This is a genomic window from Exiguobacterium sp. ZOR0005 (assembly GCF_000798975.1).
Lineage (GTDB): Bacteria > Bacillota > Bacilli > Exiguobacteriales > Exiguobacteriaceae > Exiguobacterium > Exiguobacterium aurantiacum.
The window spans coordinates 115,343-201,170 of sequence record NZ_JTLB01000004.1 but is presented as its reverse complement, the minus strand read 5'-3'; the positions used below and the strand labels follow the sequence as shown (position 1 = coordinate 201,170).

81 protein-coding genes (1 of these 81 only partly in view) are annotated in these 85,828 nt (G+C 51.2%); 47 read left to right on the top strand and 34 right to left on the bottom strand.

Translation table 11 applies throughout. The annotated features are described in order from the left end of the window. Positions 1-138: 138 nt before the first annotated feature. The 7 genes from L971_RS01510 to dnaA all read right to left on the bottom strand — a co-directional run bounded on the left by L971_RS01510 (position 139) and on the right by dnaA (position 9,952). Positions 139-1,128 carry an HD-GYP domain-containing protein gene (locus L971_RS01510; RefSeq protein ID WP_024371099.1) on the bottom strand — a complete coding sequence of 330 codons (990 nt, stop codon included), beginning with the start codon at positions 1,126-1,128 and terminating at the stop codon, positions 139-141. A gap of 59 nt (positions 1,129-1,187) precedes the next feature. Continuing rightward, positions 1,188-3,758: a DNA gyrase subunit A gene (gyrA, locus tag L971_RS01505; RefSeq protein ID WP_024371098.1), complete on the bottom strand. Its 2,571-nt coding sequence runs from the start codon at positions 3,756-3,758 to the stop codon at positions 1,188-1,190. Positions 3,759-3,780: 22 nt separating this feature from the next. Further along, on the bottom strand, positions 3,781-5,709 hold the full coding sequence (gene gyrB, locus L971_RS01500; protein WP_024371097.1) for a DNA topoisomerase (ATP-hydrolyzing) subunit B: 1,929 nt from the start codon (positions 5,707-5,709) through the stop codon (positions 3,781-3,783). A gap of 55 nt (positions 5,710-5,764) precedes the next feature. After that, complete coding sequence (gene recF, locus L971_RS01495; RefSeq protein WP_029334004.1) at positions 5,765-6,883, bottom strand: DNA replication/repair protein RecF; 1,119 nt, start codon at positions 6,881-6,883, stop codon at positions 5,765-5,767. A 1-nt stretch (position 6,884) separates the two neighbouring features. Continuing rightward, positions 6,885-7,100, bottom strand: coding sequence for a S4 domain-containing protein YaaA (gene yaaA, locus L971_RS01490; protein WP_024371095.1), 216 nt, complete (start codon positions 7,098-7,100; stop codon positions 6,885-6,887). 134 nt (positions 7,101-7,234) lie between these two features. Further along, positions 7,235-8,374, bottom strand: coding sequence for a DNA polymerase III subunit beta (gene dnaN, locus L971_RS01485; RefSeq protein WP_024371094.1), 1,140 nt, complete (start codon positions 8,372-8,374; stop codon positions 7,235-7,237). 198 nt (positions 8,375-8,572) lie between these two features. After that, a complete protein-coding gene (gene dnaA, locus L971_RS01480) occupies positions 8,573-9,952 on the bottom strand; it encodes a chromosomal replication initiator protein DnaA (protein WP_024371093.1) in 1,380 nt (459 codons plus the stop codon). Between the two features lie 781 nt (positions 9,953-10,733). Between dnaA and rpmH the strand changes: the two genes are divergently transcribed. The 4 genes from rpmH (at position 10,734) to L971_RS01455 (ending at position 13,002) form a co-directional block, all read left to right on the top strand. After that, on the top strand, positions 10,734-10,868 hold the full coding sequence (gene rpmH / locus L971_RS01470) for a 50S ribosomal protein L34 (RefSeq protein WP_015880216.1): 135 nt from the start codon (positions 10,734-10,736) through the stop codon (positions 10,866-10,868). A 154-nt stretch (positions 10,869-11,022) separates the two neighbouring features. Continuing rightward, positions 11,023-11,361 (top strand): ribonuclease P protein component, encoded by a 339-nt coding sequence (gene rnpA / locus L971_RS01465; protein WP_024371091.1) that lies wholly within the window; start codon positions 11,023-11,025, stop codon positions 11,359-11,361. Between the two features lie 119 nt (positions 11,362-11,480). Beyond that, positions 11,481-12,341: a membrane protein insertase YidC gene (yidC, locus tag L971_RS01460; protein WP_024371090.1), complete on the top strand. Its 861-nt coding sequence runs from the start codon at positions 11,481-11,483 to the stop codon at positions 12,339-12,341. A gap of 118 nt (positions 12,342-12,459) precedes the next feature. Continuing rightward, positions 12,460-13,002: an HdeD family acid-resistance protein gene (locus L971_RS01455; RefSeq protein ID WP_024371089.1), complete on the top strand. Its 543-nt coding sequence runs from the start codon at positions 12,460-12,462 to the stop codon at positions 13,000-13,002. Positions 13,003-13,013: 11 nt separating this feature from the next. Here L971_RS01455 and L971_RS01450 read toward each other — a convergent pair whose 3' ends face one another. Next, a complete protein-coding gene (locus L971_RS01450; RefSeq protein ID WP_024371088.1) occupies positions 13,014-13,769 on the bottom strand; it encodes a nucleotidyltransferase domain-containing protein in 756 nt (251 codons plus the stop codon). A 170-nt stretch (positions 13,770-13,939) separates the two neighbouring features. Here L971_RS01450 and mnmE point away from each other — a divergent pair, with 170 nt between their 5' ends. The 5 genes from mnmE (at position 13,940) to L971_RS01425 (ending at position 19,725) form a co-directional block, all read left to right on the top strand. After that, positions 13,940-15,319, top strand: a complete 1,380-nt coding sequence (gene mnmE, locus L971_RS01445; RefSeq protein WP_047373980.1) for a tRNA uridine-5-carboxymethylaminomethyl(34) synthesis GTPase MnmE — start codon at positions 13,940-13,942, stop codon at positions 15,317-15,319. 15 nt (positions 15,320-15,334) lie between these two features. Then, positions 15,335-17,221: a tRNA uridine-5-carboxymethylaminomethyl(34) synthesis enzyme MnmG gene (gene mnmG, locus L971_RS01440; protein ID WP_047373961.1), complete on the top strand. Its 1,887-nt coding sequence runs from the start codon at positions 15,335-15,337 to the stop codon at positions 17,219-17,221. A gap of 4 nt (positions 17,222-17,225) precedes the next feature. Further along, positions 17,226-17,942, top strand: a complete 717-nt coding sequence (gene rsmG / locus L971_RS01435; protein ID WP_024371085.1) for a 16S rRNA (guanine(527)-N(7))-methyltransferase RsmG — start codon at positions 17,226-17,228, stop codon at positions 17,940-17,942. Positions 17,943-18,019: 77 nt separating this feature from the next. After that, positions 18,020-18,898, top strand: a complete 879-nt coding sequence (gene noc / locus L971_RS01430) for a nucleoid occlusion protein (protein ID WP_024371084.1) — start codon at positions 18,020-18,022, stop codon at positions 18,896-18,898. Positions 18,899-18,942: 44 nt separating this feature from the next. After that, positions 18,943-19,725 carry a ParB/RepB/Spo0J family partition protein gene (locus tag L971_RS01425; protein ID WP_024371083.1) on the top strand — a complete coding sequence of 261 codons (783 nt, stop codon included), beginning with the start codon at positions 18,943-18,945 and terminating at the stop codon, positions 19,723-19,725. Here L971_RS01425 and yyaC read toward each other — a convergent pair. Beyond that, on the bottom strand, positions 19,698-20,324 hold the full coding sequence (gene yyaC / locus L971_RS01420; RefSeq protein ID WP_029334000.1) for a spore protease YyaC: 627 nt from the start codon (positions 20,322-20,324) through the stop codon (positions 19,698-19,700). The two genes, L971_RS01425 and yyaC, sit on opposite strands and share 28 nt — an antisense overlap. Positions 20,325-20,495: 171 nt before the next feature. Here yyaC and L971_RS01415 point away from each other — a divergent pair, with 171 nt between their 5' ends. The 19 genes from L971_RS01415 (at position 20,496) to L971_RS01330 (ending at position 38,294) form a co-directional block, all read left to right on the top strand. Beyond that, positions 20,496-21,437, top strand: a complete 942-nt coding sequence (locus tag L971_RS01415; protein WP_052200219.1) for a mechanosensitive ion channel family protein — start codon at positions 20,496-20,498, stop codon at positions 21,435-21,437. Next, complete coding sequence (locus L971_RS01410; RefSeq protein WP_024371080.1) at positions 21,427-21,630, top strand: DUF951 domain-containing protein; 204 nt, start codon at positions 21,427-21,429, stop codon at positions 21,628-21,630. The genes L971_RS01415 and L971_RS01410 overlap by 11 nt, the downstream gene beginning before the upstream one ends. A 152-nt stretch (positions 21,631-21,782) precedes the next feature. Then, positions 21,783-22,883 (top strand): redox-regulated ATPase YchF, encoded by a 1,101-nt coding sequence (gene ychF, locus L971_RS01405; RefSeq protein ID WP_024371079.1) that lies wholly within the window; start codon positions 21,783-21,785, stop codon positions 22,881-22,883. Between the two features lie 130 nt (positions 22,884-23,013). Next, entirely contained in the window at positions 23,014-23,301 is a 288-nt protein-coding gene (rpsF, locus tag L971_RS01400) for a 30S ribosomal protein S6 (RefSeq protein ID WP_024371078.1), read from the top strand. 37 nt (positions 23,302-23,338) lie between these two features. After that, entirely contained in the window at positions 23,339-23,848 is a 510-nt protein-coding gene (ssb, locus tag L971_RS01395; protein WP_024371077.1) for a single-stranded DNA-binding protein, read from the top strand. A gap of 40 nt (positions 23,849-23,888) precedes the next feature. Next, entirely contained in the window at positions 23,889-24,119 is a 231-nt protein-coding gene (gene rpsR / locus L971_RS01390; protein WP_015880232.1) for a 30S ribosomal protein S18, read from the top strand. A gap of 142 nt (positions 24,120-24,261) precedes the next feature. Next, positions 24,262-26,253: a DHH family phosphoesterase gene (locus L971_RS01385; RefSeq protein ID WP_029333998.1), complete on the top strand. Its 1,992-nt coding sequence runs from the start codon at positions 24,262-24,264 to the stop codon at positions 26,251-26,253. Next, positions 26,250-26,693: a 50S ribosomal protein L9 gene (gene rplI, locus L971_RS01380; RefSeq protein ID WP_024371075.1), complete on the top strand. Its 444-nt coding sequence runs from the start codon at positions 26,250-26,252 to the stop codon at positions 26,691-26,693. Before L971_RS01385 ends, rplI begins: the two co-directional genes overlap by 4 nt. A gap of 17 nt (positions 26,694-26,710) precedes the next feature. Next, positions 26,711-28,063 (top strand): replicative DNA helicase, encoded by a 1,353-nt coding sequence (gene dnaB, locus L971_RS01375; protein ID WP_029333996.1) that lies wholly within the window; start codon positions 26,711-26,713, stop codon positions 28,061-28,063. Between the two features lie 228 nt (positions 28,064-28,291). After that, positions 28,292-29,581 carry an adenylosuccinate synthase gene (locus tag L971_RS01370; RefSeq protein ID WP_024371073.1) on the top strand — a complete coding sequence of 430 codons (1,290 nt, stop codon included), beginning with the start codon at positions 28,292-28,294 and terminating at the stop codon, positions 29,579-29,581. A gap of 118 nt (positions 29,582-29,699) precedes the next feature. After that, on the top strand, positions 29,700-30,410 hold the full coding sequence (gene yycF, locus L971_RS01365; RefSeq protein WP_024371072.1) for a response regulator YycF: 711 nt from the start codon (positions 29,700-29,702) through the stop codon (positions 30,408-30,410). A 3-nt stretch (positions 30,411-30,413) separates the two neighbouring features. Continuing rightward, on the top strand, positions 30,414-32,255 hold the full coding sequence (walK, locus tag L971_RS01360) for a cell wall metabolism sensor histidine kinase WalK (RefSeq protein WP_024371071.1): 1,842 nt from the start codon (positions 30,414-30,416) through the stop codon (positions 32,253-32,255). Then, positions 32,255-33,640, top strand: a complete 1,386-nt coding sequence (gene yycH / locus L971_RS01355) for a two-component system activity regulator YycH (RefSeq protein WP_047373956.1) — start codon at positions 32,255-32,257, stop codon at positions 33,638-33,640. Before walK ends, yycH begins: the two co-directional genes overlap by 1 nt. Next, a complete protein-coding gene (locus L971_RS01350; protein ID WP_029333994.1) occupies positions 33,627-34,451 on the top strand; it encodes a two-component system regulatory protein YycI in 825 nt (274 codons plus the stop codon). The genes yycH and L971_RS01350 overlap by 14 nt, the downstream gene beginning before the upstream one ends. A 13-nt stretch (positions 34,452-34,464) precedes the next feature. Further along, positions 34,465-35,256: an MBL fold metallo-hydrolase gene (locus L971_RS01345; RefSeq protein ID WP_024371068.1), complete on the top strand. Its 792-nt coding sequence runs from the start codon at positions 34,465-34,467 to the stop codon at positions 35,254-35,256. Between the two features lie 51 nt (positions 35,257-35,307). After that, positions 35,308-36,573 (top strand): S1C family serine protease, encoded by a 1,266-nt coding sequence (locus L971_RS01340; protein WP_024371067.1) that lies wholly within the window; start codon positions 35,308-35,310, stop codon positions 36,571-36,573. A gap of 38 nt (positions 36,574-36,611) precedes the next feature. Continuing rightward, positions 36,612-36,773, top strand: a complete 162-nt coding sequence (locus L971_RS14765; protein ID WP_070329353.1) for a CxxH/CxxC protein — start codon at positions 36,612-36,614, stop codon at positions 36,771-36,773. 83 nt (positions 36,774-36,856) lie between these two features. Further along, positions 36,857-37,336, top strand: a complete 480-nt coding sequence (gene rlmH, locus L971_RS01335; protein ID WP_024371066.1) for a 23S rRNA (pseudouridine(1915)-N(3))-methyltransferase RlmH — start codon at positions 36,857-36,859, stop codon at positions 37,334-37,336. Between the two features lie 100 nt (positions 37,337-37,436). After that, positions 37,437-38,294 (top strand): DMT family transporter, encoded by an 858-nt coding sequence (locus L971_RS01330; RefSeq protein WP_047373954.1) that lies wholly within the window; start codon positions 37,437-37,439, stop codon positions 38,292-38,294. A gap of 56 nt (positions 38,295-38,350) precedes the next feature. Here L971_RS01330 and L971_RS01325 read toward each other — a convergent pair whose 3' ends face one another. Both L971_RS01325 and L971_RS01320 read right to left on the bottom strand, forming a co-directional pair. Next, positions 38,351-38,626, bottom strand: coding sequence for a hypothetical protein (locus L971_RS01325; RefSeq protein WP_052200218.1), 276 nt, complete (start codon positions 38,624-38,626; stop codon positions 38,351-38,353). A 14-nt stretch (positions 38,627-38,640) separates the two neighbouring features. Continuing rightward, the gene (locus L971_RS01320) at positions 38,641-39,147 is read right to left on the bottom strand and encodes a hypothetical protein (protein WP_231557541.1); all 507 of its coding nucleotides are present in this window, start codon (positions 39,145-39,147) and stop codon (positions 38,641-38,643) included. A gap of 98 nt (positions 39,148-39,245) precedes the next feature. On the opposite strand from L971_RS01320, the gene L971_RS01315 reads away from it, so the two are divergent. Together L971_RS01315 and L971_RS15250 are read left to right on the top strand one after the other, a co-directional pair. Then, the gene (locus tag L971_RS01315; protein WP_024371063.1) at positions 39,246-39,719 is read left to right on the top strand and encodes a peptide-methionine (S)-S-oxide reductase; all 474 of its coding nucleotides are present in this window, start codon (positions 39,246-39,248) and stop codon (positions 39,717-39,719) included. 64 nt (positions 39,720-39,783) lie between these two features. Continuing rightward, positions 39,784-39,915 (top strand): hypothetical protein, encoded by a 132-nt coding sequence (locus L971_RS15250; protein ID WP_255313316.1) that lies wholly within the window; start codon positions 39,784-39,786, stop codon positions 39,913-39,915. 56 nt (positions 39,916-39,971) lie between these two features. Here L971_RS15250 and L971_RS01310 read toward each other — a convergent pair whose 3' ends face one another. Then, positions 39,972-40,214 carry a hypothetical protein gene (locus L971_RS01310; RefSeq protein ID WP_024371062.1) on the bottom strand — a complete coding sequence of 81 codons (243 nt, stop codon included), beginning with the start codon at positions 40,212-40,214 and terminating at the stop codon, positions 39,972-39,974. 18 nt (positions 40,215-40,232) lie between these two features. Continuing rightward, complete coding sequence (locus L971_RS01305) at positions 40,233-40,865, bottom strand: HNH endonuclease family protein (protein ID WP_047373952.1); 633 nt, start codon at positions 40,863-40,865, stop codon at positions 40,233-40,235. A 251-nt stretch (positions 40,866-41,116) separates the two neighbouring features. Between L971_RS01305 and L971_RS01300 the strand changes: the two genes are divergently transcribed. Next, positions 41,117-42,310: a DUF4317 domain-containing protein gene (locus L971_RS01300; protein WP_024371060.1), complete on the top strand. Its 1,194-nt coding sequence runs from the start codon at positions 41,117-41,119 to the stop codon at positions 42,308-42,310. A 234-nt stretch (positions 42,311-42,544) separates the two neighbouring features. Here L971_RS01300 and L971_RS01295 read toward each other — a convergent pair whose 3' ends face one another. The 3 genes from L971_RS01295 to L971_RS01285 all read right to left on the bottom strand — a co-directional run bounded on the left by L971_RS01295 (position 42,545) and on the right by L971_RS01285 (position 46,080). Continuing rightward, positions 42,545-43,990 (bottom strand): DEAD/DEAH box helicase, encoded by a 1,446-nt coding sequence (locus L971_RS01295; protein WP_047373950.1) that lies wholly within the window; start codon positions 43,988-43,990, stop codon positions 42,545-42,547. 99 nt (positions 43,991-44,089) lie between these two features. Next, the gene (solA, locus tag L971_RS01290; RefSeq protein ID WP_047373948.1) at positions 44,090-45,229 is read right to left on the bottom strand and encodes an N-methyl-L-tryptophan oxidase; all 1,140 of its coding nucleotides are present in this window, start codon (positions 45,227-45,229) and stop codon (positions 44,090-44,092) included. A gap of 77 nt (positions 45,230-45,306) precedes the next feature. Then, positions 45,307-46,080, bottom strand: a complete 774-nt coding sequence (locus tag L971_RS01285) for an aminoglycoside 6-adenylyltransferase (protein WP_047373946.1) — start codon at positions 46,078-46,080, stop codon at positions 45,307-45,309. An 84-nt stretch (positions 46,081-46,164) separates the two neighbouring features. Between L971_RS01285 and L971_RS01280 the strand changes: the two genes are divergently transcribed. Both L971_RS01280 and L971_RS01275 read left to right on the top strand, forming a co-directional pair. Continuing rightward, positions 46,165-47,235: an alpha/beta hydrolase gene (locus tag L971_RS01280; protein WP_047373944.1), complete on the top strand. Its 1,071-nt coding sequence runs from the start codon at positions 46,165-46,167 to the stop codon at positions 47,233-47,235. Next, on the top strand, positions 47,232-50,006 hold the full coding sequence (locus L971_RS01275) for a glycoside hydrolase family 3 C-terminal domain-containing protein (protein ID WP_047373943.1): 2,775 nt from the start codon (positions 47,232-47,234) through the stop codon (positions 50,004-50,006). Before L971_RS01280 ends, L971_RS01275 begins: the two co-directional genes overlap by 4 nt. A gap of 153 nt (positions 50,007-50,159) precedes the next feature. Here L971_RS01275 and L971_RS01270 read toward each other — a convergent pair whose 3' ends face one another. Then, positions 50,160-50,357, bottom strand: coding sequence for a DUF86 domain-containing protein (locus L971_RS01270; RefSeq protein ID WP_047373941.1), 198 nt, complete (start codon positions 50,355-50,357; stop codon positions 50,160-50,162). Beyond that, entirely contained in the window at positions 50,350-50,757 is a 408-nt protein-coding gene (locus L971_RS01265; protein WP_047373940.1) for a nucleotidyltransferase domain-containing protein, read from the bottom strand. The genes L971_RS01270 and L971_RS01265 overlap by 8 nt, the downstream gene beginning before the upstream one ends. A gap of 135 nt (positions 50,758-50,892) precedes the next feature. Here L971_RS01265 and L971_RS01260 point away from each other — a divergent pair, with 135 nt between their 5' ends. The 6 genes from L971_RS01260 (at position 50,893) to L971_RS01235 (ending at position 57,142) form a co-directional block, all read left to right on the top strand. Next, positions 50,893-51,387: an LURP-one-related/scramblase family protein gene (locus L971_RS01260; RefSeq protein WP_024371052.1), complete on the top strand. Its 495-nt coding sequence runs from the start codon at positions 50,893-50,895 to the stop codon at positions 51,385-51,387. Between the two features lie 13 nt (positions 51,388-51,400). Further along, positions 51,401-51,931 carry an NUDIX domain-containing protein gene (locus L971_RS01255; RefSeq protein WP_047373937.1) on the top strand — a complete coding sequence of 177 codons (531 nt, stop codon included), beginning with the start codon at positions 51,401-51,403 and terminating at the stop codon, positions 51,929-51,931. Next, the gene (locus tag L971_RS01250; protein ID WP_052200216.1) at positions 51,915-52,481 is read left to right on the top strand and encodes a DUF1349 domain-containing protein; all 567 of its coding nucleotides are present in this window, start codon (positions 51,915-51,917) and stop codon (positions 52,479-52,481) included. Before L971_RS01255 ends, L971_RS01250 begins: the two co-directional genes overlap by 17 nt. A gap of 196 nt (positions 52,482-52,677) precedes the next feature. After that, entirely contained in the window at positions 52,678-55,068 is a 2,391-nt protein-coding gene (locus tag L971_RS01245) for a carbohydrate binding domain-containing protein (RefSeq protein WP_052200214.1), read from the top strand. 142 nt (positions 55,069-55,210) lie between these two features. Further along, entirely contained in the window at positions 55,211-56,110 is a 900-nt protein-coding gene (locus tag L971_RS01240; RefSeq protein ID WP_047373934.1) for a DNA-3-methyladenine glycosylase, read from the top strand. Positions 56,111-56,278: 168 nt separating this feature from the next. Continuing rightward, a complete protein-coding gene (locus L971_RS01235; protein WP_024371048.1) occupies positions 56,279-57,142 on the top strand; it encodes a DegV family protein in 864 nt (287 codons plus the stop codon). A 46-nt stretch (positions 57,143-57,188) separates the two neighbouring features. On the opposite strand, the gene L971_RS01230 is transcribed toward L971_RS01235, so the two are convergent. Further along, positions 57,189-57,731: a histidine phosphatase family protein gene (locus tag L971_RS01230; protein WP_047373932.1), complete on the bottom strand. Its 543-nt coding sequence runs from the start codon at positions 57,729-57,731 to the stop codon at positions 57,189-57,191. Positions 57,732-57,763: 32 nt separating this feature from the next. After that, positions 57,764-58,222: a DUF2691 family protein gene (locus tag L971_RS01225; RefSeq protein WP_024371046.1), complete on the bottom strand. Its 459-nt coding sequence runs from the start codon at positions 58,220-58,222 to the stop codon at positions 57,764-57,766. A 169-nt stretch (positions 58,223-58,391) separates the two neighbouring features. Here L971_RS01225 and mqo point away from each other — a divergent pair, with 169 nt between their 5' ends. Further along, on the top strand, positions 58,392-59,891 hold the full coding sequence (gene mqo, locus L971_RS01220) for a malate dehydrogenase (quinone) (protein WP_047373971.1): 1,500 nt from the start codon (positions 58,392-58,394) through the stop codon (positions 59,889-59,891). 89 nt (positions 59,892-59,980) lie between these two features. Here the strand turns inward: mqo and L971_RS01215 are convergent, their stop codons facing one another. Together L971_RS01215 and L971_RS01210 are read right to left on the bottom strand one after the other, a co-directional pair. Beyond that, positions 59,981-60,505, bottom strand: a complete 525-nt coding sequence (locus L971_RS01215) for a CarD family transcriptional regulator (RefSeq protein WP_052200212.1) — start codon at positions 60,503-60,505, stop codon at positions 59,981-59,983. A 107-nt stretch (positions 60,506-60,612) separates the two neighbouring features. Continuing rightward, a complete protein-coding gene (locus tag L971_RS01210; protein ID WP_024371044.1) occupies positions 60,613-61,044 on the bottom strand; it encodes a MarR family winged helix-turn-helix transcriptional regulator in 432 nt (143 codons plus the stop codon). Between the two features lie 126 nt (positions 61,045-61,170). Between L971_RS01210 and L971_RS01205 the strand changes: the two genes are divergently transcribed. After that, positions 61,171-62,256 carry a DUF4236 domain-containing protein gene (locus tag L971_RS01205; protein ID WP_047373928.1) on the top strand — a complete coding sequence of 362 codons (1,086 nt, stop codon included), beginning with the start codon at positions 61,171-61,173 and terminating at the stop codon, positions 62,254-62,256. Between the two features lie 29 nt (positions 62,257-62,285). Here L971_RS01205 and adhP read toward each other — a convergent pair whose 3' ends face one another. Continuing rightward, positions 62,286-63,317 carry an alcohol dehydrogenase AdhP gene (adhP, locus tag L971_RS01200; protein WP_024371042.1) on the bottom strand — a complete coding sequence of 344 codons (1,032 nt, stop codon included), beginning with the start codon at positions 63,315-63,317 and terminating at the stop codon, positions 62,286-62,288. A gap of 179 nt (positions 63,318-63,496) precedes the next feature. On the opposite strand from adhP, the gene L971_RS01195 reads away from it, so the two are divergent. Further along, positions 63,497-64,240: a hypothetical protein gene (locus L971_RS01195; RefSeq protein WP_047373926.1), complete on the top strand. Its 744-nt coding sequence runs from the start codon at positions 63,497-63,499 to the stop codon at positions 64,238-64,240. Positions 64,241-64,283: 43 nt separating this feature from the next. Here the strand turns inward: L971_RS01195 and L971_RS01190 are convergent, their stop codons facing one another. Then, positions 64,284-66,068 carry an SLC13 family permease gene (locus tag L971_RS01190; protein ID WP_047373924.1) on the bottom strand — a complete coding sequence of 595 codons (1,785 nt, stop codon included), beginning with the start codon at positions 66,066-66,068 and terminating at the stop codon, positions 64,284-64,286. A gap of 187 nt (positions 66,069-66,255) precedes the next feature. Here L971_RS01190 and L971_RS01185 point away from each other — a divergent pair, with 187 nt between their 5' ends. The 3 genes from L971_RS01185 to L971_RS01175 are packed head-to-tail and all read left to right on the top strand — an operon-like array spanning position 66,256 to position 68,502. Next, positions 66,256-67,002: a methionine ABC transporter ATP-binding protein gene (locus L971_RS01185; RefSeq protein WP_052200211.1), complete on the top strand. Its 747-nt coding sequence runs from the start codon at positions 66,256-66,258 to the stop codon at positions 67,000-67,002. Then, a complete protein-coding gene (locus L971_RS01180) occupies positions 66,995-67,657 on the top strand; it encodes a methionine ABC transporter permease (protein WP_024371038.1) in 663 nt (220 codons plus the stop codon). The genes L971_RS01185 and L971_RS01180 overlap by 8 nt, the downstream gene beginning before the upstream one ends. A 26-nt stretch (positions 67,658-67,683) precedes the next feature. Continuing rightward, positions 67,684-68,502, top strand: a complete 819-nt coding sequence (locus L971_RS01175; RefSeq protein WP_047373922.1) for a MetQ/NlpA family ABC transporter substrate-binding protein — start codon at positions 67,684-67,686, stop codon at positions 68,500-68,502. A gap of 37 nt (positions 68,503-68,539) precedes the next feature. Here L971_RS01175 and L971_RS01170 read toward each other — a convergent pair whose 3' ends face one another. The 3 genes from L971_RS01170 to ahpC all read right to left on the bottom strand — a co-directional run bounded on the left by L971_RS01170 (position 68,540) and on the right by ahpC (position 71,600). Continuing rightward, entirely contained in the window at positions 68,540-69,376 is an 837-nt protein-coding gene (locus L971_RS01170; RefSeq protein ID WP_047373919.1) for an aldo/keto reductase, read from the bottom strand. A 124-nt stretch (positions 69,377-69,500) separates the two neighbouring features. Beyond that, positions 69,501-71,024, bottom strand: a complete 1,524-nt coding sequence (gene ahpF / locus L971_RS01165; protein WP_047373917.1) for an alkyl hydroperoxide reductase subunit F — start codon at positions 71,022-71,024, stop codon at positions 69,501-69,503. Positions 71,025-71,036: 12 nt separating this feature from the next. Beyond that, on the bottom strand, positions 71,037-71,600 hold the full coding sequence (ahpC, locus tag L971_RS01160; protein ID WP_034803599.1) for an alkyl hydroperoxide reductase subunit C: 564 nt from the start codon (positions 71,598-71,600) through the stop codon (positions 71,037-71,039). 324 nt (positions 71,601-71,924) lie between these two features. Between ahpC and L971_RS01155 the strand changes: the two genes are divergently transcribed. Next, positions 71,925-72,611, top strand: coding sequence for a BglII/BstYI family type II restriction endonuclease (locus tag L971_RS01155; RefSeq protein WP_051638847.1), 687 nt, complete (start codon positions 71,925-71,927; stop codon positions 72,609-72,611). Between the two features lie 13 nt (positions 72,612-72,624). On the opposite strand, the gene L971_RS01150 is transcribed toward L971_RS01155, so the two are convergent. Further along, positions 72,625-73,071 carry a very short patch repair endonuclease gene (locus L971_RS01150; RefSeq protein ID WP_029333954.1) on the bottom strand — a complete coding sequence of 149 codons (447 nt, stop codon included), beginning with the start codon at positions 73,069-73,071 and terminating at the stop codon, positions 72,625-72,627. Between the two features lie 54 nt (positions 73,072-73,125). Continuing rightward, the gene (locus L971_RS01145) at positions 73,126-74,496 is read right to left on the bottom strand and encodes a Sau3AI family type II restriction endonuclease (RefSeq protein WP_047373914.1); all 1,371 of its coding nucleotides are present in this window, start codon (positions 74,494-74,496) and stop codon (positions 73,126-73,128) included. A 155-nt stretch (positions 74,497-74,651) separates the two neighbouring features. On the opposite strand from L971_RS01145, the gene dcm reads away from it, so the two are divergent. Further along, positions 74,652-75,986, top strand: coding sequence for a DNA (cytosine-5-)-methyltransferase (gene dcm / locus L971_RS01140; RefSeq protein WP_047373912.1), 1,335 nt, complete (start codon positions 74,652-74,654; stop codon positions 75,984-75,986). A 360-nt stretch (positions 75,987-76,346) separates the two neighbouring features. Here the strand turns inward: dcm and L971_RS01135 are convergent, their stop codons facing one another. The 5 genes from L971_RS01135 to htpG form a co-directional block, all read right to left on the bottom strand. Then, the gene (locus L971_RS01135; RefSeq protein WP_047373910.1) at positions 76,347-77,762 is read right to left on the bottom strand and encodes a 3'-5' exonuclease; all 1,416 of its coding nucleotides are present in this window, start codon (positions 77,760-77,762) and stop codon (positions 76,347-76,349) included. A 27-nt stretch (positions 77,763-77,789) separates the two neighbouring features. Beyond that, positions 77,790-77,960 (bottom strand): hypothetical protein, encoded by a 171-nt coding sequence (locus tag L971_RS15015; RefSeq protein WP_156111479.1) that lies wholly within the window; start codon positions 77,958-77,960, stop codon positions 77,790-77,792. Then, entirely contained in the window at positions 77,957-80,584 is a 2,628-nt protein-coding gene (locus L971_RS01130; protein ID WP_052200209.1) for a hypothetical protein, read from the bottom strand. Before L971_RS01130 ends, L971_RS15015 begins: the two co-directional genes overlap by 4 nt. Continuing rightward, on the bottom strand, positions 80,574-83,645 hold the full coding sequence (locus L971_RS01125; RefSeq protein ID WP_047373908.1) for an exodeoxyribonuclease V subunit beta: 3,072 nt from the start codon (positions 83,643-83,645) through the stop codon (positions 80,574-80,576). Before L971_RS01125 ends, L971_RS01130 begins: the two co-directional genes overlap by 11 nt. A 487-nt stretch (positions 83,646-84,132) precedes the next feature. Then, on the bottom strand, positions 84,133-85,828 hold the 3' portion of the coding sequence (gene htpG / locus L971_RS01120) for a molecular chaperone HtpG (RefSeq protein ID WP_047373906.1). 173 nt of this gene lie beyond the right edge of the window; the window shows 1,696 of its 1,869 coding nt (coding positions 174-1,869); its start codon lies off the right edge, out of view — the gene reads right to left on this strand; it ends in the stop codon at positions 84,133-84,135.

Below are 85,828 nucleotides of genomic sequence, written 5' to 3'. Positions count from 1 at the left end.
TTCGTCTGCCGCTCTTAGCGACTCATTTATAATAGCATCTGTTATTTCATTCGTCAACTATAAAAATAAAATATTTAAAAATAATAAATAAAGACGTGTTCCCTTCCATCGCATATATAGAAGGAACACGTCTCACGTCTATTGAAAAGCTACGATCCGTACTTCGTTCAACCGAGTTAAATCATACGTTTCTTGAGTCGGTTCCGAGATTACAATCGGTTTTTCCACACGTGGTGTGTAATGTTGAATTGTTCCGCGCACACCGCTACTAAGCAATACGTTGCGCCCGACTTCAAAAAAACCGAGCAAAGTAGCCAACAATGTCAACGCCTCTTCATCGTACGCTTCATTTTGCCACATATAAAAATAGGCTTCTTCAGGAGTCAACGCTTTGCGGAACGTACGAGGCAACGTCAATTGACAAAAGCGGTCAGCGACAATAAAGAGAGGAGACGCCGGATGAAGTTCGCGCTCCTCGAGCCGATTGGGGAATCCTGAACCGTCTAAACGTTCATGGTGTTCCGTGATCAATTTGACAACTCGGGGACGCAACGTTTCATCTTTAGGGAGCATCGAAGCAGATACGAGAGGATGTTGATATAATAATTCCCGCTCCATTTTAGTAAAGTATCGCATGTGCGACCATTTGCGAATCTTTGCGTAGCTTGCATCCGCAAAGTAAGAAGCAATGCCATAATCAAACTGTAGACGATGCTCATCCCCTCGATACTTCGAAAGCGACTTCGCGATCAATGCGCGATAGATCGCATGATGGATCACGTGATTTTTGCGGAGGGGTTGGTCTGTAAAAAATGCGACGACTGCTGACAATGGATAATCATGTTGAAAGAGTTGGTGGACGAACTCTAAAGCTTCGTATGGGTTTAAAGCAATTCGCTCTTCCCACTGATTATAATGGCGTTCGTATTGAAGAATTTTGGAGCAGACCTCTTGTTCCTCGTTTCGTGTGAATCGACGACGTTCGACAGGGTCCACTTCAATCGCTTCAACTTTCAAAAACCGGAGCAAGCGTAAATGTTCGTTCGTCAGTTTGAGTCCTGCTTCTAATGAGGACACCGACCTCTTTAACGTCATCCCGACATGTACGTTCGAAATGGCTAACCGCATGCTCATTCCTCCTCCTATATAAAAAAGATCGAACGGAAGCTCCGTTCGATCTTTTCGTCTCACTCAGTCTCTTCAGACGATGGATCGATTTCCGGTGCTTCACCAACAAATCCATTCTCCATATCGACTGCCGATTCCTCTTCTAGCTCATCTTTTTTCAATTTCGCAATGGTCGCCAAACGATCACCGTCTTCGATGTTCATCACTTTCACACCGCGCGTGCTGCGTCCCATTTGGGAAATGGTTTGCGAGTCAATGCGAATCGCGACGCCGAGCTCGGTCATGAGCATGATATCGTCATCCTCATCCACGACGCGCATACCGACGACCGTTCCTCGATCGGTCTTAATACCGATGATTCCAGAACCGCCTCGTCCTTGTGTACGGAATTGCTCCATGGCAGTACGTTTGCCATATCCTTTTTCCGTAATAATGAGAACGTCTTGCGTCGACCGGACGATTTCCATCGATACGACTTGATCATCGTCTTTTTTCAATCGAATCGCGCGTACGCCTCGAGCGGTACGGCCCATCGAACGCACTTCACCTTCAAGTGGGAAGCGAATCGACATCCCTTCACGAGTCACGATCAACATCTCATCGTCGCTCTTCGCGAGACGAACCGTCACCAGTTCATCTGTTTCATTCAAGCTGATGGCGCGTAAGCCGTTTTTATTGATCCGAGCATAGGCAGATAGCGGCGAACGCTTCACGAGACCTTGCTTCGTAATGAAGACGAGCGACAATTGTTCATCGGCTACTTCTGCTTCCGAATCTTCACTGACCTCTTCCGTGATCGCTTGATCCGCCAAATAGCTGTTAAAGTCGACCGGAATCATCGTTTCGACTTTCTCGCCCTTATCGACTTGAAGCAAGTTGATAATCGGCATTCCTTTCGCGGTTCGACTCATCTCCGGAATCTCGTATCCTTTCAAACGGAAAACACGTCCGAAGTTCGTGAAGAACAAGATCGTATCATGCGTCGAGGCCGATAACAGACGAAGCACGAAGTCTTCATCGTTCGTCCCCATCCCTTGTTTCCCACGACCACCACGTCGTTGCGTCCGATACGAGTCGGTCGGGATTGATTTGATATAGCCTTCGCTCGTGAGCGTGATCATCATGTCACGAACCGGAATCAAGTCCTCATCCTCGAGCTCGACGATATCTGTGCGAATCACGGTACGACGAGCATCACCGTAACGTTCTTTGATTTCAGTCAGTTCGTTGCGGATGATATCGAGAAGAAGCTCTTCATCGCCGAGAATGGCACGGAGTTCTTCGATCAGCGCTTGAACTTCACGATACTCACCTTCGATTTTCTCCCGTTCCAACCCTGTCAATCGTTGAAGTCGCATATCAAGAATCGCTTGCGTTTGATCCGTCGAAAGTCCAAAACGGGCAATCAACTTCTCACGTGCCTCATCTCCAGTGCGTGTGCTCCGGATGAGAGCGATGACTTCATCGAGGTGATCGAGAGCAACGCGTAATCCTTCGAGAATATGCGCACGCGCCTCTGCTTTATCAAGGTCGAACTGTGTCCGTCGACGTACGACTTCTTTTTGGTGTTCGATGTAGTAGTAAATCGCTTGTTTGATGTTAAGTGTCTTCGGGCGTCCACCGACGAGGGCGAGCATGTTGACACCGAACGTCGTCTGCATTGGCGTCTGCTTGTACAAGTTGTTCAAAATGACACTCGCATTCGCATCGCGTCGAACTTCGATGACGACACGCATGCCGTTCCGGTCGGATTCATCGCGTAAGTCAGTGATGCCTTCAATTTTCTTATCCCGAACTAAGTCTGCAATCTTCTCAACAAGACGCGCTTTGTTCACTTGGTAAGGAATTTCATGGACGAGAATACGTTCGCGGCCATTTTTCAACACTTCAATCTCTGCTTTGGCACGCATCGTGATCGAACCACGGCCTGTTTCATAGGCGCGACGGATGCCGCTCCGACCTAAGATTTCTCCTGATGTCGGGAAATCCGGACCAGGAATGTGTTGCATCAACTCAGCGATGGTGATGTCAGGATTGTGCGTAAGTGCGAGCACACCGTCGATTACTTCGTTCAAGTTATGTGGTGGTACGTTCGTCGCCATCCCGACGGCGATCCCGCTCGTCCCGTTGACGAGGAAGTTTGGAAAACGTGCCGGTAAAACGACAGGCTCTTTCTCTTCCCCATCAAAGTTCGCTTGGTAATCAATCGTATTTTTACCGATGTCGCGCACGAGTTCCATCGCAATTTTAGACATCCGGGCTTCCGTATAACGCATCGCGGCCGCAGAGTCCCCATCGACAGATCCGAAGTTGCCGTGTCCGTCGACGAGTTCATAACGATAGCTGAAGTCTTGAGCCATGCGCACCATCGTCTCGTACACGGCTGAATCACCGTGCGGGTGATACTTACCGATAACGTCACCGACGACACGTGCCGATTTCTTATGCGGCTTATCAGCCCGAATACCGAGTTCGTTCATTGCATAGAGAATACGGCGGTGGACCGGCTTTAAACCGTCTCGTACGTCCGGAAGGGCACGTGACACGATAACGCTCATCGCATAGTCCATGAACGACGTCCGCATCTCTTGGCTAATATTTATATCCTTGATATTTTCTTGTTCTGCCATTCGTTATTGCCTACCCTTCTGTTTAAATATCGAGGTTTTTCACGTAGTGCGCATGTGACTGGATAAAGTCGCGACGCGGCTCGACATTGTCTCCCATGAGCGTCTCAAAGATTTCATCCGCCTCGATGGCATCTTGAAGGTCAACCCGCAGCATCGAGCGCGATTCTGGGTTCATCGTCGTACTCCACAATTGCTCCGGGTCCATCTCACCAAGACCTTTGTAACGCTGGACGCTATATCGTGCATTTTCAGGAAGGCGCTTAATCGCTTCCTGCAATTCGCGATCGTTTTGAACGTATACGATTTCTTTTCCGTGCTTCACACCGTAAAGCGGCGGTTGGGCGATATATACGTAGCCGCTCTCGATGAGCGGACGCATGTACCGATAGAAGAACGTCAAGAGGAGTGTCCGGATGTGGGCACCATCGACGTCGGCATCGGTCATGATGATCAGTTTATGGTAACGTGCTTTCGATAAGTCGAATTCTTCTGCAATCCCGGTACCGAGTGCCGTGATAATCGTCCGAACTTCCTGGTTCCCCAAGATTTTATCGAGACGTGCCTTTTCGACGTTGATAATCTTACCGCGGATCGGCAGGATTGCTTGGAAGTGACGGTCACGACCAGACTTCGCCGAACCACCGGCCGAGTCACCCTCAACGATATACAGTTCAGACTTCGATGCATCTTTCGACGAACAGTCCGCCAATTTCCCTGGCAATGAACTGACTTCGAGGATGCCTTTGCGTCGCGTCATCTCACGGGCGCGTTTCGCCGCGAGACGGGCGCGAGCTGCCATCAATCCTTTGTCGACGATCAATCGACCGACCGACGGGTTTTCAAGCAAGAACTGCTCGAACGTATCCGTGAAAAGTGAGTCTGTGGCTGTACGCGCGTCGGCGTTACCGAGCTTCGTCTTCGTCTGTCCTTCGAACTGCGGCGATGGGTGTTTGACCGATACGATTGCCGTCAATCCTTCACGGACGTCATCACCTGACAAGCTGCCGTCGGCTTCTTTCATCAATCCGAAGCGCTTCGCGTAGTCATTGATTGACCGTGTAAGAGCCGTCTTAAAGCCGGTCTCGTGCGTCCCACCTTCATGGGTCGGGATGTTGTTCGTGAACGAGTAAATGTTGCTCGCGAACCCTTCGTTGTACTGAAGGGCGATCTCGACTTCAATTCCGTCTTTCGTCCCGTGAACGTAAACCGGTTCTTCATGAATCGATGACTTCGAGCGGTTCAAGTGCTCGACGTACGACTTGATTCCACCCTCGTAATGATAGTTTCGCTCGATCGTCTCGTCGCCACGTTCATCTTTGGCGATGATGCGCAACCCTTTGTTTAAGAACGCAAGTTCACGAAGACGTGTCGCTAGCAAATCGAAATCATACTCGAGCGTCTCTTCGAAGATGTCGCCATCCGGGAAGAAACGGACCGTCGTCCCTGTCTTGTCGGTCGTTCCGACAATTTCTAATTCGCCTTGCGGAACACCGCGTTTGAACGATTGGTAATAGACGTTTCCGTTTCGACGGACGAACACTTCTAACTTTGTCGACAAGGCGTTGACGACGGATGCACCAACACCGTGTAAACCGCCGGACACTTTGTATCCGCCGCCGCCGAACTTACCGCCCGCGTGGAGGACGGTAAAAATGACCTCAACGGCTGGACGTCCCGTCTTCTTCTGGATGTCGACCGGGATCCCTCGACCGTCGTCCTCGACAACAATCGAATTCCCTGGCTCTACCGTCACGGTGATCGTTTCACAATGACCAGCGAGCGCTTCATCGATCGAGTTGTCGACGATTTCCCACACCAAGTGGTGGAGACCTCGCGAACTCGTTGAACCGATATACATCCCAGGGCGCTTACGGACTGCTTCTAAACCTTCAAGTACTTGAATCTGATCGGCACCGTAGTCTTGCATTTGTTTTTCGTTTTCGTTACTCATCGGTTTTGTTCACCTACTATACATGAATTGGTGTTCGTCTTGATTAGTTCTACGTTTATACAGATTCGGATTCAACTTCTCCTTGTTTCACGTGAAACACTTTGGCTTGCTGAATCGTTTCATGGGCAATTCCATCGATATTCGTCGTCGTAAGGATGGTTTGAACTTTTTTCCCCATCGTGTCGAGCAGATGGGTTTGGCGATGGTCATCGAGTTCTGACAAAACGTCGTCTAACAATAAGAGCGGGTACTCCCCGACTTCTTCATGAATCAGTTCAATCTCGGCTAGTTTTAAAGACAAGGCCGCCGTGCGTTGCTGACCTTGTGAACCGAACGTTTGGACGTTTCGATCGTTCACGTACAATTCGAAGTCGTCGCGATGAGGACCGAATAAAGTCACCCCTCGTCTTCGTTCGTTCTCTCTTATTTTATCAAACTTTTGTCGATACGTTTCAAACATCTGTTCTTTCGTGTGACGTTCTTTTTGGAACGTGTCCGATACGTACTGAATCGTCAGCGTCTCTAGGTTTCGCGTGATGCCCGCATGAATCGGTCCCGCCCATTTTTCGAGTTGATCGATAAAGTGGTGCCGTCTTGAAACGATTTTCACAGCGACTTCAATCAACTGATCGGTTAGGACTTCGAGTAATGTCTCATCCCCGCCTTTAATCGATAACTGCTTTAACAGGGCGTTCCGCTGCTTCAACGTTTTTAAGTATTGATTCAAGTCATGCAGATACACCGGGCTGACTTGACCGATTTCCATATCTAAAAATCGTCTTCGGCCTTGCGGGCTACCTTTAACGATGGCAAGGTCTTCCGGAGCAAACAAGACGACATTAAATGCACCGACGTAATCGCTAAGTCGTCGTTGCTCTAGATGATTCAGCTTCGCTTTTTTGCCTTTTGAGGAGAACGTGAGCGACTGTACCGTCTCACCTGTCCGTTTATGGATCCGACCCTCGATGAATGCGGAATCGGACTCCCATCCGATCAACTCACGATCTTGTGTCGTCCGATGCGATTTGGCCAGTGCAAGTACGTAAATCGATTCGAGCAGATTCGTTTTCCCTTGGGCGTTCTCACCGATGAGAACGTTCGTCTGATCTGAAAAATCCAGCTCGAGGGTTTCGTAGTTGCGGTAGTTTTGCAATCGGATCGACATTAAACGCACGTTAGTTGCCCTCGATTTGGAAATCTCCGAAGCCTTCGACTTCGATCTTATCTCCGTCACGGAGCTTACGCCCGCGACGTTGATCCACTTCGCCGTTCACTTTAATTTGCACGTCTTCCAAGAAAAACTTTGCTTGGCCTCCGCTCGAGATGATATCCGCTAACTTCAAAAATTGTCCGAGTGTTACATACTCGGTTGTAATCGACACTTTGTTCATGTCGTCACTCCCTTTCTTTCATACTAATTACAAAAAATCGCCATACTTATTAGTTTATCGAAAAACGTCGAATAAGGCAAAAACGGGGATGATAAGGCAAAGTACCTTATCATCCCCAATCCGGTTCGTCACGGTCACGATGTGCGAACTGGCAAAATCAACTGGAGGACACTATCTTGTTCGACCGGGCGTAAAATAAACGGACGCATTGAACCGGTGAATTGAATCTCGATTTCAGAAGCATCAAGGGCGCGGAGTGCGTCCATGACGAATTTCGAGTTGAACGAGATTTTAAGTTCTTCCCCTTCAAGCGATAAAATGCTGACACGCTCGGACACTTTCCCGACTTCCGGGGAATGCGAGCTCACTTCAACCGTCGTCGCTTCTTCGGCAACAAACTTGATAACGTTATTGCGATCAGCCCGTGCGAGCAGTGACGCGCGATCAATCGCCTGTAAGAAGTCTTTCGCGTTCAGACGGACTGCAGTTCGATATTCTTCCGGGATCAAGCGTGACGTGTCTGGATATGCACCGTCCAACAGACGCGAGAAGAATGAGATGTTTTTCATGCGGAATAAGATTTGTTGATCCGTCAAGACGATCTCGATCGGCAACTCTTCACGATCGAGCAACTTGGCTAGTTCGTTAAGCGAGCGTCCTGGGACGACAACGTTTTGGAACGTCAAATCATTATCCGTCTCGAAACGGGCACGACGAAGTGCCAAGCGGTGACTATCCGTCGCGACACATGTGAGGAACCCTTTTTCAGCGGAGAAATTCACACCCGTCAAAACTGGTCGTGTTTCTTGTGATGAAACGGCGAAGCTCGTTTGGCGAATGATCGTCTTCAACAAATCAGCCGGCAAATAGAAGCGGCGGTCACTTGCGAGCTCCGGGAGGCGCGGGTATTCGTCAGGATCAAGGCCGTTCAAGTGAAACTCGGCTTGTCCTGATTCGATACGCGTCATAAAGTTCGGTGACACTTCGAGCGTCACTTCATTCGTTGGAAGCTTCTTGACGATTTCCCCAAGGAAACGAGCGTTTAAGACGACACTGCCGGCCCGTTGGATTTGGATGAGCTCGATGCCACCTTCTTCAATTGGAATCAAGCGCTCAATCGAAATCTCAGTATCGCTACCTGTGAGGGTTAACCCATCCGCATGTGCTTCAAGCTTCAATCCTGTAAGAATCGGAATCGTTGTCCGTGAAGCGACAGCTTTTGATACGTCTTGTACGGCTTGCATGAATACATCTCGCTGAATCGTTAAGTGCATGTGGATAATTCCTCCTAAGTGAAATGAGTCGTAGTAGTTAATAATAATAGTATTATTTAAGTCATAATAGTAATAAGGGCTGTGGATAGTGGGGATAAGTGGCTTTAACCACTCGTGTTGAGCCATTTCGCCTGTGAATAACCTGTGGATAACTGAGGGTGTTTATCCACAGGTTATCCACATCGTTTTAAGTCGATTTTAAGACAACGCCTTTTTCAACGTTTGAATCGTCTCTTGCATCTCCGGATCATGTTTTAACAACGTGCTAATCTTCTCGTGGGCGTGAATCACGGTCGTATGATCCCTTCCTCCGAACTCTTCCCCAATTTTCGGTAATGAACTCTCTGTCATCTCACGTGATAAGTACATTGCAATTTGACGAGGGAAAGCGAGCGTTTTCGTTCGTTTTTTCGCTTTTAGTTCATCGACTTCTATATTAAAGTGGCGTCCGACAATCTCTTGGATGTCCCGAATGACGATTTTTCTCGCTTCTTGGACCGGCATGATGTTATGCAGCGCTTCTGCGGCAACATCAGGGTCGATCGGACGGCCGACGAGTTTCGCGTAGGCGACGACGCGGGTCAACGCTCCTTCTAGCTCACGAATGTTCGTATCGATTTGATTGGCGATATACAGCATGACCTCGTTGGAAATGTCGAGTCCTTCGGCTGTCGCTTTTTTCCGTAAAATCGCGATTCGTGTCTCTAGGTCAGGCGGCGTGATATCTGTGATCAGACCCCATTCGAAGCGTGAACGGAGACGGTCTTCTAATGTCGGTATTTCTTTCGGTGGTCGATCGCTCGAGATGACGATTTGTTTCTGGTCATTGTGGAGCGCATTGAACGTGTGGAAGAACTCTTCTTGCGTCTGTTCTTTCCCAGCTAAGAACTGAATGTCATCGATTAATAAGACATCAATATTTCGATAGCGGTTACGGAACTCTTCTGTCTTGTTATCCCGAATTGAATTGATGAACTCATTCGTAAACTTCTCAGATGAAACGTAAGCGATTCGGGCTCCTGGCTTCTGCCCTTTCACATAGTGACCGATGGCATGCATGAGATGGGTTTTTCCTAATCCAACGCCTCCATAAATAAAGAGCGGGTTGTAGGCTCTTGCCGGTGCTTCAGCGACAGCGAGCGAAGCTGCATGGGCAAACCGGTTGCCGGAACCGATCACAAACGTCTCAAAGATGTACTTATCGTTCAATTGTCCGAGACTTGCTTCCTCTTTTGATAGAACTGGTACGGGCTGTTCTTTCGTTTCCGTGACAGCAATCGTCTCTTTCAATGGCAATCCGTCAGCAGGTGCATACTTATGTGCTTGTGACTCCTCAATAAAATGAATTTCAAGCTTATTGTTCGTCACTTCTTCGACCGTGTCTTGCAACAAGGATAAGTATTGACGTTCGAGCCAAGTCACGATAAAACTGGCTGGCGCAGATACGACGAGTGTCGTCCCCATCAATGAAATCCCTTCTGTCGACTTCAACCACATGTCAAAACTTGCTTTTGGTGTGCGTTCTTCTTCTTCGATCAAAGACAGAACGTTTCTCCAAATCTCTTGAGCATTTTTCAATGAAAGACCTCCTTTACCGTTTATATTGGCGAAACTTATTCACACGATATACACAATCACTATTCTATAGTACATACTAGGATTATCCACAGAGAACAAAAACTGTGGATAAAGTTATCCACACGGTGTTGATGGTGGGGATAACAGTTATCCACAGCCTGTGTATATCTTGTTATGACTGAAAGTTCATCCACAAGTTTGTGCACATTCAGTTTATCAAAATAAAATAGACGTGGCAACGCTTTTTGATATTTATCCACAGACCAAGAAAATAATCCACAGGCACTTATCCACATGCTGTGTATATTGTGGATAAACTGTGGATATGTTGTGGATAAACGACTTAACAGGAATTCGCGATGTAAAAAGTTATACACAAAAGAGGGAGAAGGAAATGTGAATAACATTTTTGTAAGAGAGGAAAATGATAAATTAAAAAAATGGAGGATAAGTTTGTTGAAAAAAGAGGAGTTATTCACATATAAGTGTGGATAACTAGCAAATCATGTGGATAAAATGGCTTAGCCATGCTATTTGTAAAGAAAGCGCGAGCGTTACTGTAAACATTGTGTCAATTTTCGGCTACCAACTAAAGCAAATGGTGGTAATCGTTCCCCTCGCCTACTCAAATGGATCGATCGAGCTGGTGCTTGTGGTGGATCATGAAAACCTGCCGAAAATGGATTGACATTCTAAGTCACAGTTTATATAATCTTAAAGACTGCCTTAAATGAAACCATAACTTGCTAATAGAGCGTTAACCTTGAGGAGGTGCTTAACCATGAAACCAACGTTTAACCCAAACAACCGTAAGCGTAAAAAAGTTCACGGATTCCGTGCGCGTATGGCGACTAAAAACGGCCGCAACATTCTTGCAGCTCGCCGTCGTAAAGGCCGCAAAGCCTTGACTGTCTAATAACGATCACAAGATTGCCTAGGGATTTATCCTTGGGCAATCTTTTTTTTGTCACACAATCAAGTTGAAAAAGCTGATTCGCCCTCGTTGAAACGAATGGGATATGATATGATGTTAGTTGACGATTTTTGAACCGAAGGATGGAGTGAGAATTTTGAAAAAAGAATACCGTTTGCAAAAGAATGAAGAGTTCCAAGCGGTGTTTCGCGAAGGACGCTCCGTGGCCAATCGTCAGTTTGTCGTCTACACGCTCAAAGCGGATCAAGCGCATTTTCGGGTCGGGCTTTCTGTCAGTAAGAAGTTAGGAAACGCCGTAGAACGAAACCGGATGAAACGGTTGATGCGTGAGTCGCTTCGCCTACTTGAACCGAACGTGGCGCCGCACAATTACGTCATCATTGCGCGTAAACCGGCAACGGCTTTGTCGCAAGATGAAGTGACGGAAAGCTTGAAGCATGCCTTTAAGCGGGCTAAAGTTTGGAAGTCAAGATAAGTCGAACGTCCACTGCAATCCGGACTCGTTCTTTCATATATAACGTAAACTAACCAAGATTGACCGATAGACGTGAGATGAAACAAAAAAGAATCGATACAGAAAGTGTAGGAGGAACTATGAGCAAACAGCTGAAATTAGGATTGTTAGCCGTTATGACTGGTGCCATTTTGTTAATGGCCGGTTGTGTCGACCCTTCGACGATCCAAGGAGAGCCGATCACGGCTGAGACAGAAGGCTTTTGGGCGAAATACTTTGTTTGGCCCCTTGCATGGTTATTGAAAGAAGCTGCGTACTTGATTGGTGGTACATGGCAGTATGGGTATTCGATTATCGTCGCGACGATCATTGTACGTCTATTAATTTTGCCGCTCATGATCAAGCAGACGAAGAGTATGGGTGCGATGCAAGTATTGCAACCGGAAATGCTGAAGCTTCGTGAGAAGTACAGCTCGAAAGACCAAGAGACACAGCGTAAGCTACAAGAAGAAATGATGAAAATGTATCAAGAGTATCAAATCAACCCGCTTGCAGGTTGTTTGCCAATCTTGATTCAAATGCCGATCCTTTTCGCGTTCTACGATGCGATCCGTCGGACGCCGGAAATCTTTGAAGCTCGTTTCCTCTGGTTCGACCTCGGGGCACCAGATCCGACGTTCATCTTGCCTATTTTAGCGGCCGTATTGACGTATGCGCAGCAGAAGATCTCGATGGCAGGTCAAGAACAAAACCCGCAATTGAAAATGATGCTCTACATCTTCCCGGTCATGATCTTCGTCATGTCGATCACGCTTCCGGCTGCCCTCTCGATGTACTGGGTCGTCGGTTACATCATCTCGATCATCGTGACGATGGCGATCATGCTCCCGATGCGCGAGAAGATGAAAGTGCAAGCTGAAGCGAAAATCGCGGCGAAAGAAGCAGAACGTGCCGCCCTCGTGGAAGAAGAAAAGAAGAACAAAAAGAAAAAACGTAAGTAATGCCAAAAGGCTGTGAATCCGAGATTCACAGCCTTTTTTTCTGTGTAGATATAAGATGCCCAAAGGCGGGAATAGGAGAAGGACGGGCTAAACGCATACGTGGAAAGGAGTCTTTACGATGGAGACGCTCATCAAACGGTTGGAACGCTCGACACTTCTGCAAGCAGGCATCTATCTTTTAATCGGGCTGTTTATTTTATTGAATCCTCGTTTTTTCTTTGACGTCATCGTCTACGTCGCCGCCGGTTATTTGGCGGTCCTAGGGTTGTGGGCCGTCTTTCAAGGGTTGCGTCATAAACGTGCCGGCCTCCCCCCGTCTTTCTTTATGGGCATCGTCTACTTGTTACTGGCGCTCATCGTCTATTTCTTTGCTGAGACGCTCGCAAGCTTGTTGCCGATATTCATCGGGTTGTTATTCGTATTCGGGGGCATCATTCGCCTCATCCAAGCTGTTGGTTACCGGCGGACGATGGCAGACCACTGGATCTACTTCTTCGTGACGAGTCTGCTTTGGATTGGCATCGGACTCCTCATGTTGACGAATCCGTTCAGCAGTTTGCTCGTCTTGTTCCAATTGTTCGGTGGATTTTTGATCGCCGTCGGAATTATCGAGTTAGTCCTCTACTTCACGCTACGTCGCACGAGACGCGAAGCCATGTGAAACGAGCCGCCTCAATGAGGGCGGCTTTTTTCACGCAGGATCAATTGACTACAGAATAAACGGATATGACTGAATCCGGGAATCGTCTCGAAGAACTCCTGCTCTTCCTCGAGCCGAGCGATATAGTGCTTGGCAACGATCGGGTGGCGTGAAGGTGTCAACGCTTCATACCATTCGCGGAGCGGGATCACTTCCCGGGCGGCCACGTCTTTTAGTCCGAGCGAGGCACGGGAAGGGTCATGATGCGCGGCCAGTACGTACGCGAAGTGAGTCATACCTTGACGAAGCATCTCGACCGCCCAGACGTCGTTTCCTCGGTCGCGTGCTTTCGTATATTGAAAGAAGAACCAAATCGAATCGAACGTGTGGTTGAATAGTGCATCGTCCGCCAACGTCAAAGTCGAGCGATGTTCTTTCAGTCGTTGTTTTGGGTCATAGAGGATGGTCACGTCGTCTTGGTCGTTCAACGTCTCCATCGTCACGGTGAACAAGTCGACGTGTAAAAAGTCGTCATACACGACGATCAGTTGCGGGGCGACGATGTGAATCTCATCCGTTAATAAAATCGGGCGATACGCGGCGAGATGTTCGCGCCGTCGCGTTAAAAACGAATCGAGGTGACGGTCGGCGACAAGGACGTACAAGTCAACGTCGGAATGTTCATCCCCTTCACCACGTCCGAACGATCCCTTCAAAAAAATCGCTTCGACCGCGTCATCTTCACGCAACGTCGCCGTCAACAGTTGGATCGCTAGCTGTTGTCGCATCAAACTTCACTCCTTCGTTGGAAATATATTACTTTATTGTACGAAAATGAGTCGATGGAAAGCAACGGAATCGTGAGAAGTCCGACCCTTTCGTTTAAGTCAAATATCGTGTATAGTAGGTTCGTTATGCATATGATAGAAGAAGCTTGGAAGTTTGGAGGGAAAGAATGATGCTAGAGTTTGACACGATTACAGCCATCTCGACACCGATGGGAGAAGGGGCAATCGGAATCGTCCGCTTGTCCGGTGACCAGTCCGTTGAGACGGTGGCGCGCGTATTTTCTGGGAAAAACTTGACGGAAGTCGAGTCACATACGATTCATTACGGCAAATTGAAACGCCCTGACACAGATGAAGTCGTGGATGAAGTGATGGTCAGTATCATGCGGGCGCCGAAGACGTTTACGCGAGAAGACGTCGTCGAAATCAACTGCCACGGTGGGATTGTCGCCGTCAATCGTGTCCTCGAGTTGATCCTTGAACAACCGAACATTCGATTAGCAGAACCGGGCGAGTTCACGAAACGCGCCTTTTTAAACGGACGCATCGATTTATCACAGGCCGAGGCGGTCATGGATTTGATTCGGGCAAAGACCGATCGGGCCATGAACGTGGCCATGTCGCAAATGGAAGGCCGTTTATCTCGCCTCGTGCGCGATTTGCGTCAACAGTTGCTTGAAACGATCGCAGCCGTCGAAGTAAATATCGACTATCCAGAGTATGATGCCGAAGAGATGACGCAGGCGATCGTCGAAGAGAAGGCGGGCGACGTGAAGCGAGTGCTCGAGCAACTGCTCGAGACGGCACGCCAAGGTAAAATCTTACGGGAAGGTCTCGCGACAGCGATTATCGGACGCCCGAACGTTGGGAAATCGTCACTCATGAACACGCTCGTCCAAGAGACGAAAGCGATTGTCACCGAAATTGCTGGAACGACGCGTGACACGATTGAAGAGTATGTGAACGTGAAAGGTGTGCCACTTAAGCTGATTGATACGGCCGGTATTCGTGAGACGGAAGATATCGTGGAACGGATTGGCGTGGAGAAATCACGGAAAGCACTCGCGGGAGCCGATGTGATTCTGCTCGTCTTGAACGGCCACGAAGGATTGACGGTCGAGGACGAGGCACTGTTTGAGGCGATTGCCGGAATGAATGCGATCATCATCATCAACAAGACGGACTTGCCACAAAACATGGATTCTTCTAAGCTAGAGAAACTAGCGGCCGGACGTCCGATTGTTGCGACTTCACTCTTGCTCGAAGAAGGAATTGACGCGCTAGAGAAGGCAATTTCGAACTTGTTCTTCGCTAAAGGTGTCGAATCGCAAGATATGACATACATTTCGAATGCGCGACACATTCAACTCATTAAACGAACGATCGAACAAATTGATGAGGCGCTCGGAAGCGCCTTGATGAATATGCCGATTGATATGGTCCAAATCGATTTACGCCGGGCGTGGGATACACTCGGTGAAATCAATGGGGATACGGTTCAAGAGAGTTTGATCGATCAACTCTTTTCACAGTTTTGTCTTGGTAAATAAGAAGGAGGAAATAATATGGCTTATACGGCAGGCGAGTTTGACGTTATCGTCATCGGAGCCGGTCACGCCGGAATCGAGGCGGCACTCGCATCGGCGCGCATGGGCGCGAAAACGGCGATGTTGACGATGAACCCGGATATGGTCGGATTCATGTACTGCAATCCATCGATTGGCGGCCCGGCGAAAGGGATCGTCGTGCGCGAAATCGATGCCCTCGGCGGCGAGATGGCAAAAGCGATTGACGCGACGTACATTCAAATGAAGATGCTCAACACATCAAAAGGGCCGGCGGTACGGGCGTTACGGGCCCAGGCGGACAAGTTCCAATATCAGAATCATATGAAGAAAGTGCTCGAGGACGAACCGAACTTGCTCCTTCGTCAAGCGCTCGTCGAACGCTTTATTATCGAAGACGGGAAAGTAGCCGGCGTCGTGACGAACACAGGATCGGAATATCGTTCAAAGGCGGTCATCGTCACGACAGGTACGTTCATGCGCGGTCAAATCATCATCGGCGAACTGTCATATGAGAGTGGACCGAACAATCAGATGCCATCGGTCGAACTATCGAAACATTTGGAAGAACTCGGCATCGAGCTCGTCCGTTTCAAAACAGGTACACCGCCCCGCATCGATGGCAAGACGATCGACTACACGAAGACAGAGATTCAACCGGGCGATGATAACCCGTCCCTGTTCTCGTACACGTCGAAAGATCTCGATCCGATTGAACAGATTCCGTGCTGGCTCACGTACACGAGCGAGCGGACGCATCAATTGATCGACGAGAACTTGCATCGTTCTCCGATGTATTCGGGCGCCATCAAAGGAACGGGACCGCGCTACTGTCCGTCGATTGAAGATAAAGTTGTCCGCTTCAACGACAAACCGCGCCACCAAATCTTCTTGGAGCCGGAAGGACGCGACACGGAAGAAATTTACGTCCAAGGCTTCTCGACGAGTATGCCGGAAGACGTTCAACATCAGATGCTACGGACGATTCCTGGACTTGAGAACTCAGAGATGATGCGTCCGGGTTATGCGATCGAGTACGATGCGGTCGTCCCGACACAACTGTGGCCGACGCTCGAGACGAAAGCGATCGAAGGCCTGTTCACAGCGGGCCAAATCAACGGCACGAGCGGATATGAAGAGGCGGCCGGACAAGGCGTCATGGCCGGCATCAACGCCGCGTGCAAAGTGCTCGGAAAAGATTCGGTCATCTTGGACCGGTCTCAAGCGTATATCGGTGTCTTGATCGACGATCTCGTGACGAAAGGGACGAACGAACCGTATCGTCTGCTCACGTCACGTGCCGAGTACCGGTTGCTGTTACGTCACGACAACGCTGACCTCCGACTCAGCGACATCGGTCATGACATCGGTCTTCTGTCGGAAGAACGTCATGCGCAACTGAGCGAAAAGCGGGAAGCAATCGCCAAAGAAGTGAAACGGTTAGAGACGCTCGTCGTCAAACCGACGCCGGAAGTGAACGCGATGCTCGAGGCGCTCGGGGCGAACCCGTTGAAAGAGGCGACGCATGCCAACATCTTGTTGAAGCGTCCTGAAGTCACGTATGAGGCGCTCATGACGGTCGTTCCGGCCCCGGTCGAGTTGCCGCTAGACGTGGCCGAACAAGTCGAGATTCAAGTGAAGTATGAGGGCTATATCTCAAAACAACTTGAACAAGTTGAGAAAATGCGTCGGATGGAAGAAAAACGCATTCCAGAAAACCTTGATTACGATGCGATCGGCGGGTTGGCAACAGAAGCGAAACAGAAATTGAAACAAGTTCGTCCGCTCTCGATTGGACAAGCGTCACGTATTTCTGGGGTAAACCCGGCCGACGTGTCGATCCTTCTTGTCTACATCGAGCAAGGACAATACGCGACGGTGGAGTGAGACGATGAACGAATCCCAATTTATTGAGGCGTTACAGGCAGAAGGGTTCGAATTGAGCGAGAAGCAACTTGCTCAGTTCGAACGTTATTTCGAGATGCTCGTCGAATGGAACGAGAAGATGAATTTGACAGCGATCACAGACAAAGAAGAAGTTTACTTGAAGCATTTTTATGACTCGCTCAGCGCGGCGTTTCATTTTGACTTCAACGACGTCGAGACGGTGTGCGACGTCGGCGCTGGGGCGGGGTTCCCGAGCTTACCGCTCAAGATTTTGTTCCCCCACCTCCATGTGACGATTATCGACTCGCTCAACAAACGCATCACGTTTTTGAACGAGCTCGCGCTCGCCCTTGAGCTCGAAGGGGTCGCTTTCCATCATGGACGCGCCGAAGAGTTCGGAAAAAATAAAAAGTTTCGTGAGCAATTTGATGTCGTGACGGCTCGTGCCGTCGCCCGGATGACGGTGCTCGCCGAGTACTGTTTACCGCTCGCGAAAGTCGGTGGAACGTTCGTAGCGCTCAAAGCGGCGAAAGTTTCAGACGAGCTCGTAGACGCGAAAAACGCCTTGGGCGTGCTTGGTGGAGAAGTAAAAGCGACACACCAGTTCCTATTGCCAGGAGAGATGAGTGAGCGTAATATCGTAATTGTAGATAAATTACGAAAAACGCCCGGGAAATATCCGCGTAAGGCGGGGACACCGGCGAAAGAGCCACTAATCTGAGTAATAGTGTTTCACGTGAAACTAAAAGCAGATTCCGGTGGGAGTCTGCTTATTTTTTTACATAAGGGGTGCCGACGTTGAAGAAAACATTTGCCAAGTGGTTTGGGAATCGAGAAGAAGTGGCCGTTACGGAAATGGCACAAGTCAAACCGCACGACCAAGTCGAAGAGATCCAATTGTCACTTTTGCTTCCGAACCGCTATCAACCGCGTAAAGTGTTCGAGCCGGCCAAGATTGAAGAACTGGCCGTGACGATTCAAGAGCACGGTCTGCTCCAACCGATCGTCGTCAGACGGGTCGAACTCGACCGTTATGAAATCATCGCCGGGGAGCGGCGTTTTCGTGCGGCCAAATCGCTCGGATGGTCGTCGATTCCCGCCATCGTGCGTGATATGGATGACGATACGACCGCCGCGCTCGCGTTGATCGAGAACTTGCAACGAGAACAGCTCAGTCCGATTGAAGAAGCGGAAGCGTACGAACGTCTCTTGGCAATGAACGGCTTGACACAAGCCGCACTCGCCAAAAGTCTAGGCAAAAGTCAATCAACGATCGCAAACAAGCTGCGTCTGTTGAAACTTCCTGAAGATGTGAAGCAATGTCTGCGCGATCGTCAAATCAACGAACGCCATGCGCGCGCTTTGTTGCCGTTGAAAGATCCGCATCTGCAGCTTGACGTGCTCGTCGAGATCATCGAACAGGAATACAACGTTAAAGAGACAGAAGCGCGTGTCGAACTTTTGTTGTCACCGATCGAAGAAGAAAAGCGGAAGCCAAAGAAACGGCATCGCCGGACGAAAAGTTTCGCCCGAGACACGCGTATCGCCATTAACACGATTCGCGACTCGGTCGAACTGATCGGTAAGACAGGTATCGAAGTCGAAACTGAAGAAGTCGAAGAAGACGGGTTCGTCGAGATTCGAATTCGAATCCCTAAAGCACGGCCACAAAAGTGAGCCCGTGCTTTTTTCAATCGTTGTACGAATAAGGAGGAACGCATATGGAACGGCTACCGATCAAGTTCATTCGTCCGAACCCGAATCAGCCCCGAAAACAATTCGAACCAGAGAAACTCGATGAACTGCGTCAGTCAATTGAACGATACGGAGTGCTGCAACCGATCGTCGTTCGAAAGGCGAGCGGTTTTTATGAGATCATTGCCGGTGAACGTCGCTATCAAGCGGCGCAATTGGCCGGAAAGTCAGACATCCCGGCACTGATCGTGACGGCGGATTCAGACCGGGTCATGGAGCTTGCCCTCATCGAGAACATTCAGCGCGCGGACTTGAACGCGATTGAAGAGGCACTCGCCTATGAACAGCTCATGCAGACACTCGGTTTGACGCAACAACAGTTGGCGGAACGTGTCGGGAAAAGCCGAAGCCACGTGACGAACAGCTTGCGCCTCCTTCGGTTGCCGAGTGCCGTTCAGCACGCCGTCATGGTCGGGGAGTTGACGATGGGACATGCCCGCGCCATTACGGGGATGAAGTCTGTTCAAGCGATGGAGCAAATTGCCAGGCGGGTCATCGCCGAGCAGTGGACGGTTCGACGTCTCGAGCGTTTCTTACAAAAAGAGCGCACAGCAAAAAAGACGCTCAAACGCTCGAACGCCGACGTCGAAGCCGTCGAGGCGGTACTAGCAGAACGTCTTCAGATGGATGTCTCGATCCGGCCGCGACGTAAAGGCGGCGTCCTCGAGTTGAAATATTTCTCGCAAGATGACCTTGAGCATCTGCTGACACTTTTGTCACCTCAAGATTTTGACTCATCCCGTGACTGACGGAGCCTCGTAATGGCGGCTTCCTCATGGTGCAGACGATTGACGCGGGCGTCAAATTCGGCGAACCCTTCCGTGATAAAACGGGCGAGCTCATAGACGAGGTGGAGGCGGGTGTTCTGCAGAATCATCATCTCCATAAAGCCGCTCACGTTGACGACGGCCTTAATGTTGTACTCGCCGACCGAAGGCAACTCTTTTTGCACACCGGCACCGGGTGCGAGCGGGCCTTCTGAGAAAAAGACGTAACCGACGCTCGACAAGCGGCCGAGACAAGCATCGATGGCGATAATCAAAGGACGGTGGAACCGTGTTTGAACTTCATGAAGCGTTTCGACCAAGTTCAACGCGTGAACCGGTTTGGTCAACGTCCCGTACACGTATAAGTTGCGGACTGCCCGCTCTTCAAGAAACGTACCGACGAGCGGACCGAGCGAGTCTCCGGTCGAGCGGTCGGATCCGATACAGACGAGGACGATAGGGCGGTGCGCTTCGCTCGCCAACTGGTCGTGGAGTTGATCGGCAAACAGGCTGGATCCATTCCGTTCAGTATGTTCGATGAAGAAGGAATATGGTTTATGAGGTTTTAGGCGAAACGGCATGAATCTCATCCTCTCTTCTGAGCTGCAGGGCGTCTAGTTGTCTTGGCTGAAAGATACCGTATTAATCCATTCCCAAAACAATGAAACTTATAACGTCTAGATGTAGTGTTTGAGAAAAGTCGTGAACTATGGTTTGATGGGTTAGAATCTACGACTTTACGAGGTGAAAACATGGCTTCACAAAATACAGAACCAACTGATTTGACGACGGTGGCGGATCAGACGATTGAGAACGTCAACCGGTTCGTCGCTTATTTCCAAGACACAGAGATGTGGATCGGGTTCGGCTTTAAATTGGCCGGAGTCGCCCTCATTATCTTGGCGCTCTACGTCGCGTCGCGCATCTTAACATCGATGGTGCAGCGCGTCTTCACGTTGCGCAAAATCCATGAAGATAATATCGTCGCCCAACGGCAAAACGAGACGCTGTTGAAACTGGCACAAAACACGATCCGTTACGTGCTCGGTCTCGTCATGATTTTGACGGTACTCGGCCAGTTCGGCGTCAACATCGCTGGTTTGATCGCATCGGCCGGGGTCGCCGGTCTCGCCATCTCGTTTGGGGCACAAAACTTGGTGAAAGACGTCATCACGGGCGCGTTCATCATTTTTGAAAACCAATATAAGAATGGTGATTACGTCAAGTTGAACCAACAAGTCGATGGGACCGTCATCGAAGTCGGGATCCGGACGACGAAGTTGAAAGGGTTGAACGGGCAAGTGACGATTATCCCGAACGGACAGATCATGCAAGTGACGAACTACTCACTTGAAAACAGCGTCGCGGTCGTCGATATCGGTGTCGCCTACGAAGAAGACATGGTGAACGTCGAAAAAGCGTTGAAAGAGATCGCGAAGACGGTCGAAGAAAAATATCATGATTTGTTCATCGAACCGATCACGCTCGCGGGCGTACAGTCGCTCGGACCGTCAGAAGTCGTCTATCGCCTCATGGCCGAAGTGCCGCCGACGCAACACTTCGCGGCCGGCCGCATCTTACACAAAGAATTGAAAGCGGGATTAGACGAGCGTGGAATCGAAATTCCGTATCCACGTACGGTCATGATGTCGCCGACCACATCGACTAAAGGAGCGCCTGGAGATGCAAGCTAAATCGTATGAATTGAACGATTACGTGGAAATGAAGAAACCGCATGCCTGCAAGACGAACCGCTGGCAAGTGACGCGGGTCGGTATGGACATCCGCATCAAATGCCAAGGTTGCGGTGCGAGCGTACTCATGCCGCGGCGTGATTTTGACAAACGGTTAAAGAAAGTGCTTAAAGAAGAAAACGCCGCTGAATAAGTGGCGTTTTTCTATACGTTCATGTGTTGAGTTGCGGTTTAACCGCGGACTAACTATAATTGTGAAGGATGTGACGGTGTGGTGTACTAAAAGTGCCCACTCCACAGACGGATTAATATTTCCCGGGAAAGCCGGATGAGGAGGACATACAAGTGGGATTAACAGCAGGGATCGTCGGTTTACCGAACGTCGGAAAATCGACACTATTTAACGCGATTACGCAAGCAGGTGTGGAAGCGGCCAACTATCCGTTCGCCACGATCGACCCGAACGTTGGGGTTGTCGAAGTGCCGGATGCACGGCTCGATCGATTGACAGAACTCGTCAAACCGAAGAAAACGGTACCGACAGCGTTCGAGTTTACCGATATCGCCGGAATCGTCAAAGGCGCGTCTAAAGGAGAAGGGCTCGGGAACAAATTCTTGGCCAACATCCGTGAAGTCGATGCGATTTGCCAAGTCGTTCGTTGTTTCGAGGATGACAACATCACGCACGTCGCTGGTAAAGTGTCACCGATCGACGACATCACGACGATCAATCTCGAATTGATTTTAGCGGACCTTGAGTTGGTCGAGAAACGAATCACGCGCGTGCAAAAGATGGTGAAATCGAAAGATAAAGGGGCTCCTCAAGAACTTGAGGCGCTCGAGATCGTCCAAGCGGTACTCGAGTCGGAACGTCCGGCCCGTGTCGCTGAATTGACGGATGAGCAACTTGCCATCGTGAAACACTTCCAATTGTTGACGATGAAACCGATGCTTTACGTCGCGAACGTGAGCGAAGACGAAGTTGCGGATTCAGACAACAACCCATACGTCCAAGCAGTGCGTGAGCACGCGGCGACGGAAGATGCGCAAGTGATCGTCATCTGTGCTCGTATCGAGGAAGAGATCTCAGAACTTGAGCCGGAAGAGCGCCTTGAATTCTTGCAAGACCTCGGTATCGAAGAGTCTGGTCTTGACCAGTTGATTCGCGCCGCATACTCGACGCTTGGCCTTGCGACATACTTCACGGCCGGTGAGAAGGAAGTACGCGCCTGGACGTTCAAGCAAGGGATGAAGGCACCACAATGTGCGGGTGTCATCCACTCTGACTTCGAGCGCGGTTTCATCCGAGCAGAAGTCGTGGCGTATGAAGATTTGTCGGCAGCAGGCAACATGACGGCAGTGAAAGAACAAGGCAAGCTTCGCTCGGAAGGGAAAGAGTACGTCTTCCAAGATGGCGACGTCGTCACGTTCCGCTTCAACGTTTAAGTCAATTTGCTGAAACGTGTTGTAAAACGGAGAGAAGTTTGATAGTATATTATGACGTGAGTAAAACAATTGTTTGCTCCTTGCTCCTACAACCGGTAGGAGCCGTTAGTCCAAGAGGAGGTGAAAGATAATGCGTAAATACGAACTTCTTTACATTATCCGTCCATCAGTTGATGAGGAAGCGAAGAAAGCTTTGATCGAACGCTTCAACAACGTCATCACTGAAAACGGTGGTACTGTTGAAAAAACAACAGACATGGGTAAACGTCGTCTCGCTTACGAAATCAACAAGATGCGCGAAGGACACTACGTTCTTCTCAACATCACTGCTGAGCCGAAAGCGATCCAAGAAACAGAGCGTCTCATGAAGATCTCTGACGACGTTGTCCGTCAAATGACAACTAAAGACGAGCGTTGATTCTTGACGCTTCATATTGCGAAAGGGGAGCTTTGAGATGATTAACCGAGTTGTGTTAGTTGGTCGATTGACTCGCGATCCAGAAATGCGTTACACGCAGAGCGGTATCGCCGTAACTCGCTTCACTCTCGCTTGCGATCGTCCATTCACTGGACAAGATGGGAAGCGCGAGGCGGACTTTATTGATTGTGTCGTATGGCGCAAACAAGCAGAGAACGTGGCACAATATTTGAAAAAAGGCAGTATGGCCGGCGTAGACGGTCGCCTTCAAATCAGTAGTTACGAAGGTCAAGATGGCCAACGTCGTTACCGGGCAGAAGTCGTAGCCGATAGCGTACGCTTCCTTGAACCACGCGGTGCTTCAACGCAACGTGATACAGCACCGGCCGGAGATGTATTCGGTGGTGGTGAGTCAAGTGGGTCAGGATGGGGCGCAGCCGCTTCTTCGACTTCATCTCAGTCCTCGAACTCAAACAAAGGTTTTGAGGCCGACCCGTTCTCGGGCGGCGGAAAAATCGATCTATCGGATGACGATCTGCCGTTCTGATCGTACCGATTTAAAACTAACCTAAAAAGGAGGTCTTCACATGGCACGTCGTCCAGGAGGTCGTCGTCGTCGTAAAGTATGTTTCTTTACGTCGAACAACATCACTCATATCGATTATAAAGACGTAGAATTGCTCAAGCGCTTCGTTTCGGAGCGTGGTAAAATTCTTCCACGTCGTGTGACTGGTACTTCAGCGAAATACCAACGTCCACTTACTGTCGCTATCAAGCGCTCACGTCAAATGGCTTTGCTTCCATACGTTGCAGAGTAATCTTGGCGCACGACTTATCCTTCGGGGTAGGTCGTTTTTTTTGTTTACCGTCGGAGTGTAAGTCAAATAGACGGATATGGTATGATAAAGCAGAAACCATTTCGACATCATGAGTCTTTCATACTCATTTTAGGAGGCATACATGCACAGTGGTGAAGCAATAACATCCGTGAAGAACCAATACAGGCGACACGCGGTTCCGTATCTTATCGGAGCGTTCGTCTCGTTCGGATTGGCGTTCTACAGCATCGTGGCAGCGATCACCCTGTTCGTGGGCACGCTAATATTCTTCGTATATCAACAAGCGACGATCCGGCGCGAACGGAAAGCGTGGGAACAATACGTTCACTCGCTGTCGCACCGCATCGAGGACGTCGGGAAAGAGGCGTTGACCGGCATGCCGATCGGAATCTTGGTGTTTGACGAAAACCGTCGCATCAGTTGGTTCAACGAACAATCCCGTCTCATTTTTGAACTCGAGATGGAGCTCGGCATTTCGCTCGATCTGATCCATTCGGCGTTCACCGAGTTGATTGAGGAAGAAGAAGACGAGGCGACGATCGAAGTCGGAGACCGCGTCTATCGCGTCTTATACAACAAAGATTATCAGACGCTCTACTTGTTCGATATGACGGACGAGGCAGAGATCGAACAGAAGTATTCGGAAACGCAAACCGTCATCGGTGTGTTGTATTTGGACAATTACGACGAGATGTCGACAGGCGTCGATGAACAAGTCCGCAGTGAAATCAACCGGCGTGTGACCGTGCTCCTTAACCAATGGGCACAGAAACACCATATTTATATGCGCCGGACGGCGGCCGACCGGTTCTTTCTCGTCATGAACGAGCGGACGCTATCTGAGCTGGAGAACAATCGTTTCTCGATTCTCGATGAGGTCCGTGAGGCGACGAAAGAGCATAAAATCCCGCTCACGCTATCGATCGGGATCGGTTGCGGCGAGACGACGTTGACCGAGCTTGGCAACTTATCGCAATCGAGCCTTGATTTAGGGCTCGGTCGCGGCGGCGACCAAGTCGTCGTCAAACGTCATAACGGGAAAGTCCGCTTCTTCGGAGGCAAGACGAATCCGACCGAGAAACGGACCCGCGTGCGGGCACGCGTCATCTCGAACTCGATGCGTGACTTGATTAAAGAATCGAGCCGCGTTCTCATTATGGGACATAAAAACCCGGACATGGATTCGCTTGGTGCTTCGATCGGGATCATGAAACTGGCTGAATTTGTCGGGCGTGAGGCGTATGTCGTTATCCCGGCCGGCGAGACGAGTGTCGGCATCCAGCGGCTCGTCCATGAAGTCGAGAACGACGAGGAACTGTATAGTCGCTTCTTGACCGAGTTCGAGGCGCAACCGCTCATCGATGACCAGACGCTACTCGTCATCGTCGACACACACCGCCCCTCGCTCGTCATCTCACGCGAGATATTGGACCGGGCCGAGCGGGTCGTCGTCATCGACCATCATCGTCGAGGCGAAGAGTTCATCGAAGATCCAGTGCTCGTGTACATGGAGCCGTATGCGTCCTCGACGTGTGAGCTCGTGACGGAACTGATCGAGTATCAGGCCGGCACACGCAAGCTGTCGATTTTAGAGGCGACATCGCTTCTAGCCGGTATCATGGTCGACACGAAAGGATTCACGCTCCGGACCGGGTCGCGGACGTTTGACGCCGCTTCGTTCCTCCGGATCCAAGGGGCGGATACCGTGCTCGTCCAACATTTCATGCGTCAAGATCTCGATTCGTATATCGAGCAATCACACATTTTAGAGAGCACCGAAATTTACTCGGGTGGGATGGCGATTGCCGTCGCCCCGGATGATGAACCGCACCATCAAGTGCTCATCGCCCAGTCGGCAGATCAACTGCTCAACATGGAAGGGGTCAAAGCCTCATTCGTCATCGCCGTCTTGCCGGACGGACGGACCGGGATCAGTGCCCGTTCGCTCGGTGACGTCAACGTCCAAGTCGTCATGGAAATGCTCGACGGGGGCGGTCACCTGACGAACGCGGCGACCCAATTGAACGTCGGTCGCGATCAGACGAAAGCGATGTTGAAAGAAGCAATCGATCATTATATGACAGATGAAACCGAAGGAGAGGAAACGGAATGAAAGTCATTTTAAAAGTGGATGTAAAAGGACAAGGAAAAGCAGGCGACGTGAAAGATGTCGCCGACGCATATGCGAAAAACGTACTCTTTAAGAAAAACTTGGCCGTCGAAGCGACACCAGGAAACTTGAAGGCGTTCGCGGCGAAAGAACGCCGTGCGGAACAGGCGGCTGAAGAAGAGTTGAAAGCAGCTCAAGCGCTCAAAGACAAAATTGAAAAAGAGACGATCGTCGTCAAGACGAAGTCAGGCGAAGGCGGCCGCGTCTTCGGTTCCGTCACGAGCAAGCAAATTGCCGACGCTTTGAAAGGGATGGGCTATAAACTCGATAAACGTAAGATCGAGCTCGAACATCCGATCAAAGCGCTCGGGTTCACAAAAGTGCCGGTGAAGTTGCACCATGACGTCACGGCCATGTTAAACGTTCATGTTCAAGAAGCGTGAAGGTGAGGTAGAGACGGATGAGTGATGCGATTCAAGTCAATACCCCGCCACATAGCGTCGAGGCGGAACAAGCCGTCCTAGGAGCCGTCATCCTCGACTCCGACCGTCTCATCACGGCCTCGGAGCGGGTCGACCCGGACGACTTTTATCGTGTCAGCCACCAACGGATATTTGAAGCCATGTTGAAAATCAACGACCGCGGCGAACTTGTCGACTTGGTCACGCTCAGTTCTGAGCTGCAAGCGCAAGGCATTCTCGATGAAATCGGGGGCTTGAATTATTTGGCGGAAATCGCTGAAGCGGTCCCTGCCATCGGCAACATCGGGTACTACTTGAACGTTGTCGATCAAAAAGCGGCGTTGCGGCGACTCATCCGAACGGCGACGAACATCGTCTCGGACGGGTATGAACGCCAAGACGAGGTCGATGCCGTCTTGTCCGATGCGGAGCGGAACATTTTAAAAGTATCGCAACGAAAAGGACAGTCGAGCTTTCATCCGATTGGTTCGGTCTTATCTGACGCCTACTCGACGATCGAGAAATTACACCAATCGAGCGGTGAGATCACCGGGATTGCGACCGGGTTCACCGATTTGGATAAGATGACGGCCGGTTTCCAACGAAACGACTTGATCATCGTCGCCGCTCGACCGTCTGTTGGTAAAACGGCGTTTGCGCTTAACATCTCGCAAAACGTCGCCGTCCGTACGGGCGAGAACGTCGCCATCTTCAGTCTTGAGATGGGTGCGGAGCAGCTTGTCATGCGGATGCTCTGTGCGGAAGGGAACATCGATGCCCAGCGTCTCCGTACCGGTCGGCTCGAAGCCGAGGATTGGGGACGGCTCTCGCTGGCCATGTCGTCGCTCTCGCAAGCCGGGATCTATATCGATGACACGCCGGGCCTTCGCGTCAACGAGATTCGCGCCAAATGCCGTCGCTTGAAGCAAGAGCACGGTCTCGGCATGATTATGATCGACTACTTGCAGCTCATCGTCGGGAACGGCAAACCGGGCGAGAACCGGCAACAAGAAGTATCGGAGATCTCGCGGACGCTCAAAGCGATCGCGCGTGAGCTCCAAGTGCCGGTCATCGCCTTGTCACAGCTCTCCCGTGGTGTTGAGAGTCGACAAGACAAGCGACCGATGATGTCCGATATCCGGGAATCCGGAGCGATCGAGCAAGATGCCGATATCGTCGCGTTCTTGTACCGGGATGACTATTATGACAAAGAGAGTGAAGACGCCAACACAATCGAGATCATCATCGCCAAACAGCGTAACGGTCCGACCGGCATGGTCAAACTCTCGTTTCGCAAAGAGTATAACAAGTTCGTCAACATGGAGACGCAAGCGTTCGCGCCGCCGATGTAGAGACGAATCAAGCGACGTCGACAAGACGTCGCTTTTTTTGTCCGACTTTCGACCCAAATGCCTTCGGAAATTCAAGAATTCGAGAAGTGAACGATAAAAGTTAAGTCAATAACGAACGAAAGGTTACAGTGTAAAAGTATCGTTCGGTATTAGGTTGACTTTCTGCGGTAGCAGGTGTACACTTACGGATGGTTTGAACAGAACGTTTATTTACAAGGAGGATTCATTATGTCATCAGTAGTCGTAGTGGGAACGCAGTGGGGCGATGAAGGAAAAGGGAAGATCACCGATTTCTTGTCGAAACAAGCCGACGTCGTCGCGCGTTATCAAGGGGGAGACAACGCTGGTCATACAATCGTCTTCAATGATACGAAATATAAGCTTCATTTGATTCCATCAGGGATCTTCTATTCGGATAAAACGTGTGTCATCGGTAACGGGATGGTCGTCAACCCGAAGTCACTCATCACAGAACTCGCTTACTTGCATGAGCGCGGTGTGAGCACGGATAACCTCCGCATCTCGAACCGGGCGCACGTCATCTTGCCGTATCACCAACTGCAAGACAAGCTCGAGGAAGACGCGAAAGGCGACGCGAAAGTCGGGACGACGCTCAAAGGGATCGGTCCTTGCTACATGGACAAAGCAGCGCGTATCGGGATTCGCATCGCTGATTTGCTCGACAAAGAAGTGTTCGCCGAGAAGCTCAAGACCGTTCTTGAGATCAAAAACCGCATGTTCGTGAAGATGTACGAAGTCGACGCGGTCGAGTTCGATGACGTCTTCGAGGAATACTACGCCTACGGTCAACAGTTCGCCAAGTACGTATGCGATACGTCGGTCGTGTTGAACAACGCGCTCGACGAAGAAGAGAAAGTGCTCTTCGAAGGGGCGCAAGGTGTCCTCCTTGATATCGACCACGGGACTTACCCGTTCGTCACGTCATCGAACGCGGCGTCAGGCGGGGTGTCGAGCGGTGCCGGTATCGGTCCATCGAAGATTCATCACGTCGTCGGTGTCTGTAAGGCGTACACGTCACGTGTCGGCGACGGCCCGTTCCCGACACAGCTCGATGATGAGATTGGCCACACGATCCGTGAGGTCGGTAAAGAGTACGGCACGACAACAGGTCGTCCGCGCCGTGTCGGTTGGTTCGACTCGGTCGTCGTCCGTCACTCGCGTCGTGTCAGTGGGATCACAGACCTTTGCCTCAACTCGATCGACGTGTTGACAGGTCTTGAGACGCTGAAGATTTGTACGGCATATGAATACGAAGGCAAGCTCCTCGATGAGTACCCGCCGAACTTCCGTGTCCTCGACAAGTGTGAGCCGGTGTATGAAGAACTCCCAGGCTGGACGGAAGACATCACAGGCGTCCGCAAGTTCGAAGACTTGCCGGTGAACGCGCAGAACTATGTCAAGCGGATCGAAGCGTTGACGGGCATCGAACTGTTGACGTTCTCGGTCGGACCGGCGCGTGAACAGACGGTCATCTTGCGTGACATTTACGAAGCTTAAGTGAAAGAGCCCATGTGGCTCTTTTTTCATTTCCATGGAAATGAACCACGCTTTCTAACCTATAGAAAAAGAGTTACAATAGGACGTGTACGTTTAATGATAGAGGAGGACTCACTGAATGGATCGTACGATTTTAGTGGTAGATGACGAACAACCAATTGCTGATATATTGAAGTTCAAACTTGAAAAAGAAGGGTACCAAGTCCACGTTGCCTATGACGGGGAAGAGGCGCTCGTGAAAGTCGAAGAGGTCAAGCCGGATTTGATTTTGCTCGACATCATGCTCCCGCTCAAAGACGGCATGGAAGTGTGCCGTGAAGTACGGAAAAAATACGATATGCCGATCATCATGTTGACGGCGAAAGACTCCGAGATCGATAAAGTACTCGGTCTCGAACTCGGCGCCGACGACTATGTGACGAAGCCGTTCAGCTCGCGTGAGCTGTTGGCCCGCGTCAAAGCGAACATGCGCCGTCATGCGACGGCCCCGGCCCCGGAAGCGAAAGGCGCCAATGCGAACGATATCGTCATCGGTGACTTGACGATTCACCCGGACTCTTACATGGTGACGAAGCGCGAAGAGAAAATCGAGCTGACGCACCGTGAGTTCGAGCTCATCCACTACCTCGCCCAAAACATCGGGCAAGTGATGACGCGCGAGCATTTGCTTCAGACGGTGTGGGGTTACGATTACTTCGGCGACGTCCGCACGGTCGACGTGACAGTGCGTCGTTTGCGCGAGAAAGTCGAAGACAACCCATCGACGCCGACGTACATCATCACACGTCGCGGTGTCGGCTACTATTTAAAAGCAGGAGAAGAAGACTAAACGATGAAACGGACGAACTTCTTTAAATCTATCCAGTGGAAGCTCGTCGTCATCTATGCGCTGCTCATTCTTGTTGCGATGCAAGTCATCGGGGTGTACTTCGTACGTTCCCTTGAACGGCAATACATCAACAACTTTTCGCAGTCGCTCGTCGATCGTGCCAACCTTCTGAGCTACAACGTCAGTCAAGGGATTGCATCGAACGGCGGTGACTCGACAACGGATCAGCAGTTGAACCAGGTACTGGATCAACTGCTGTCTGAGTTTACGGAGAGCACGACGCTAGCTGACGACATTCGCGAAGTCCAAATCATCGACACGAACAGTGTCGTGCGGGCGACGTCGAACCCGAACAACCAAAGTCTCGTCGGACAACGGACGGCGAGCACGTTTATCCAAAAATCGTTCGCCACGAGCGGCGCCCAGGAGACGGTCGTCTATGAAGACTCGAACGAACGGATGCGCGTCGTCGCCGTCCCGATCAAGTCCGAGGTCGACGGGACGACGACGGGCATGATTTATATCGAGGCGTCGATGCAATCCATCTACAATCAGATGGAACAAGTGACCCGCATCCTCGCGACCGGGACGCTCATCGCCTTGATCATCACGTCGATTCTCGGCATCTTGCTGTCCCGGACGATCACACGGCCGATTGCGGACATGCGTCGCCAAGCCGTCGAGATGCGAAAAGGGAACTTCTCGCGGAAAGTTAAAGTGTATTCTGACGACGAGGTCGGTCAACTGGCCTACGCTTTTAATGAGTTGACAGATGAGCTCATGGAAGCGAACGCCACGACCGAGGCCGAGCGCCGCCGTTTGACGAGCGTGTTAGAAAACATGTCGGACGGGGTCGTCGCGACCGACCGTTCGCTGCGCGTCATTCTCATGAACGATCAAGCGCGCGATATGATCGGAGTGGAAGAAGAAGAGGCGATGGGGGCGAACCTTCAAAGCTTGCTCGAATTCGATGACGACATCGTCATCCCGGAAGACGGGACGATGCCGCCGAAATTGATCGATTTGAGCACCGACGAAGAACTGTTCCTCGTCCGCGCCTATTTCTCACCGATTCAAAAACATAGCGGTCCGATCACCGGACTCATCGTCGTCTTGCACGACGTCACCGAACAAGAGCAAGTCGAGCAGGATCGCCGCGAGTTCGTCGCGAACGTCAGCCACGAGCTCAGAACACCGCTCACGACGATGCGCAGCTATCTCGAAGTGCTCGCCGAAGGGGCGTATAAAGACGATGAGCTCGCTCCGCGGTTCCTCGAGACGACGCAAAACGAGACGGAGCGGATGATCCGCCTCGTCAACGATTTGTTACAACTGTCGAAAATGGACAGTAAAGAATACACGATGCAGAAAGTGAAGTTCGACTTCATTCAGTTCTTTAACGACATCATCGACCGTCACGAGATGACGAAAGGTGAATCAATCGAGTTCCGGCGCAAGCTCATGAAGCGTCGCGTCTACGTACATGCCGATCAGGACAAGATGACGCAAGTGATCGACAACATCATCACGAATGCGATCAAGTTCTCACCTGAAGGCGGGACGATCACGTTCCGGACGATGCTGCGGGCGAAACGACTCGTCGTCGGCATTAAAGACGAAGGGGTCGGTATTCCGAAATCAAACTTGAAGAAGATCTTCGAGCGCTTCTATCGGGTCGACAAAGCACGGGCGCGCAACATCGGCGGAACCGGACTCGGTCTGTCAATCGCCAAAGAAGTCGTCTCAGCGCACGGTGGTGATATTTGGGCGGAAAGTGAGTTCGGCCGCGGGACGACGATTTATTTCACAATCCCGTTCGATACGATTGTGGAGGTGAATGACTGATGGAACGAAAACGTTTCTGGGCGAAGCCAGAATTAGTGAAATCGCTCGTCTTGCTCACCTTGATCGTCACGTCCATCGTCCAAACGATTATCCTTTGGGATTATCATCCGAAGTATCAGTCGGTCCAGTCGGAGACGCAAGTCGCGACGGTCGACACGTCGCTCCAACGCCGGACGAGCCAGGTTATCGTTCCAGCCCAAACGGTCGTGCACGAGAACAACGCCGTCTTCGCGACGAAAAACACACCGAAACAAATCGCCCGGGTCATTCGTGATACGTTCGAGGCGAACGAGTTCAAACCGCTCGCCGCAAAAAACGTGCCAAGTTTATATTCCGGTATTAACGATGCGCTCGAACTGATCTTGCCGGAGCCGTATTATGCGGACACGCTCGGATACATCGTACCGGGATCGTACAGTTTGTCCGGAAAAGTTCCACAACGGGCCCTTATCTTTAGGGATGGAGACGTTTGGAAGATTCGGGCCATCATGAGCGACCAATCGATTTGGGAAGGACGCTTGGCCAAAATCGGTACGGGTGACGTCAACAGTCTGTTCTTAAAAGACTCAAACCGGGCGATGCAGCGTGTCACTTACGCTGAGGACCGCGTCAACTACATTCCCGTCGTCGGACCAGAAATGAACGAACTGTTCGCGTATGACGTGTCTCAAATTCAAATCGCGGCCCGCCTCGATTGGATGCGCGACACGTTCTTCCCGGGCGATCCGAACGTGCAGGAAGTCGACCCGGCGAGTTCGGTCGGTGCCCTCACGAACGGGATTAGCGTCGCTGAGTATGATGCGAAATTAAATGCGAGCCGTTACCGTAACTTGTCCCGTAACAGTAGCGAGCGTGAATCGGTCATCGGTCTCGACACGATTGTCGATTTCGTCAACTTTCACGGCGGATGGGTCGATGAGACGTCAGAGAGCCAAGGGTTGTCGCTCCGATTTGACGCCATCACGCCGGCGAACAAAGGGTTCGAGACGACCGTCTTCCGGTTTCACGTGAACGGCTATCCCGTGTTCAGTCAACGTGAGGCGTTCATCAACAACGATGCGGTCGATTTATCCACACTGCGTGTCGAAAACGACGGGACGCAAGTCCGGTCGATCACGCGTCATCACCTCGAGATCGATCGCTTGATCTCCGTAGGGACGACACAGCTTGCAGGCGGCCAAGACGTCCTCGACACGCTCGTCAATACGGGCCGATTCGAGAACGTCACCGAGATTCGCCTCGGTTATGAAATTGAATACAATGAAGATACGAGTCGGTACGTCACGTTCTCGCCGAACTGGTTCGTCCGGGAAGCGGGACGTTGGGTGCCGTATGATAAACCGGGAGATTGGACGGAAAGGATGATGTATCGTGGATTGGAGTAAAGCGAAAACGATTCTGCTCTTCGCCTTCCTCGCGTTGAACATCTACCTGTTGTTCCAGCTCTTGACCGAGACGTGGGCAACGGAAGTCGTGACGAACGATAACACGTCGATTGCCCAAATCTTGGACCAGCGTGACGTCGACGCCTCAAAATTGCCACGGATGGGGCGAGACATCGGCTATTTGACCGGCTCGTCCGAACAGATGTCAGCGTCGATGATCACGAAAAACCGGGAAGCGCAACTGGCGACGACACTCGACAACATGCAGCTCGAAGTCGAGTTGAAAGACCCGGTTCCGCTCGACGAGGCCGATTTACGGACGACAGCGGCGACGTTCGTCACCGACTACGTGCCGTTCGGTTCTGAGTATGCGTATTGGCGTTTCGATCAAGAGACACGCCAAATCGCCTTCGTGCAGACGTATGAGAACAACAAGATTTTCTCGAATCCGGAAATCGAGGCCGATACCGAGAAATACATCGGTCCTTCCTTGTTGCTTCTTCAGTTGAACGAGGACTATGAAGTGACCGATTACAAACAGCGCCATTTGACGAACTTGTCGTCGAAGTCGCAAGACGATCTCGTCTTGACGGCGAGTGAGGCGATCTCGCAACTGGCGGCGCGGAAGTATTTCCAGCCGAATCAAGAGATGCGAGCCATCAACACCGGATTTTATAGCCTCCCGCTCGATAGCTCGGGCAGTCTGATTATTATGCCACCGCTCTGGTCGATTGCGATCGACGAGAACGTCTATTTCGTCAACGCGATTGACGGGACGGTCGAGCGGGTCGAGTTTCACACAGTAGAATGAAAGGAGTGATCGAGTGACTTTACGCTATAGTGTGCTCGCGAGCGGTTCGACCGGTAACGCCCTCTATATTGAGACGGACCGGACGAAATTGCTCGTCGACGCCGGATTGACCGGCAAGGCGATGCAGCAACGCATCACCGAGATCGGCCGATCGTTTGAAGGGGTCGACGCACTGCTCGTCACCCATGAGCACTCCGACCATATAAAAGGGGTCGGAATTTTGGCCCGTAAGTTCAACTTGCCGATTTACGCGAACGCGAAGACGTGGGACGCGATGGAGGCGAATATCGGGAAAATCGACCCGTCCTTAAAGTTCCACTTTGAGGTCGGGGACATTAAACAGTTCGGGGATATCGAAATCGAGTCGTTCAACGTCAGCCATGACGCCGCCGACCCGATGTTCTACCAGTTCGCCCATGATGGCAGAAGGCTCGCCCACATCACCGACACCGGTTATGTGTCGGATCGGATGAAGGGGGTCATTCGCGGCGCGGACGACTTCATCTTCGAGTCGAACCATGACGTGTCGATGCTGCAGATGGGCCGTTATCCATGGAGCGTCAAGCGACGGATCCTCGGTGATTACGGACACGTCTCGAACGAGGATGCGGCCATCGCCATGAGCGAGGTCATCGGAGAGCGGACGAAACGGATTTATTTGGCCCATTTGAGCAAAGATAACAACATGAAAGAACTCGCGCAAATGAGCGTCGCCCAGACGCTCGGCATGCGTGATGTCGACCTCGGCCGCATCAAATTGTGCGATACCGATCCAACCGTTCCAACTTCACTCGTTTCTTTATAAGCGAAGTTGGGAAAAGACAGATAACACACTGTCTTGAAGGGGGGACGCGTCGTGAATGAAGAGAGACACCATGAGTATGAACCTCAAGACGTCGAACCTTTAACGCACGAAGCAGACACGATGAACGATCAATCAACTTATCCATCTCGCAGCGACTGGCGTCCGAAAAGCGAGGAACGCGTGCGCCATAAGCCACGGATGAATATAAAACCGTTGTTACTCGGAGGGGTTGGCGGATTCTTAGGAGCGGCTTTGTTCTTTTTGGCGATGATGCTCTGGGATTCCCCGACCTCTCGTTTTGTGACGAATGAACTAATTCGGACGGAACAAGCCGTCACGTTCACCGAATCGGACATTACGACGGCCGTGACGGGCGCAAAGACGTCCGTCGTCAGCATCACGAACATTCAGCGCGCTTTCACATCCAATTCGCAGTGGGAGGCTGGAGCGGGCTCTGGTGTCATCTATAAAGTCGACGGAGACACGGCGTATATCGTCACGAACTTCCACGTCATCGAGCAGGCCGATGAGATCAGCGTCGCCTTCTCGGACGGACAAGTGGCGACGGCAACCATTTTAGGCGAGGACCCGCTCAACGACTTGGCGGTCGCGGCCGTCGATTTGCCAGATAACATCGAGGCGACACCGATCGTCCTCGGCGATTCGACGACGCTTCAAGCCGGGGAGACGGTCATGGCGATCGGCAATCCGCTCGGCGTCTTTTCAAACTCGGTCACCCGTGGTATCGTCAGTGGTGTCGAGCGCACCGTGCCGGTCGACACGAACAGTGATGGGCTCATGGACTACAATGCTGAGGTCATCCAGACCGATGCGGCCATCAACCCGGGCAATTCCGGCGGGGCGCTCATCAACATACGCGGCGAGCTTGTCGGCATCAACTCGATGAAAATCGCCGAAGCGAGCGTCGAGGGGGTCGGTTTCTCGATTCCCGTCAACGTGGCGCTGCCGGTCATTGACATGCTCGAGCGTGACGGTCGCGTCACGCGGGCCCAGCTCGGCGTCACGATTCAAGAAGTCATCGCCGTACCTGGAAACGTGCGGGAAGAGTACGGCATTAGCTTTGACAATGAGGACGGCGTCTTCGTCGAAGAGATCACACCCGGGAGTCCGGCCGAACAGGCGGGGCTTCGGGTCGGTGACGTCATCGTGAAGATCGGTGATCGTGAAATCAAGCGATATGTTGATTTACGTGATGCGCTCTACCGCGACTCGACGGTCGGGGATACGGTATCAATCGAATATACAAGGCGCGGTCAACTGAACAAAACAGAAGCCACGTTAACAGAAGCGACATGAAGAAGCGGCGACGCTTCTTTTTTAAGGAGGAAAAAGCTGTGGAAAAAAAAGTATGCAAGGAACATGTTGAAATCGCTTTAGACATCATCGTCGATGAGACGGGGGAATATCCATTGCTCGAGGAACTATCCACAAGTGGACAAGTGAAATGTGAGTTCTGTGAAGCCGACGCAACATATGTTGTGTCAAGCAAAAAATGATTATCAACATGTGGATTTGTGGATAACTCTGTGGATAACCCTATGGATAACTCCAAAAAATCTGTGGAAAAAGGAAGAATTGGATGAATATTTCAATTATCACGGTTGGCAAACTGAAAGAAAAATATTTAAAACTAGGAATCGCCGAGTATACGAAACGGCTATCTGCCTATGCGAAAGTGCAGGAAATCGAGGTCGCGGACGAGAAAGCGCCCGAGCATTTGAGTGAGGCAGACATGATTCTAGTAAAGCAAAAAGAAGGCGAGCGGATTTTAGCGAAAATCAGTCCGGATACACACGTCATCGCCCTCGCCATCAACGCCAAACAGCGGACGAGTGAAGAGTTCGCACGTGAACTCGACCAACTCGCCACATACGGCAAGAGCAAAATCGCGTTCGTCATCGGTGGCTCGCTCGGCTTATCCGAGGACGTCATGAAACGCGCAAACGATACGATCTCGTTCTCGAAGATGACGTTCCCGCACCAAGTGATGAAGCTCGTCTTATGCGAGCAGATTTATCGGGCGTACCGGATCAATCGGAATGAACCGTACCATAAATAAGATTTGTCGGCCGCAATCTACTTAAGTTGAGTTATAAAGGTTTTCGTTAGAGGTATAGTTACCTGCACAGAGTCGAATGACGGATGTGGAGGGACTGACTATGCGCAATTTAAGCTTAGGATTGGTCGCGTTGTCTGCGATATTATGGGGCATCGCGGGAGGGTTAGGCGGCTTTCTCATGGACAAAGGGTGGGACCCGCTCATCATATCGTTTTACCGAGGTGCGGTCGGATTGGTCTGTCTCCTCGTCTGGTTCTTGTTTCGACCGACGCGGTTGACCAAATTGTTGGTCTTATGGGCCATCGTGGCGGGGATCGGAGTAGCCGGTAACTTCGTGTTCTATTTTATTAGCATCGCCGAATCAAGCGTCGCCGTGGCCGCCACGTTGATGTACACGGCGCCTATTTTCGTGCTCGTCATCTCATTTGTCTTTCGATTGGAGAAGCCTTCGCTCTTCAAGTTCGGCGCGATCGCGTTCGTGATCGTGGGAATCGTATTGCTGACGGAAGTATATAGCATCGACTCAAATCAAGTGACGACGCTTGGACTAGCTGCAGGCTTGGGGGCCGGGCTCGCCTATGCCTTATTCATATTTGGCTTTAAATACGCCTCCGATCACGGGGAACCACAAGGTATTCTGATGATCGCGTTTCTCACATTCACGTTTATCATGTTGTTTTTCGTAGACTTGAAAGACACTGTCTCGGTCGTCTCTTCACCAGACGTATGGTGGATGATCCTATTGGGGGTTTTTGGGGCGGGTTTGTCTTTCTTTTTATATGTAATCGGGTTGAAGCGAACGTCCCCGACCTCGGCTTCGATTGTCGCCATGGTCGAACCGGTCACGGCCTCTTTGTTCGGATTCTTCATTCTCAGTCAACAACTCAACGTCATCCAAATGAGCGGCATGGCGATCATTTTATTGACGGTGACCGTCTTGAGTGTGAAACACAACTGAACGGGCGTAGAAGACCGAGGACGACACGTCAGCTAAACAAAAAAGGGGAGCTTTGCTTAGCGCAGGCTTCCCTTTCGCATTGTTCGGTTACTCGCCCCTGTGAGAAGCAGTGCAGCGATGAGTGTGATCCCAAAAAATGTGTACACGAACAAGAAAGGCGCCCCGGTCGTCACGATGACGACCTCGTCTTGCAAGACGACGACGTTGTCCGCTTCGGCGATGATGTCGGGCTCATACGTGAGTGTCCGGATGAAGCCGATTCCAAACGTCACGATGAAATAAACGAGATGAAGCACGGCCGAAATCAAGGCGGCGCGAATAATTAATTTCATAAAAAACTTTCCTTTCATTCTTTCACAAGTTGGCTGCGTGAAAGCTTTTGTTCCATTTGATCATGTAGTTTTTCGCCGAGAGAGATTGGATGCGGGAGGACAGACAATTCGGCATAAAGCGGAAACATACGGCGTACGTCGTCCGGATAGTAATCCCCAGAACGAGGCGATTCATGACCTGAAATCGTGAACGTCTCTGCCTCACGATCGACGTAGAGGACAAGCGGACCGGCCATGCCCGTACCTGTCTCGAAGCGGTCACCTTCTCGCACATACTCTTGAATGAGCGCCCACACGTAAATCTCATGTTTCGTCGTACTCGTGTCGAGAATCTTATACGTCGTATAAACATCACCACCAAAGTTCGGCGCCATCACTTCTGTCGCCAAGTAGCGCTCCACCTCGGCTTGATCGAGTGGGACGGACTGACTCATCGTGACGAACGATTCGCCCGTCGCGACGTAATAGATGCCTGAACAAAGTGTCATCGTATAAAATGTGGTCAAGATGAGTTTTTTCACATAGCTTTCTCCTAAATGAACACGACGTTTCTTCTAGTTTATCGTATTGCTTCATAATAGTGGGATTTTTTACTAATTTTCTTAAAGGGGATGATGTGATGCAGACGGTATATCTCGCAGGAGGCTGTCTATGGGGTGTGCAGGCGTTCGTCAAGACGTTACCCGGCGTTATCGAGACGGAAGCCGGACGGGCGAACGGAAAGACGACCACGCTCGAAGGAGACTATGATGGATACGCTGAATGCGTCAAAACCATATTTGATCCGACAGTCGTCACGATTGAAGCGTTGATGGGGTACTTGTTCGAAATCATTGACCCGTACAGCGTCAACCGACAAGGCGAGGATGTCGGAGAGAAGTACCGGACCGGGTTATACAGTGAGGATGCGAAACATGTAGAGGCGGCACGTGCGTTTATCCAAAGGCGAAGCGACGCGGACCAAATCGCGGTCGAAGTGTTGCCGCTCACGAACTATATTCCGAGCGCGGACGAGCATCAGGACCGTCTCGCACGCTGTCCGGACGATTATTGTCATATCCCGCAAGCGTTGCTTGAGAAATACAAGCGTTGAACGGCGAAAGAAAATAACGCAGCTTATGTACTGGTGGGACAGATGATATCGTAGGGAAGTAACGATGATCACATCACCACGGAGGACCATTATGTTCACACTCGGCATCGTCGGTGGCGCCAGCTTGCTGTTGGCAGGAGCCATGATTGGGGTCAGTTTCCTTGTTATTCGTGCCATCATCAAAATGGTGAAGTAAGCCCCAACCAAAAAGGAGTCTCGTCACCCAAATGAGGTGTCGCGACTCCTTTTCATTTACGCCCGCTCGAGGACGTTCACGAGCAGTTGATGCACGACGGCGTGGTCCCGCACATCGTGAAGCTTGTAGTCTTTCCCGGGTAATGTATACCATTCGGCGGCGCCGACGTACGTGACCGCGAGTTCGAGCGTGCCGTCTTCTTGGCACGTCGTCTTCAGCTCGAGTTCGCCGCTGATGACACCGACTTCTTCGGTCATGACCCCGTGAGAGGCTTTAAAGATAGACGATTGTTGATCCATAATGTCCTCCTTTTTGAATCAATAGCTGCAGGCGTTGATGGCCGTTTGAAGCGCCGCTTTCTCTGACGATTGGAGAGTGAGACCCCAACGGCTCTTCGTCTCGACCCACATCTTCGCATACGCACACCGCGCACCGGCACGCGGTGGCTGCCATGTCGACGGGTCCTGGTCCCCTTTGGAACGGTTTGATGTGGCGGATACGGCAATCAACTGCGGCCCGTTCAAATCGTTGGCGAAGCTTTGACGCTTCGTCGATGTCCAGCTGCTCGCGCCTGAACGCCACGCTTCAGCGAGCGGGACGACGTGGTCGATGTCGATATCAGAAGCAGACGTGAAGACGAGGCCGTCATAGTAACTGTACCATCTTCCGGTCGTGACCGGGCAGGCGTCGACGACCGAATCGGCATCGCGTTTCAAGACGACGTGACGCGTGTTACAGCCGTTCCCTTGACTGCTCCAATGAGGGAACAAATCACGGCTGTAGCCGGTCATCGCGCCTTCCGCTTGGACGGTCAACGCGTTCAGTTTCGTGAGCGCGTCGGCCTTCGACGGAATGTTCGGCGGCAAGGCCGAAGCGGTCGGTGTACTGAAGTGGAGCGTGGTCAAAACGAGAACGATGGCGAATAAAGAACTGAGCATTTTCTTCAACATGGGTGAACCTCCTCATATGTATGACGACGAAATCAAGCGCCCAATCGGTGGACGCACATCGACTATACAAGGGATAAGATGAAGAAAGTGTGAAATTTACAAAAATGAATAGAAAGATTAGAAAAGTTAAGATGAGAGACATAATATATGACATCAGACGTCCCGGCTTTAGCCCTAGTCATACTCGCGAGAGTCGCAACTATTGGTATAATGGAGTCGGTTCGTAGGAAAGAACGAAGGAGTGGGGATGAATGAATCAAAAAGAAGTCGCGGCAATCCGCAAACATTTCAAATTGAATGCCGAGGCGGTCAAAATCGCCGACATTTATAATATTTATATCCGACAGGACAGCAATGAGATCTTCCATGAGGAGTTGCGCTCGTTCCCGTTTCTCGAGCAGGAACATCAAGAGCTGTTCCTCACCAATTTCAAAAAAGTACTCGGGGGGAAGATGGACGAGAAACTGTTCGAGGTGAAGTTTCAACATCCGGAACCCGGGCAAAGTGACCATACGCAGACGCTTCTTTACGAGGGATTGAAGACAGATGATATCGAAGGCTGGGCATCCTTGATGCAACGGGTCGCCTTGAAGACGGTACAGGACGCCACGTTCGAGAAGGACATGGTCATCACGTTCATCCGCTTCAAATACAATAAACCGACACGCCGCCACTCGGAGGAGACGGAGATCGACATGCGTGACGAGGTGTGGACGTCCCGGTTCATCCTCTGCAGCATCAACCAGACGGAGCTACCGAAACAGTCGCTCGTCTTTGACTTCATCGAACGCGAGTTCAAGTCGAACATTTTCATCAATCCGGTCATCAAGCTCGATGCGCCGGTCGGCGGGTTCATGTTCCCGAGCTTCACGGACAACGCGGCCGACGTCAACCATATCTTGTATGCGGCGCAAAAACCGCATCAACCGGACTATCGCTTCATCGAGAACGTGTTGAATGGCACTGAGATCGTGACGGCCGTCGAGGAGAAGGCGATGTTCGAAGAAGTTGTCAAGACCGTCATCGGCGAAGAGGTCAACTTGGCGACGCTCGCGACTGTGTACGACGAGATTAACCAAATCATTGTCGCCGAGGCCGAGCGTGAAGAAGAGGACCAGACGGTGCCGGTCATGGATGCCCGCACGGTCGAAATCGTATTGAAGGCGAGCGGGGTCGAGGACGTAACGACGGAAAAAGTCGAAGCGGCGTTCCAACAAGTCGTCGATGACCGTCAATACGAGATGAAAGCGAGCAGCGTCATCCCGAAATATACATCGAAATCGATTAAAATCAACACGAAAGTGGCCAATATCGCCATCAGCCCGCAAGACCTGAAATACGTGAAGCAAGTGAACTATAAAGGTAGACCATGTCTGTTGATTGAAGTGGAGGACGACACGGAGATTGAAGGGTTCAAGTTAATCTCGGAAGAGTTGCTCGACTAAGTTGATGTTTACAGAGAGACAGACATCGTTCCTATGAAGTGAGTCCAGGCAATCCGCCTGGGCTTTTTTATGACAATCACGTGAGGATGGTTGAATTTAAGCATCAATATCGGTATGATTTCATTGAAAGCGTTCTCTTGACGCTTCCTTTTTTACATGTTTACGAAAGCGCTTTCGATTAGGTGACGCCAATAAAAAAGCCCGAGAAGAAAGAATCTTCTCAGGCATAGCCGTTTATTTGTGGGCTTTACTCACTTTTAGTTTTTTACCTTTGATCGGTGTCGATTCCATCGCTTCTAAAACGAGCGAACCTTTACCGTTCAAGATGTCGACGTATGTCATCTGATCGGTGATCGTGATGATGCCGATGTCGTCGGCTGTGACGCCTGGGATTTTGGCGATCGTCCCGACGAAGTCGACGGCGCGGAGTTTTTTCTTCTTCCCGCCGCTGAAGTGAAGCTTCATGATGTCTTGATTGATACGTGCCGTCTTGTTATTTCGAACGACGCGGCGTCCGCTCAACTTCTCTTCGAAGGCGGCTTGGTTGCGAGCGACCTCTTTTTCGGTCGGCGCGTCCATCTCCGGGATCTCGAACTTGATGAACGACTCGATGGCGTGGACGAACTTGCCTTCGTGCGGCGTCGCGAGCGTGATCGCTTTTCCTTGCTTCCCGGCGCGTCCTGTACGACCGGTCCGGTGCACGTAGCTCTCTTTTTCCATCGGTACGTCATAGTTGATGACGAGGGCGACATTATCGACATCGATGCCTCGGGCGGCGACATCAGTCGCGACGAGATAGCGGAAGTTGCCCATCTTGAACCCGTTCATAACGGCGAAGCGGTCTTCTTGCTCGAGTCCACCGTGAAGTCGCTCACACGAGTAGCCGGCTTGGTCGAGCTCACTGTACACCGTGTCGACATGTTCTTTCGTCCGGCAGAAGATGAGACAGCTGTCCGGGTTCTCGACGACAGTGACGTCTTTTAAGACCGACAGTTTCTCTTCGCGGCGGACTTCGATCAAACGGTGTTCAATCGTAGAAGCGGTGACGCCGGCTGATTCGATGGCGATGCGGACGGGCTCGTTCATGTGCTGTCGGCAAAGGCGCTCGATATCGTTCGGGAACGTGGCCGAGAAGACCATCGTCACGCGCTCTGTCGGCAACTGCTCGAGAATCGCTTCGACGTCGGCGAGGAAGCCGCGGTTCAACATCTCATCCGCCTCATCGATAATCAAGTACTCGATTTTGTCTAAAGCGAGCGTCTCGCGTTCGATATGGTCCATGACGCGTCCCGGTGTCCCGACGACGATGTGCGTCTTTTGTTTCAATTCTTCGCGTTGCTTCGAGAACGGTTCTTTCCCGTAGACCGCTGCCGCTTTGATGCGCTTGAAGCGGCCAATGTTCGTCATGTCTTCCCGGACTTGGACGGCGAGTTCGCGCGTCGGCGTGAGAATCAAGACTTGCGGCTTGTTCTCGGCCCAATCGATCAGCTCCGTGACCGGGATCCCGAAGGCGGCTGTCTTCCCGCTCCCGGTTTGCGCTTTGACGACGAGGTCTTGACGCTCGAGTGCGAGCGGGATGACTTTCTGTTGAACCTCGGTCGGAGCGACGTACTTCATAATACCGAGTGCGCGTTGGATTTCTTCGCTTAAGCGGTAGTCTGCAAATTGTGGTTGATTCATGTGTTTACCTCGTTTTCATGTAAGAAACTTCTGTATTCGAAATTTTCATTAGCGATTTGGATTACGCCTCATTATACACGAAACGAGGCAGTTCGTCGTTCATGCCTGAAAACGGGACAAGCGGAAGCGTGATAAATCGAATGGTGTCTCGCCGTTTAACGTGAGTTCGCTCAACACTTCACCCATGACGCTACCAAACTTGAATCCATGACCTGAGAAGCCGCATGCGAACAGAATCGAGTCGTGCTCGGGATGAAAGTCGACGATGAAGTCATGGTCGCTCGACATCGTATAAAGGCACGTCTTACCTCGTTTCAACGGACCGTTCGCCGCCGGCATATAGGTGGATAAGAATTGTCGCAAGTCACCTTCGTCCGCGTCGTAGCGGCCAAAGTCTTGCGTATGTATACCCGGTTCAATCGGCTGTCCGCCATCGGTACGGCCGACCTTCAAGCCGGAACCATCTAGGCTTGGGAAACCGTAAAACATGCGTTCGTCGTCCTCGACAAAGAAAGAAGGGAACGCCGTGTCGCTGAACAATGTTTCATCGGCATCGAACCAACCAACGACTTTTCTTGTCGGTTGCAACGGGAGCGAGATATCAGGAAGGAGCTGTTTCGCCCAAGCCCCGACCGTCACGATCACTTTCTTCGCGTGGAACGTCTCGTTCCGTGTCGCGATCGTGATGCCGACGGCTGTCGGTGTGATGGAGACGACCGGCGTGTTCATGGCGAGGGTGGCACCGTTTCGAACAGCACGCTCGCGATACGCCCGAATCGCATTCTCGCTATAGAGCAGGCCCGATTCCGTCTCGAAACAGCCGATATAATCGTCTGGAACCGAAAGGCCGGGCCAACGGTTCATGATGTCCGCAGACGAAAGACGTTGAAGCGACAAGTCATGTTCGTCGGCAGAGGCGATCATCTCGTTCAAGAACACAGAATCGGCTGGACCTAGGCCGAGGACACCTGTCTTTTGGAAAACGGGATAAGCCGTCTCGCAATCGAGTTCTTCCCACAATGTCTGAGCCCGTTTGACGAGCGCGACGTATTGTCGCCCTTCTCCGTAAGCGTGGCGAATCATTCGCGTATCACCATGATGACTCCCCTTATCGTGGGGCGGGTCGAAGGCATCGATGACGAGCGTCTTCGCACCTCGTGCTGTCAAAAACGAGGCGGCCGCCATCCCCATCGTCCCAGCCCCGATCACAGCGACATCATATTGTACTGGTTGTGACATATGGACATCAATCCTTTCTACTAGAGCATTAGTAGAATGGTATGGAAAAGCTGGATACTTGTCAATTTTCGGAAGTTTTATCGTTCTTGAAGCAAACGCTCCATATACGGTTCAAGTTTCAACTGCGGATGGTCTTCCAAACAAGTTGCAAACAATGCGTGAAGTGATTGTTTGGCGCGCCGGATTGACACCAGGTCGACAGAGGCCGGATACGTCTGTAAATAGTCCTCGATGAACGAATGGTTCAACGTATGATACGCCTTGAATTGATGGACCTTTCGTCCTTCTTTCAGCGCCTGAGCTGTCAACGTTAACTCGCGCAACGTCTCGAGCATTTTCAAGGCATAAATGGGATTGTTTCGCTTCAATTCTTTCTCAAGCGCCAGCGAGGCATAGATGAACTCGAAAGGAACGTCACCTGTCTCATACCGGATCGAACTCGAGATGAACCGTTCATGTTCGCTTTCCATGCGTTGGAGGAGTTGTCCGTCCCGGTCGACGACCACATTCCAAAGCGGGGAACGGACCGGTAGGATTTCCAGCGGGGCGATGGAGATGTTAAATTCCAATTGATTCTCGAGCAGGACAATCAATAAAAAGATATCCGCTCCGAACTGCTTCTCTTTGATGAAAACCGGGGATAACTGGAGAAAGTAGGCGGTTAGATGCTGCTTGATGGATTGGGGATCAACGCCAGTGCGGACAGCTACCATTAAATCGATATCAGAGTATTGGTCCTGATAGCCCGCGGCACCGGAGCCGAGCTGAACGACACCTTGAACACCTGTGTCGGTTTGTAGATGGTGAAGCACGTGCTGGAAGTGTGTATCTCTTTCGACTGTACTGTACATAACATGACCTCGTTTTCGTAGATGATACATACTTATTCTACCAATCGAGAGCGAACCCTTTAAACATGTCAGGAGGATGAACGGATGGAACAAACCTATGCACAACTCGTAGATTACTTGAGCCAGTCGCAAAATCGAAATCATAAGGACGGCGTTGAGACAATCATCAAACCTATCCCAGATTCTGAGGTGACCGGAAACCTCGATCCGCGAGTGTTAGCCGTCATCCAAGGTTATGCTGCAGCCGAGCCAGGGACGTCATTCGACTTGGTATCGGCTCGTGCCAGCATGGGTTGGCCGAACCGGGACGTGACGACGACCGTCATCACGTCAGATCATGTGATGATTCCGAGCGCTGACGGCGACATCCCGGCTCGGTTGTATCGCCCGGACACGATCGAGACGTTACCGGTGATCCTCTTTTTCCACGGTGGCGGCTTCTTCGGCGGCACGCTCGAGACGGTCGAGCACCCGTGTAAACGGCTCGCCGAGAAAGCGAACGCTCTCGTCGTTTCGGTCGATTACCGGCTCGCGCCGGAGCATCCGTTTCCGGCTGGACTGAACGACTGCTTCCGAGCGGTTGAATGGGTACACGAGCATGCCGATGAGCTCGGGGTATCACGGGACGACATCGCGGTCGCCGGTGACAGTGCCGGCGGGAACTTGGCGACGGCGTGTTGCCTCATGGACCGAGCGCAAGGCACGAACTGGATCACCTTCCAAGCGCTCGTTTATCCGGTCGTCAACTTGGGCTCGATCCCGACAGCCGATTATAAATGGGATATCGGACAGTACGAGATTCAGCATCACCATGAGCTCATTCGAGGCGTCGTCACGGCGCTCGCCGATTCGGATGAACTGCTGAATGAGGTATACCTGCAAGGCAAGGCCGAGCTGACCAATCCGCTCGTGTCGCCGTTGTTCGCGGATGATGTGACTGGCTTACCGCCCGCTTTGATCATCACGGCCGAGTATGACTATTTACGGCTCGAAGGTGAGGCGTACGCGCGGAAGTTGGCGCTTGACGGGGTGAAGGCGAGATTGATTCAATACCGAGGGATGGATCACGCGTTCATGGACAAACTCGGTGACTATCCCCAAGCAGAAGATTGCATGGCTGAAATCGCAAATGGATTAAAGGAGATGACAAGATGAAGACATACACATTGAACTGGGATACATATAAACAACTGGCACGGACAGCCGTTTCAGAAGGGGCCGTCCTATTAAAGAACGAGCAGGCGACGCTCCCACTAAAAGCCGGGACGACCGTTTCCGTCTTTGGCCGCAGTCAATTCAACTACTACAAGAGCGGCACCGGTTCTGGCGGGATGGTCAACGTCTCTCACGTGACGAGTCCACTCGAGGCGCTTCAAGCGACGGAAGGGATCGACGTCAACGAGTCGCTCCTCGAAACGTACGAGGCGTGGGTCGAGGAGAACCCGTTCGACCAAGGCGTCGGCTGGGCCGGCGAACCGTGGTCACAACCGGAGATGGCGGTGACGGATGAACTCGTTGAGCGAGCGGCTGCCGTATCAGACGTCGCGCTCGTTTTCATCGGACGCACGGCTGGGGAAGACCGCGACAACACGGCCGACCCGGGCAGTTATTTGTTGACCGACATCGAACTCGAGTTGATCAATAAAGTATCGCGGACGTTCTCAAAGACGGCTGTCGTCTTGAACGTCGGAAACATCATCGATATGCGTTGGGCGAACGAACCGAGCGCGATCCTCTACGCATGGCAAGGTGGTCTTGAAGGTGGCACCGGACTTGTCGATGTACTGACGGGAACGGTCAGCCCGTCCGGTAAATTGACCGACACGATTGCGAAATCGATCGACGACTATCCGTCGACGAAAAACTTCGGACATGCCGACAAAGGCATTTATCAAGAAGACATCTACGTCGGCTATCGCTACTTTGAGACGTTCGCGAAAGACGATGTGCTCTATCCGTTCGGATTCGGGTTGTCGTATACGACGTTCGCCACGGACGTCGTGTCTTCAGATGAGACGAACGGGGTCATCACGGTGACGATTGACGTCGTGAACACGGGAGACGTCGCCGGGAAAGAAGTCGTGCAGCTGTACGTCGAGAAGCCGCAAGGCGTGCTCGGCAACCCGGCCCGTGCGCTCGTCGCCTTCGACAAAACAAATCTCTTGGCGCCGGGTGAGCGGGAGACGCTCACGCTGAGCGTTCCCGTCACAGAGTTCGCGAGCTATGACGACAATGGTGCGACCGGTCACGAATCAAGCTTCGTGTTAGAGGCCGGCATGTATCGCCTCTACGCCGGCACCGACGTCCGTTCGGCTGAGGCGTTCTACGACTATGCGGTCGAGGCGCTCGAGGTCGTCGAGACGCTCAGCGAGAATATGGCTCCGGTCACATCGTTCGAGCGCATCAAACCGCGTGCGACGGAAACCGGCTTGACGGTCGGCTACGAGGCGACACCGCTCCGCAGCGTCGACGTCGAGGCACGTTATCTAGCAGAACGTCCGGTCGTGCGTGAAGAGACAGGCGATACAGGCGTGAAGCTCGCAGACGTCTATCACGGGAAAGCAGACCTCGAGACATTCCTCGACCAACTGACGGATGAGGACCTCGCCTGCATCGTCCGCGGTCAAGGCATGAACTCACCACGCGTGACGCCGGGGACGGCCGCCGCGTTCGGCGGGGTGTCGGACCGTCTCGAAACGTTCGGCATCCCGGCCGCCTGTTGTGCGGACGGCCCGTCCGGCATCCGCATGGACATCGGGACGAAAGCGTTCGCGCTTCCGAACGGGACGCTGCTCGCCTCGACGTTCAACACGCGATTAGTGGAAGACTTGTTCGAGATGACAGGACTTGAGATGCGGAAGAACCGGGTCGATACGCTCCTCGGACCAGGGATGAACATTCACCGCAACCCGCTCAACGGCCGGAACTTCGAGTACTTCTCGGAAGACCCGCACGTGACGGGCAAGATGGCGATCGCCCAGTTGAACGGGATGCACCGTGTCGGCGTGACCGGGACGCTCAAGCATTTCAGTGCCAACAACCAAGAAGCCCATCGCCACGACATCGACTCGGTCGTCTCCGAGCGGGCGCTTCGTGAGATTTATTTGAAAGGGTTCGAGATGGCGGTGAAGGAAGGCAAGGCGACGTCGATCATGACGACGTACGGCGCCGTCAACGGCGTTTGGACGGCCGGTCTCTATGACCAGAACACGCGCGTCCTTCGCGACGAGTGGGGCTTTGAAGGCATCGTCATGACCGACTGGTGGGCGAAAGTGAACGCCCGCGAGGACGAGCCGGCCAACCGTCAAAACACGGCGGCGATGGTGCGCTCACAAAACGACTTGTATATGGTCGTCGACCGTCCGGAAACGAACTCGTTCGACGATAACACAGCGGCGGCGCTCGCCGACGGCTCGCTCACACGCGGGGAGCTGCTCCGGAGCGCGGCGAACATTTGCCGGTTCGTGTTGACGTCTCCAGCGATGGAGCGTGAGCTCGGCATCCACGACGGATCGGTCGAGGTGATCGGTCTTGATGAGGAAGCCGGTCAGACCATCGACTTCGATGTGACGTATCGCGACCTCGCGAGCGGAGAACCTGTCAGTTTGAATGATGCCGACACATCGACAGGGAGCATGCACGTCTTCGCCGTATCGGTCGATGAGACGGGTACGTATGACGTGACGATCACGGCCAAATCGGACGCAGGCGAACTCGCCCAGATGCCGGTGACGTTGTTCGCGAACAACATCCCTGGCCCGACGTTCACGTTCAACGGGACGGACGGGGAATGGGTGACGCAGACGAAGCAAGTGTTCTTCTTGAACCAACATAACTACTTGCAGCTCTATTTCGCGCTCGGTGGTCTCGACGTGAAAGACATCACGTTCACGCTCGCCGACTCGTTCAGCATGAAAAACGGATAACGAACGAAGCGCCGTCTCGAAAGAGGCGGCGCTTTTTTATATGCTTTCAATGGATTTTACGAATTGATGACGAAGGCGATGTTGCCAACGATTTGGGTGTCATAAGTTAAGGAATCAATCGTTAGTTCAATTGAAATTTGCACCCCATGATTGTCACACATCCAACTGGAGAATAGCTTTTGTGAACGCTTTGAAATCATCAATGTGTTTCTCAAGAATCGCCTCTAAAATATTTAGTTGGAGCGCTTGATAGTCATGGACCGCGACATTGCGGAAGCCGACCATGTTGATGAGCGTCTTGGCTAGGTCGTGATCAATTGTCGTCACTTTGTTTAGAATCACGTCATTCATCAAACACACTTCCCCTAGATTGAATATTGTTTACTATCATTTGGCGCTGTTCGTTCAACTCGGCATACATTCGATATGCTTTGATCCGTTGCCGGACCCATTCATTTTCGTCCTGCACGAGCAGAGGGATGCCTTCTGAGAAAATCTGCATGGCGAAGACGGTGTCCACTTCACGGATGTTGACCAGATCGACGTCTCGACCGCATAAGAGGGCCACTTCGTTCCCCAACGTGAATCGTTCATAAGGTGAGAGGCGTTTCTGACTGAAATATGCGAGGTCTACGTCACTGTCATCTCGAGCTGTTCCTTTTGCGAACGAACCGAACAACAAAATGAAATCCGCGTCTGTCTTCTGTCGAATCGTTTCGATGACTTCTTGGTTAATCACGTCAGAAACCATGTTCCCACCCCCTTCTCTCATTATACGCCCTTCACGTTTCGTATAAACAGTTGTTTTGCAGCATGAAAGATTGAACCATATTCGGGTAAACAGTCGTATAAAGAAAAGAATAATCAACGAATCGGAGGGATGAACATGAATACGCTCTACATGAAACAGAAAGTGTTTAGTTTGCGCGGACGTTTTACGATCAAGGATGCGGATGAGCACGACATTTATTTCGTCGAAGGAAGCTTCATGAAGCTGCCGAAGTCGTTCACGATCTCGGATACGAGCGGACGTGAGATCACGACGATCACGAAGAAGACGTTCAGTTTCTTGCCGACGTTTTACGTCGACGTCGAGGGTGAAGAGACGTTGACAATCTCAAAAGAGTTCACATTCTTCAAACCGCGCTACACGATTGACGCGGCCGGGATTGAAGTCGACGGCAACTGGTGGGACATGGACTTCGAAGTGAAACAGGACGGCCATGTCATCGGCAGCGTCCAAAAGAAATGGCTGACGTGGGGCGATACGTACGAGATTCGAGTGGTCGATGACGCGATGGAACATTTGCTCATCTCGATCGTCGTCGCCATCGACTGCGTCAAAGCCGACCAAGCGGCATCTTCGAGCGCTGCGACGTAAAGGGGAACACAAGATGGAATTATGGGACGTGTACACGGTCGATCGTGAGAAAACAGGGCGGACATGGCAACGGGGTAACCGTCTCGAGAACGGTGACTATCACCTCGTCATCCACGTCTGTATCTTCAACAAAAACGGACAGATGTTGATTCAACAGCGCCAACCGTTTAAGGATGGCTGGTCGAATATGTGGGACATCACCGTCGGCGGCAGCGCCACGGTCGGGGATACGAGTCAACAGGCGGCGATGCGCGAGCTCGAAGAAGAAATCGGTCTGAAACTAGATTTAACACACACGCGACCGCATTTGACGGTCAACTTTGACGAAGGGTTCGACGACATCTATCTCGTCGAGGCGGACGTCGACCTTGACGAGTTGACGCTGCAGGAATCAGAAGTGCAGGCGGTACAATGGGCGGACGAGGCGACCATTCTTGCGCGCATTCAAGATGGGACGTTCATCCCGTATCATGAACCGATGATTCCACTGCTGTTTGCGATGCGAGGACAATGGGGAGGAATTAACCATGTGGAAACACTATGAATGGATGAATCAACCGAGTGACGTGGAAATGGACGAACGCCTGATGTTTCACACGTTGCCCGATACTGACTTTTGGCGTAACACGCACTACGGGTTCAACCGGATGACAGCCCACGCCCTATTGACGGACGTCACGTCGAAGCGGTTCACATGCCGGGCGACGCTCGAGATGAAACCGAACGCGACGTACGATCAGGCTGGCACCTTGTTATACGTCAACGACGATCATTGGCTGAAGACGTCTGTCGAATACATCCCGGACGGACCGTCGCACCTCGGCGCCGTCGTCACGTCATACGGCTACTCGGACTGGTCGACACGCGATTTTTCGAACGAAGAGATCGAAGGACCGCTGACGTTCGAGCTCGTCTATACGGACGGCGACGTGGAAGTCTTTTTCGAATATGGGGACGGGAGGCGCGAGCAGCTGCGTATTGCGCACTTGCATGACGTGTCGACGCTACGCATCGGTCCGTATGCGTGCAGCCCAGACACCGATGCGCCGGGATTCACGGTCACGTTCACAGATTGGCAACCAAGCATCACCTAAAATGGGTGATGCTTTTTTATATGTCATTTACATGTCACTTCAAGAAAATAGTTGAATTCAAACGGCAGAAAAAAATATAATAGGAATAACGAAAGCGCTTTCGGAAAGCGGTTTCAATATTAGCGCGTAGGTTTAGAGCAAAGGCAGGTACCGTTTGAGTGTGTCTGCCTTCATTTATGTCAAAGGAGGAATTTTGATGAAGAAATGGGTAGCACTCGCACTCGGTACCGGTCTTGTCTTGTCAGGCGCACACGGCGCAGATGCCGCGAAACCGGAGAAGAAAGACAACACGAAATGGAAGCTCGTGTGGTCAGATGAGTTCAACAAATCGGAAATCGATCAAACGAAATGGAACTTCGACACGGGGAACTGGTTGGTCGACAAGGATGGAAATCCAGTGGCACCAGGATGGGGAAACAATGAGAAGCAGTTTTACACGGACAAAAACGAAAACGCTTTCGTAAAAGACGGGAAGCTCGTCATTCGGGCTCTGAAAGAGCAGACGACGGATGAACTTGGGACGTATGACTATACGTCAGCGAAGTTGACGACGAAAGGGAAATTTAATCAAACGTACGGCCGTTACGAGATGCGGGCCAAGCTTCCGATCGGCAAAGGACTATGGCCGGCGTTTTGGATGCTTCCGGAAGATGACCGTTACGGTGGATGGGCCGCTTCAGGCGAGATCGACATTATGGAATCGTGGGGCAGTCAACCAGACAAAGTCGCTGGTACGATCCATTACGGTGAGACGTGGCCAAACAACAAGTATACGGGCAAAGACTATCACTTTGAAGAAGGAAACGGCATCGACAAATGGCATACATATGCCGTCGAGTGGGAGCCGGGCGAGTTGCGTTGGTACGTCGATGGGAAACTGTATCAGACACAAAACGATTGGTACGCCAAAGGCTTGAACCAAGCGACGAAGTTCAGCTATCCGGCTCCGTTCGACCAAAACTTCTACTTGATCATGAACTTGGCCGTCGGCGGTTGGTTTGACGGTGACGTCGATGCGACGACTCCGTTCCCGGCTGACATGGAAGTCGATTACGTCCGCGTGTACGATTTACAGAACCGTGATTACCGCAAGGCGGTGGAACCTGTCTATACGGATGAAGAGATCGTGCTTCCAGACGGAGCGAAACAACCGACTGAAGACGGCAACCTCGTCTACGACCAAGCTTACGAAAAACCAATCACGACGGTGACGAACGGTGCACAAGCACTCGACCCGACGTACTGGAACTATGTGGCGTTGCCAGACTTTGGCGGGGTCGGAACGGTTGACGTCATCGAGAAAGCAGGCTCGCGCTTTGCGGACATCTCGATCAGTCAAGCGGGCAGCCAGCCATATTCACACCAGTTGATTCAAAACGTCGCACTCGGTAAAGGCGGTCACTATAAAGTGACGTTTGACGCGAGCGCCGATTCGGCCCGCGCGATCGCAGTGAAAGTCGGCGGCGGACCAGACCGTGGTTACGCGAAATATTCGGATGAGGGCTCATTCGATTTGACGACCGACGTGAAGACGTATTCGATGACGTTCGATATGACGGAAGATACGGACCTCGCGGCACGCCTCGAGTTCAACGTCGGCCTCAGCACGGCCGGTGTCCAAATCGGAAACGTCCGTGTCGAACAGACTCCGCGTGAAGCACTCGACCCGAACGCGACGAAACCAGCGCTCGGTGACGGTAACCATGTCTACAACGGCACGTTCGACCAAGGGGCGATGGACCGCATGACGTTCTGGCAGTTCGATGCCGGTGCGACGAAAGGAACTGGAACGGTCGATGCGGAACTCCGCCACTTCTTGTTCAAAGCGAACCCGAAAAAAGGTGAGCCGGCAACGCTCGTTCAAAACGGGATCCAATTGCAAGAAGGACACGAGTACGTGCTCCGCTTCAAAGCGAAAGCAGAACGCATTAACACACTTCAAGTCGGACTCGCAGGTCTTGACGGCGCAGCGTATGTACCGCTTCAAGACGTCGCGTTGACACGTGAGTTTGAAACGTTTGAAATCCCGTTCACGATGAACGCGGAGACGGACTTGTTGAGCCAGTTGCGCTTCGTCCTCGGTTCGGCGAAAGGTGAGATTGCGATTGACGACGTCAAGTTGTTCGACGTGACGCCAGTTGAGTTCGACCCGGCGCCGCTCAAGAACGGCACGTTTGCGGAAGGATTGACGCATTGGGGCTCATACGTCCACTATGACGCCCAAGCAGCAGTCGAAGCGGTGAACGAAGCGGCACGTCTCGCCATCACGAGCGAAGGTCAAGAGCCATGGAGCGTATTGATGGAGCAAGGCGGACTTGAGTTGCACCCAGGCCAGACGTACGTCGTCCGTTTCGATGCCTCGTCGACAAAAGCACGGAATATGGAAGTCACGGTCGAGAACGCAGCGTATACACGCTATTTGAGCGAGGTTGTCGCCCTCGGACCGGATACGAAGACGTTTGAGTTCGAGCTCGTCATGCCACAAAAAGACATGACAGCGCTCAAGTTCCTGCTCGGACGCACGGACGGTTCACCGCTCGGTGCGCATGACGTGACGATCGACAACGTGGAAGTGGCCGTGAAGTAAATAACGACCGAAGAGTGGCGCGCACGACTGGCGTCACTTTTTTATTGTGTCGTCAAGACCGCGACGAGTCGCGGAATGTAATAGAAAGTGCAAGAAAGGGGAAAGATGAATTTGTTACAGTAGAAGAGATGAGGGGGATGCAATGAAACCGACCCAACTTATGATTCCAGTCGATCCACCGTTTGACTTTCACCAGTGCCTCACGTTTTTGCGCCGATCGGAAACGGAAGTGATGCACGTGGCGACCGACGACGCGGTGTGGAAACTATTTGATATGAACGGTCGCTTGCGGTTAGGCGAAATCAAAGCGGCGGCCCCCGGTCTTGTCGTCACGTTCGAAGAAGAGGAAATCACAAACGAAGATAAAGCGGACGTGGAACGGTATGTCCGCGAGTGGTTCGACCTCGACCAAGACGTCGCCAGCTTCGAACGATTGGCGGAAACGCATGACTTGTTACGGCCACTCGTTCGCGAGTATGGAGGGCTCAGGTTGATCGGCTTTCCCGACTTGTTCGAGGCGCTCGCCTGGGGGATCATCGGTCAACAAATTACGTTGTCATTCGCCTATACGTTGAAACGCCGTTTCGTCGAACGTTACGGACAATTCAGGGAAGTGGACGGTGTGACGCATTGGACATTCCCACGACCCGAGAGCGTCGCCGTGCTGTCCCCTGGCGACTTGCGAGACATGCAGTTCAGTATGCGTAAAGCAGAGTATATCATCGGCATCGCCCGGGAAATGACGGCTGGCACGTTATCCAAACAACAGTTGCGCTCCTGTTCACCGGAACAAATCCAGAGACGTCTGCTCGAACTTCGCGGCGTCGGGGAATGGACGGCCGACTATGTACGGATGAAATGTTTCCAAGACAAGACAGCCTTTCCCGTTGCCGACGCAGGTTTACATCAAGCGTTAAAATATCACCTCGAGCGAAATGACAAGCTAACGCTAGAAGAAGTACGGGCTATCGGTGAATCGTTCGCCGGTTGGGAGGCGTATGCGACATTTTATCTATGGAGGTCTCTGTATGGAAACGTATAGACGCTTCGTCATCGCAATGGCCATAAGAACGAATAACACGTTAAAACCTAGTAAAAAAACACGTCTCCCCCCATTTCTGATACAATAAAGGAATCCTATCGTGACGTCCGGATCGACGAAATGAACTAGGATGATTCCCGTCACAGAGGAAAGATATTTGGAGGTACTATGATAAAATTACTAGCAGATTCAACTTGCGATTTGTCAGATGAGATTTTAGCCAAATACGAGATTGGGGTCGCTCCCCTCATCGTCACGATTGACAACAAGTCGTACGAGGACCGCGTCGACATCCAGCCCGATGATTTGTACGGAATGTTGGAAGCGCTACCGGAATTCCCGACGACGGCGATGCCGAGTCCGGCCACGTTTATGAAGCTAATGGAAGACGCGGTCGAGGCGGGACATGATGAGATTCTTTGCATCTGTATGTCGAGCGGAACGAGCGGATCATATCAATCGGCGGTGCTCGGGAAAGAGTACTTCGAAGAAGCGCACCCGGACTCGCCCGTTAAGATTCACATCGTCGACTCGCGCTCGATGAGCCACGGGAGCGGTTGGCTCTTGATGAAGAGTGCGCAAATGCGTGAAGCGGGTGCCACGTTCGAAGAGCTCGTTGAGTTCAACGAGGCGTATAAGATGAAAGTGAAACACTTCTTGTCGGTCGACGACTTGGATCATTTGATCAAGAGCGGACGCATCTCGAACGCGGGCGCCATCATCGGCAAGTTGCTCATGGTCAAGCCGATCATGAGTATGAAGAACGGCAAAGGTGCCGTCGTCGCCAAAGAGCGGGGCACGCGCAAAGTGCTCAAGCACTACACCGATCAGTTCGTGAAACGCTGTGATAAAGACATTACGAACTTTATCATCATCGGTTATACGTCGGACAAGAAAATCGCGGAGAACTTGAAAGCGAAGATCGAGGCAGAGACAGATTTCGATGGAGACATTTACCTCATGCAAATGGGTGTCTCGGTCGGGACACATGTCGGACTCGGCGCCATCTCGATGTTCTTTGTGGAAAAGTAACATACGGAAGCCGTCTCAGTTGAGGCGGCTTTTTCTGTGGATAACGTTATCCACAAGTAGGGACGGGCCAGACGCGTTCCACCGACCAAAAGTTATCCACAATCTCGAGCCGATAAACGTCAGGATTGCTCAAATTTCGCCACGTCTCGAAATCAAATCGGTTATCCACATGTTGTAACAAAAGCGCGAGCAGATTACCGTGTGTCACGAGAATCGTTGTACCGTCCGCTCGCCCCACGACATTTAAAATCCGCGTGGTCGCGTCTTGTCCGGATTCCGCACCGGGTAAAGCGAACGAGTTGTCTTCGAACGAGTGACGGAGCAATTCGAACCAATCGTCACGCGGTTCTAAGGATAGGGTCCGTTCGCGCAGATTCGGCTCTGTCTCGATCGGCAACTCGCTCGCCGTGGCGACCGGGGTAATCGAGGCGACCGCCCGTCTGTAGTCGCTCGAGATGATGCGTGTGACTGGGACGTCTTGAAAGAAATCACGGAGTTCGAGAGCTTGTCGTTCACCTGCTTCCGTGAGCGCTGCGTCGGGCTCCTGTCCGGTGGCCGAGCAGTGGCGGACGAGATAGATGGTTGGCATGATGGATTCTCCTTGAATGTTTGACATGTGACTCACCAAATCGTTAATCTCGTTCTCGAGTCGTTGGCATCGGTGAGGTACGTGACGTCAGCAAATCCACACGCGAGCATATGTTCATAAAGATGATCAATCATTCGTGGGTTCTTGCAGTAAATATCGACGAACATGCTATCCACGATTAACACGGCAAGGTCGCAAGGACTACTGAGAAAAGCCTCATACGTCTCGATTTCTGTGATGGGACCGTTCAGAAAAGCTTTTAAATCGACGAAAATCAAATACTGTTCACCGTGAGTGATCAAATCGGTGAATGGACCACCTTCCATGACGGTCGGTTCTTGAAACAATGGATCGATGCCATCGTTTCCGACGACATATGATTCTTCACCGCCGACTAACCACGTATAACGCTCTACCTCTATCGGACGCAATATTTCTGACAGATAGCTGCCATATGCATTTGGAATTTTGAAACTGACGCCGCGCCTCATGAGCTGTTTCCCCTTTCTAAAAGTTTCATTGATGTTTTCCGTACTTAACCCTTATCAAACATCACAAAAGCGTTATAATCAATATAACGATTATAAAAGGGACTGTCGGTGAATGGGGATTTATACGGCGGTCTCACGCACAAATTCAGGGGAGAAGGATGGGGTTTTCATGAGCAGTGTCCAAAAGAGAACAGACGTCATTTTGATCGGTGCAGGAATCATGAGCGCGACGCTCGGGTCGCTCTTTAAAGAGCTCGTACCAGAGTGGGAAATCAAAGTGTTTGAGAAGCTCGAAAGTGCAGGGGAAGAAAGTTCGAACGAATGGAACAACGCCGGGACGGGACATGCCGCCCTTTGCGAGTTGAACTATACGACCGAGAAGCCAGACGGCACGCTCGATATTTCGAAAGCAATCAACGTCAATGAACAGTTCCAAATCTCGCGTCAGTTCTGGGCGCATCTCGTCAACAAAGGCTTGATTCAGCAGCCGGAAGATTTTATCCGGTCGATTCCGCATATGAGCATGGTGCAAGGGGAGAAAGACATCCGCTTCTTGAAAAAACGTTTGGAAGCGCTAACAAATAATCCGTTGTTCGAAGGGATGGTCTTATCGGACGACCCGGCGCAATTGCGCGAGTGGATGCCGGTCGTGATGGAAGGCCGGACGGTGGATGAACCGATTGCTGCCACGAAAATCGATTCAGGGACGGACGTCAACTTCGGTGCGCTCACACGGATGCTGTTCGAGCATTTGACGAAGCAAGGGGTCGAGGTCAATTACAAACACAGTGTCGAAGATGTGAAGCGTTTGGCTAACGGCTTGTGGGAAGTGAAAGTGAAAGACATCGAGGCGAATACGATTGAGACGCATACGGCCCCGTTCCTCTTTATCGGCGGTGGTGGCGGCAGCTTGCCGCTCTTGCAGAAGACTGGCATCCCAGAATCCAAACATATCGGTGGGTTCCCGGTGAGCGGCCTATTCCTCGTCTGTAAAAACCGAGATGTCGTCGAACAACATCACGCGAAAGTATACGGCAAGGCGAAAGTCGGCGCGCCGCCGATGTCGGTGCCGCACCTCGATACACGTTACATCAATAATCGAAAAGAGTTGTTGTTCGGTCCGTTCGCCGGCTTCACGCCGAAGTTTTTAAAAATGGGCTCGAACCTCGATCTCATCCAATCGGTCAAACCGTATAACGTGGTGACGATGCTCGCAGCCGGTGCGAAAGAAATGCCGCTCACGAAATATTTGATCGAGCAAGTACTGTTATCACACGACAAACGTATGGATGAACTTCGTGAGTTCATCCCGACCGCGAAAAATGAGGACTGGGAAATCGTCGTCGCCGGGCAACGTGTCCAAGTCATCAAAGATACGCCACAAGGCAAAGGGACGCTCCAGTTCGGAACGGAGGTCGTCAGCGCCGAAGACGGATCGGTCGCTGCACTCCTCGGGGCGTCACCTGGCGCGTCGACGGCGGTGCACGTCATGTTGAAGGTGCTCGAGCAGTGCTTCCCGAACCGGATACCGGAATGGGAAATGAAAATCAAAGAGATGGTGCCGTCATATGGCGTCTCGCTCTCCGATCACCCGGAGCTGTTCAAGACGATTCATGAATCGACAGCGGTGGCGCTCGGCTTGAAGGAGAAAGGCGTCGTCCACAATTAAATTAATCAAGGCGAGAATACGAAAATATTCTCGCTTTTTCTTTTTGATATTTACATAAAAAAAAGACCTCTTCGCACGGAAGGGGCCAATCAAGTAGTGGCGATAGGTTCTTCGCTTAAATAAGCAACAATTTGTTGATCAATGATTTCTTCCGATAATTCAAGCGCGAGCGAAAGTTCTTTCACGAGGATCGTTTTAGCGTTCTCTAGAATCTTACGGTCCTGTTCATACAACTTTTTATTCAACAAGAGGGCCTCGCTTTGACGGCGGGCAAGCGTGTTGATGACTTGAGCGATTTCGTGGCGGTTACCCGAGTGCACGACGTTCAAGAATTCGCGATTGCGGTTGTTCGGATGGGGATTCCATTCGACACCCGGCGAGCGGAACGATTCGAGGATCTCTTTTGCTTCTTTCGCTTCAAGGAGCGTCAACATCATTACTTTGTCACTATCGACGGGGATACTGATTTGCAATTTCTGTGCGTTGTTGATGGGGTGGAGCGTGTAGTACGACTTCGTCTCACCCGCGACCGTCATGTCGGAAATGTCGTCGATGCGGCAAACTCCGTGGGTCGAATAGATGATTAAATCACCAGTTTTGAACAAATCGATCACCTCTTCCTTTCATCAAGTATAGTAGTTCAGGATGCGAAATGTCAACTAGGTTGACATTTCGTGGTAACTATGAAGGCAAAAAAATCCCTTCGAAGTGGTTGAAGGGATTACAGGTTCCAATCGGATTGGAGCAGTTTTTGAAGTTGTTTGAAGGCATCTTCCCCGAGCGCATTGGCGATGTTTTGTTCGAGTTTCGCTTTGAGCGCCTCGTTTTGCTCGTAACAAATCACACCGAGTTCGGTCAGCTCGATACATTTATCTTTGCGGCTCGTCGGATGGTCGGTGACACTGACGAGACCTTTTGTTTGTAAGTTTTTGATGAGCTTGTGAGTCGCTTGGCGTGACACATGAATGCCCCGCGTCACCTCGGCGATCGTCGGTCTCTTATTATAGATTCGGGCGAGGACGTACCATTCCGAGTTGGAAAGGTAAATGTCATGTTGATCGTTCCAGGCCCGTTCACTCACGCGCCGGATTTGATCGTGGCGCTCGGCGATTAAATCAAGCAAGTGGGTCGAGCTCGTTTCGTTTGGAGTCAAGTGAGCACTCCTCCATTCGTTTTTGTCGCTCCTAACTATACAAAAGCGGATAAGAAGCGTCAATGCTCGTTCGGTTTAACTATGGTACGTTATAAATAGGAGATGAATGACAAAGGAGGAGGAATAATGGGTTTACGATTCCGTAAAAGCATTAAAATCGCGCCGGGCGTGCGAATGAACGTCGGGAAACGAGGTGTCGGTGTCAGTGTCGGTACACGCGGATTACGGCACACGATCAACAGCAGTGGTCGAGCAACATCGACGGTCGGACTTCCGGGTACTGGATTATCGTATTCAACGTCGCGTTCTTATAAGACACCGGCCCACCAACAACGAAATGAATTGGCAAAGCGTGAACGAGAGCAAGCGAAGCTAGCAAAACAAGAGCACGCCAAGCTTCAAGTGGAATTGTATGAAAATCGAATCGAACGGATGCGCTCGATTCATCAAGAGAGCGATGAGCCGGTCGATTGGAAAGCGATCTATCATCAGGAGCCGCCGTTTGAAGTCGATAGGATCGGACCGACCGAGCAAAACGCCCGTGATCAACTGGAGTCCTACCGACCGAGTTGGATCGACCGTCTATTCAAACGAGAATCAAAGCAGAGACAACGTCTAGAACAAGACGTGCATGCAGCGGCTGAAGCTGACCGGACGCGTTATGAGGAATGGCGGGAAGCGAGAGAATTGGCGAAGCGCGTCCTACTCGGCGAAGTCGATGCGTATTATGACGTGATTGAGTCGTTTCAGCCGTTCGACGATCTGCTCGAGTTCGGTAGCGGATTCGAATGTAATGTCCCCTCACCGGAAATCGTGCAAGTCGCCTTCGATGTCAACGCACAAGAAGCGATTCCGACAACGGCGTACAGCCTGACAAAGACAGGGAAGCTCTCTGAAAGAGCGATGACAAAGACCGCCTATTATGACCTATATCAAGACTATGTGTGCGGGGCGGCGTTGCGAATTGCCCGGGAAATACTCGCGTTGCTGCAGGTACAAGTCGTCTATGTCCAAGCGTATGAAAGGCAGTTGAACACGAGTACCGGTCATGAAGAAGACGTGTTGATCCTTACCGTCCAATATGACCGACAGACACTTGAACAGATGAATATGTCACGGGTCGACCCGTCCGACGCGCTCGAACAGTTCACGTATCGGATGAACTTTCGAAAAACGAAAGGGTTTGCCCCTGTCGAGATGATCCAAACATAAAACGAGACCAAATTGGCCTCGTTTTTATTTTACTTACACTCTGCGTTTTTGAAGTCAATCACCATGCGACCTTGGATTTTTCCTTGTTCCATTTCTTCAAATACGTCTTGGACTTCGTGAAGACAACGTTTTTGAACGACAGGCACGACTTTTCCTTCGGCTCCGAATTGGAACGCCTCTTCTAAATCTTTTCGCGTTCCGACGAGTGAACCGACCACTTCGATTCCATCGAGGACGAGGCGAGGGATATTCAAGTCCATCGTCTCAGAAGGAAGACCGACGGCGACAACCTTTCCACAGGCGCGGACTGAGTCCACGGCCGAGTTGAAGGCGACTTTGGACACCGCGGTGACGACTGCCGCATGGGCACCGCCAAGCTCCTCTTGAATGATTTTGTCAGCGGCGCCATCAGTCAGTGGATTGATTGTCAAATCGGCTCCGCTCTCTTTCGCAAGTTGAAGCTTATCGTCATTGATGTCGACCGCGACGACGTGCGCATTGAAGACGTGTTTGGCGTATTGGATCGCTAAGTTCCCAAGGCCGCCACAGCCATAGATCACGACGGTTTGACCAGGTTTAACGTCAGCTACTTTGATGGCTTTATACGTCGTCACACCGGCGCACGTGATACTTGATGCTTGGGCGGGATCGAGGCCGTCCGGTACTTTGACTGTGTAGTCCGCAACGACGATAGTTTGCTCAGCCATCCCTCCGTCAACGCTGTATCCAGCGTTTTGGACGTGACGACAGAACGTTTCGCGTCCGGTTGTGCAATACTCGCATCGCCCACAGGCGTGGAACATCCAAGCGACACTGACGCGGTCCCCGATATGTAAGCTAGTGACGTCGTCTGCGATTTGAGAGACGATCCCGATTCCTTCATGGCCGAGAACACGTCCTTGGACATCGCCGAAATCTCCGGCAGCGACGTGGAGGTCGGTGTGACATACTCCACAGTACTCGATATCGACAAGTGCTTCCCCAGAATTTAGGGGGCGTAACTCTTTCTCAACAATTTCTACGTTTGCTTTACTCGATGAATTGACGATGACTGCTTTCATTGAACACACTCCTAACCCTAATTAAAGGAAATTAAATATATGTATTTACCATTTGAACACTGTCAGAATATCACATAAGCAAGTTTGAAAGCGCTTAATTTATGATAAATGTTTGTCGTTTGAATGAACTTTTCTCACAAATAGTTTCAGGGAACAATGATTGAAAAAGGGGGATGTTTATGCCAACGAGAACCGACCATTTTCACACATATAAACAAAAGATTATCGGATTGCCAGACTTGGAGGAAGCGACGCTGAAGAGTGACATGTTTCTCTTTGAAGAGGATCCCGTCAAGCCGCTCAGCATTTTTTACGCACCGTTCGAGTTCGTCAATCCGGAGGCGAAAGTCGTCATCGCCGGCATCACACCGGGTCTATACCAAATGCGCCAATCGTTCGAGGCGATTCGCGACTTGGCCGATGCCTCGGACGAGGAGGCGCTCCGGGCCGTCAAACAGCGGGGTAGCTTCTCGGGTCCGATTCGAAAAAACTTGGTGACGATGCTCGACGATTTGGACTTGCACCGTCATCTCGGTATTGAGACGACACTCGACTTGTTCGGGTCAGCGAACCATCTCGTCCAAAACACCGCCGTCTTGCCGTATCCGGTGTTCTACAAAGGGAAAAATTACAACGGCGCGAGTCCGGATTTGTTGAGGACCGACTTGTTCCAACCCTATATTGACGGGATGTTCGCCGATGAGATGGCTTTACTCGAAGAAGCGCTCATCTTGCCGATGGGCATCAACGTGCGCCGTGCCATCGAGACGCTCGTCGATCGCGGGATTGTCGCGAGTGAACGTGTCGTGAGCGGCTTTCCTCATCCGTCTGGCGGAAATGGGCATCGCCATCGCATCTTCGCCGAGAACCGAGAGGCGATGCGGGCCCATATCGCGGAACACTTCAAGCGTCATCCGATGTGAGCGCATCAAAAAAGGAAGGATCCGCGGATCCTTCCTTTTTGCGTTACATGAATAGGACGTACACCATCAACACCGAGACAATAAGGAACAGAAGACTCATGATGCCGCCGGCTTTCATGTAGTCGGCGTTCCGGTAGCCACCCGGTCCCATGATGAAGGCGTTCACTTGGTGCGTCGGCAAGATGAACGAGTTCGAGGCCGAGACGGCGACGAGAAGGGCGAGTCCGATCGGGTCCATACTGAACGTATCCGCCATCATGAGTACGAGCGGAACGAGTAGGACGGTCGCTGCGACGTTCGACATGAAGAGCGAGAAGAACATCGTGATAAGCCCGATGATGAACAAGATGGCGAGTGTGCTCCATCCTCCGACAAGGTTGACGATAGCGTTCGCCGTATAAGCGGCCGCTCCACTCTTCTCGAACGCTGTACCGAGCGGGATGAGCCCGGCGAGCAAGAAGACGGTCTTCCAATCGATTGCTGGATAAATCTCTTCTTTTGGGATGACACCGAGCAAGATCATGAGAAGTGCGCCTGTGAAGAAACTTAACGACAGCGGGAAGCCCATGAAGACGAGCCCAAGAGAGACGACGATCGCGAACAGCGCAGGTTTTTTCTTGTTTTGTTGCGGTGCGAGTTCGGGCGCTTTCACGTCACTGAGCACCGCGACTTCGCGGCCGTTACGAAGGTTGATCAAGTCTTTCCAGCTGCCATAGACGACGAGCTGCATCCCGGCTTCAAACGGGACGTCTTCAAGTGTCGTCTTCGTTCCGTCGTTCCCGATTACCGCGAGCGGTTCGAGGCGGAAGTTTTTCCGGAAGCCGATGTCGCGGAGCGTCTTGCCGATGAACGGAGACGTCGGTGGGATGATGATCTCGGCAAAGCCGCTCTCATCTTCGTTCTCAAGCGAGGCAAAGTGTTCGAGCTCAGGCTTGACTGTCAATTCATAGTCGGCGGCGAAGCGGTTGACCGCATCGATTGTCCCGAGAACAGCAAGCGTCTGTCCGTCGGCGAGGTGAGTCTTCCGCCATGGACCATAGACGTGGCTCGCATCTTCCCGGAGCGCCAAAATATTGATGCCGTAAGTCGACCAAATATTGAGTTGTTCGATTGTCTGTCCGGCGAGGCGGGCGTTGACGTCGAGCTCATGGATGTCGGTCGTCAAGTTGTGTGTCTCTTGCATGAACGACGCGCTCGTCACTTGTGTCTCACCGGACGCCTTTGGCAAGACGAGTCCTCCGGCGAAGTAGAAGTAAAGGATGCCGGTCGCGAGCAAGGCGAGCCCGATCGGCGTGACGGCGAACAAGTTCAAGGCGTCAAATCCGGACTCGGTCAACAAGTCGTTCAAGATGATGAGCGGACCCGAGGCGACCATCGTCAACGTTCCCCCGAGGATGGCGGCAAAACCCATCGGCATAATCAGTTTCGAGGCCGGGATATTCGCGTTTTTGCTGATTCGTTTCAGCGCCGGCAAGAACAAGGCGGCTGCGCCGATGTTTTGCATGAACGCCGAGATGAGGCCGACCGTCGTCGACGTCGTCGCCATGACGTTCTTTTCTTTGACGCCGACCCGTTTCGTGATGAAGCCCGCGACGACGGTCATGATGCCGGAACGCTCGACCCCGTATCCGATCAACATGACACCAATCACCGAGATGACGGCGTTCGAGGCGAATCCGGAAAACGCCTCATTCGCCGTGATGACGCCGGTCCATGGCAAGATGACCATGATCAATACGGCGACGAGGTCGGTCCGCAATTTATCGGAAACAAAGAGAAAAATCGCCAACGCCAGGACGGCGAAGGTTATTAGAATTTCAGTAGTCATTCAATATACCCCCTATGGTATTATCTGTTCTCATTATAAAGGGCGAAGGGGCGGTTGGGAAGTGAAACGTTCTTCTTTCTCTATATAACGAGACTCAAGACAAGACGCATCAACTGACAACTGTCCTTTACTTCGCTAAAATGGGGTACGAGTATCACCAAGTTTGTTATATAGAAAGGGACAGTCGATGATCACGTTAACGAATGTACGCAAACAGTTTGGACGCGATATAGCCGTAAAAGACGTCTCGCTCCACGTCAACCGTGGTGAGATATACGGCATCATCGGGGCAAGCGGTGCCGGCAAGTCGACGGTGCTTCGGCTCATGAACTTGCTCGAGACGCCGGACACCGGCACGGTCGAGATTGACGGGTCCATGATGACATCGCTTTCGACGAGGAAGCTTCGCGAGAAGCGCCACGTCATCGGGATGATCTTTCAACAGTTCAATCTCGTCGCCAACAAGACCGTCTATGACAACGTCGTCGCACCGCTCAAACTAGCCGGTCGTCCGAAAGCGACGCACGAGGCACGGGTGCTCGAATGTCTCCGCTTCGTCGGGCTCGAGACGTTCAAGGACAAGTATCCGGCCCAGTTAAGCGGAGGGCAGAAGCAACGTGTCGCCATCGCGCGGGCGCTCGCGAATGAGCCGCACGTCTTGCTGTGCGACGAACCGACCTCCTCGCTCGACCCGAACACGACGGCCGAAGTGCTCGAGGTGTTGAAGTCGATCAATGAACGGCTCGGTGTCACCATCGTCATCGTCACGCACGAGATGGACGTCATCAAACAAGTGTGTGATCGCGTGACCGTCATGGCGGACGGGGCCGTCTACGAGACGATCGACCTCGTCCCGAGCGGTGTGCCGGCCATCGACAACAATCCGGCCTGGTTCGTCGACCAGCTGAAGAAGGCGGGTGAGATGGATGCCTGAGGTGCTCGTGCAATATCAGACCGAGATTTGGCGTTCGATCGGCGAAACGTTCATCATGGTCGGCGTCTCGATTCTCGCCGCCGTCCTCGTTGGCCTGCCGCTCGGGACGTGGCTCTACTTGTCCCGAAAAGGTCAGCTCTTAGAGAACCGGGCCGTCTTCTCCGTGCTCAACTTGGTCGTCAACATCGTCCGGTCGTTCCCGTTCCTGTTACTCGTCGTGTTTTTGATTCCATTCACGCGGCTCATCATCGGAACGGCCATCGGGACGGCAGCGGCAACTGTGCCGCTCGCCATCATCGCCATCGCCCACTACTCGCGCCTCGTCGAGCAATCACTCCTTGACGTGCCACGCGGTGTCGTCGAGGCGGCAGTGTCGATGGGTGCATCCATCAAAGATGTCATCTTCAAGTTCTTGTACGTCGAGGCCCGTTCCGGTCTTGTCCTCGGACTGACGACGTCGATCATCAGCTTTATCTCGTACTCGACCATCATGGGGGTGGTTGGGGGTGGCGGCATCGGCGACTTCGCCATCCGCTATGGATATCAACAGTTCAAGACGGAACTGATGATGTACATGATTCTCATCATGCTCATCTTCGTCCAGATGATTCAGTTCACCGGTACGACCGTGGCCCGTCTCATCGACAAACGCTAATCACAAACAGAAAGAAGGAAAAACATATGAAAAAATTAATGGCACTCTTCGCTTCGCTCACGCTCGTTCTCGCGGCGTGTGGAAACGACTCAGAAACGAACACGACGGAAGCCCCGTCAAACGAGCCACAGACGCTCAAAGTTGCATCGCTCATCCCACCGATGACGGATATGCTTGAGATCGCGAAAGAACAGCTCGCTGAAGACAACATCGAGCTTGAGATCGTCGTCCTCGGGGACAACGTCCAGCCGAACACGGCGCTCGCGGCAGAAGAAGTCGATGCGAACTTCTTCCAACACGTCCCGTACATGGAAGAGTTCAACCGCAGCAATGACGCCAACCTCGTCCCGATTGAGCCGATTTACTTCGCCAACTACGGCGTCTATTCGAAAGAGTATGACAACATCGACGACATCCCGGAAGGTGCGACGATTGCCATCGCGAACGACGTGTCGAACATCGACCGTTCGCTCTCGCTCCTTGCCCAGCACGACGTGATAGAGCTCGGTGAGAAGAACGGTTCGTATTACACGCAAGCTGATATCACGGACAACCCGAAGAACTTCAAGTTTCAAGAAGTCGATTTGCTCATGCTCGCGCGCGCGTATGACGACGTCGATGCGGTCCTCATGACGCCGGCCTACGCGGCACCGCTCGGTTTGACGCCGAAGACGGACGCCCTTTTGACAGAAGGTGTCGATAACGACTTTGCGATCACACTCGTCGCCCGTGAGGACAATCAAGACGACGAAGCGATTCAGAAGCTCGGCGAGGCACTCACAAGTGACGAAGTCCGTGCCTTCTTAGAAGAGAACTACGACGAAACGGCGATTCCTGCGTTTTGACGACAAAAAGATTGAGCCCGTCGCGGCTCAATCTTTTTTAGTACTCTTCATATTCTCTCGGGTCTTGATTATCGATACGTCCATCCGGTTTTGTCAGCGCGTTGAGCGTCTCCATCTCGCCCTCGGTCAATTCGAAGTTGAAGACGTCGAGATTCTCTTTTTGGTGCATATCGCTCGACGAACGCGGGAGTGGGATGACGCCTAGCTGGACGTGCCAGCGCAAGATGACTTGCGACACGGTCTTCCCTTTTTGTCGTGCGAGCTCGGTGATCGTCTCGTCATGGATGACAGTGCGGGCGCGACTGAGTGGGCTCCACGCTTCGGTTATGATGCCTCGTTCCTTGTCGGCATCGCGTTGTTCGACTTGTGAGAAGTAGGGGTGCATCTCAATTTGATTGATGACCGGCGTCTCACCCGTCTCCTCGATTAAACGGTCGAGGTGCTCGGGCATGAAGTTCGATACACCGATGGAGCGAATCCATCCGTTTTTCTTCGCTTGGATGAGGGCACGCCACGCCTCGACATACTTGTCTTGTTTCGGGTTCGGCCAATGTAAGAGAAATAGGTCCCAATAGTCGAGGTTCGCCCGGTAAAGCGACTCGCGAATCATCTCGAGCGCGTCGTCATAGTCGAAATATTGACCGCGTAGCTTTGAGGTCAGAAACAGCTGCTCACGCGGGATACCGGATTGACGGACCGCCTCGCCGACCGTTCCTTCGTTGTCATAGCGGATGGCCGAGTCGATCAAGCGATAACCGTTCCGAATCGCGCCCGTGATCGCGTCGACACCGGTTTCTCCTCGTAAATAGACGGTACCGAGCCCGATGGCGGGAATCTCATAGCCGTCATGTAGTTTGATGGTTGGGATGTTCATAAAATGCCTCCTCATTCAAAATCCGTTCTCTTGTCCGCTATTCCACTTTCCCGGGGAATCAAACGTTTGAATCGGTCGCGGAACGATGAAAAACGCGTCCTCACAGTGGAGGACGCGTTTTGCGTTAGTTGCGAATCATATAGTCGAAAGCACCGAGTGCGGCCGTCGCACCAGAGCCCATCGAGATGATGATTTGTTTGTAGGCGCTGTTCGTGCAGTCACCTGCCGCGAACACACCTGGGACGTTCGTCGCGCCATGACGGTCGACGACGATCTCCCCGAAGTTGTTGCGTTCGACCGAGTCGAGCCAGTCCGTATTCGGGACGAGGCCGATTTGGACAAAGACGCCTTCGAGTTCGACGTGATGCGTCTCGTTCGTGTCGCGAGACAAGTACGAGATGCCGTTCACTTTGTCCGTACCCGTGATTTCTGTCGTCTGTGCATTCGTGACGACGGTCACGTTCGGGAGGCTGTGAAGGCGGTCTTGAAGCACCTGGTCGGCTTTTAGTTCAGGAGCGAACTCGAGCACCGTCACGTGCTTGACGATTCCGGCAAGGTCAATCGCTGCTTCAATCCCAGAGTTCCCGCCACCGATGACGGCGACGCGCTTGCCTTCGAAGAGCGGACCGTCACAGTGCGGACAGTAGGCGACACCTTTGTTTTTGAACTCGGCTTCACCTGGGACGTTGACGTTGCGCCAGCGTGCACCTGTCGAGAGGATGACGCTCTTACTCTTCAAGACGGCACCGTTCTCGAGTTCGACTTCGACGAGGTCAGTTTTCTCGAGACGCTTCGCGCGCTGGAGGTTCATGACGTCGATGCCGTACTCTTTCACGTGCTCTTCCAAGCTCGCGACGAGTTTCGGGCCTTCCGTGTAAGACGTTCCGATGAAGTTCTCGATGCCCATCGTGTCCATCACTTGACCACCGAAGCGCTCAGCGACGATTCCTGTGCGGATGCCTTTACGAGCCGCGTAAACCGCTGCGCTCGCGCCAGCTGGGCCGCCACCGATGACGAGGACGTCATACGGATCTTTATTTTCGAACGCCGAAGCGTCCGGGCCTGTGCCGAGTTTCGCTAAAATCTCTTCAAGTGACATACGTCCGTTGCCGAACGCCTCACCGTTCAAGAAGACGGTCGGGACAGCCATGATTTCTTTCGCTTCGACTTCCGCCTTGAAGGCGCCACCGTCGATCATCGTATGGGAGATGTTCGGGTTGAGCACGCTCATGACGTTCAGTGCCTGGACGACGTCTGGGCAGTTGTGGCAGCTGAGGCTGATATACGACTCGAAGTGGTACGTGCCTTCGATCTGTTGAATTTGTTTGATCGCGTCCGCGTCGACTTTCGGCGCCCGGCCGCTCACTTGGAGCAACGCGAGGACGAGTGACGTGAACTCGTGACCGAGCGGGATTCCTGCGAAGACGATTCCTGTCTCTTCAGACGGACGGCTCACGCTGAAACTCGGTGTGCGATCGAGTGTGACGTTCTCGACCGAGATGCGTGACGACATGCTCGCGAGTTCGTTCACGAGGTCGAGCATCTCTTTTGAAACCGTGTCGTCTCCAGCGCTGACACGGAGGACGACATCGCCCTCCATGAGCTGGAGATATTGGTCCAACTGTTGTTTAATATCTGCTTCTAACATGTAATCCGCTCCTTACAACTTGCCGACGAGGTCGAGGCTCGGGCGAAGTGTTTCAGAACCTTCTTCCCATTTCGCCGGGCAGACTTCGCCTGGGTTGTTGCGGACGTATTGTGCCGCTTTGACTTTGTTGACGAGCGTGCTCGCGTCACGGCCGATGCCGCCTGCGTTGATTTCAACTGTTTGGATGACGCCGTCTGGGTCGATGATGAACGTACCGCGGTCAGCAAGGCCATCTTCTTCGTTCAAGACGTCGAAGTTGCGTGAGATTGTGTGTGATGGGTCACCGATCATGATGTACTCGATTTTGCCGATTTTCTCAGACGTTTCGTGCCATGCTTTGTGCGTGAAGTGTGTGTCAGTCGATACTGAGTACACTTCGACGCCGAGGTTTTTAAGTGTCGCGTATTCGTTTTGAAGGTCTTCGAGTTCAGTCGGGCAGACGAACGTGAAGTCAGCTGGGTAGAAGCAAACGACGCTCCATTGACCTTTGAAGTCGTTGTCCGATACTTCGAGGAATTCACCTGTTTGGAATGCTTGTGCTTTGAAAGGTAAGATTTCTTTGCCGATTAATGACATGGGGTATGTCCTCCTTGGTTTTTTACTCTAGTGGACTTTAGTCTCTACTAGAATAATTATAATGTAATACTAACTTCATATAACCGTCCAAAAATGTCAAGGCGTTTGCACAGTTGGAAAAATGTTGATATATCAATGTTTTATGGATGAATCGCTTGTTGAAAGGAAAGAAAACGATTACAAAACAAATGTGCTTTTGTTTTCAATCATGTATCTTGATAAAGTTATGAGGAGTGGCATGAGTTTGATTCTATTGAAGAGAAAGCCACCATTCTCGTCGTAAAGTATGTCATTATCAATTACAACCAAAAAAGGATGAGGCAATTGAGATATCGAATCCATTCACATCGATTTGGCGAGACCATCTTAAAGAACGATGAAGAGTTCACGGAGATTTGGTCGGAGATTCATGGAATCATCCAATCAATCAGTGACGAGGCGATCATCAAGAAATTCGAAGAAAAGTATGCCGGCAAGAACAAAAGTCTTTCCTCGACATTGAATGATTTGTTCAAATCAGAATTTATAAGAAGGGGATGGGCGAGTGAGAGCCCGATCTTCCAGGACCGTGACTATTCGGAGAACGTATGGCGCCTCGACTTTGCCAAAGAAAACATTTCAGTGGAGGTCGGGTTCAATCATTCAGGGACAATCGCATGGAATCTATTGAAACCGGTCATTGCGAGCGAGCTCAACCATGTCGAGAAAGCAATTCAAACACGAATTGGTGTCATTATTTGTGCGACACAGCGACTTCAACGTGCTGGAAACTTCGACAACGCCATAGGTACCTACGAAAAGTACGTTCACCATTTGAAGCCGCTGAACACGCAGTTGACCGTGCCGATTGTCATCATCGGGCTTGAGGCGCCTGAGACGTTCAGAATTGTCGAGCATGTGAATGAAGATGGCAAAAAAAGAGGCCGTGTAGAAGAAATCTACACGGACCTGATTGTCGATGATGCGACGGAGACGTATGATGAACCATTGTTTGATGAGGACCTGGATTAACGAGTAAAACGAATCATCCACTTCGTTTATGGCGACTGACCTTGGCCATGTCGACGAAATGAGTGATGGTATAAATCACGTGATCAAAGTCCTCGTTGACCTGATGCTCCCAAAAGCGTAAGATGATCCATCCTTCCTCGACATAATGTTGCGTGACGTCGGCATCGCGCTCGATGTTACGACCGATCTTCTGTCGCCAAAACTCCGCGTTCGTCTTCGGAAGTTTGAAGTGAAGGGGACAGCCATGCCAATAGCAGGAGTCCAAAAAGACGACGACACGGAGTCCGGGAAACGAGATGTCTGGTGTCCCATACAGCTTCCGATTGTTCTTCCGATATCGATATCCGGCAGCCCAAAGTGCTTTTCGGACCTTCACTTCCATTTTGGTATCCTTGCCACGATTCCCGCTCATCGTCTTGAAGACGGCTGGACTCGATGCTTTCGGTACATTTCTGGCCATACCTTCACCTCCCTCTAGTAAGAGGATTCCACTTGAGGGAGGGAAATACTCATGTTAAGCGTCTAGAATCTGCTGGATATAGTTTTTGTCTAACCAGAACGATTGCTTGGTAATCCACTGACCGTCTGGGAGTTTCACTTTATCTTTCCCATCTAAAGCTTTCGAGCGTACGTGAGCGACTCGGTTGAACGTCGGACCAGGAAGGTTGTTTTTGACACCACGTTTCACAGGTGTCAGTTGCACTCCCGCACGGACCACCCGCTGGGCCTCACACCACATCGATTTCAATTCGCCGTCGACTGTTCCGAGCGGCATGTTCCACAGGCGTATCCCTTCGAAACGAGGGATACGTTTTTGTTTGGGAACGTAGTCCTCGTCATATCGGAATACGAGGAAGAGGTATTTCTGTTCGGCGAACGTGTCGTACAAGTCGGATTCTTCCCAATCTTCTTGAGACAAGGCGTCGAAATCGACTTTTCCGAATGACATGTGCTCTCGGATTTTGCCGTCAGGCTCTCGGGCAATCGTCTTGAACTTGATGTTCGCTTTCGCAAACTCTTCGATGCTCGACAAGTCGGTCTTTCTGACTCCTAAAAGTTTTGCCATGACTCGCGGAATCATCGCTTTATTGCTCGGGTTATATGGGATGCTGGTCTCCTCGCATAATTCGAGTACCGTCTTCCCGTAATGAGGCGCGAGTCTTGCCTCGAGGAGTTCTTCAATCGACATTTCTTTCAGTTCACCATGGTTGGCGATTGACTCCATCAATTCTGGGGTCAAGTACTGACGGACGAGCCCTGACATATAAGAAGCTTTGAGAGAAAAGGCACGTGGCTTTGCTGGTTGTTCTGAGAACGGTTGGCTGCGAACGACCGAACCATTTGCTCCTTTCGTGCAGGCCGATAAGTACATCGTATCGGCCTCGGAAATCAAATGGGCCTCTCCACGTTTGATTTTTGCGACAATCGTCTCCCAGTCTTGGCGCATCACGTCCAAGTCTTCCTCTGAGAACTCGTTCAAGAATGCTTTGTAGATACGGTAGTCGTCGATAGGGATGTTCGGCTCATATTGATAAAGCATGATAAGCATGCTCGTGGCTTTGGTTAAGAAGCTCGACGTCTCGAACGAATACTCGTGCTCGTTATGATAATCAATCATGTTCAGAACGAGCCGCTCCTTCGATGAATATGTACCGTTCTTGTTCTTCTTGAAAGGGGTGACCTTCAATTCGATGCCGAGCTCTTCAAAATCAGGCCGTGCGTCCGAATTGATCGGGTAGCTGAAATGGCTCTCCTCGATGATGTGACCGAGGGATCCTTTCGACCGGACATTCTTGATACGTCCGGTCGTGTCAATCTCTCCGAACGTTTTTCCTTCAGCCTCTCTTGCTTTATTCATCAATTCTTGAATCGTTTCGTACCGCAAAATAACTCCTCCTACATTTTACATATATAACCATTATAGCTTGTTGTTGATCCCATTCACCTTTTCTGTTAAACTAATCTCAGCGAGAAAGTTCATTTGAGATAACTTATGAAATAGAGTAAATTTAAGATAGAAAATACGAAAGGGTGTTCCCATTGATTAAAGTAGTTGAGTTATTTGCTGGTGTAGGAGGTTTCCGCATCGCACTTGAAGGAATTAAAGACGTGAATGCCGAGCCTACATTGGACAAATTCGATGTGGTTTGGGGCAATCAATGGGAACCGGCGACGAAGAGTCAACCGGCCTTCGATTGCTACGCCGAACGGTTCAAGGGCCGCGGCAAACATTTGAACGAAGATATCGCCCTGTCATGGATGGAAGCGGGTCCGCACCACCTTTTGGTCGGGGGGTTCCCGTGTCAAGACTATAGCGTGTCGCGCAGCCTCAAGAACGAACAAGGGATCCAAGGGAAGAAGGGTGTCTTGTTCTGGGAAATCATGAACATCATCGAACAAGAGAAACCGCCTTACGTGTTACTCGAGAACGTCGATCGACTCATGAAGTCTCCGGCCAAACAACGGGGACGTGACTTCAGCGTCATGCTTCGTGCGTTCGCCGACCAAGGCTATACGGTCGAGTGGCGCGTCATCAATGCGGCCGACTATGGGTTCGCGCAACGCCGTCGTCGCATCTTCATCTTTGCGACCCGCACCGACCTGAATCATTCGGCACGTGCTCAACAGGCAAACCCTGAGGAATGGTTGCTCGAATCAGGCTTCTTTGCCCCGGCATTCCCGGTCCATGAACTGACGAGCGATAAACATCCGGGCTCGCAGTTCGAACTGCCGAAAGATATCGTCGAAATCTCTGACACGTTCTCGGCCACGTACCGGAACGCAGGGATTATGTCGGGCAATCAGGTGACGACGCTCGAGACGTTACCTAAACGCGAAGTGCCGAAGACACTCGGCGAAGTGGTCCAAGAAGTCTATGAGCAGTTCGGTCCTGCACCGGAGCAGTATTATTTGGATACCGAGACGATTAAAAAGTCGGGTCGGAACGAGCAGGAAGAGTTAGCTTACTTGAAAGGGCCGAAGAAAATCGAGCGGATCTCGGCGAGTGGTCACGTGTATGTATACGCTGAAGGCGGCATGTCGTATCCGGACTCGCTCGACCTTCCTGGACGTACGATGTTGACGAGCGAAGGTACTTGTAACCGTTCGAGCCATGTCATAGAGGATCCGCAGACGAAGAAGCTTCGTTACTTGCGCCCTGAGGAGTGTGAGGGACTGAACGGATTCCCTTATGGATGGACGGATATGATGACGGACCGCAAACGTTACTTCACGATGGGGAACGCCCTCGTCGTCGGATTGATTGAGCGGATGAGTCATCGAATCGCAGAGGTCCATGAGCAAGAGGATGACCAGAACATCTTGCAGGAAGCGGTTCAGATGCAGCTGTTAGGAACGTATAATAATTTTAATTAAATTTTGAAATTCAGTTTCTTTGGGGCGAATCATATCGATGATTTGACCCTTTTTATTTCGATTTGTTGTTTGTGGCCTTAAATTGATTTTAAGACTCGACAAAAGAAAAGCGTGTTGAGCAGAAATCTCATTTTCTGCTCAACACGCTAAGGTCACAATTTGGTTCAAATACTTTCTCAGATGTTTCAAACTTCGCCAGTTCCTCCACAATGACGACAGCCTCTTCCGTTACAACCTGGACATATTTGCCCAATTACAATTTCCATTTTAGCTCACCTCCTTAAAAACACTCTTTCCTTTAAATTAAATGTTCTTTGGAAATACTTAGCTTTATCAGCCTCAAAAAAATTAATTACTGGATTAGTGAATGTCGTACAATTTAGAATCCATCTCGAGCAACAAGCGGTTCTCGGTCTCATAAGACAACATGTAGAGTAGCGACTTCGCACGTGTCATTGCAACGTATAGGAGTCTTCTCTCGTTGTCCCAATACTCGCTCGCGTCCTCCTCTGTAGGAAGAATTGTAGGGTCTATCAAGTCCACGATGAGGACGACATCGAATTCGAGTCCTTTCGCAGAATGGAAAGTGCTGAATTTGACGCCTGGGGAGAACGGGTCAACGTCCTGTTTTTCACGTACGTCAGTGTAGGGTATTCCCTTACGACTGAGTTTACCCCCGAGTCGATGTACTCTCCCATGGGACCAACGAGAGAGGATTCCGATGGTTGCGGCTGGCGATTCCTTGAGAATTTCGTTAATCATGGTGAGCACTGCCTCGTCATGACGAACTTTGTCATCAAATCTTCTAAGGACGGGCTTGTACCCAGTGCGTTCCGGTAAGACAGGAACGACATATTCCTCATCCTGTGTGATTGAATCGTTCTGTTGTAGACTGACAGCAAGTTCGATGATTTGTCTTGTGGAACGATGTGAGTCTTTTAGGATTTTTGTACGTCCCCCCTGGATGTTCAGTCCGGCTTCGCGCCAACTGAACGCGGTGTCATAGATTTTCTGCCCTTTGTCGGCCGCAATTGTAATGGTCTTTCTGACGCATTTTTTCAATAACCGTATTTGACTGAGCTGGAGATCCTGTGCCTCATCGACGAATACATGATCGAGTTTCGCCGTCTCCGGGATTCTATCCTTTACGTTCAATAATTTGTATGCGAAGTCATCGAAATCACGATTTTTTCCTTTCAAATTCTCATAGTTCCAGAAAATTTCGTAGATGACTTCTCTATCAGTTGCTGTTACTCGTGTGCTAGCTCCTCTTCCTCGTCGGCTAACAGCGGCGTACTCGGACATCGTCCGAATCTCCATACCTTTGATGAAGCTGATCTCTTTCTGCAGGAACTCGACGTACGACTCATCCTTGACAAATCGATGGTCTATCTTGGTGAGCGAGATTGCGCGCTTTACGAGGTTTGTCTGGTCGCTCCCCTTGATTAATCTATAACTGCCGCTGAAAATTTGTCCATAGAGCTTCATTGTCCAGGCATGGACCGTACGAACATCAAGATTCCCGAGACCATATCGTCTCATCGTAATCTGGGAAGCATTCGTCAGTGACGTCGCATACGTTAAAATCATTACCGTGTCGTCTGCGTTCTTCAAGGCTTTCTTCTTAGCTTTTTTCAAGAGTACTAATGTTTTACCGCTCCCGGCAATCCCTCTTACCAACTGTTCCTCTGAATCGTTATCCACGATTTGCTGTTGTTGCGGGGTGAGAATAATGTCGTCCTCTGCCCGGTTATCCGTTACTATCGTATGGTTCATAATGCCTCTACCTCTCTGTTTATTTATTTAATCATCGTCGTCGTCATCATCGTCAGCGTCTAACTCATCCCAGGTGTTGGTCGTGTCGAGATTCGAAAGCGCTCGGTTCATAAATTCGAGCGCCCGCTCGTCTTCTGGTCTTGTTTTCGGTGCCTCCACTCTCCAACTCTCTTCCACCAACTTCCACAAGTCTTTCATCTTGTTCCTCCCTCGTCTTCCTCAGACGAGTACACGTCGGGACAAATATCCTGAAACGGACAATATTTGCATTCCTCGGTCTGATTCGGTTCGAAGTTCTCATCATTTATTAGTTTGTACTTAATCTCCTCAATTAGTTTGGGCATGTCCATCGTTACTTTTCTTCTTAGTTCGTCACGGCGTGAACGCTTCAGACCAGGGAGTTGAAGGTCCTGTCGTGCCATGTTAATTTTGATACCATCAATAGCTTCTTCCTTGTCTCTCTTACCAACCCGCTGGATGTATTTCTTTGCAATCATGTTTTTCCTATATTCTGTCCATCCAGGAAAGAGTGAGCTAACTTGTCGTACAACCTTCTCGTCCGTACATGTCGATGCACGCCTAGCGATACGAAGTAGGTCCGTATACTGGAATTGTTGATGGAACTCGGTGTCGAAGGTCGGAAACTCCGAGAGGATATACCCATACCGGAACCTTCTGTTACATGTGGAGTATTCCATCAAAAAGTCAGGGACCGTTAATCCTTCAAAGCTTTCTTCTTCTGTAACCACTTCTCTCTCGAAATCGTACACGTTATCACGGATGTCACGTCCTTCCGTCGACGTCGGGAAACTGCCTGGATGGGTTACAGTCAGGTCGAGCTGCTTCGCATAGAGCGCCTGATCCATGTCAGTCTTGTCGAGGTAGCTCCGCATCCAGGATAATTCTGTATCATCCGTATTTAGGAACTCTAGGGTGATGTAGAAAAGATACCGTGATATGTGCTTAATTGACTTGTTCCGGAGTGTGTCCAGTTCGAGTACCTGATATCTCTCGGACAAAGCTTCATAGGTCTTATCCTGGAACGGCCATGGCAACGAGAATTCACTCAAAGGAAGACCACGCTCGTCGAGCCCCGTGACGTAATATTTCTTTCCGGATTTGAACGCTTCACCGTCAACCTCAATGAAAGGCTTGATGAGTAAATCCTCTTGAGGCTCAAGCTTACCGCTTAGATAAAGGCTGACAGCCTCGCCCACGTCCTCATAGAGGAAGAACGTATCGTCCTCTATGCGGCCGAGTTTCTCGTTGAGTGCTTCGAGAATGCGCGTCTCTTCATTGATCAGTTCCATGTGATTGCTTGGATTATACTTCGACACCATCTCAAAAACCTTCCTGAAGTGTTTACCAATTTGTTCCTCTTCTTCCTCGATGTGGAAGAGTTCCTTTGAGATGAAATCAAGCTGTCTCAGAAAGAAGCGAATCGTCTCCATCTCTCTGTGTTCGAGTGAGAATTGCGAGATTCGCGCGAATGGACTACGCATGCTCTTGATAGCGCGTCCGTCGCCTGCTTTCTCATAAGGGAAGAAGACCTGGTCGTACAATTCCATCAGTTCGTTAGAACGGGATTTCCACTGTTCTAGCGTCTCACATCCCTCAAAATAGGGAAGTATTTTCTTCAGCTGTCCGGTATAGTCACGTGCGTTTCTGCCGCTTTTGGGATCGTACAGCCAACCGCTAGTAAACGTAGCCATCAGAATTTCGGAGTCGAGCATGAAGCCGTCCTCTGTTCGGATGCTATGGATTTTACTGAGGAATTGACCTACTGGGTATTGGAGGAAGTTCCGAGTACCTGTTACCATGTCCGGATAGTATTGATCGAGAATCTCGTTCAACATATCGGCATTAGTTGCGATGATTTGTGTCGAGGTATTCTCCCTATTTATTTCACCAATCGGATATGACGGAACGATTACCTTATTCATGAACTCGAAGAACGATTCGTAGGCAACGATTTCACGCTCGGCGTTATTCACGGGTGCGCTTCCTTCCTCATAGGCGCGCAAGAACACGTTTCCCATCCCAAGGTCGCTATCGACACGTGATTTGCCTATCTCCCAATCATCCGACCAGCCATACTTTTCTGTGATGAAGGCTCTCGTGAATCCGAATGTATCTGGATAGCGTTCATCGAACAGATTGAAGAAGATGACTTCCAAGCCCCCATTACGGACGCATTCAAGAAAACGTTGTTGTTCGGGCGTGACGAAATAGAAGCCGTGTAGGACAATCTTGTCTTCAGCGAGCGGAAGGGACCGCCCGTCTGATTCGCTCATACCTTCAAGGACCGATAAAATCTGGCGCTTCGCCCAATTTTTTGCCATCTCTTCCCGGAGCGTGGCGTAAGAGGGGTCTACCTGCTCTAGCTCATGCCATATTTCGACTAGCATCCGTTCCTTCGCGGATAGGTCATCAATATTCGCCAAAACGGTAGAAAGATCCGCCGGCCCTATGCCCGAATAGGCGAGTAACCGAAGCGTATCGAGCACGTGCTTTTTATTCTTGCGGAACGAATCTTTGATGCTTTTCTCATCTTCCCGCGCGATGTGTTCCTTGAGAACTTTCGAGAGCTTGAGATACTGTTGTAACTGTGTTTCCGCCGAGTTCCAATCTGGTTGTGTCGCCGAGATGATTTCTCGAATCGTATGAACGCGTTCGAACGCTCCTACTTCCTGGTAGGCTTCTTGAATCCCCTGTGCAACATTCTTCGTCGCACAGACGTGAATCGCTCCTTTGATTTCCTCGTACCTCGGATGGGAGCGCCATCCTTTCGGGTCGTCGTAAGTATATACCTTAACGGACATGATTTATGCCTCCCATCGCCTTCTCTAATAGTTCTCCCCACGTATTCTGTTTTACGTCGGATTCGATGAGCACAATTTTTTTCTTCGCACGCGTCAGCGCGACGTATAGGAGTCGGGTCTCCTCCTTAATAATCTCATCGTTTTCTGAAACTTCTAGACTATCGAAGTGTTCACTCTTGCCTTCTCCCTGATCTGCGGAAAGATCCCAGCCGACTCGTCGTGCTCGGCTCGTCTCCTCTTTGAGTTCTTCTTCGACAAGGAACGCACTCCGATGGTTTGTGAATGGGAAATCGAGTCTCGGAAGAATGACCGTGTGATACTCGAGCCCTTTTGCACGATGGATTGTCGTGATTTCAATTCGCCCCGGAGTTGTCATGTCCATCGGCGAGTTCTCGGTAGTGTTCACCCGTACCTGTAGCGTGAGCCACCGATGAATCGTCCATAGCGTGCTAGTGTCTGGTCCGAAATGTTGATGGAGGAGATTCATCAGATGGGCGAGGTCGAGCTCGTACTGACGTACCTTACTCGCCGCAACCTCGGTGTTTCCAGTGACTCGTTCATAGTACAGTTGCAAATTGTGCGACAATCCTTTTTCTGAGATGATGCGTTGTATTACGGCCATCAATGGCAGGCGGCGCATATCCTTAAGGTATCTAGAGAAGTCATCCCCAATCCGCTCCTCGATATATCGAGAAATAGCTTTGCCATCTCCTTCGTGAGCGACCAAAAGTCTCGAAGGAATTTTGTAATGGAAGTAAGGCGACTCGAGTACCGTCACAAGATGGACAGCCTCGCTTGGATACATCATTGCCTCTATCAAGGATTTGAAGTGTATCACGGCATCTGAACGGTAGAAAGTACCGTTCAGGTTCTGTTTGATGGGAATGCCTGCCCCCTCACAAACTTTAGCGACTTCCTTCGCTTGTCGATTCGTCCGTACGAGCAGAGCTACTTTCTCTCCTTCCTCCTTCGCAGCAGCGACTTCGGCAATTCCCTCCTGAATCCGTTGTAACATCGCTTCGTTCATCGCTTTCTTGCCTTTATACTTGTCAATCCTGATCCGCTGTAGTTCGTTCTCGTCCTGTCCCGTACGTATCATCCCGATGAGGCGGTCTGATTTCGAATAAGGGAGGAGACCATGTCCGTCATCCCCCCAACGGGTAAAGAGTCCGTCCAACTGGTCGAGGAGGCTACTGTTAGTACGATAATTCTGGTTGAGGCGAACCTCAAGGATACTCGATTTGACCTTGTCCTCTAGACGTTCGAAGGAGGTATAGTCCGCACCTCGGAATCGATAAATTGATTGTTTTACGTCGCCGACCACGAAGACTGTATAGCCGAGTTGCTCATGCAGGCTCGCCACCAGCTCAATCTGAGTGTTGTCGCTGTCCTGGAACTCGTCGACGAACAGATACTTTCGGGACTCGAGTTGGTTCATCTTCTTGTTGTCCGTGAACCATCTCATCTTCCTGATCATGTCTCCCATGTCGATAGCATTATCCCTCCGTTTGACACGTTCGAGCTCGGTATCGCAACGTGAGAAGACATATCGAAACAGGTCGTGTAGCGTGGTATGAACAGCTTCCGTTGCACTTCCCCAGTCGAGTCCCTCGATTTCCTCGCGGGTAAGTCCTTTCTTCTCCATCTCATCCCAGAACTTTCGCATCATACGCGTGATGCGATAATGCTCCAAGCCACTCTCGAATAATTCATCTAGACCATGTGTAGAAAAGCCGCTTGACAAGTACTCATCGGCCAATCGCTCGATAATTTGATCCTTCACCCGGATGTAGCTCCTTACTTTGACGTCGATTCCGAATCCCATTTCGTGTGCTAGTTTCGTTAGGATTGACTTGGAGTAGGAATGGATGGTGCTTATTTGCATGTTCTTGACGTCCTCTGCGAGTTCGAGGTAACGCTTTCGTCGTGTCAGCGCAAACATCGTCAGCATTCTGTCCTGAAACCGGCGTCGCATCTCGTCCGTTGATTCGTTCGTGAAGGTAATCATAACGATGTCCTTTAAGTCGACTCCTTCACTTTCAAGAAGATACATGACTCGATCAATCATCACATGCGTCTTACCTGTACCTGCTCCTGCCATAATCTTCAGGTTGTCTCTGACAGATGCGTGTACGGCTGAATATTGGCCATGGTTAAAGTTTCCACACTCTTTTATAAGTTCTGACATTTTTTCAGAAAGTGCCCCGTTTTGGATACATGTGAAGTCATACAGATTATGGGGTGCATCGAGGAAAAAATATTGGAACTGGAATTCCTCGATGAATCTTTGATGATCCTTGAGGAATTCCGACGGTAGCTCAAATGATGAGAAGACATAGACCTTCTTGCCTTCTCTTAAAGCTAATCGGATGGATAACTCGTTTGAGACGAAGGTCATGGAATCAGGGAGGAAGTAGGTCAGCGAGAATACACCTTTCGATTCCATCACTTGTTGAGCGGATGGTGTAGATAAGGGTTCTTCCAGGACTGAGAATCGTCGTTTCATAGCGTTCCATGCTGCATCAACGAGCATCTTCGGTTGCTTCCTGATATTAATCAGCTTCAATCTGTTCACAAGATTAGTGTCGTCGAGGTCCTCTTTGAAAAGGATAGGAGGGACATTCAACATGCCATCGTATCCATAGTCCACCCATTCCTGACGCGTAATATAAGGAAGGGCTACGATGGCACGACGTCCAAGGTTCCGGTAGAATAATGGCTCCTCTTCGATATTTCTGCACAGCATGTCCATCTGGCGTTCCGCCTGAGCATAAGGTTCAACCGTAAACGTCTTATCACTTTTCCTACAGGTCCACACCTTCCCAGATATGCTTTGGATTTGTCGGATGCTTAGTCCTTTGACTTCGATTATGGTCACTCCGATTTCGCGGTCTACAATTAGCACGTCAATTTCTCTTCGATAGGCATTAGCCTCTTCGAACATCGGATAATGGAGAAAGCCGAAGCTCTCTCGTCCCGCAAATCTTTCTTCGATTTTATCCCACACAATCAATTCCGCTTCATGTCCTGGACCTTTTTCTATATTTCCTTTTATAAACACGTTACTCACCCCATCTGACTTGAAAATGTTATATTGAAATTTTATACTTTTTTCACATTTTTTACAATTGATGAATTATAAAGTTAAGTGATTAATGTAAGCAAGTATAAATCAAGTGAATATATACGGGCAGAAGAAATCGCAGAAGAGCGATTAAATTTTATGGTTTAAATTTTCCTGTATGCGACTTTAATTTTGAACCTCTGTATGGTGAGAGAGAAAAAGAGTTCACTGGATGATTCAACGGAGAGCTGAATATATTTTTTTGTCTGAGGAATTGCATACAATGATTAAAATCATTCAGGCAATAACAGATAAATAGTGGTGCGATGCGATTAGACGGGTCAATTAGACGACAAAGCGATAAATTCATTTTCGATGACCCTTCTAGGACTAATCGACGGTTATGTCCTATTGAACGAAGTAGGGAAGCGTTGGTTTTATAAGAACGCATGAGAAAAGACAGAGGTCGCCCTCTGCCTGTTGCTTATTCCGCCATCAACGCGCACACCGCGTTCGAATAGGCGACCGGGTCTTCAATCGGTAGCCCTTCGATGAGGAGCGCTTGCTGATAGAGCAAATCGGTATACTGTTTCGCTTTTGCCTCATCTGCTGTATAGACGCGCTGTAACGTCTGGAAAATGGCGTGGTCGGCGTTCACTTCGAGCACTTTCTCCGCTTTCATGCCGCCGCCGTTCGGCATCGCGTTCAAAATCTTCTCCATCTCAATCGAAACGTCACCTGCGACCGTCAAGCAGACCGGATGTGACTTGAGTCGTGTCGACGCGCGCACTTCTTTGACGCGGTCGCCGAGTTCCTGCTTCATGAAGGCGAACAAGTCTTTGTTGTCGTCGTTCAGTGAATTGGCCTCGGCGTCATCGAGACCGAGGTCACCGCTCGCGATTGACTTGAACTCCTTGTCGTCATACGACTGGAGCATCTTGATGGCGAACTCATCGATCTCTTCAGTGAAGTAGAGGATTTCGAAGCCTTCTTCTTTCAAGCGTTCCGCCTGCGGCAAGAGGTCGATGCGGTGAATCGATTCGCCCGTTGCATAATAGATGTACTTTTGATCGTCTTTCATGCGCGCGACGTACTCGTTGAGCGTGACGAGCTTCTTCTCGTTCGACGAGTGGAACAAGAGCAAGTCTTTCAAGTCGTCCTTGGCCGCACCGAACTGGTCGTAGACGCCGAACTTGATTTGACGGCCGAACGCCTCATAGAACGTCTCATAATCCTCACGCTCGTCGCGGAGCATCTTCTCGAGCATGCCTTTGATTTTCGACTTCACGTTCTTGGCGATGACGCGGAGTTGTCGGTCCTGCTGCAGCATCTCCCGGGAAATGTTGAGCGACAAGTCTTCTGAGTCGACCATCCCTTTGACGAAACCAAAATAGTCCGGAAGCAGGTCAGGCGACTTCTCCATAATCAACACGCCGTTCGAGTACAGCTCGAGCCCTTTCTCGAACTCTTTCGTGTAATAGTCGAACGGGACCGTCGATGGGATGTAGAGGATCGACTGGTACCGGATTGTGCCGTCGACGTTCAAGTGCAGGTGCTTGAGCGGCTCGTCGAAGCCGTAGCGCTTCTCATGATAGAACGCCTTGTAGTCCTCGTCCGAGAGTTCGCTCTTCCGTTTGCGCCAAATCGGCACCATGCTGTTGATTGTCTCTTCTTCGACATAGTCCTCGTATTCTTCCGAGTCGTCTTTTTGACGATGCTTCGTCACGTCGAGCTTAATCGGATAGCGGATGAAGTCCGAGTGCTTCTTGATGAGCGAACGAATCTCGTACTCTTCGAGGAACGTCGAGTACGTCTCGTCGTCCGTGTCAGCTTTCACATGTAACGTAATCTCGGTCCCGATGTCGGCCTTATCCGTCGGTTCAATCGTGTAGCCGTCCGTGCCTTCCGATTCCCACAAGTAACCTTGCTCGCTGTCGACCGAGCGGGTGCGCACCGTCACACGGTCCGCGACCATGAACGCCGAGTAGAAGCCGACGCCGAACTGGCCGATGAGGCTATGGTCTTCTTCCATCTTCGTCGCCTGTTTCATCGCGAGCGAGCCGCTCTTGGCGATGATCCCGAGGTTCGACTCGAGCTCGTCGGCCGTCATCCCGATCCCGGTGTCGCGGATGGTGATGGTCCGAGCGTCTTTGTCGAGTACGACTTTGACGAAGTAGTCG

Excerpts from the sequence above, each read along its gene's own strand:
- L971_RS01305 (WP_047373952.1), bottom strand. The coding sequence starts at position 40,865 with ATGTTGAAGAAAATGCTCAGTTCTTTATTCGCCATCGTTCTCGTTTTG.
- mnmG (WP_047373961.1), top strand. The coding sequence starts at position 15,335 with ATGGCTTATACGGCAGGCGAGTTTGACGTTATCGTCATCGGAGCCGGT.
- L971_RS01455 (WP_024371089.1), top strand. The coding sequence starts at position 12,460 with ATGGAGACGCTCATCAAACGGTTGGAACGCTCGACACTTCTGCAAGCA.
- L971_RS01280 (WP_047373944.1), top strand. The coding sequence starts at position 46,165 with ATGGAACAAACCTATGCACAACTCGTAGATTACTTGAGCCAGTCGCAA.
- solA (WP_047373948.1), bottom strand. The coding sequence starts at position 45,229 with ATGTCACAACCAGTACAATATGATGTCGCTGTGATCGGGGCTGGGACG.
- rplI (WP_024371075.1), top strand. The coding sequence starts at position 26,250 with ATGAAAGTCATTTTAAAAGTGGATGTAAAAGGACAAGGAAAAGCAGGC.
- mnmE (WP_047373980.1), top strand. The coding sequence starts at position 13,940 with ATGCTAGAGTTTGACACGATTACAGCCATCTCGACACCGATGGGAGAA.
- L971_RS01185 (WP_052200211.1), top strand. The coding sequence starts at position 66,256 with ATGATCACGTTAACGAATGTACGCAAACAGTTTGGACGCGATATAGCC.
- L971_RS01255 (WP_047373937.1), top strand. The coding sequence starts at position 51,401 with ATGGAATTATGGGACGTGTACACGGTCGATCGTGAGAAAACAGGGCGG.
- L971_RS15250 (WP_255313316.1), top strand. The coding sequence starts at position 39,784 with ATGATCACATCACCACGGAGGACCATTATGTTCACACTCGGCATCGTC.
- L971_RS01250 (WP_052200216.1), top strand. The coding sequence starts at position 51,915 with ATGTGGAAACACTATGAATGGATGAATCAACCGAGTGACGTGGAAATG.
- gyrA (WP_024371098.1), bottom strand. The coding sequence starts at position 3,758 with ATGGCAGAACAAGAAAATATCAAGGATATAAATATTAGCCAAGAGATG.
- ahpF (WP_047373917.1), bottom strand. The coding sequence starts at position 71,024 with ATGTTAGAAGCAGATATTAAACAACAGTTGGACCAATATCTCCAGCTC.
- L971_RS01260 (WP_024371052.1), top strand. The coding sequence starts at position 50,893 with ATGAATACGCTCTACATGAAACAGAAAGTGTTTAGTTTGCGCGGACGT.
- L971_RS01190 (WP_047373924.1), bottom strand. The coding sequence starts at position 66,068 with ATGACTACTGAAATTCTAATAACCTTCGCCGTCCTGGCGTTGGCGATT.
- L971_RS01240 (WP_047373934.1), top strand. The coding sequence starts at position 55,211 with ATGAAACCGACCCAACTTATGATTCCAGTCGATCCACCGTTTGACTTT.
- yycH (WP_047373956.1), top strand. The coding sequence starts at position 32,255 with ATGGAACGAAAACGTTTCTGGGCGAAGCCAGAATTAGTGAAATCGCTC.
- L971_RS01135 (WP_047373910.1), bottom strand. The coding sequence starts at position 77,762 with ATGAACCATACGATAGTAACGGATAACCGGGCAGAGGACGACATTATT.
- L971_RS01195 (WP_047373926.1), top strand. The coding sequence starts at position 63,497 with ATGCCAACGAGAACCGACCATTTTCACACATATAAACAAAAGATTATC.
- L971_RS01150 (WP_029333954.1), bottom strand. The coding sequence starts at position 73,071 with ATGGCCAGAAATGTACCGAAAGCATCGAGTCCAGCCGTCTTCAAGACG.
- rpsR (WP_015880232.1), top strand. The coding sequence starts at position 23,889 with ATGGCACGTCGTCCAGGAGGTCGTCGTCGTCGTAAAGTATGTTTCTTT.
- adhP (WP_024371042.1), bottom strand. The coding sequence starts at position 63,317 with ATGAAAGCAGTCATCGTCAATTCATCGAGTAAAGCAAACGTAGAAATT.
- L971_RS01230 (WP_047373932.1), bottom strand. The coding sequence starts at position 57,731 with ATGCCAACCATCTATCTCGTCCGCCACTGCTCGGCCACCGGACAGGAG.
- L971_RS01450 (WP_024371088.1), bottom strand. The coding sequence starts at position 13,769 with ATGCGACAACAGCTAGCGATCCAACTGTTGACGGCGACGTTGCGTGAA.
- L971_RS01385 (WP_029333998.1), top strand. The coding sequence starts at position 24,262 with ATGCACAGTGGTGAAGCAATAACATCCGTGAAGAACCAATACAGGCGA.
- L971_RS01245 (WP_052200214.1), top strand. The coding sequence starts at position 52,678 with ATGAAGAAATGGGTAGCACTCGCACTCGGTACCGGTCTTGTCTTGTCA.
- L971_RS01415 (WP_052200219.1), top strand. The coding sequence starts at position 20,496 with ATGGCTTCACAAAATACAGAACCAACTGATTTGACGACGGTGGCGGAT.
- yycF (WP_024371072.1), top strand. The coding sequence starts at position 29,700 with ATGGATCGTACGATTTTAGTGGTAGATGACGAACAACCAATTGCTGAT.
- L971_RS01205 (WP_047373928.1), top strand. The coding sequence starts at position 61,171 with ATGGGTTTACGATTCCGTAAAAGCATTAAAATCGCGCCGGGCGTGCGA.
- rlmH (WP_024371066.1), top strand. The coding sequence starts at position 36,857 with ATGAATATTTCAATTATCACGGTTGGCAAACTGAAAGAAAAATATTTA.
- ahpC (WP_034803599.1), bottom strand. The coding sequence starts at position 71,600 with ATGTCATTAATCGGCAAAGAAATCTTACCTTTCAAAGCACAAGCATTC.
- rpsF (WP_024371078.1), top strand. The coding sequence starts at position 23,014 with ATGCGTAAATACGAACTTCTTTACATTATCCGTCCATCAGTTGATGAG.
- yaaA (WP_024371095.1), bottom strand. The coding sequence starts at position 7,100 with ATGAACAAAGTGTCGATTACAACCGAGTATGTAACACTCGGACAATTT.
- L971_RS01225 (WP_024371046.1), bottom strand. The coding sequence starts at position 58,222 with ATGAGGCGCGGCGTCAGTTTCAAAATTCCAAATGCATATGGCAGCTAT.
- dnaN (WP_024371094.1), bottom strand. The coding sequence starts at position 8,374 with ATGCACTTAACGATTCAGCGAGATGTATTCATGCAAGCCGTACAAGAC.
- L971_RS01295 (WP_047373950.1), bottom strand. The coding sequence starts at position 43,990 with ATGAATCAACCACAATTTGCAGACTACCGCTTAAGCGAAGAAATCCAA.
- L971_RS01270 (WP_047373941.1), bottom strand. The coding sequence starts at position 50,357 with ATGAATGACGTGATTCTAAACAAAGTGACGACAATTGATCACGACCTA.
- L971_RS01170 (WP_047373919.1), bottom strand. The coding sequence starts at position 69,376 with ATGAACATCCCAACCATCAAACTACATGACGGCTATGAGATTCCCGCC.
- mqo (WP_047373971.1), top strand. The coding sequence starts at position 58,392 with ATGAGCAGTGTCCAAAAGAGAACAGACGTCATTTTGATCGGTGCAGGA.
- L971_RS01315 (WP_024371063.1), top strand. The coding sequence starts at position 39,246 with ATGCAGACGGTATATCTCGCAGGAGGCTGTCTATGGGGTGTGCAGGCG.
- L971_RS01265 (WP_047373940.1), bottom strand. The coding sequence starts at position 50,757 with ATGGTTTCTGACGTGATTAACCAAGAAGTCATCGAAACGATTCGACAG.
- rpmH (WP_015880216.1), top strand. The coding sequence starts at position 10,734 with ATGAAACCAACGTTTAACCCAAACAACCGTAAGCGTAAAAAAGTTCAC.
- L971_RS01130 (WP_052200209.1), bottom strand. The coding sequence starts at position 80,584 with ATGTCCGTTAAGGTATATACTTACGACGACCCGAAAGGATGGCGCTCC.
- L971_RS01425 (WP_024371083.1), top strand. The coding sequence starts at position 18,943 with ATGGAACGGCTACCGATCAAGTTCATTCGTCCGAACCCGAATCAGCCC.
- L971_RS01180 (WP_024371038.1), top strand. The coding sequence starts at position 66,995 with ATGCCTGAGGTGCTCGTGCAATATCAGACCGAGATTTGGCGTTCGATC.
- L971_RS01300 (WP_024371060.1), top strand. The coding sequence starts at position 41,117 with ATGAATCAAAAAGAAGTCGCGGCAATCCGCAAACATTTCAAATTGAAT.
- dnaB (WP_029333996.1), top strand. The coding sequence starts at position 26,711 with ATGAGTGATGCGATTCAAGTCAATACCCCGCCACATAGCGTCGAGGCG.
- L971_RS01285 (WP_047373946.1), bottom strand. The coding sequence starts at position 46,080 with ATGTACAGTACAGTCGAAAGAGATACACACTTCCAGCACGTGCTTCAC.
- L971_RS01325 (WP_052200218.1), bottom strand. The coding sequence starts at position 38,626 with ATGAAATTAATTATTCGCGCCGCCTTGATTTCGGCCGTGCTTCATCTC.
- ssb (WP_024371077.1), top strand. The coding sequence starts at position 23,339 with ATGATTAACCGAGTTGTGTTAGTTGGTCGATTGACTCGCGATCCAGAA.
- L971_RS01235 (WP_024371048.1), top strand. The coding sequence starts at position 56,279 with ATGATAAAATTACTAGCAGATTCAACTTGCGATTTGTCAGATGAGATT.
- L971_RS01175 (WP_047373922.1), top strand. The coding sequence starts at position 67,684 with ATGAAAAAATTAATGGCACTCTTCGCTTCGCTCACGCTCGTTCTCGCG.
- rsmG (WP_024371085.1), top strand. The coding sequence starts at position 17,226 with ATGAACGAATCCCAATTTATTGAGGCGTTACAGGCAGAAGGGTTCGAA.
- L971_RS01510 (WP_024371099.1), bottom strand. The coding sequence starts at position 1,128 with ATGCGGTTAGCCATTTCGAACGTACATGTCGGGATGACGTTAAAGAGG.
- walK (WP_024371071.1), top strand. The coding sequence starts at position 30,414 with ATGAAACGGACGAACTTCTTTAAATCTATCCAGTGGAAGCTCGTCGTC.
- yidC (WP_024371090.1), top strand. The coding sequence starts at position 11,481 with ATGAGCAAACAGCTGAAATTAGGATTGTTAGCCGTTATGACTGGTGCC.
- L971_RS01370 (WP_024371073.1), top strand. The coding sequence starts at position 28,292 with ATGTCATCAGTAGTCGTAGTGGGAACGCAGTGGGGCGATGAAGGAAAA.
- L971_RS01330 (WP_047373954.1), top strand. The coding sequence starts at position 37,437 with ATGCGCAATTTAAGCTTAGGATTGGTCGCGTTGTCTGCGATATTATGG.
- yyaC (WP_029334000.1), bottom strand. The coding sequence starts at position 20,324 with ATGCCGTTTCGCCTAAAACCTCATAAACCATATTCCTTCTTCATCGAA.
- L971_RS15015 (WP_156111479.1), bottom strand. The coding sequence starts at position 77,960 with ATGAAAGACTTGTGGAAGTTGGTGGAAGAGAGTTGGAGAGTGGAGGCA.
- gyrB (WP_024371097.1), bottom strand. The coding sequence starts at position 5,709 with ATGAGTAACGAAAACGAAAAACAAATGCAAGACTACGGTGCCGATCAG.
- L971_RS01275 (WP_047373943.1), top strand. The coding sequence starts at position 47,232 with ATGAAGACATACACATTGAACTGGGATACATATAAACAACTGGCACGG.
- L971_RS01310 (WP_024371062.1), bottom strand. The coding sequence starts at position 40,214 with ATGGATCAACAATCGTCTATCTTTAAAGCCTCTCACGGGGTCATGACC.
- L971_RS01410 (WP_024371080.1), top strand. The coding sequence starts at position 21,427 with ATGCAAGCTAAATCGTATGAATTGAACGATTACGTGGAAATGAAGAAA.